Genomic DNA, 112,663 nt, shown 5'->3' with positions numbered 1-112,663 from the left:
AGTCGGCCCTGCTAAAGCGCGGATTCACGACGCGTGCCGACTATGAAGATGCGCTCAACGAAGTTCGGACGGCCGAAACCGAGCTTGCCGACGCGCGTGCCCGTTCGGCCAACGCCGGTGCGGCGCTGGCGCCTGGCGAGCAGCCGTCGATCGCCCAGGCACAGGCGGCGGTCGACAAGGCGAAGCTGGATCTGTCGCGCACCATCATCCGTGCGCCGATGGATGGGACGATCGCCAACGCCGACAAGCTGCAAGTCGGGCAGATGGCGGTCATCGGCCTTGGCATGTTGTCGCTGGTCCACGACTCCAACGCCTGGGTCGAGGCCAACTTCAAGGAGAAGGATGTCGGTCGCATGGTCCCCGGCCAAATCGCCGAGATCGAGATCGATGCCTATCCCGGAGCAAAATTCAGGGGTCATGTCGAAAGCCTCGGTGCCGGGACCGGCAGCGAGTTCGCCATCATCCCGGCCCAGAACGCCAATGGGAACTGGGTCAAGGTTACCCAGCGCGTTCCGGTCCGGATAGCATTTGACGGCAAGCCGTCTCGGCCGATGATCGCCGGACTGTCGTCGACGGTTACGGTCAAGCTCGACAATTGAGGGCCTGAGCGTTGAGCGACGCGCAAACCGCCGCGCAACCGTTGCCGCGAGGTGCACGGATCATCGTTACCATCGGGGTGATGATGGCCGTCCTGTTGCAGGTGCTGGACACGACCATCGCCAATGTCGCGCTGCCGCACATGCAGGCCAGTCTCAGCGCCAGCCAGGACAGCATCAACTGGGTGCTGACCAGCTATATCGTCGCCTCCGCCATTGCCTTGCCGATCAGCGGCTGGCTGGCCGACAAGGTCGGGCGCAAGCGGCTGCTGCTGATTTCCGTGGTGGTCTTTACGGCGGCTTCGGTACTGTGCGCCATTGCCACCTCGCTCGGCGAAATGGTCTTTTTCCGGGCGCTGCAAGGCGTCGGCGGCGCATTCATTGTCCCGCTGGCCCAGGCCACATTGTTCGACATCAACCCGCGCGAAAAGCATAGCCAGGCAATGGCCTTGTTCGGTGGCGGCGTGATGATCGGTCCGATCCTGGGGCCGGTGCTGGGCGGCTGGCTGACCGACAATTACAATTGGCGCTGGGTGTTCCTGGTGAACTTGCCGGTTGGCATCATCTGTGCCCTGCTGATGGCGCGCTACATGCCGCGCGCCGAGAAACATCAGCGAAAGTTCGATATTTTCGGCTTCGCCTTGCTGGCGATCGCGCTCGGCGCCTTGCAGCTGTTCCTGGATCGCGGCGAGCAGAACGATTGGTTCTCCAGTTGGGAAACGCTGGCCGAAATGGGAGTCGCAATTGCGGCTGCCTGGATGTTCGTCGTTCATCTTGCGACCGCCAAGAATCCGCTGTTCGAACGGTCGATGTTCGCCGACCGCAATTTTTCGACCGGCCTGCTGTTCATGGCCGTGACCGGCGTGCTGCTGCTTGCCGGCCTGGCGCTGTTGCCGCCGATGCTGCAGAATCTCTACGGCTATTCGGTACTTCAGTCCGGCTATCTGACCGCTCCGCGCGGGGTAGGGACCCTCATCTCCATGCTCCTCGCCGGCCGCCTGACGGGCAAGATCGATTCGCGCCTTCTGGTGGGTATCGGCGTTGCCTTGATGGGCATATCGCTATGGATGATGACCGGCTTTGCGCTTGAACAGCCATCGAACCCGGTGATCATGAGCGGCGTGGTCCAGGGTCTTGGCCTCGGCCTGATCTTCGTGCCGCTGCAGAGCCTTGCGTTCGAGACCTTGTTGCCGCGGATGCGCACGACCGCTGCCAGCCTGCTCAACCTGTCCCGCAATATCGGCGGATCGATCGGCATTTCGGTTGTCAGCACCCAGCTGGTGCGAATGTCCCAGGTCGCCCATGCCGACATCGCGTCGAAGATCACCGACCAAACCATCCCAACGGTGGACCCGAGCCTGCTGCAGGCGATCGCCCCGCAGGGGGCAACCGCGATCGCCGTGATCAATGCGGAAGTAACCCGGCAAGCGGTGTTCATCGCCTATCTCGACGACTTCAAGCTGATGATGTTGGTGACCTTCGCGGTGCTGCCGCTGCTCTTGCTGATGAAGCGCGGCAACCAGGTCGGGACCGGTCCGCAGCAGCATGCGGTGATGGACTAAGGTTCAGGACCCTAATCACCGATCAGGCTCATGCAGGTGCCGCCGGCCTCGGCCTTCTGCAATTCCGACAGATCCAGCTGCACGACGTCGAAGCCGCGCTGGCCCAGCCGGTCGGCGGTCTTCGGGCTTCCCGCTGCATAGATCAGCCGCTTCCCGGCCTGCACGACATTGGCTCCCCATGGCTCGTCCGTCGCGACCGGCAGGGGATCCGTGCCTTCGAATATCGCGGGATCTACCCAGTCCGGATTGAACAGCAGCGTATTGGGGGCGGCGAAGGTCACTGCGGTCTTGAGGTGAAGGCAGCGGCCGACCTCTACCGGCACGACCCGATAGCCGAGCGCCGTGACGATGGCCTGCAGGGCTGTCGTCCCGGCTTCGTCGGTCCGGCTCGACTGTCCGACGTACAGCGTGTCGCCGATCTTGAGCACATCGCCGCCGTCGAGCGTTCCTTCTGTCAGCCGATGGATCGCAAAATAGGGCTCGAGACCCGTGGCCGTCGAATCCACCTCATCGGCCCGCGATGCCGCGCCGGGGCGAGTGATCACCGCATGCCCTCCCAGCAGGATCGCGGTATCCTCGACAAACACCGCATCGGGATCTTCCGCCAGATAAGGGAGGCGAACGACGTCAAACCCAGCTTCTCGCAGCGCCTGCTCATAGGCGGCGTGCTGGGCAATGGCGCGGTCGGCATCGATCGCCTGGCGATCGACGTGAGTCAGCGCGCAGTCGACGATGCGCGGGCTGACCTTGCGGGTGAAAGCAAGAGGCATATGGTTAGCGCTGGATGACCACTGCGCCGCCTTTGACGACGAGGCGGACTTTACGAATTGCCTGGATATCGCGCGTCGGATCGCCGTCGACGGCGACGAGGTCAGCGAGCAGGCCGGCCTTGATCTGCCCACGGTCGGGCAGACTGAAGATTTGCGCATTTCCGGAGGTCGCGGCCCTTAGCACATGCTCCGCCGGCATTCCTGCCCGGACCATCGAGTCCATCTCCAGCCAGTTCTCGCCGTGGGAATAGACGCCGACATCGCCGCCCATGCAGATTGGAACACCTGCCTTCATTGCCAGCCGGAATGACGCCCGATTCTCCTCGACGCTGGCAGGTGCCGGTTCGCGTCCATCCCAGCGCTGGAAATAGCGTGCATAGGCCTCCGATGCCGCAAGCGTCGGGCACAGCGCGACATGGCGCTTGGCCATGGCTTCGAACACAGCGGCCGTCCCGCCATAGCCGTGCTCGATCGTATCCGCACCGGCGCGAACCGCCCTCATCATGCCTTCCGCCGTAGTTGCATGGACCGCGACCGGCCGTCCGGCATCGTGCGCGGCCGCAACGCCAGCGTCGAGCTCGGCCTGCGAAAGGGTCGGCCGGCTCGGCTCGCCCTTGCCCCAATGATAATCGGCATAGAATTTGATGACATCGGCGCCACCGGCGACCTGGTCGCGAACCGCTCGGACGGTTTCGTCGACACCGGCGACTTCCTGCGCGCCCTGGGGAATGGCGAGGCCGGGCTCAAAACCCTTGGGACCGTAAGCGCCGCGCGCGACGATCGCCTTGGTCGAAACGAGCAGGCGGGGCCCGGGGACGATAGCCTTTTCGATCGCCTGCTTGAGGCCGGCATCGGCAAAGCCGGCACCTTCCGTCCCAAGGTCGCGTTCGGTGGTGAAGCCGGCGTCCAGCGTTCGCCTGGCCTGTGCTACCGCGCGGGCGGTTCGCAGCGCGAGCGGTTCATGGAGGACCTGATCGTCCCAAAGGGTCTCGTTGTAGGGGTGGAGGAACAGGTGTGAATGGCCTTCGATCAGCCCCGGCAACAGGGTCGTACCGGGCAAATCGACGGTGCGGGTACCCTCGGCCACGATCAGGTTCGGACCGACGGCCGATATCCGGTCGCCGTCGACCATCACTTGCCACCCTTCATGCATGGCGGTCCCGTCGAACACTCTCGAGGGTTTCAGTAGAAGGGGCTCGGCGAACGCCGGTCCGGCAAGCAAGAGTGCGAACAACAGCAAGAACATGCGCGGCATCAGGACCCCCTTCTGGAGCCACAGCCTAGAATCGAAAAGGGCGGCTGGGAAACCCCAACCGCCCTTTCTTGTGCTGTTTGCCGAAACGCCTAGCGCTTCGAGAACTGGAAGCTGCGGCGAGCCTTGGCCCGGCCGTACTTCTTGCGCTCGACCACGCGGCTGTCGCGGGTCAGGAAGCCTTCGCGCTTCACCGCGGTGCGCAGCGCCGGCTCGTAGCGCGACAGTGCCTGGGCAATGCCGTGCTTGACCGCACCGGCCTGACCCGACAAGCCGCCGCCCTTGACGGTGGCGACCACGTCGTACTGGCCGATGCGATCGGTGATGCCGAACGGCTGGTTGATCACCAGGCGCAGGGTCGGACGAGCGAAATAGATCGACTGATCGCGGCCGTTGACCTCGATCTTGCCCGAACCCGGCTTCAGCCAGACGCGCGCAACGGCGTCCTTGCGGCGGCCGGTCGCGTAGGCGCGGCCATATTTGTCGAGTTGCTGCTCGCGCAGCGGAGTTTCGACCTGCGGAGCGACCGGCGCTGCCGGAGCTTCGACGGTTTCGGTTGCCTCGATCGTGGCGGTCTCGCCAGCCGGGGCCTCAGCGGTTTCGACGGCGGGAACTTCCGGCTCCTGGCCGGTCAGTGCGCCGAGGTCGGAAAGGGACTTCTTGCCAGCCATGTTATGCGCCCACCTTGTTCTTGCGGTTCATCGACGCAACGTCGAGAAGTTCAGGGTTCTGGCCGCCGTGCGGATGCTCGGTGCCATTGTAGAGGTGCAAGGCGCGCATCTGGTCGCGGCCGAGCGGGCCGCGCGGGATCATGCGCTCGACAGCCTTCTCCAGGATACGCTCGGGAAAGCGGCCCTCGAGGATCTTGTCGGCCGTGACTTCCTTCAAGCCGCCGGCATAGCCGGTGTGCTTGTAATAGATTTTGTCCTGCAGCTTGCGGCCGGTGAAGCGCACCTTGCCTGCATTGATGACGACGACATGGTCGCCGCAATCGACGTGCGGGGTGAAGCTCGGCTTATGCTTGCCGCGCAGGATGTTGGCGATGATCGTCGCAACGCGGCCGACCACCAGATTCTCGGCATCGATCAGATGCCATTTCTTTTCGACCTCGGCCGGCTTTACCGACTTGGTGGTCTTCATCAGCGCCTTCATGGGCTGGACCTCTCTTCAAAACAGGAAAACGCCACCTTTCAGGCAGCGCTTGTGAGCGCGCTATTTGCGGAGAGGTGCGATAAAGTCAAGCAAAAGCGGGCATTTGCTGACGGGTAAAATATTACCGGAGCTCGTTTTCAACCCAGTCGCCATATGCTGCAGGAAGCCGCTCGATCGGCCAGACGACGATGGCTGGATTCCGATAGCTGTGGAGTTCGGTGACCCGCGCGATCAATGCATCGGCCCTAGCGAGGGTGGTCTTGAACAGGGCCGGGGTTTCCGTCGCAGTCTCGATCGCGCCTTCCCAGCGGTAGATGGAGCGGCAAGGGCCGAGGATATTGACGCAGGCGGCAAGCTTTTCCTCGACGATCGTCATGCCGATCCGCTGCGCTTCTGCCGGGTCGGCGAACACGGCATAGACCGTGGCGACGCTCACTTGGCGCGCCCAACACTGTTGGCACCCCAGGTTACCGAGGCGACGACCAGCGCGCCGACGGCCTGATGGCACACCGCCAGCACGATATTCATCCCGCTCATCACCGTGGCGATGCCGAGCAGGATCTGGGTGCCGAATGCAATGTGGATCGCCTTCGCCGCGGATCGATCGACCGGCTTCACCTTGCGCGCAAATATGACCAGGGCGGCAACGACGACCCATGCCCACCAGCGATGAAGGAAATGAAGCAAATAGGGATCGTGGGTGAAAGCCCATCCAGCTCCCGATGCCCAATCGATGCCGTCTGGAACCAGCCCGCCCTGCATCAACGGCCAGTCGCTGGCGACATAGCCGGCATTGAGGCCCGCGACCCAGGCGCCGAGCAGCAATTGGACGAACAGGATCGTTCCGGTGACCAACGCCGGGCTCGTCAGGCGTGCAGGGCGGTTGTCGCCATTTTTCGCCAGATAGCGAAGGTCGAGCGCGGTCCAGACCAGCGCGGCCATGATGAACAACGCCAGCAAGAGATGGGCCGAAAGGCGGAAATGGCTGACGTCGGTACGATCGACCAGCCCGGACATCACCATGTACCAGCCAAGCAGGCCCTGGCTTCCGCCCAGCAGCAACAGCGCGACCAACTTCCAGCCATAGCCCCTGGGAATCGCGCGCCGTACGGCGAACCAGAGGAGCGGTAGCGCGAACACAACGCCGATCAGCCGGCCGATCAGCCGGTGGACCCACTCCCAAAAGAAGATGAATTTGAATTGGGCCAAGTCCATACCAGCCGGCCCATTGATCTCGCGATATTCCGGCGTTTGCTTGTAGAGATCAAAGACATGCTGCCATTGCTCGTGGGTGAGCGGGGGAATTGCACCGCGAACCGGGTTCCACTCGGTGATGGAAAGACCGCTTTCGGTTAGCCGCGTGATGCCGCCGACCACAACCATCAGGAATACCATCGCCGCGACTCCGAAAAGCCAATTGGCGATGGCGAGCGGGCGAGCGGTGCGGGTCGAAACCGAGACGGGTTGAGCCAATGCCGAGTCCATATGGCGGTGCGCTATGGCTGGATAACAACAGCTTGCCAACAATCTCGAAATTATTGTTCATGTGATATTGTCACGTTGCAAAGGCGACGTTATATCACGCGCCATGTCGCTGCTCGCGATTCCCAACCATCGCCTTGACCGGATGGCCATCGGGCTCTCCGGCCTTTGCCTTGTGCATTGCCTGGCGACGTCGGTTCTGCTGGCGCTGGTCGCCAGCGCTGGCAGCATACTTGGCGCCGACTGGATTCATGAGGTTGGCCTCGGCCTGGCGATGATCATGGGAGCGATCGCGCTCGGCCGAGGCATCCTGGACCATGGCTATTCGATGCCCAGCGCGATTGGCGGCCTTGGCCTTGGCGTGATGGCGGGCGCTTTGACCCTGCCGCATAACGGTACCGAAGCGCTCTACACCGTCGTTGGAGTCGGGATTCTCGCGCTCGGCCACCGGCTAAATTATATCGCCGCCGAGTGATTGCAGATTGCTTGCGGCTGACCCCCGCAAGTCCTATCTTTCGACCATGTCAGCCCATTCGCATCAGCTTCACCAGGGACCGTCGCTTCATGACGCCGCCGCTCGGCGCATGGTCGAGCGCGGTGAACAATGGACGGATATGAGGGCGTCGGTGTTCGATGCCCTCGCATCCTTCGACAAGCCCGCTAGCGCTTATGACATCGCCGAAGCGGTCTCGAAGGCTCGCGGCAAGCGGGTCGCGGCGAACAGCGTCTATCGGATTCTCGACCTGTTCGTCGGCACGAACCTGGCTCGCCGGGTCGAAAGTGCAAATGCCTATGTCGCCAACCAGCATCCCGGCTGCCTGCACGACTGCATATTCCTGATTTGCGACAGCTGCGGGCAGGCGACGCACATCGACGACGACAAGCTGTCCGAAGGCGTTCGCAATGCCGCCGAACACGCCGGCTTTGCCGAAGTGCGGCCGGTGATCGAAGTCCGTGGCCGCTGCGAGGACTGCAGCTGACGCTGCGCGTCATCCCGGACATGATCCGGGATCCAGAGCAAAATGAGCTGAGCTTTTCCTGAGCAATTGCTGAAATCGAAGGCAGATTGGTGACAGGCTTCGCTCAACGGGATAGATGCGCCCCAATGTCCGATCGTCCCGAAACACCGCTGCTCGACCAGGTCCATTATCCGGCCGATATCCGCAAGCTGGACAAGAGCCAGCTGCAGCAGCTTGCCGACGAGCTTCGCGCCGAGATGATTTCGGCCGTCTCCCAGTCGGGCGGGCACCTCGGTTCAGGCCTCGGCGTGGTCGAGCTGACCATTGCCGTCCATTATGTTTTCGATACGCCCAACGACATCCTCATCTGGGACGTCGGCCACCAATGCTATCCGCATAAGATCGTTACCGGCCGCCGCGACCGCATCCGTACAATCCGCCAGGGTGGGGGCCTCAGCGGCTTCACCAAGCGGGCGGAGAGCGAATATGATCCGTTCGGCGCGGCGCACAGCTCGACCAGCATCTCCGCGGCGCTAGGGTTTGCCATCTCCAACAAGCTGGCCAACAAACCGGGCCGCGCGATCGCGGTGATCGGCGACGGGGCGATGAGCGCCGGCATGGCTTACGAGGCGATGAACAATGCCCATGAAGCGGGCAACCGGCTGATCGTCATACTGAACGACAATGACATGTCGATCGCCCCGCCTGTAGGCAGCTTGCGCAATAGCCTCGCCCGCCTTGTTTCGTCCGACAAATATCTTGGGCCTCGCCGCCTGGCCCAGAAGCTGGCCCGGTCGATGCCCGAACCTCTCCATCGCGCGGCGCGCAAGATGGAGGAATATACCCGCGGCTGGGTTACCGGCGGCACCTTGTTCGAGGAGCTCGGCTTCTATTACGTCGGCCCGGTCGAGGGACATAATGTCGAGGCGCTGGTCGAAGTGCTGGAAAATGTCCGCGATGCCGAGGAAGGCCCGATCCTGGTCCACGCCGTGACCAGGAAGGGCAAGGGATATGCCCCGGCCGAGAATGCCGCCGACAAATATCATGGCGTCGTCAAGTTCGACATCGTCTCGGGCAAGCAGGACAAGGGGCCGGGCGGCGGGCCGCCAGCCTATACCGCCGTGTTCGCCGAGGCGCTCAAGGGCGAAATGGCGCGCGACGACAAGATCGTCGCCATCACCGCGGCGATGCCATCGGGCACCGGGCTCGACAAGGTCGAGGCGGCCTTCCCGGACCGCACCTTCGACGTCGGCATCGCCGAGCAGCATGCGGTGACCTTTGCCGGCGGTCTCGCCGCGCAAGGGCACCGGCCGTTCTGCGCGATCTACTCCACCTTCCTGCAGCGGGCTTACGACCAGGTGGTCCACGACATTGCCATCCAGAATTTGCCGGTGCGATTCGCCATGGACCGCGCCGGGCTGGTCGGCGCTGACGGCTGCACCCATGCCGGCAGCTTCGACCTCGCCTATCTGTGCACCTTGCCCAATTTCGTGGTGATGGCCGCCGCCGACGAGGTCGAGCTGGTCCATATGGTCCACACCATGGCGCTGCATGATTCAGGTCCGATCGCGCTGCGCTATCCGCGCGGCAACGGCCGGGGCCTCGCCATGCCTTCCGCGCCGGAGGAGCTGGAGATCGGCAAGGGCCGCATCGTTCGCGAGGGCAAGGCCGTCGCGATCCTATCGCTCGGTACACGGCTCGAGGAGGCCGAGAAGGCCGCCGACCTGCTTGAGGCGAAGGGCCTTTCGACGACCGTCGCCGATCTTCGCTTTGCCAAGCCGCTCGATGAGGAATTGATCCGCCGCCTGCTCACCACGCATGAGGTCGCGGTGACGGTCGAAGAGGCTTCGATCGGCGGGCTTGGAGCGCATGTGCTGACCATGGCCAGCGACGAAGGACTGATCGACGCGGGCCTCAAGCTCCGCACGATGCGCCTGCCCGATATTTTCCAGGACCAGGATAGTCCCGCCAGGCAATATGACGAGGCCGGCCTGAACGCGCCGCATATCGTCGAAACGGTTCTGAAGGCGCTGCGCCGAAACGACGTCAATGCCGATGCGGGAGCGATCGCCTGACACTGGAACAGTGGATCGTCGCCGGCCTTGTCGGCCTGCTGGTCCTGTTTTTCGTTACCATGCCCATGTCGCGCCGCCGCCATGCCAGGCTGGCCAGGAAGCGCGGACGGATCGAGGTCGACCGGTTCGAGCGGGCGATGGCGCGGGCCTTCGTTTCGCCGACCACGACCCGCTTTTTGTGGCGTGAGCTCGCCGCTTACTACCACGCGCCGCTAAGGCCGCTGCCCGACGACCGGCTGGAAAGCCAGATCATGATCGATCGACCCGAAATCGAAGGGCTGATCATCCATTTCTGGCGGTCGATGCGCGGCGGCGACCCGCTTCCTCGCTTTTCGCCGCTCAATAATGACCCGACCGTCGCCGAGCTGGGCCGCCATCTCGACCTGATGGCCGGATGGACGGTGCGGAACGCGGCATGATGCCCGACCCGCTACGCAGCCTCCGTATCGCACTAAGCGGACTGGGGCACCTGATCCGGTCGGAACGCAGCTCACTGTGGCATTTGGCGGCAAGCGTTGGCGCAATCATTCTCGGCTTGGTGTTGCAGCTTTCCATGGAAGAATGGCGCTGGATCCTGATTGCTGCCGCCTTGGTCTGGGCGGGCGAGGCCTTCAATACGGCGTTCGAGCGATTGGGCGATGCCGTCACACTCGATCAGAATCCCGATGTTGGGAGGGCAAAGGACGTTGCCGCCGCCGGGGTCCTGATCTGCGCCGTGACCGCTGCCCTGATCGCCCTTTCGATCTTTGGCCCCCACCTGGCCGATTGGTTTTATCGTGATTGATTGGCTGGAGGAACAGAGTGCCCTCTAAGGTTCGGGCTGACCAGTTGCTGGTTGCTCGAGGCCTGGCCGAAAGCCGGACCAGGGCGCAGGCTCTAATCCTGGCCGGCAATGTATTCGCCGGCGACCGGCGGGTAGCCAAGGCGGGCGACCTGCTTCCCGAAGATGCGGAGCTGATCCTTAAGGGGCGGGACCATCCTTGGGTGTCGCGCGGCGGAATCAAGCTAGACCACGGCCTCACGCATTTCGGATTCGATGTGACCGGCGCCGTGGCTCTGGATGTGGGTAGCTCGACCGGCGGTTTCACCGACGTCCTGCTCAGTCGCGGCGCCGCCAAGGTTTATGCGGTCGACGTTGGCACCAACCAACTCGCCTGGAAGCTGCGTAGCGACCCCCGAGTGGCCGTCCACGAACAGACCAACGCCCGCGATCTCACAATCGACATCATCCCGGACCCGATCGACATTGTCGTGTGCGATGCCAGCTTCATCGGCCTGGCCAAGGTACTCGATCGTGCACTCGACCTGGCGCGGCCCGGCGCTCGGCTGGTAGCCTTGGTCAAACCCCAATTCGAAGCGGGCCGAGAGGAAGTGGGAAAGGGCGGCGTGGTCCGCGACGAAGCAGTTCACCAGCGCGTCTGTGACGAGGCCGCGGCTTGGATCGTCTCGAAGGGCTGGAACGTTCTCGGCGTCGAACAAAGCCCGATCACCGGCCCGGAAGGCAATGTCGAATTCTTGCTGGGCGCACTAAAGGAGCGAATATGACGGCATCAACGCAGGGCGTACTCAAGAAGGCATTGATCGCCGTACCCGCGATCGTGATATTCGGCAGCCTGATCGGCTATTGGTCGAACAGCGGTTTTTCGAACGACTGGTATGCACCGCTGGCGAAGCCATCGTTTCAGCCCCCTGCATGGATGTTCGGGGTGGTCTGGACGATCCTGTACACTTTGCTTGGAATTGCCCTGGCGATCGTCCTGCAACAGCCGCCATCGAAGGAACGACGGGACGCGCTATGGCTGTTCGGAGGCCAGCTGCTTCTGAACTTCGCCTGGTCGCCGGTGTTCTTCGGAATGCATATGATCGACGTTGCGTTTGTGATCATCGTTACAATGCTGGTGATGGCGCTGGCGGCGGCGCGTTACTTTCGCCGGCTCAATCCGTTGGCGGGTTGGCTGATGTTGCCCTATCTTCTGTGGTTGTGTCTCGCGACCACGCTCAACTATGAGACCGGCAAGCTGAATCCCGGCGCCGATGCGGCGCCGCTGGGGATCACGGGAGTGAAGTCATAATGCAGTCGCAAAATCGGATTTTCGACGATCTGGTGAAGATGATGAATGGCGTTGCCGGCACCATGGCCGGCGTCGGCCGGGAAGCCGAGGCGTCGATGCGCGATAAAATGCGCGAGTGGGTCGGGGGAATGGATTTCGTCAGCCGCGACGAGTTCGACGCGGTCAAGGCGATGGCAGTTGCCGCGCGCGACGAGAATGAAGCGCTCCGGAAGCGGATTGAAGCTCTCGAGTTGGCCGCGAAACCGGCTCCCGCTAAGAAGACCGGCAAGGCAGCCAAGCCGGGAGCCAAGCCCTGACCGACGAACCTGAAGCCGACGAGCGCGATGATGGCGCGCCGATCGAAATGCTGGAACAATATTTCGAAGCGCGCGGCTGGGCCTGTGAGCGGGCCGGCGACGGTGAAATTATTGCCTCAGCTACCGGCAGCTGGGCGCAATATGAGCTGCGCGGCGTGTGGCGGCAGGAAGACCAGGTTTTACAGTTCCTGGCCTTCCCCGACATCAAGGTCGGGGTGGAAAAGCGGGCCGCCATCTACGAGTCGATCGGCCTCATCAACGAGCAACTGTGGCTCGGTCATTTCGAACTATGGTCTGGCTCGGGCCTGATCGTGTTCCGCCACGCTGCACTGGTCGGCGAAGGGGAATCGATGAGCTTCGAGCAGGCCGAGGCGATCAGCGAGGCCGCGATCGAGGAGTGCGAGCGCTTCTATCCGGTGTTCCAGTTCGTCCTGTGGGGCGGCAAGTCGCCCACCGAAGCGATTTCCGCTGCCCTTATCGATACCGCCGGAGAAGCGTGACGTCATGACGGCGACGTTTCCGGTGCCGGCCTGGCTGGTCGGCTGCGGTAATATGGCCGGGGCGATGGTCGACGGGTGGCGTGCCGGCGGCGCCGATTTTACCGGTGTGACCGTGGTCCGGCCAAGTGGAACGCCGGTCGAGGGTATCCGAACGATCACCGATTACCCCGACGAACGGCCGCGCTTCGTGATGTTGGGGTTCAAGCCGCAAAAGCTTGCTGAGGTGGCCCCTGGCCTGGCTCCGCACGTTGGACCGGAAACAGTGCTGGTCTCGATGTTGGCGGGCGTAACCGCCGCGACGCTTCGTGAGCTTTTTCCCAACGCCGGGGCAATCGTCCGGATCATGCCCAATCTGCCGGTGGCGCAGGTCCAGGGCGTTACCGCCATTTATTCCGCGGATGACGGTTTTGATGAAATCACCGCGTTGATCGCTTCGCTGGGCATGATTGCGGTGTGTCGGCGAGAGGAGGAATTGGGGGTGATTGGCGCTGTCGCATCGGCGGGCATGGCCTATGTCGCGCGCTTTATCGAGGCGCTCGGCAAAGGCGGGAAGGCACTTGGGCTGCGACCGGAGCAAGCCGAGCAAATTGCCATCCAGACGTTGGTCGGAACGGGCGCCTATGCTGCCGAGACCGCCGCATCCATGACTGAGATTGCTCTCAGGGTGGCCAGCCCCAAGGGAACTACCGAGCAAGGCCTTGCCGTGCTCGATGCACCGGATGGATTGCAACAGCTGGTCGATCGCACGCTGGCCGCCGCTGTCCGACGTGGCAAAGAGCTGGCCGAGGAAGCTGCGCGCCGCAATTGACGGCCCATGGACGCTAGCCTAGGCGCGGCGCTCGATAAGAGAGGATGACATGGCCGAAACGCGCAGCTTCGACGACCGCGACGGGTGGATCTGGATTGACGGCAAGATGGTCCCGTGGCGGGAAGCTAACGTCCATGTCCTGACACATGCGCTGCACTATGCCTCATCTGTATTCGAAGGCGAACGTGCCTATGGCGGTGTAATCTTCAAGCTGAGCGAGCATAGCGCGCGGCTTCGCAAGTCGGCCGAACTGCTGGGTTTCGAGCTGCCTTGGACGGTCGAGGAAATTGACGCCGCGTGCGACGAAGTCGTCAAGGCCAACGGCCTCACCGACGCCTATGTTCGCCCGGTCGCATGGCTGGGTTCGGAAAAGATGGGAGTTTCGCCAAAGGGCACCAAGCCGCACATGGCGATCGCAGCGTGGGATTGGGGCAAATATTATTCGCCCGATATTGCTGCCCGCGGACTTCGCATGGACATCGCGCCATGGCGTCGCCCGGCCCCCTATACCGCGCCTGTGCACAGCAAGGCGGCGGGCCTCTACATGATTGCCTCGCTCTCCAAAAAGCACGCGGACGAGCGTGGCTATGACGACGCCCTGATGTTCGATTGGCGCGGCCAGGTGGCAGAGGCGACCGGCGCCAACGCTTTCTTTGTTCGGGACGGTGCGCTTCACACTCCCGTCCCCGATTGCTTTCTTGACGGGATCACCCGTCGTACGATCATCGATCTTGCGCGTCGCCGTGGCATTGAAGTCAATGAGCGGGCGATCTGGCCGGACGAGCTCGAAAGCTTCCAGCAGATGTTCATTACCGGGTCGGCCGCCGAGGTCACCTTCATCCAGTCGGTCGGTCCATGGAACTTCGAGATTGGCGAGCTGTCGCGGCAGATGGCCAAAGACTATGACGATCTGGTCAATCGCCGCCTTAATTACTGATCGTCAAAACTCGCCCCGCCCGTTCACTCTTTCTTCGCAATGTTTCGCTTAAGCCAAGCTTGCCGGATCTTTGGGGAATGGGCGGTTAGGGACGAGTGGCGGGCGCGTTGCAGGAAAATGTGGATCGCCGTGCCCAGTCGCGCGGACTGAGCTGCGGCGAAATGCTGTCGCTTGCGGCGCCTCGCGACCGCATCGGCCAGGCGGTCCGCCGCGCGCAGATCGACGCGCTTGTCCGCCTGGTGCCGGCGACTGTCGCCGTTCAGATTCTCACCGCTGCCGTGATGGTGATCGTGCTGCGCGACACCATCGACAATTTCCAGCTCGGGCTGTGGTTTGGAGCGGCGCTGCTGCTTTGCTTCATGCGCGGCGTACGGGCCGTGCGGCTGCGTGAGGATCCCGAATATGCGGAACTTCACCCGCCGAGAACCGAAACGATCTGCCTCTTGATTGCGGTCCTGGCCTCGCTTTGGCTGGTGCCGCCGATCTATTGGTTCGACCTGGCCGAGCCTCCGCAGCGAATTTTCGTTTGTGTAACAATGGCCGCCTTGGTCAGCGCCGGAAGCATCACGCTGGTTTCCCTCCCTCAGGCCGCGCTTCTCTACGTCGGCTTGCTGACGATCGGCTGCGCGACGTTGACGATCAAGCTCGAGAGCCCATCAATGCTCTTGCTCGTACTGGTCTATGCGGTGGTGCTGATGACGAACGTGTTGACCACTGCACGCCAGTTCATCGCCCACAGCCGCGACCGGATCGAGCTTCGCGAGCAGGGCGAAATCATCAAATTGTTGCGCGAGCTCGAAGCTACCGGGTCGGCTGGCTTGTGGGAGCTCGATGCCGAACTTCGCATCGTCAACATGTCGGTCGAGCTCCTTACCGCCATGCGCCTTCGCGAAGAGCAGGTAATCGGGGTGCACTACCAGCGATTCCTCGATCCGCTGGGCCAAATATCGACATTATCCAGTGGAATGCGCAGCCTTTTCGAGGATCTGGGCAACGGTACGCCATTTCGCGACCGCGCAATCCTGTCCGCGGACCGCCAGAGCTGGTGGTCGATTTCCGCCAAGCCGATCCTCGACGAAAAAGGCAAGCTGGTTGGCTGGCGGGGCGTCGCATCGGATATCACCGAAGCGCGATTGTCGGGCGATGACTCGGTGCGCGCGGCGCGTACCGATCTGCTGACCGGTCTCGCCAACCGTTTGCTGGTTCGTGAATTGCTCGAGGAAGCAGTCCTTCGCCAGTGGGGTGATAACAAGGGTTGCGCCCTGCTGCTGGTCGATCTCGACCGGTTCAAACTGGTCAACGACACGCTTGGCCACGCGATCGGCGATCAATTGCTGGTCGAGGTAGGTCGACGGCTTCAAGAGGCGGCACGCGAAGATGGCCAGGTTGGCCGTATCGGCGGTGACGAATTCGCCATCATCTGGAGTGGAGAAGCCGATCGGGGACGGCTCGCGTCGGCCGCGGAACGGATTATTGTCGAACTGTCGAAGAGCTTCACGATCGGAGCCGCGACGCTGCACGTCGGAGCGACCATTGGCATCGCCATTTGCCCGGACGACGGCGTCCTGGAAGAACAGTTGATGCGTGCGGCCGACCTCGCCCTCTACCGGGCCAAGGAGAACGGCCGGGGCGGCCATGCCTTCTTCGAGCGCTATATGTTCGAGCAGGCCGAAGACCACCGGTTGCTCGAGCAGGACGTTCGCGAGGCCCTGGGCGGCGATGGCCTGACTCTCGCCTACCAGCCGATCGTCGACGCCAGGAATGGCAAGATCGTCGGCCGCGAGGCATTGCTGCGCTGGCGCCATCCCCGGCGTGGCGACATTCCGCCCGACCAATTCATCCCGATCATCGAGGACGCTGGCCTGATTCACCAGATCGGCGACTGGGTCATTCGTGAGGCATGTGCCGAAGCATCGCGCTGGGACGGGCGAATGCGCGTCGCGGTCAATATCTCGGCTGCACAGCTGACCGGCGCGGGGCTGGCGAAGACTGTCCTTGGTGCCCTTGCCGCCAGCAGGCTGGAGCCCAGCCGGTTGGAGCTGGAAGTGACCGAGAGCGTATTCCTTGGCGACGACGCCGCGACCCTTGCCTCGCTTGAGAGGCTTCGCTCCCTCGGCGTTCGGCTGGTGCTCGATGACTTTGGCAAGGGCTACAGCTCGTTCGGCTATTTGAGCCGGGCGCATTTTTCAAAGATCAAGATCGACCAAGCCTTTGTCCGCGGTGCAGCGGACGGCGCCCAGGACTGCGTTGCAATCGTTCACGCAATCCTGGCCTTGTCGCGCGGTCTCGGGGTCGAAACCACCGCCGAAGGAGTCGAGACCGAAGGTCAGGCCGAAATAATGCGACAGCTCGGCTGCACGCAGTTGCAGGGCTTTCACTTCGGCCGTCCAGTGCCGGCCAGCGAGCTGTTCGAGAATTCCGCAGCCGCGGCGCTTCGCCGGGCCTGAAGCGCCTCTCAACGCCTCCTCGGCAAAAGCCGGGGAGAAGGGCTTTTCAAGCCGATCATTGCCACTATAAGCCGCCCCGCGAGCCAGCGCCCAATTCCGATGGGCGCCCATGCTGGGGCGTCGCCAAGTGGTAAGGCACCGGTTTTTGGTACCGGCATTCGCAGGTTCGAATCCTGCCGCCCCAGCCAATTCGCATCGGACCCGCAACCAATATTGATTTATGTACCTAAACGCGCCTAGGGCTTGGCTGTCTTCGTGACGGCAGAACAGGGGTCGTCCATGTCGCAGAGGTCGAAGGCTGAACTTCGCATCCTGGCGGGCAGGGCTGCTCTGCTTGCCCCCTTCGTTGTGCTGCTGTCCGCCTGCGACCGTGGGATTCTTGATCCGGTCGGTCCGGTCGGCAGTGCCGAGAAGACCATTCTCATCAATTCGACTGCGATCATGCTGGCGATCATCATTCCGACGATGGTCGCGACGGTTGCGGTGGCCTGGTGGTTCCGGCGCGGCAACGACAAGGCGGAATATCTCCCGGAATGGGAGTATTCGGGGGCGATCGAGATGGTAGTGTGGGGTATTCCCCTGCTGACCATCATGTTGCTTGGCGGCATTACCTGGATCAGCAGCCACGACCTCGAACCCAGCAAGCCGCTCGTTTCCGACAAGCCGCCGCTCAAGGTCGAGGTCGTTTCGCTCGACTGGAAATGGCTGTTCATCTACCCGGACCAGGGCATAGCGACCGTCAACAAGCTGGTTGTCCCGGCCAATACGCCGGTCAGTTATCGCCTGACCTCGGCGACCGTATGGAACGTATTCTTCGTGCCGCAATTCGGCACCATGATCTACACCATGCCGCGGATGACGACGCAGCTGAATCTGCAGGCCGACCGGCAAGGCGTCTATGACGGACTGTCGGCGCATTTCAGTGGTGATGGCTTTCCAGGCATGGAGTTCAAGGCCGAGGTTCTTCCGGCCGATCAGTTCGCGATGTGGGCGCAAGGCGCGCATGGCCAGGGCGGGGCGCTCGACGCGGCATCCTTTGCCGAGCTGTCGAAGCCGACCAGCTACGTGAAGCCAATTACCTACGGCGCCGTCGCGCCGGGCCTGTTCGACGCGGTCGTCGCCAATCGCGTCGATCAGCTCCATCTTCCCCAAGCCGCTCCGCCGTCGGAGCCGGCTCCGACGGCGTCACCGGGAGGCTGAGTAATGCTTGGCAAGCTGACTTGGGACGCGATTCCGTTGCACGAGCCGATCCCGCTGATCACCTCGCTTGTGGTGATCCTGGTAGTGCTGGGCGTCGGCCTCTGGGTTTGGCGCAAGGGCTATTGGCCGGCGCTCTACCACGGCTACATCACGTCCACCGATCACAAGAAGATCGGCATTATGTACATCGTGCTGGCCCTTCTGATGCTGGTGCGCGGTTTCGCCGATGCGATCATGATGCGGCTCCAGCAGTCGCTGGCGATCGGCGCATCGCAGGGGTATCTCCCGCCCGAGCATTACAACCAGATATTCTCCGCACACGGCACGATCATGATCTTCTTCGTGGCGATGCCGTTTGTCATCGGCTTCATGAATTTCGTCGTGCCGCTGCAATTAGGGGTACGCGACGTCGCCTTCCCGACGATGAACAATGTCAGCTTCTGGCTGACGGCGTCGGGGGCATTGCTGGTCAACGTCAGCCTGTTCGTCGGCGAGTTCGCCCGGACCGGCTGGCTCGCCTATCCGCCGCTTAGCGAGCTGGAATTCTCGCCCGGCGTCGGCGTCGATTACTACCTTGTTGCCCTGCAGATATCAGGGGTCGGAACGGTCCTCACGGCCGTCAACTTCGTGACGACCATTCTCAAGACTCGCGCGCCGGGCATGTCATACCTGCGAATGCCGGTGTTTTGCTGGACCTCGCTGGCGTCGAACCTGATTATCCTGGCCGCCTTCCCGGTGCTGACGGTGACCCTCGCGCTGCTCATGCTCGACCGGTACATGGGCTTCCATTTCTTCACCAACGATGGTGGCGGAAACTCGATGCTCTACATGAACCTGATCTGGGTCTGGGGGCATCCGGAGGTCTACATCCTCGTCCTGCCGGCATTCGGCATCTATTCGGAAGTTGCTGCGACATTTTCCGGCAAGCCATTGTTCGGATACCGTTCGATGGTGTTCGCGACGATGGTCATCTGCGTCGTCTCGCTAATGGTCTGGCTGCACCATTTCTTCACCATGGGCGCCGGCGCGAACATCAACGCCATCTTCGGCATCGCCAGCATGATTATCGGCATCCCGACGGGGGTGAAGATCTACAATTGGCTGTTCACCATGTATGGCGGCCGGGTCCGGTTCAACGTGCCGATGTACTATTTGATCGGCTTCATGCTGACCTTCGTCGGCGGCGGCCTGACAGGCGTGCTGCTGGCCATCCCGCCGGTCGATTTCGTGGTGCACAACAGCTTGTTCCTGGTCGCTCACTTCCACCATGTGATCATTGGCGGCGTCGTGTTCGCGCTGATGGCCGGTTATACCTATTGGTTCCCGAAGGCATTCGGCTTCACGCTCGACGAGCGGCTCGGCAAGATCATCTTCTGGTGCTGGTTCATCGGCTTCCATCTCGCCTTCATGCCGCTTTACGTGCTGGGCCTGTGGGGCGGGACACGCCGCATGCAGCACATCTCTGACCCGAGCTGGGCGCCTTGGCTGAATGTCGCGCTGCTCGGCGCGGTCATCATCGGCATCGGGATCGTGCTGACCGTCGTCCAGCTGCTTTATTCGATCAAGACGCGTGAACAGCGGCTCGACGTCACCGGCGATCCCTGGGACGGGCGGACGCTGGAATGGCTGACTCTGTCGCCGCCGCCGCATTACAATTTCGCGGTGCTGCCCGACGTGCATGGCGAGGAGGCCTATTGGATCCGCAAGCAGACGGCGATCAAGCAGGACCAACTGATCGCCGAACCGGATTATCAGCCAATTGAAATGCCGATCGATACACCGACTGGTGTGATCTGCGCCTTCTTCGCCTCAATCTGCGGGTTTGCGGTCATCTGGCACATCTGGTGGCTGGCCATCCTCGGCCTGATCGGCGCCTTCGCGGTGTTCGTCTGGTACGCCTGGCAGGACGAGCATGAGCACGTCATTCCGGTCGAGGAAGTGAGGGCGAACGCCCGCGAACGGCGCCGCATTCGCATGGAACACCTCCACACGCTGAGCCAATCGACATGACGACAGCTGAAACACCTGCCATCGGCCTGACCCACGGCGGGTCCGAGGACACCGGACTCGGCCATCGCGGTCCGGAGTCGAAGAGCATCGTCGTTCCGTACGGCTTCTGGCTGTTCGTTCTTTCCGACATGGTGCTTTTCTCGGCGCTATTCGCGACCTATGCCTCGCTTGCCCAGGCGACGGATGGCGGTCCGACCAGCATGGAGCTGTTCGACCGCACGCTGGTGGCGATAGAAACCATGGCGCTCCTGCTGTCGAGCTTCACCTGCGGCCTCGCCATGATCACCGCCAAGCGCGGCAACATGGTCTGGACTCAAGGATGGCTCTTGGTGACGGGCGCGCTCGGCCTGGTGTTCCTGTCGATCGAGCTTTACGAATTCGCCAAGATGGTCGGGGAAGGGGCGGGGCCGCAACGAAGCGCGTTCCTGTCATCCTTCTTCACCCTGGTTGGCTGCCACGGCGCGCACGTCACTGCGGGCCTGCTGTGGCTGGGCACGATGATGGCGCAGATTTGGGCCAAGGGCTTCCGTGAGCACATCATGCGCCGCCTGCTGTGCTTCAGCGTCTTCTGGCACGCCCTCGACATCATCTGGGTCGCCATCTTCACAATCGTCTACCTGATCGGGACGCTGCCATGACCGAACATGATCCCGAAAAGCTGAACGTCGCTCCGGGTACACCGCACAGCAACATCCTCAGCGAAACTCTGGCTTATGTCATCGGCCTCGGCCTGGCGCTCGTACTTACCGGCGTCTCCTTCTGGGTAGCGTCGACGTCGGTGCTTTGGGGCCCGGGCGTTGCGGTCGGGCTAGTGGTGCTCGCCATCGCGCAAATGGGCGTCCACCTGGTCTTCTTCCTTCACATCACCAGTGGCCCGGACAACACCAACAACGTGCTGGCGCTCGCCTTTGGCGTGCTCATCGTCTTCCTGGTCATGATCGGCACGATCTGGATCATGTCGCACATGAACGCCAACATGATGCCTGACCCGTCACTGATGAACATGCAGATGCAGCACTAGCTGCCCTGCGTGTCAGTCGACCAGTGACGGTTCGCTGAACTGCCCGTGCCGGGCGCCTTCCGTGACGCGCGAAAATTCGGCACGGTCCATGTGCACCAGTGACTGGCGGTCGCCAGCCTCGAAGTAAACGTCGGACTGCTTGCCAATCGAGTCATCGATAATGGTCGTGACACCGTATCCGACCGGCGGCACCGCGCCGAAATCGCAGTCGGTAAACACGCTTTGGAGTTGGGCTTCACCAGCCAGGCGCGGCTTATGGCCTAGCTCGCTGCGCAATTCGCTCAGCTCGACCTTGCGGTCGGAAGGCAGCACCGCGAGCAGCGGGCCATCGTCGGTATCGAGCAGGATCGACTTTGCCAGCCGGTCGGCCGGGACGTCGCAGCTCTTCGCCGTTTCCAGGGAGGATTTGGTGGGCTGATGCTCGACCAGCTCATAGTCGGCATTGGCCTCATCGAGGAATTGCTGAAGCTTGGGGGCGATGGACATGGGGTCCTCCTTTGCTGCGAAGCGGCAGCGGGAAGAATCCGTCGTCGTCAAAGGCGTGGAGATTCCCGCCGCTCTGGATCGAACGCCTTCACAAGTGAGGCGTTCCTCAGGCTAACGCACCCGGCGCCGGCGCCGGCCGATCACCAAATATGCGCACGCAACTCCTTCGGAATATACAGCGCGTCTCCTTCCTTGATTCCAAAGGCCCTATACCATTCGTCGATATTGGGGACCACGCCATTGACGCGGTATTTGCGGAAGCTGTGAGGGTCGCTGGTAGTATAGCGGCGGATCTCCTCGGGCGTGGCCTTGCCGGCCCAGGCCTGCGCCCAGCCTAGGAATACGCGCTGGTCTCCGGTCAGGCCGTTGAGGACCGGCGCAGTCTTGCCACCCAGCGAAATGTGATAGGCATCGAGCGCCATCGCCAGCCCGCCGAGGTCGGCGATATTTTCGCCCATCGTAAGGTCGGGGTTGATGAAGGAGCCGGGGACCGGCTCGAATTTCGCATATTGCGCGCCCAGGATCGCCGCCCGGCGCTTGAACTCGGCCGCATCGGCGGCAGTCCACCAGTCGCGCAGCGCTCCGGACGCATCGATCGTTCTGCCCTGGTCATCGAAGCCATGAGTCAGCTCATGGCCAATAACGCCGCCGATCGCTCCATAGTTGATTGCCGGATCGGCATTGGGATCGAAAATCGGCGCCTGCAAAATGCCGGCCGGAAAGACGATGTCGCGCAGCGATCCATTATAGGCGTTGTTCGTTTGCGGCGACATGATCCAGTCGGATTTGTCGACCGCGCCCTTGCTGCGATCGGCATAAAAATCCCAATTGGCGGTCGCGAGCCGGCGGACATTTCCGAGTACGTCGTCGCGACCAATTGCTACCGCTGAATAATCGCGCTGCTTGTCCGGGTATCCGACTTTGATCTGGTAAGTGGTCAGCTTCTTGAGCGCCTCGGCCTTGGTCTCCCCGCTCATCCATTCCAGCTTGTGGATTCGCGCCTCGAAGGCTTTCATCAGATTGGCGGACAGCTCCTGCATGGCGGCCTTGGTCGCCGGCGGGAAATGCTTGTCGGTGTAGAGCTGGCCCACGGCCCAATTCATCGTGCCAAGGCAGGTCGTGGCATCGACGCAGTCCGTGCCCGCGACGGCCGCCATCGCTCGCTTCCAACGAGGCCGCTGCGCCTCCTGGCCCTGCAACGTCTTCTCGCGAAATTGGAAATATGCCTCTCCAAACGCCTTCGACAAATATGGCGCGGCAGTGTCCGCCGTGCGGAACGCCATCCATTCGCGCAGGGTTTCAACGGGAGTCGCCTGGATCACCGCGGCAAGCTTGGGCAGCGCTGTGTTCGTCGTGGCGACGAACCTCGGCCGATCGCCGACACCGGCACCATCAAGATATGCTTTCCAGTCGAAATTGGGGGCCAGCGCTTCCAGCTCGGCCAGCGTGACGGGATTATACTGCTTGGTGAGGTCGCGCTGTTCGACGCGGGTCCAGCTGACATTCGCCAGGGCGGTTTCGAAGGCGAGGATTCGCGCCGACGCCGCTCCTGCATCGGGCCAGCCCGACAGGCGGAGCAGGCTCTCGGCATAGGTCCGATAGGCCTCGCGCTGAGGCGCGAAACTATCCTTCAGATAATAGTCCCGGTCCGGAAGGCCGAGCGAACCCTGGCCAAGGTAGAGCGCGTAAGCGTCGGGCTTCTTGAGGTCGGTATCGATGTAGAGGCCGAAAACGCTCGGATAGAGGTTGCCGACAGAGCTTCCCATCAGTCGCGCCAGCATGGACCGATCGGCCGATCGGATCGCATTGAATTCGGGCGCAAGTGGCGTGGCGGCCAGGCGTTCGGCCAGTCCTTCGTCCATGAAGCCGGCATAGAAGGCACCGACTTTGCCCTTGAGATCCGTCGGCTGGGGCGAGGCGGCGCGCGCTGCCTCTTCAAGGATCGCCTTGAGCTGTGCCTCCATGCGGTCGGTCATTTCGAACCGGCGCGAAGCAATCACCCGGTCGGGAGGGATGACCGTCCGTGCCAGATAGGCGCCATTGGCATGCTGGAAGAAATCGTCGCCGGCCCTTGTCTTGGGATCGGTGGCCGTCAGGTCGAATCCCCAGGGCGGATAGAATGGCTTTGCCGATTGCGCCGACGCCGGACCCGCAATTGCCGCCACGCCGAGTAGCAAGCCGACTGATAAGGAGCGCATCTAATATTCCCCCACCCACAAGAAGAGTCTTGCGAACGCTAGGTGGTCGGCCACAAGGGCGAAACCGTCTATTCGACAAACGACGCGTTGGCGGCTTCAATGCGCTGGACGAAGGAAGGAAAGCCGGTTGGCGGGTCCGCTCCAAGGATTGAAGATCGTCGAGATGGCGGGGCTTGGCCCCGGCCCGTTCGCGGCGATGATGCTGGCCGATCACGGCGCCGAGGTGATCCGGATCGAGCGAGCGGGAATGATCGGCGTTCCCAACGATCCATTGTTGCGCAACCGCAAGTCGATTTCGCTCGATCTGAAGCGGGACGAATGCCGCCGAGTGGTCCAACGGCTGGCGGCAAATGCCGATGGGCTGATCGAAGGTTACCGGCCCGGCGTAATGGAGCGGCTTGGCCTTGGGCCGGACGAGCTCCTCAAGACCAATCCGAATCTCGTCTACGGCCGGGTGACTGGCTGGGGCCAGGAGGGGCCGCTCGCGCAGGAAGCGGGCCACGACATCAACTATGTCGCGATTACCGGGCTGTTGCACGGCATTGGGCCAAAGGAACGGCCGTCGGTCCCGATCAATTATCTTGGAGATTACGCTGGCGGAGGGCTGATGCTGGCGTTCGCCATGGTCTCCGCTCTGTTCGCGGTCCAGCGTGGCGGCAAGGGCCAGGTAATCGATGCGGCCATGAGCGATGGGGCGGCGCTGGTTGGCGCGTTGACCTATGGCCTTCGCGCCGCCGGGCACTGGCGCGACGAACGCGAGGCCAACCTGCTCGATGGTGGTGAGCCGACCTACGGCATCTATCGTTGCCTTGACGGCAAATTTCTTTCGGTCGGAGCGATCGAGCCGCAGTTTCGCGAGGCGTTGTTCAAAGGCTTGGCACTAGTCCCGGGCGCGAGCCATGAGGAGATTGCCGGGGTGATCGCTTCGCGCACGCGCGATCAGTGGGTCGCCCATTTCGCGGGGACGGATGCCTGCGTCGCCCCCGTGCTCGATCTGAACGAGGCGCCAGCTCACCCGCACAACATCGCGCGACGTACCTTTCTCGACCTTAATGGAGTCTACCAACCGGCACCCGCACCCCATTATTCCGAGACCGTCCTCGAACGGCCCGATCCGCCACGCCGCGGAGGACAGGACGGGGAAGCGATCCTCGCCGATCTCGGCTATGGGGCAGCCGAAATCCAAACGATTCTGACGCGCGAAGAGGCCTGATGCACCCGCTTTACGAACAGATGGCGACCAGCGTGTTCGAACGCATGTCGCTCGCCGCGGCAAAGCATGGTGCGGTCAATTTGGGGCAGGGCTTTCCCGATTTCGGCTGGCCGCCGGAGATATTGGATGCGGCCGCCGGGGCGGTGGTCGAAGGATCGAACCAATATGCTCCTTCGCGCGGACTTCCGGTGCTGCGCGAAGCCGTCGCCGCTCATTATGCACGGCATCATGGCCTCGATCTAAGCGCGGAAAATATTTGCGTAACGTCGGGAGCAACCGAGGCTCTTGCGGCGGCGATCCTGGCCACTGTCGAAGTCGGCGACGAGGTTATCGTCTTCACCCCAGCCTATGACGCTTACGTGCCGCTGATCCGCAGGGCAGGGGGAATTCCAGTCGAAGTCGCATTGCAGCCTCCGGGGTGGCGTGTCGAGCGCGCCGCACTGGAAGCCGCGATCTCACCCAAGACCCGCGCGATCATCTTCAACAACCCGCACAACCCGACTGGACGCCTATTCGACCAGGACGAGCTTGCCACGGTCGCCCAAATCGCCGTGGCGAATGACCTGATCGTCATTTCCGACGAAGTCTGGGAGCATATCCTGCTGGACGGCCAGCGATTTACGCCGATTGCTTCGCTTGCCGGCCTGGCCGAGCGGACGCTCAAATGCGGCTCGGCCGGAAAGATATTTTCGCTGACCGGTTGGAAGATTGGCTGGCTTGCGGCGTCGAGCGAACTGGCGACGCTGGCAGCCAGGGCGCACCAGTTCCTGACTTTTGCCTCTGCGCCCAACCTGCAGTCGGCGGTGGCCTATGGCATGAATGACGGCGATGCCTGGCTCCAGCCCATGCGGGATCGCTTTTCCCGGGCCCGGGATCGCATGACGTCCGGCCTGGAGGCAGTGGGCTATGCCGTGCTGCCCAGCGCTTCGACCTATTTTCTGTGTGTCGACCTTGCCGCATCGGGAGTTTCGCTCGACGACGAAGCCTTCGCCCAGCGGGCGGTGACCGAAGCGGGGGTGGCGGTCGTGCCGCTGTCCGCCTTTGCCGAGCAGGACCCCGCCAACCATATGATCCGCCTATGCTTCGCCAAGCGCGATGAGACCATCGACGCGGGGGTGGAAGCCATGGCCAATGCCAGAAAGCTGATGACATGAGCCCCGCCGACGAAGCCCGCGACCTGCTTGCCCAGTTGGGCGTAACAAGTAGCGGTACCCTGGCCAGCCATTCCCCGATCGACGGTCAGCAGATCGGCTCGGTCGAGGAAGCCAGCGCCGCCGCGGTCGCTGCCGCCTGCGATCGAGCCCAGGGCGCCTTTCTCGCCTGGCGCACCGTACCCGCGCCTCGGCGCGGCGAACTGGTCCGTCTGATCGGTGAGGAATTGCGCGCTGCCAAGGAACCGCTGGCGCGGCTGGTCACGCTCGAAGCCGGCAAGATCGTCCAGGAAGGGCTGGGCGAGGTCCAGGAAATGATCGACATTTGCGACTATGCCGTCGGCCTGTCGCGCCAGCTCTATGGCCTCTCAATTTCCAGCGAACGGGCGAGCCACAGGATGATCGAGCAATGGCATCCACTCGGGCCGGTGGGAGTGATCACCGCCTTCAACTTCCCGGTCGCCGTGTGGGCCTGGAACGCCGCGCTGGCGCTGGTCTGCGGCGATCCGGTGATCTGGAAGCCCAGCGAGAAGACTCCACTTTGCGCCGCGGCGGTCATGGCCCTGGCCGGGCGGGCGCTGGCGCGTTTCGGCGATGCGCCGGAAGGCCTGCTGCAATGCATCCAGGGCGGCCGCGACGTCGGAGAAGCGCTGGTCGACGATCCGCGCATCGCCTTGCTCTCCGCGACTGGCTCAACCGCAATGGGCAGAAAGGTCGGACCCCGCGTCGCGCAGCGTTTCGGTCGCTCGCTGCTCGAGCTTGGCGGCAATAACGCGATGATCGTAGCGCCCAGCGCGGACCTGAAGCTCGCCGAGCGCGCGATCCTGTTCGCCGCGGCCGGGACTGCGGGCCAGCGCTGCACTTCCCTCCGCCGCCTGATCGTCCATGAATCGATCGCCGACGGCCTCGTTTCGCGGATTCGCGGGCTTTTTTCGCGAATCTCGATCGGCGATCCGCGCGAATCCGGAACCTTGGTCGGCCCACTCATCGATGAGGCGGCGTTCGAAGGAATGCGGCGGGCATTTCCCGCCGCGGAGCGCGTTGACGCGGTGGAGGGCGGCTTTTATGTCCGCCCCGCAATCGTCGAGGTCGATCGCCAGGAGGGCATGGTCCTGCAAGAGACTTTTGCGCCGATCCTCTACATCCTGCGCTACAAAGATATTGGCGACGCGATTGCGCTTAATAACAATGTTGTTCAGGGTCTTAGCTCGGCAATCTTCACTAACGATCTCAAGGAAGCCGAGCTTTTCCAGTCCGCCGCCGGGTCCGACTGCGGTATCGCCAATGTCAACATCGGCACTTCGGGCGCGGAGATTGGTGGGGCGTTCGGCGGCGAGAAGGAAACCGGCGGCGGCCGCGAGAGCGGCTCGGACAGCTGGCGCGCCTATATGCGGCGGTCGACCAACACCATCAATTACGGGAACGACCTGCCCCTTGCCCAGGGCATCGAATTCGCCGTCTAGCCCCGGAAACTATCCCATGAACCGCCGCGGCAGCCGGAACGGCAATTGCGGCTCGTCGCGGATGAGCTGGTGCCAACGCTCTTCGAACTCGTCGAGCCAGGGTATTAGCCGATCAGGATAAAGCGGTTCGGCGACGAAATAGCCCTGCGCCACGTCGCAGCCGAGGTCGCGGAGCAGCAACAATTGCTGTTCCGTCTCGACGCCTTCCGCGGTGACGGTCAGGCCGAGGCCATGGGCAAGCTCGATGATGCTCTTGACGATCAGCGCGCTGTCCTTGGACGTTGGCGCGTCGTCGACAAAAAATCGATCGATCTTGAGCTCGGTGAAGGGCAGCTGGCGAAGCTGCATCAGCGTCGAATAGCCGACCCCGAAATCGTCGATCGCGAGGCCAATCCCCTTGATCCGGAACCGGGTCAACGTGTCCATCAGCTTGACCAGCGGCTGGGTCGCGCCCTCGGTCAATTCCAGCACCAGCCGGTCGGTTGGCACTTCGAGCGCCCGGCACATCCGCTCCACCAGGTCTGGAAAATCGAGCTGGTCGAGGCTCAGCGCCGAAATGTTGAAGGCCAGGCACGTGTCGAGGCCTTGTTCTCGCCAGCTTAGCCATTGGCGAAGGGTGGTGCGCAGGCCCCATTGGGTCAGCTCGTCGATCAGGCCATGCTTTTCCGCCAGCGGGACAAAGCGCGACGGCGAGACCGCCCCCAGTTCCGGGTCGTCCCAGCGGACCAGTGCCTCAACCCGCCTCAACCGCCCGTCAGACAGCGAGACTTTGGGCTGATAGGCCATGCGAAGGCGGCCGTTGATCAACGCCCGCTCAAGGCCGTCCAGCAGGCCAAGATCCTGTTGCGCGATCATGGCACCAGCGATGGCCTCACCTGAATTAGGATGTCCTCAAGCTCTTCCAGGCGGGCGGGCTTTTCCAACGGGCCGACCATTTGCAGGCCGAGGGCTTCTCCCAGGCGAAAGGCGCTGTCGAGCACTCGGCGGTCGAACCCGGAGATGATCAGCACCGGTTCTTCAAATCCCTCCGAGGCGAGGAAACGCAATAGCTCGACCCCGTCCATTCCCGGCATGCCGAGATCGAGCACCACCATCTGCGGGCGATACGAGCGAAAGCTGTCCCGAAACTCGCCGTCCTCATTGGTAATGACCGGATCGAAGCCGCAAAGATCAGCCGCTTTCGCGACAAACGCGGCCAAGGCCGGCTCATCGTCAATCAAAAGCAGCCTCGGCAATGCCATGTAAGACGGTCTCCCACGCTCTCTCGCCCCCGCGGTTCTTTCGACCTCATCAGTTTTAGGGGCGGGCGTCAAACGCGTGAAACGGGATTTTAACCTCATTACTCCTAATGTCCCGGTTTGGCGCGATTTTCCTTCGCATTGGGAGACGCCTCCGCATGTTTGGTTCACTCATCCGGCGTAAGCAGACCCAGCGGCCGCTGGGCGAAGACGATATCGCCTTCGAGTCGACCACCTTTTCCCTGAGCACCGCGGTTCCGCGGCCCTCCGAGCGTCGGTCCGACGAACGGATGATCGCCATGCTGCGCGTCGCCAAGCTGACGGACAAGTCGGGACGCGAACAGCTGATCCGCGTTCGCAACGTGTCCGCCGGCGGCCTGATGGCAGAGGTCGGGCATGTTGTGACTGTCGGGGAAGAGATGCTGATCGAGATTTCCTCGCAAAAGGTTCCCTCGACCGTCGTGTGGATCCGCGAGGGCACAGCCGGCTTCAAGTTCGAACAGAATATCGACCTTGGCGAGCTTCTTGCCGGCCGTAAGCAGCGCCACGGCTTCCGGCCGCGGCCGCCCCGGCTGGAAGTCAACTGCAAGGCCAACGTCAAGCTCGAAAGCAGCTATTACACGGTCGACGTCCACGACATTTCGCTCGGCGGGATGAAAGTTGAGCCGATCGAGGAATATTGCCTCGGCAAGAAAGTCGTGGTGGTAGTCGAAAGCCTGCGCCCGGTGCGCGGCGAGATCCGCTGGTTCTCTGACCGCAAGGCGGGGATCGTGTTCGACCAGCCGCTGAAGTTCGAGGAACTGGCCGAATGGGTCGGCAAGCGCCTCGAAATGGCGACGCTCAAGGCCAGCATCAAAAACTAGGGCCTGGGGCTTCGGCCCTTCAAGAATTACGGCGCCGTTCCTACCTAGGGCCTTCACCCAAGGAGGATTGATCATGGCCGACGAAGTCGCGGTTCTTGCGGGCGGATGTTTCTGGTGCACCGAGGCGGTGTTCCTCGACGTTATCGGCGTCAAAACGGTCGAAAGCGGTTACACCGGCGGCAACGTCAGCAATCCAACCTACAAGCAGGTTTGCGGGGGCGATACCGGTCATGCCGAGGCGATCCGTATCACCTTCGACCCCGACCAGCTGCGCTACGACGACCTGCTCGATATCTTCTTCGCCACGCATGATCCGACCCAGCTCAATCGGCAAGGGAACGACATCGGTACCCAGTACCGGTCGGCGATCTTTCCGATCGACGACGCGCAGCGAGAAGCGGCCAAGGCGGCGATTGCCCGGGCCAACGAGGCCAATGACGGCAAGGTTGTGACGACCGTCGAGCCGCTGGGTGACTGGTATCCGGCGGAGGATTATCACCAGGATTATTGGGCCGGCGAGGGCCAGAGCAATAGCTATTGCATTGCCGTCATCCCGCCCAAGCTGGCGAAGCTGAGGAAGAGCTTCCAGGCGAGAGTTAAGAGCGGAGCAACTGTCTAGCCGTATCCGGCGGAGAATTGCGTCTACTTAGGGTCAGACTTCAGGGGAGACGGCAAGTCGACCGGGTCAGGCGTTAGGCCGGCCGGTTTGGCTGCTGCGGGTGTCGCAGTGGCTGCCGCATCGGCCGTGGCTGTCGGTACTTGTGAAATAGGCCTGGGCGCGGGAGCGTTCATTGCCTGCCGCACAAAAATTTCCTTTTCGATGCGCTCAAATGCATCTCGATAGATTGCTGGATCTACGATTGGCTCCTCGTCAGATGAACCGACTCCATAAATCCGGCTTTTGGTAGTCGTAAGCACAAAATTCAGGCGGATACGTGATCCACGCCCCCTGTCCTCAACAAATGCAGACACGACCGGGGTTTTCTTCTTCTTTCCAAAGCCCCAAATAATATTGTAAGTCGTCGCAGATTTAGTTGAGGCAACGCCAACAACAAGTCCCGTATCCTTATCTGCTTCTTGGATGCGATATCCGGAATCCTGGAGAACCGTCATCACCGCTGGAAAGCTAATTTCCTTACCGACCTCGTAGTCTCGAGATTGGATCTGTTGCAGAGCAAGGCCAGAGACTTCAGGCTTTTTTCCCGCATGTGCCGGATATGCGACAAGGCTCGCAATTACGGCCATGCCAACGCCAATCGAACGCATTTTTGTTCCCCGTATTTAGAAAGAGCTGCTTCGGCTCTTGAAGTCTACTAATCGACCATCTGGTCCAAACTTCAGAATAAGCGTCATCGAGCGAGTGGAAGTGGAAGATTTGGACTTTGATTTTCCAAAACCCAATCCCGCTCCTCCAATAGCGTTATCGCCACCAACGCCGCCAAGGATGCCGATACGGAAGCCGGAATCCTTGGTAGCGCTAACAGTTGCGAATCGGTCATACATCCAGACCTCGCGACCATCGCCGTCTAGTGTTGTGACGTTCGGCCCGCCAAACGTCTCAAGCACCTCTGCTCTCGTGGTTTGGCCGACATGCAAGGTCATCTGGACCATGCCGTGTGTCAGAGTATTTGGACTTTCCTGCGCAGCCACAGGCGCGCAAAGCGCCGCCAACGCCAGGGCGACTAAAACTCGAGTCATGAAACTTCCCCCTTACGTCGCCAATTGAGCAATTTTACTCCACCGGCAAGCGCAAATTGCGGACTAGACTATGTTTATGCTTCAGTTCGCCGCCGCCCTCTTCAGCCTATCCCGGATGGCGGCGGCGATGCCCTCTCCGGGAATTGGCGCAATCGCGATGCGTGGCTGCGGCGCGGCGTCCGCCTGGTGAAGCAGGTCGAACAGGCGCGCCGCCGCTTCGATGAGGTCGCCTGCCTGGCTTAAGTTTGCATCGCCTTCGGTCGGGCCGAATCCGATCAGATATTCGTCGTCACCGGCCTCGGTAGCGTCCAGGCGCAGCGGCTTGTTCGGGGCATAATGGCTGGCGAGCTGTCCGGGGGCTTCGATCTCGTTCGACGCAAGTTGTTCCGCTCCATCGACCTCAATTGGTCCCCGCCGCAAAAGACGAGCTCTTCCGTCGGTAACCGCGACGATCGTCGACTCAATTCCGCGCTGCGTCGCGCCGCCATCGATCACCAGCGGAATTCTGCCATTGAGCGAGGCCAGCACATGGCTTGCTCGTGTCGGGCTGATCCGTCCGCTGGCGTTGGCTGACGGTGCCGCCAGCGGCCGCCCGGTAGCTCTTAGCAAAGCCTGCATTGCCGGGTGAGCCGGAACACGAAGGGCGATGGTCGGCAGGCCCGCGGTAACGATCGAGGCGATGCCGGCACCCTCCTGAAGCGGCACCACAAGCGTCAGGGGCCCGGGCCAATGCTGCTCGGCCAAATCCCGTGCGAGCTTGTCGAAACGCCCGATCTTCTCGGCCTCGGCCAGGTTGGGTACATGGACGATCAGCGGATTGAAGCTTGGCCGGCCCTTCGCGGCGTAGATGCGAGCGACCGCTTCGGCGTCGGTCGCGTCGGCGGCAAGACCATAGACCGTCTCCGTCGGTACCGCGACGGGCTCGCCTGCCAGCACCAATAGTGTGGCTTCGGCAATCGCCTCGTCGTCGAGGACCATTATGCGGGTGGTCTGCACCATTGCGCTGCCGCTATAGGCGAAGGGCGCGATCATCAAGGGAGCCGCCATGTCCTACCGAGCACCGGTTTCCAATCAGCGGCTCATTCTGGACGCCGTCGTCGGAATTCACGAGCTCGACGGCGGTCCGGAAGCGGACATGGTCGACGCGGTACTGGAGGGCGCGGCGGCATTGGCCGAGGGGGAGTTCGCCCCGCTCTTGAGAACGGGCGATACGGTCGGCGCGCGCTGGAACAATGGCGCGGTGACGATGCCGGCCGGATTTCGCGAGGCCTGGTCGAGCTTCGTCGAGGGTGGCTGGATGAGCCTCGCCGCGCCGGAGGAGCATGGGGGGCAGGGCCTGCCGTTCGTGCTGTCAGCAGCGCTGATGGACAATCTCAACGCGGCCAATGTCGGCTTCGCGCTCTGCCCAATGCTGTCGATGGGCGCGATCGAAGCGATCGAACGGCATGGTTCGGACGATTTGAAGCGCGATTATCTGCCCAAGATCGTATCGGGCGAATGGCCGGCGACGATGAACCTGACCGAGCCGCAGGCCGGCAGCGATGTCGGCGCGCTCAAGACCCGCGCCGAGCCCAACAATGACGGCAGCTGGCGGATCAAGGGCACCAAGATCTTCATCACCTATGGCGAGCACGACCTCAGCGACCAGATCGTCCACATGGTGCTGGCGCGGACCCAGGGCGCGCCGGAAGGCACGCGCGGCATTTCGCTATTCCTGGTGCCAAAGATCCTGCCCAACGGCAGTGCCAACGACCTTCGCTGCGTATCGATCGAGCATAAGCTCGGCATCCATGCCTCGCCGACCTGCGTGATGAGCTATGGCGACCATGACGGAGCGATCGGCTGGCTGATCGGCCCGGAACATGGCGGCATGGCCGCTATGTTCACGATGATGAACAATGCGCGGCTGAATGTCGGCCTGCAGGGCGTCGGAATCGCCGAGCGGGCGACGCAGCGCGCCGTCGCCTATGCTACCGAGCGCAAGCAGGGGCAGCGCAACCGGCTACCGGTGCCGATCGCCGAGCATCCCGACGTTCGGCGAATGCTGCTCAGGATGCGGGCGCTGACCATGGGCGCGCGGGCGTTGGCCTATTATGCCTTCGGGCAGGTCGACCGGGCGGCGCGCGGCGACGCCGGAGCCGGCCTTCGTGCCGAAGTGTTGACGCCGCTGGTCAAGGCCTGGTGCACGGATATCGGCATCGAGGTCGCAAGCCTCGGCATCCAGGTCCATGGCGGCATGGGCTATATCGAGGAGACCGGTGCGGCTCAGCACCTCAGGGATGCTCGCATTGCCTCGATCTACGAGGGCACGAACGGCATTCAGGCCGCCGACCTTGTCGGACGCAAGCTCGGCCTCGACGGCGGCCTGGCGTTCGACGGGCTGATTGCCGACATCGAGGCCGAAACGCAGGATTCGCGCCTGATCGCGCTGACGGATGCAGTCGAGGTCGCGGCGGCAACCTTGCGGGCATCCCCGCCCGACGATCGGCTTGCCGGCAGCTATCCCTTCCTGACCATGGTGTCGGTGATGGCCGCCGGTTGGCTATTGGAGCGCATGGCACGGAGCGGAGGGGCCGATGACCAGACCCGGGCAGCCGCCAGCTATTTCCTGGCAAGCGTGGTGCCTGAGGCGCTGGGGTTGGGGGCGGCCGCTGAATCCGGCGCGGCCCTGCTTTATGCAGTCCCGGCCGAAGCGCTCGCCTAGGCGCGCTGGAACAGTTCCGCCGGATCGATTCCCAGCCGCGCCATGCGGTCGCGGATCGACGGCCATTCATTGGCGATGAAGTCCGTGCGCTGCACACTGCGCAGGCGGGCCTGTGCGCCCGGCGCGACGAACATGCCGACACCGCGCTTGACGACCACGAAGCCTTCATCCTGAAATCCCTGGTAGGCCTTGGCCACGGTGAGCGGGTTGGCACCTTGTTCGGCGGCAAGGGCGCGGACCGAGGGCAGGGGATCGCCATCGCCGTAGCGGCCGGCGAGAATTGCGTCTGCAATTACATCCCGGAGGCGGACGTAAACTGGCTTTTCATGGGAAGAACGAAGCGTCATGCTGTGACAATACAGCAAAGCGGATAAAGTTCAATTACTTTTCCGACGGTTGCCAGTCCCGGACCAACTGGGTCAGGTCGGGACGCGGCCGCTCTTCAAGTGGGCTTTGCGGCGTGCCGATGAAGATGAAGCCGGCGATCCGTTCGCCTTCCTCGCAGAAGCTTGCCGAAACCCGCGGCGAATAGGCCCGCCAGCCGGTAATCCAGCCGGCGGCATAGCCAAGCGCAGTGGCGGCATGGAGCAAGTTCATTCCGGCCGCGCCGCAGCTTAATTCCTGCTCCCAAACCGGGATCTTGTGATCCGCGACCGGCGCGGAGACTAGCGCGACCATGACCGGCGCCTGGTGGGCGAATTCGAGTTCCTTGGCATAGTGCGCCTCGGCAGCTCCCGGATCGAACTCCGGCAGGGCTTGGTAGAGCAGCCTCGCAAGCGCCGCGCGCTGATCCGGCCTGACAATCACGAAGCGCCAGGGAGCGAGCTTGCCGTGATCCGGGATGCGCGCGGCAATGTTGAGGATTTGCGTCAGTTCGACGTCGGAAGGTCCCGGTGCGATCAGGTCGCGCGGCTTTCCCGAACGGCGGGTTTGCAGGAGCGACAGGGCAGAGGAAGTATCATTGAGGGCCATATTGTTCGCATAGCCATGCAACCCGTTGGCAACAATCGGCTTCACAAGTGCGTTTTGGTCGCTAGGGTGCCGCCCAAATCCAACCGGCCGCGACAAGACGGCCTGCAATAGTTCCTAGGGGAGACGTACAAGATGGTGGACACGCCGACCGCGGATAATCCGCGCGAACCGGATATCAGCCACGAAAACCCGGCCCGGAAGGCGGAATGGTTCGGCCATCCGCGTCAGTTGGCCCGGCTGTTCACCACCGAAATGTGGGAGCGCTTCGGCTATTACGGCATGCGTGCCCTGCTGACGCTCTACCTCACCAAGCATTTCCTCTTTTCCGACCAGACGACCAACGGCCTCTATGGCGGCTTCACCGCGCTGGTTTATCTCACTCCGCTGATCGGCGGCCTCATCGCTGACCGCTACCTCGGCTCCAAGCGCTCGGTGAAGTTTGGCGCGATCATGATGAGCCTCGGCTATTTCATCCTCTGCTTCGGCGGCGAGACTGCCAAGCCGCATGCCGTGATCGACGGCCAGCGTTATGAAGTGGTAGTCGAAAATTCGGTCGATCGGCCGACATCGACCGGCGACGAGGTCCGCTACGTCATTTCCGGCCAGGATCGCCTCAAGATCCAGGGCAATGACGACGGCACCGTCACTTTATTGAATGGCGATGGCAGCACGTCGCGCACGCTCGCCAAGGGCGCGTTCCAGGCCGATGCCGATCGTTCGCCGCTGTTCGTGATGATCATGCTGATCGGCCTGTCGATGGTCTGCATCGGCAACGGTTTCTTCAAGCCCAACATCTCGACGATGGTCGGCTCGCTCTACGACAAGAACGACCGGCGCCGCGACGCCGGCTTCACCATCTTCTACATGGGCATCAATCTCGGCTCGCTATTCTCGCAGCTGCTTTGCCCGTTCCTTGCCGACGCGGTCGGCTGGTGGGCCGGCTTCGGTCTTGCCGCCGCGGGCATGCTCTTCTCGTGGAGCTTGATCCAGTTCGATGGCGGTCGCCTGTCGGGCTATGGCGAGCGTCCCGAAGGCGCGGACAGCTCCAAGGACCTGTTCATTTACATCGGCGCCGCGGTGTCTGTGCCAATCGCCTACTTCCTGTTCACCAACCTGATGAATGCGTCGGCGTCGGCGGCTGAAGCGCATAGCATCGGCGAATATTTGCTCGGTCTCTCCGTCATGGGCAAATTCCTGTTCGGCACTTTCGCACTGTCGGTTCCGGGCATCCTGATCTGGGCCTTCATGAACGGCAGCCGGGCCGAGTTTCAGATGATGGTCGCGGCGATGGTGCTGATCGTGTTCAACGTCGTCTTCTGGACGCTGTTCGAACAAGCCGGGTCGTCGCTGACGCTGTTCGCTGATCGCAACACCGACCTGCATGTCCTCGGCGGGTTCTCAATTTCCGCCGGCCAAACCCAATTCTTCAATGCGATCTTTATCGTACTTCTGGCGCCGCTCTTCTCGATCATGTGGAACGCGCTCGCCAAGCGGGGCCTGGAACCGCCGATCCCGATCAAGTTCGGCCTGGCCCTGATGGGCGTTGGAGCGGGTTTCCTGTTCCTGGTCTGGGGCACGCAGTTCGCGGGTCCGGACTTCAAGGTCGCGCTATGGTGGCTGGCGGGTCTCTACCTGATCCACTCGGTCGCAGAGCTGTGCATCTCGCCGGTCGGCCTCTCGATGATCACCAAGCTGTCGATCGCACGGATCGTCGGCATGATGATGGGCGTCTGGTTCCTGTCGATCTCGATGGCGCAATATGTCGGAGGAATCGTTGCCCAGGTCGCGTCGGTCGAAACCGTCGGCGGACAGGTCACCAACCTGCAGGTCAGCCTCAACACCTATGCCGGCGTGTTCACCACGATCGGCTGGTGGTCAGTCGGCATCGGCGCGGTGCTGCTACTGCTCAGCTGGCCGCTCAAATATCTGATGCACGGGGTGAAGTAGGCGATGCGGGGGGCAGTCGCCGCAATCCTCGCCATTGGCTTGGCGGGGTGCGTGGCACCGTCCCCCAAGCCAACTCCGGGAACGGTTCGGATTGCGGAAAATCCCTATCCGTCGACCTACAAACCCTATGGCGGCGTCCCGACCCTGATCCGCAACGCCACCGTCCTCGATGGCGAGGGCGGCCGGATCGACGGCGGATCGGTGTTGCTGGTCGACGGGAAGGTCGCGGCGGTCGGCGGTGCCGATCTCGCCGCGCCGGACGGGGCGAAAGTCATCGATGCCGCGGGCAAATATGTGACGCCCGGGGTCATCGACATCCACAGCCATCTTGGCGACTATCCCTCGCCGGGCGTCGCCTCGCTCAGCGATGGCAATGAAGCGACCTCGCCGGCGCGGCCGGAGGTATGGGCCGAACATAGCGTATGGCCGCAGGATCCCGGCTTCTCCCGTGCTTTGGCCAATGGCGGCATCACCTCGCTGCAGATTCTCCCGGGATCGGCGAACCTGTTCGGCGGCCGGTCGGTGGTGCTCAAGAATGTCCCGGCGCGGACCATGCAGGGCATGAAGTTTCCCGGCGCGCCCTACGGGCTGAAGATGGCCTGCGGCGAGAATCCCAAGCGCGTTTACGGCTCCAAGAGCCAGATGCCGCAGACCAGGATGGGCAACATTGCCTATGTCCGGCAGACCTGGATCAAGGCCAAGGAATATGACCGCAAGTGGACCAAATATGAAAAGACCGGGGGTGAAATCCCGGCCGAGGACCTTGCGATGGACACGCTACGGGGTGTGCTCCACGGCAAGATATTGGTCCAGAACCACTGCTACCGGGCCGATGAGATGGCGATCATGATCGATGTCGCCAAGGAGTTTGGCTACAAGATCTCGGCATTCCACCACGCGGTTGAAAGCTACAAGATCGCCGATCTGTTGCGCGAAAATGGCATCTGTTCGGCGATGTGGGCCGACTGGTACGGCTTCAAGATGGAATCGTACGACGCGATCAACGAGAATATCGCCTACGTCCACAATGCCGGCGCCTGCGCGATAGTCCATTCCGATGACGCCAACGGAATCCAAAGGTTGAACCAGGAGGCCGCCAAGGCGATCGCGGCCGGCAAGCGCGCCGGGATCGACATCAGCGAAGCGACGGCCTGGACCTGGCTGTCGTCCAACCCGGCCAAGGCGCTCGGCATTTTCGACCAGACCGGAAGTCTCAAGGCCGGCAAGATGGGCGATGTGGTGCTGTGGAACGGCAATCCGTTCAGCGCCTACACGCGCCCGGACAAGGTGTGGATCGACGGCGCGCTGCTTTATGACGCCGAAAATCCCAAACTGCGGCCGGTCAGCGATTTCGAGCTTGGCCAGCCGGGCGAGGGAGACGTGAAATGAGGCGTCTCTTTGCCGCGCTCCTGCTTGTCAGCGCCTCCCCGCTCGGTGCGCAAACGATCGCGATTACCAATGGCACGCTGGTGCTCGGCGATGGCTCGGCGCCGATCGAGGCTGGCACGGTGGTCATTCGCAACGGCCGCGTTGTCGCCGCTGGTGCCGAGGTTCGGGCACCGGCCGATGCCCAGATGATCGATGCCCAGGGAAAGTGGGTGACGCCGGGCATCGTGGCGGGATTTTCGCGGCTTGGCCTCGCCGAGGTGGACCTGGGTGCCGACGGATCGGACGACACCGACAGCGGAAATGGCGTGTTCAACGCCGCCATCGACGTAACGCCGGCGATTAATCCCAAGGCGTCGACAGTAGCCGTCAGCCGCGCCGACGGTGTGACCCGTGCCGTTGTCGCTCCGGTCGCAGGCAAGAACATCTTTGCCGGGCAGGGCGCGATCATCGACACCGCGGACGACATGGACGCGGTGCTGCGCGCCAAGGCATTTCAGTTCGTCGAGCTGGGCGAGGGCGGGGCCGGAATTTCCGGCGGCTCGCGAGCATCGGCTTTCGCCTTGTTCCGCAATGCGCTGCGCGAAGCGCGCGACCTGCGCGGTCGGGTCGACGGCAATCGGCGCGACGATGTGCTGCTGACCCGGTTCGACGTCGCGGCGCTGGTGCCCGTGGTGCAGGGCAAGCAGCTGCTGCTGGTCCATGTCGAGCGGGCCAAGGATATTTTGAACATACTCGACCTGCGCCGCGAATTTCCCGGTCTCAAGATTGCGGTGGTCGGTGCCACCGAAGGCTGGACGGTCGCCGACCAGTTGGCATCTTCGGGCGTGTGGGTGATCGCCTCTGCGCTTAACGACCTGCCGGCGAGCTTCGAAATGCTGGCGGCTACCCAATCCAATATCGGCCGGATGCGCGCGGCAGGCGTGAAGGTCGCGATCGGGATGATCGACGACAATGACACGCGCTATCAGCGTAACCAGCGCCAATATGCCGGCAATCTGGTGGCGCTCGGCAAGCTCCCCGGGGCAGCGGGCGTGAGCTGGGGCGAGGCATTTGCGATGATCAGCTCGCGCCCCGCGGAAGCAGTGGGCGCCGGAGACGAAATCGGCAGCCTCAAGCCAGGCCGGCGTGGAGATGTGGTGATCTGGTCGGGCGATCCGCTCGAACTTAGCTCGGCGGCCGAGGCTGTGTGGATCGACGGGATCCGCCAGCCGCTCGACAATCACCAGACCAGGCTGCGCTACCGTTATCGCTCGCTCAATCGGGAAGCATTGCCGGAGGCATATCGCAAATGACCGCACTGACCATGCTGGTGGTGGCCTCGATGGCGTTCGTCGGAACGCACTTCCTGATGTCGCACCCGCTTCGGGCCGGGATGGTCAAGGCGATGGGCGAGGCGGGATTCACCATCACCTATTCGATCGTCTCTATCCTGACGCTCGGCTGGATGATCTGGGCTTATCCCAAGGCCTCGGCCGAAGCGCCGGCGCCGCTGTGGGACGCGGGCGAGGCTGGCTTCATCGTTGCCACGGTGCTGATATGGCTTGGATCAGTGCTGTTCATGGGCTCGCTGCGCCGCAACCCTGCGCTGCCGCGGCCCGGGAAGCGGATCGAGAAAATCGATGATCCCAACGGCGTTTACGCGATCACCCGCCACCCGATGATGTGGGGCTTTGCGCTTTGGGCAATCGTTCATGCAATCGTCAATCCGACCCTGGCCAGCCTGGTGCTCAGCTTCGCCATCGCCTTCCTCGCGCTGGTCGGGGCCGCGCTGCAGGACAAGAAGAAGGAAATGCTCCTCGGCGAACTGTGGGCCGACTGGAAGGCAAAGACGAGCTTCGTTCCCTACGGCAAGGGACTCAAATCGGCTGATGCCTTTGCGCTGGTCACCGGAACGCTGGTCTGGCTGGGGGCGACCTGGGTGCATAATCCGCCAGTCGGCGTCTGGGCATTTATCGGCTGAGCATTTTGGCGCTAAGAGCCGTCTGATGGGACGGAAATATTTCGGCACGGACGGGATTCGCGGGCGGACCAACGTCAGCCCGATGACTGCCGATACGGCAATGAAGGTCGGCCAGGCGGCGGGCGCCTATTTCCTGCGCGGCGATCATCGCCACCGCGTGGTGATCGGCAAGGACACTCGGCTTTCCGGCTATATGATGGAATCGGCGATGGTCGCCGGCTTCACCTCGGTCGGGATGGACGTGGTGCTGCTGGGGCCGATGCCGACGCCTGCCGTGGCCATGCTGACCAAGGAGCTGCGTGCCGATCTCGGCGTGATGATCTCGGCCAGCCACAACCCGTTCGCAGACAATGGCATCAAGCTGTTCGGGCCGGATGGCTATAAGCTCAGCGACAAGGCCGAGCTCGCGATCGAGCGGCTGATGGAGCAGGATGCGACGCTGATCGATGCGCCGAAAATCGGCCGGGCCAAGCGGATCGACGACGCCCGCGGCCGCTATATCCACTTCGCCAAATCGACCTTTCCCGATCATCTGCGGCTCGACGGGCTGAAGGTGGTGGTCGATTGCGCCAACGGCGCCGCCTACCAGGTTGCGCCCGATGCGCTGTGGGAATTGGGGGCGGAAGTGATTGCGCTAGGCACCAAGCCCAACGGCCTCAACATCAATGACGGTTGCGGATCGACCTCGCCCCAGGTGCTTAAGGAAACGGTGGTGGCGTCTGGCGCCAACCTCGGGCTGGCGCTTGATGGCGACGCCGACCGGCTGATCGTCGTCGACGAGCATGGCGAGACGGTGGATGGCGACCAGCTAATGGCGCTGATCGCATTGTCACAGCTGGCGCGGGGCGCGCTCAGGGGAGGGGGGATCGTCGCAACGGTCATGTCCAACCTTGGGCTGGAACGGAAGCTCGGCGAACATGGTCTCGACATGCATCGCACGGCGGTTGGCGACCGCTATGTGCTCGAAGCGATGCGCGACATGGGCCGCAATGTCGGCGGCGAACAATCGGGGCACATCATCCTGAGCGACCATGCCACCACCGGCGACGGGTTGGTCGCTGGCCTGCAGATCCTGGCGGCGATCGTCGAACAGGGCCGGCCGGCGAGCGAGCTGCTGCATGTGTTCGAACCGGTGCCGCAGCTCTTGAAGAACGTCCGCTTCAATGGCGGCGCGCCACTCGATCAAGATAGCGTCAAGTCGGTCATCGCCGGCGCGGAAAGCGAGCTGGGCGTGCGCGGGCGCCTGGTTATCCGCAAGTCGGGCACCGAGCCGCTGATCCGCGTGATGGCAGAAGGCGACGACCCGGCGATGGTTGAGCGGCTGGTCAATCGTATCTGCGAGGCAGTTGCGGCTGCTTGACCCCCTTCGAGCTCTTCTTCAGCCTGTTCGGCTTGATCCTCGGCCTTGCGGTCGCGGTTCTGATCAGCGGCCTCAGTGACATTTTGCGAGAGCGTTCGCCAATTCCAATTGGCTGGCTTACGCCGATGCTGGCGCTGTTCCTGCTGCTCGACCTCTCGACCATGTGGGTCAACGCCTACAACAGCCTCGGCAAAATCCAGATCGCCTTCGCGCCCTTTTTCGGCGGGACGCTCATCGCCGGCCTCTATTTCTTCGCCGCCAACATGGTTTTTCCGAAGAATTTCGACCAGTGGCCGTCGCTGGACGAATATTACTTCCGTCGTTCGCGATACGTCCTTGGCGGGGTTCTGCTCGCCAATTTGGGTGTCGAATTGATGGGCCTGGCGATCGACCACGATTTCCAGGACTTCATCCGGAGCTTCTATCACTCGGAAATGACCGCGCTGTGGTGGGTGACACTGCTCACCTTGCTCGTGGTGCGCCACCGGCGCGTTCAATACATTGGCCTCACCATCGAGCTTTTGACTGCGCTCTACGCGCTGGTGATGTTCTGGCGTCCGATATGAGGGCGATGCATCATTAACCCTTCGACACTAAAGTCGTCAGCGAAATGACTTCAAAGACCCCACGAATCCTGATCATCGCCGGGTCCGATTCCGGCGGCGGAGCGGGCATCCAGGCCGATATCAAGACCGTCACCATGCTGGGCGGTCATGCGATGACCGCCGTCACCGCCGTTACCGCGCAGAACACACAAGGGGTTAGCGCGGTCCACACCATTCCGACCGAGGTAGTGCTTTCTCAGATCGACGCTGTGATCGAGGACATCGGCGTCGATGCCGTCAAGATCGGCATGATCGGATCGCCCTTTACCGCGCTGCACATCGCCGAGCGGCTGGCGAAGCTGGAAGGCGTGCCGGTGGTATTCGATCCGGTGATGGTCGCGACCAGCGGGGCGACACTCGCCGACGATGCGACGGTCGCCGCTTTCGGCAAGCTGATGGACGTCGCGACGATTACCACGCCTAACCTGCCCGAGCTTCGCCGGCTGACCGGGCAAGAGGATGAAGTCGCCGCGGCGCTGGACCTGGTCTCGCGGCATCGTTCGGCGGTGTTGATCAAGGGCGGGCATGAGGAAGGGGACGCGCTCGCCGATGCCCTCATCGAAGAAGATAATATGACCAGCTGGCAGGGCCAGCGGATCGATACCAGCTCGACCCATGGGACCGGCTGCACTCTCGCCAGCGCGATCGCCTTCTATCTTGGCGCGGGGCTTGGCCTCGTCCAATCCGTCGAGCGCGGGCGGCTGTTCGTGCGCCTGGCGCTGCGCGAGGCGCCGGGACTGGGGAAGGGGCATGGCCCCCTCGGCCACCAGGCGGTCCGGCTCGATACGGGCCTGGGGCTAAGGCTCAACCAGGTGACCGTGACCGGCAAGGATTATCCCAAGATGGTCGAATTCTACCGTCGGCTCGGCCTCAAGCAGATCGTCGATAGCCCGGAAAATAATTACGCCCGGTTCGAGGCAGGGGCGGTGACCTTTTCGATCCAGTGTGATCCCGAGGTCGAGATTGACGAGACAATTGCGGTTTATTTCGAGTGCGATGACCTCGACGAGCGGGTCGAGCGGCTGGCGAGGTCGGGCATTCCGTTCGAACATGGACCGCGCAACCAGCCCTGGGACTGGCGCGAGGCGCGCCTGCGCGACCCATCGGGCAACACGGTCTTCCTTTATCGAGCCGGCGAGGCCCGCCGCTTCCCGCCATGGCGGATGAGCGATTAACGTCATAACTCTTGTCGTCATCCCCGCGAAGGCGGGGACCCAGATCTATGTTTTGCTAGGTTCCCGCTTTCGTGGGAATGACGGTTTTTGATCCACAGGAATTTCCGTGTGGCTACTTTCGCTTAGCTTCGACCGCCAATATCCTCCTCTCCCGTGAAGCGGCCCTGTTTCAAGCTCGAACTTCCTTTTCCCCAGCCACTGGCCGGGGTCGATGAAGCCGGCTGCGCGCCGCTGGCCGGACCGGTGGTGGCGGCGGCGGTCGTGCTCGACCGCGACAAATTCCCGCGCGGGATCGACGATTCGAAGAAGCTCGACCTGGACACGCGCGAGGCGATTTATGGTCGCCTTCAGAAGGTTGCGCGGATCGGCGTCGGTATCTGCTCGGTCGAGGAGATCGACCACATCAACATCTATTGGGCGCGGATGCTGGCGATGACCCGCGCGGTCGAGGCGCTGGGGTTCGATCCGGCCTGGGTGCTGGTCGACGGGAACGCCTGCCCACGCTGGCAGCGTCCGTCCAAGGCGATCGTCGCGGGCGATGCCAAATGCCGTTCGATCGCCGCGGCCTCGATCGTCGCCAAGGTGACCCGCGACCGGATCATGGCAGACTATGCAGCCGACTATCCCGGCTATGGCTGGGAAACCAACCGCGGCTATCCGACCCCCGAACATATCCGCGCGATCGACGCGCTTGGCATCACGCCACACCATCGCCGGACATTTTCGAAGGTTCGCGACAAGCTTGAGCAGGCGATATTGCTTCCGCTCGAGTGAATTTCAGACCCAGAGTCTTTCGAGTCACACCACTAGGGATAGAGTCCGATGATTCGATTGGGACTCAAGATGTTGTGGTCGACTCTTGAGCGGATTCCTTTTGTTCTCATTCGGCAGCCGCGGCTTATCGCCACGCCCATCTTGACCGCGAATCCAGTGTGACTCATCGGGGGGATGAGCAACGGGGAAGCGCCAGCCATGATCATGACCTTGCCAGGTACGGAGACACTTGGGCGTTCACGCCCGCGCACCAGTATCCGTCAGAAGGAGTTGCCGCTCGACACTATCCTGGAAGGCGACTGCATCGCCGAAATGGCGCTGCTTCCGGACAAGTCGGTCGACATGATCTTCGCCGATCCTCCCTACAATCTGCAGCTCGGCGGCGACCTGTTCCGGCCGGAGGGCGGAAAGGTCGATGCCTGCGATGACGATTGGGACAAGTTCGATAGTCTTGCGACTTATGACGACTTCACCCGCGAATGGCTGGCGGAAGCAAGGCGGATCCTGAAGGACGATGGCACAATCTGGGTGATCGGCAGCTACCACAATATCTATCGCGTCGGCTCGCTGCTTCAGGACGCCGATTTCTGGATCTTGAACGACATCGTCTGGCGCAAGGCCAACCCAATGCCGAATTTCCGTGGCACGCGATTCACTAATGCTCATGAAACGTTGCTGTGGTGCGCGAAGGACGAGAAGGCGCGCTACACCTTCAACTATCGCGCCATGAAAGCACTGAACGACGATCTGCAGATGCGCTCGGACTGGGTGCTGCCGATCTGTGCCGGGTCGGAGCGGGTCAAGGACGATGCCGGCGACAAGGCGCATCCGACGCAGAAGCCCGAGGCCTTGCTTTACCGGATCCTGCTCGCCTGCACCAAGCCGGGTGACGTGGTGCTCGATCCGTTTTTCGGCACCGGCACGACCGGGGCTGTGGCGCGACGACTGGGGCGCAAATGGATCGGGATCGAGCGCGAACGCAATTATGTGAAGGTGGCGAGACAGCGGATCGATGCGACACTGCCGCTCGACGAGAGCGCAATGACGGTTATGGCCGACAAGCGCAGCCAGCCTCGCGTTGCGTTTGGCTTATTGGTCGAAAGTGGGATGGTTCCGGCAGGATCGACGCTGGTCGATGCCAAGCGCCGCTGGATTGCGAGCGTCAACGCCGACGGTTCGATCACTTGCGAAGGCCATGTTGGATCGATCCACAAGGTTGGCGCTGCCTTGCAAGGCGCACCGTCGTGCAACGGCTGGACGTTCTGGCATGTCGAGCGAGACGGCAAGCTGCAGCCGATCGATGCATTGCGACAGCAGCATCTGACATCGCAGGCTTGAGGCTTGCGCGGGACCGAATGGTTGGTGACAGTGCGGGTGTGAGCCGCAGCCTGATATTCACCGCAGCCTTGTGCGCCGCACTGTTGGCCGGCTCGGCACCGGCTCAGCAGGCCGATCGAGCCGCGCACCTCGGCCAGGCGCTGAGCGCGCTCCAGGCGCAGCGGCCGGGCATCGTCGACGCCTATGTCGTGACCGTTGCGCTCGATCCGGACCCAGTGTTCAATCGTGAGGCGCGGGAAGCGGGGCGGGTGCTGTCACAGCGGTTCGATGCGGCCGGACGCACCATTGTCCTGGCAGCTGACGAAGGTGCGGACCATGCTGACGGCGCCGGGTCGCCAACGGATTTGGCCCTGGTGCTCGGGCGAATTTCCGAGCTGATGGATCGCAAGGAAGACGTGCTGGTCCTCTATTCGACCAGCCACGGCATGCCGAAGGCGGGCCTCAGCTATCGGGATGACTCGCGGAATAGCAGCGTCGTCACCCCGGCCGAGTTGGCCGCAATGTTCAATGATCGTGGCATCGAAAACCGCCTGATCATCTTGCAGGCCTGTTTTTCGGGGCAGTTTGTGCCGGCTCTGGCCGCACCGCGGACGGTGATTGCGACTGCCGCTTCGGCAACGCGCACTTCGTTCGGATGTTCGGCCGGCAACGACTGGACCTTTTTCGGACATGCCCTGATCAATATGGCAATGCGTCAGCCCGACACATTCGTCCGACAGTTTCGGCGGGCATTCGTCACCATTTACGGCTGGGAGCTGAAGCAGGGAATCGATCCGTCCGATCCTCAGATCAAGGTCGGCCAGGATGCTGCTGGCTGGCTCTCCGCGCTGGACGCCCGCGCTCCGAAAACCGCTGGCCTGGCGGTCGGCAACCCGCCCACCGAACTTGCGAAATGAGCATTATGCGCACGCTGATCCGGCCTGCCGGCTTCGTTGATTCCCCCTTCGGTCATGATGGCAAGGTCGCCCGGCTCGCCGGTGGCCTGAACTGGTTCGGGCTGGTCGAGCTGATCAAGATCGACGGTCGCAAGCGGGTTTCGACCGAGGTCGCGCCGGTCGAAGGCATCCAGGCACGCTTTGACGAGGCAATGGCTGCCGACTGGGCCCGGATCACGGGGCAACGTCCCGCGCTCCAAATGGGAGAGCGGACCATCCGTCTCGACCAGCCGCAGGTGATGGGAATCATCAACGCGACACCTGACAGCTTTTCGGACGGAGGGTCCTACGGCGATTCGGCCTCGGCTGCAGAAGCGGGCGCGGCAATGGCTGCCAGCGGCGCGGCGATTGTCGACGTCGGGGGCGAATCCACCCGGCCCGGGGCGGCAACGGTGTGGGAAGGCGATGAGATCGAGCGGGTGCTGCCGATCGTTCAGCGCCTTGCAGCGGGCGGCAACGCGGTGTCGATCGACACGCGCAAGTCGGCGGTGATGAGCGCAGCGATGGCAGCCGGCGCGCGAATGGTGAACGATGTTTCCGCGCTGACCTGGGACGAGCAGTCGGCCGCCGTTGTCGCGAGTATCGGCGCACCGGTGGTGCTGATGCATCACCAAGGCGACCCGCAGACCATGCAGAAGGATCCGCGCTACGACGACGTGCTGGTTGAAGTATATTTGTGGCTCGAGGATAGGATTGCCGCGGCCGAAACGGCCGGGATCGCGCGTGACAAAATTCTGATCGATCCGGGGATCGGTTTCGGAAAAACGGTCGCGCACAACCTTGAGCTGATCAACGGCATGGCGTTGCTGCACGGCCTTGGCTGTCCGATTCTATTCGGGGCAAGCCGCAAGCGGATGATCGGCGCGCTGGCGAATGAAGCGCCGGCCGATCGCCGCCTTGGCGGCAGCCTGGCGCTGGCTTTGAAGGCTGTCGAACAGGGAGCGCAGATTGTCCGCGTCCATGATGTGCCGGAAACGGTGCAGGCGTTGAAGATCTGGCGCGGACTCAGGGATGCCGCGCTAACTCCGCGCAGCGCTTAAGCGGCGGTGTCGATCCCCAGCTCGCCGAGCTTGCGATAGAGGGTCGAGCGACCGATCCCGAGGCGGCGGGCGACCTCTGTCATCCGTCCGCGATAGTGGCCGATAGCCAATCGAATGATATCGGCCTCAATCTCTTCCAGGCTTCGGAGATGGCCGTCCTGGCGATAGAGCGTGACCTGCGGCGCTCCGGCCATGGCGGCGTCGGCTGAGAGTTTGCCGATGTCCGGCGCAACATCGCTGCGCCGCCCGGAAAAGCGGGATTGGATCGCAATGTGCGGGAAATCTTCGGCGGTCAGCGAATTATCGTCGCTGCCAAGTGCCGCACGGAACAGCACGCCGGCCAGCTGGCGGACGTTGCCCGGCCAGCCATAGCGCATCAGCACGGCCAGTGCGTCATTGCCGATCGACAATGGGCGCATGCCCGGCTCTTCGGCGAAACGCGTCAGGAAATGGCGGACAAGTGCCGGAATATCGCCGCTGCGATCGCGCAACGGCGGGATAGTGACGGTAGTCGTCGAGATCCGCTCGGCCAGACCGGCGTGAAAGTCATCGGGCAAGGGGCGACTGGTCGTCGCGATCACCCGGACGTCGACCGAGTTGGATCCGTTGCAGCCGACCGGGCGAACCTCGCCGGTGGCTAGCACTCGATCCAGGCGAGCCTGCGTTTCCGAAGGCAGCGAACCGATTTCGTCAAGCAGCAACGTGCCGCCATCGGCCTCGACCATGCGGCCAACGCGTTCGGAGAAGGCTCCCGGAAAGGCGCCCGGCATATGGCCGAACAATTCGCTGTCGATGATGTTCGCGGCGACGGCTTTGCAGTCGAGCTGGACCAGCGGACCACGAGAACGGAGGCTGGCGTGATGAATGGCGCGGGCAAAGGTTTCCTTCCCGCTGCCGGGCTCACCGACGATCAGGATCGGCAAGCGATTGCGAGCGCCCTTGGCGGCAACGGCCAGTGCCGAACGGAAGTCAGGCGCGGCGCCGACCAGCTGGTCGAGCATCAGATCGGGCGCAATCTTCTCTGACAGCGGCGCAAGCTCGCCGGTCGCGCGGCGGCGGTCGGCATGCGCGGTCAGCGCTTCGAGCAGGCGTTCCGGAGCGATCGGCTTGGCCAGGTAATCGGAAGCGCCGGCGCGCATGGCGTCGACCGCTAGCGCGACCGATCCGCCATCGGCGAGCACGATGACCGGCAGGTTCGGGCGGCATTTGCGCAGCGCGGCGATCAAGGCCGGACCGGTCTCGCCATTCCAGCTCGACAGCAAGGTGGCCCTGACTTCACGGCCGTGCGGGCCCTGTAGAAGGCCGACGGCGGTTTCCTCGTCGGCAGCTCCGACAATGCTCCAGCCGGCACGTGAGGCGATGGCCGACAGCTGCCGCCGCTCTTGGGCGTCGGCATCGACCAGCAACAGCGAGCGGAGGACCACTTCTTCGCGCATGCGGCGTTCTTAGCCGAAATGAGTAAAGCTCTGCTTAAGGCCGCCGGCATTTTCGAGCCAAAAAGGCGCTTGGGCCGAAGCGTTCGGCTTGTTAAGACCGCGCTCACGTCACATTCGCACGGGGATTAGCTTAATGGCCGACGACAAGGTCCACCCGACCGCCACCGAAATGGATTACTCAGCCCACTTCCGCAATTACGACGGCTTCCTGAAGCTGTTCAAATTTGGCGCGATTGGTGCCTTCATCACGGCCATGGTCGTGATGTACGTCATCTACAATTAGGCCGCCGGCTTGAAGATCGCAGTCCTGAAAGAGGTTGGCGCGGAAACCCGCGTGGCCGCCATTCCGGAGACGGTGAAGAAATTCGCCGGCCTGGGTGCGACAGTCGCGGTCGAACGAGGAGCCGGCGTTGGGGCTTCTATCGCGGATGGGGATTTTGAAGCGGCGGGCGCCACGGTCGGCGCCCGGGCCGAAGTCCTCAAGGACGCCGATATCATCCTCACCGTGATCGGGCCCGAGCCGGACTCGGTTGCGGGGGCGAAAAAAGGAGCGCTGCTGGTCGGAGCGCTCGATCCGGCCGGGCGGGGCGATGACGTGGCGGCCTACGCCAAGGCCGGGCTTGAAGCGCTGGCAATGGAATGGATGCCGCGCATCACCCGCGCCCAGTCGATGGACATTCTGTCATCCCAGTCGAACCTTGCCGGCTACAAGGCAGTGGTCGACGCGGGTTCGCTTTTTGGCCGCGCTTTTCCGATGATGATGACGGCGGCCGGCACGGTGCATCCGGCCAAGGCGTTTGTGATGGGCGTTGGAGTGGCCGGGCTGCAGGCGATCGCCACTGCTCGGCGGCTCGGCGCCCAAGTCAGCGCCACCGATGTCCGATCGGCGACCAAGGAGCAGATCTCGTCGCTCGGAGCGAAACCGATCTTCGTCGAAGGTGTCGCCGGTATCGAAGGCGAGGGGGCCGGCGGCTACGCCAGCGAAACCAGCGCCGAATATCAGGCGGCCCAGGCCGAACTAGTCTCGGGCCATATCGCCAAGCAGGACATTGTTATCACCACCGCGCTGATCCCGGGCCGCGCCGCGCCGCGGTTGATCAGCGACGCACAGCTGGCGACGATGCGGCCGGGCAGCGTGATCGTCGACCTGGCGGCGGAGGCGGGCGGCAATGTCGAAGGCTGCGTCGCCGGCGAGACCGTCGAACGGCATGGCGTGAAGATCATCGGCGCGGTGCAGCTGGCACGAACGCTGGCGGCGGATGCTTCGGCGCTCTTCTCCCGTAACCTGGCCAATTTCCTCACGGCTTTCTGGGACAAGGAAAAGGGTGGCGTTGTGCTGCCGGATGAAGATGAAATCGTTGCCGCGATACGGTTAACCCGGGGCGGCCAATTGGTTAACGAGCGGCTCAAACCGGCTCAGTAACGACTCGGAAAAATTATCCACAGCCATAGTTGGAGCGCGCTTGGCCGAGGCGCATCCGATAAGTTCGGCAATTTGCAGGGCCCAAACGCAGAAAGACGATCCGCGCCGAGCCGCAGATCGTCAAATTTCCGCGGAAATCCGGCCTAAAAGACCGGAAATCGATTAGCCGCTGCCGCCAGCGCCACTCCAGCCATGGCCGAACAGCCACGACCAAAGCCCACGGGTCGAGCTCGCCTTTTTGTACTTCATGATCGTCCCCTGTCGTCACAACGCGACTCATGTCGCTGACAAGGACATTAACCTTAATCGAAATGGTTAGCAACGAATTAACCATATTGGCGAAGTGGACCCACCGGAATGCCAAGTAACGGCGCCGATTGACTTGCGGATTGGGGGAGGAGGGCGGGCTCTCAACTGCCAGCCGAAGTCTTATTGGGAGCGGCTATTAACTTTTGTCATGAGTTAGGCCGCGCGGCGTTTGCGCTCGCCGGTCAACCGCTTGGACAGGTCGGTCAGGCTGCATGGCCGCCCGATGATAAAGCCCTGGGCAATTTCGCACTTCATCGCGACCAGCATGTCGAGAATCTCGCGGCTTTCGACGCCTTCCGCGACGACGGTGCGGCCGAGCGAATGAGCCAATGCGATGGTCGACTGGACCATGACAAGGTCGCTGCGGTGATCGCGCATCGATTTGACGAAGCTCTGGTCGATCTTGATTTCGCTGGCAGGGATTTTCTTCAGATATTCAAGCGTCGACAGGCCGGTGCCATAATCGTCGATCGAGATCTTAATGCCGAGATCGCGCAGGCCGTAGAGCGGGCCGATGTCGGCGCCGTTGGCCAGGGTTGCTGTTTCAGTCAGCTCAAGTGTCAGGTGGGCCGGGTCGAGGCCGTGACGGTCGAGCAGCTCGCGGACCCGCGAGGGCAGAGTCTTGTCGCCGAGCATTCGCGCCGAAAGATTGACCGCCATGTCGAAGGGGCCGTGCTCGCGGTTGATCTTGGCTGCCGCGGCAATGGCGCGATCAAGCACGAACAAGGTCAATTTCTCGATGCGATCGCTTTGTTCGGCGGCCGCGACGAACTCGCTCGGACTGATCGGCCCTTTTTCCGGATGGGTCCAGCGTGCCAGCGCCTCAGCCCCGCGCACGCGATTGGTGACGAGGTCGAGTTGCGGCTGGAAAGCGACCCAAACCTGGCCGCGATCGATGGCTTCATCCAGCTGGCTTAGCAGCGACAGCCGCCACTCGGCGTCCTTCAGCCGCTCCGGGTCGTGATATTTCCAGCGAAGGCCCTCGGCCGTAGCCTCGTCGGCGGCGACGAGCGCGCTTCCCAGACGATTGGAAATCGATCGGCCGCTGCCAATTTCGACACCGAAACTGATGGCGATGTCGAACGGCTTGCCGTCGATCTTGGCAGGACTGCGGAACAGCGCGTGAAGCGCCTCGACATGGTGACCGATCGCGGTCCCGGCCGTGACCGTCCAGGCAAAAATGCCCTCGTCGCCCTGGTAAACGGTCGAAACTTCCGATCCGACCTTGAGCCGGGCCACGATCTGCTCGGTGAGCGCGCGCTCTTGCGCTACTGAAAGGGTCGAAACGATCTGAGGATAGTTGATCACGCGGGCAACGATCAGAGGACGGTCACGCTCATGTCCGGCGCGGCGCAGCGCGTTGAGATTGGGAAGGCCGCTGACAGTATTGGTCAGGCCGCGGCGCTTCATGTTCTGCATGGTGATGCCGGTCGCCACCCAGAGAATGACGAATAGGCCGGGCGTAACGTCAGCGAAAATCTGGATGCGCTCGAGAAGCAGCGGCACCGCGAGCAAAGCCACGGTTCCACCGCCGAGCAGCAAGACCTGGGCGCGAAGCTTTCGCTTCATGGTCAATACCACCAGCAAGCTGGCGATCAGGTATGCGGGGACCCAGCCAAGATCGACCGGCGCCCCAGCCTTCAGCGTTTCTGCCCCAATTGCATGGATATAGACGCCGCTCGCCTTGCCCCAACCCGGGAGCATGAACTGATCGCCAAGCCGTTCGGCCGCCAGTCCGACGATTACGGTCTTGCCTTCCAGCTCTTTCTTCCCGACGCGACCCGCGATGACGTCCGCCGCGCTGTAAATCGGGATCGAAGCTGGATCGAAGGCATAATCGACCCGAAACTCGCCCTCGCTGCCCTTGTTGCGGTCGGCGAGAATGGCCGACATCGATGGAATGAAACTGCCGTTACGGCTCGCGCCGTAAGGGATGAACCACCCTTCATTGGCGTAGTTGTAGCGAAGGGCAATCGTGCCAATGCCGGCATGCTCGCGGAATTCCGGGAGCGGCCGGACATCCTCATATTTTCCTTCCTGCGCCCCTGCCTTGGGCAGGTAGGCGAGGGTCAGGTTTTCGCTGCGATCGATGGCCTGGGCCAGCAGCCGGTCCTGGACGGGGTCCGACTTCTCGGGAAACAAAATGTCATGAACCTGCTGATCAGGGCGGGCAGCCTCAAGCGCGTCGATCAGCTTGGCGTATCGCCCCCGGGGCCATGGCCAGCGTCCGACCTGGGTGACTGCCTTTTCGTCAATTCCCACAATGACGATGTCGCCGCTGGCCGGTCGTTCGTTGATATGGTTGCGAATGACGCGAAGGCGATCCTCGGCATATTCGCCGGCCGCAACCAGCCCGAACAACAGGCCGAGAACCAGCGCCCAGGCAAGCGTCCTGGCGGGGCGCTTGGCCCCAGGTTCGCGGTTGCGGCGGTTCGGCCATCGCATGGCGCGCGTAAATCCCTTCTTCGTCCCCGCAGGCCATGCAGGGGAAAAGGTTAAAAAATCGGAAACCTCGTTAAGTTAATGGCAAGATTTTGCGGGCGCCCCTCTTGCCCTCGACAAGCGCCAAGCGCCTTGCCACAAGATCGGCACTTAAATGCGGGGGAGCCGTCCGTTGGACTTCATCTCGATCCTGTCGATCTTCGTTCTGGCATGTTTCGTCGGCTATTATGTGGTCTGGTCGGTGACCCCGGCGCTGCACACGCCGTTGATGAGCGTGACCAACGCGGTCAGCTCGGTAATCGTGGTCGGCGCGCTGATTGCGGCCGCGGCTGGAGGCAGCGTCCAGTCGAAATGGCTGGGCCTGGTCGCGGTGGCGCTGGCATCCGTGAACATCTTCGGCGGGTTCGCCGTCACCTATCGAATGCTGGCAATGTACAAGAAGAGGGAGCGCCGCGATGCATGAGGCCGCGGTCGTCCCAAGCTGGGTACTCCTCGCTTACCTGATTTCGGGCATTTGTTTCATCCTCGCGCTGCGCGGGCTGTCCAGCCCGGACAGCAGCCGGCGAGGCAATCTCATCGGCATGGCCGGGATGGCGATCGCCGTGGTGACGACGCTAGCGACCCATCAAATCGCCGCCCTGTGGGAAATCGGCATAGCAATCCTGATTGGCGGAACTATCGGCTTGGTCACCGCCAGGCGTATTGCGATGACGGCGATGCCGCAGCTGGTTGCGGCCTTTCACTCGCTGGTCGGCATGGCCGCGGTGCTGGTCGGCGCAGCGGCGTTCCTCAATCCTGACGCGTTCGGGATCGTTGATACTTCAGGCGCAATCCTTGGCGTCAGCCGGATCGAGATGGGTCTTGGCGTCGCGATCGGTGCGATCACCTTCTCCGGCTCAGTGATCGCGTTCCTGAAACTCAACGGGAATATGAGCGGCAAGCCGATCCTGTTGCCCGCACGGCACTGGATCAACCTCGCCGTTGCCCTGGCGATCATCTTCTTTCTTTACGGCTTCTACGACAGCCAGAGCCCGATCGATTTCTGGACGCTGGCGGCGCTTAGCTTCGCCATCGGCTTCCTGCTGATCGTCCCCATCGGCGGGGCGGACATGCCGGTCGTTATCTCGATGCTCAACAGCTACTCGGGCTGGGCCGCGGCAGCGATGGGCTTCACCCTGCACAATACGGCGATGATCATCACCGGCGCGCTGGTCGGCTCTTCGGGCGCGATCCTCAGCTACATCATGTGCAAGGCCATGAACCGCAGCTTCATCAGCGTCATCGCCGGTGGGTTCGGTGCAGTCGCCAGCTCCGGTGACGCCGCCGCGATCGACCGGGCCTACAAGCGTGGATCGGCCGAGGACGCAGCCTTCCTGATGAGCCAGGCCGACAAGGTGATTATCGTCCCCGGCTACGGCATGGCCGTGAGCCAGGCGCAGCATGCCCTTCGAGAAATGGCGGACCAGCTCAAGAAGGAAGGTGTGGAGGTCAAATATGCCATCCACCCGGTGGCGGGACGAATGCCAGGCCATATGAATGTGCTGCTGGCGGAAGCGAACGTCCCTTACGACGAGGTGTTCGAACTGGAAGACATAAACAGCGAGTTCGCCACCGCCGACGTCGCATTCGTGATCGGCGCCAACGACGTCACAAACCCCGCCGCTAAGACTGACAAAAGTTCGCCGATTTACGGCATGCCGGTGCTCGACGTGGAAAAGGCTCGGACCGTCTTGTTCGTCAAGCGGTCGATGGGCGGCGTGGGTTACGCCGGGGTCGATAATGAGCTTTTCTACCGCGACAACACCATGATGCTCCTCGCCGACGCGAAAAAGATGGTCGAGGAGATCGTTAAGGCCTTGGGTTAATAGCCTTTTCCTACTAACCCAAGTGAAGGAATCGCATCTGGGTTGAAGCCCCCAGCCGGACTCGCCGGTCGGGGCTTCGGGGAGTTGGGGCATTGAAGAAACTTGGCATTATCGGCGGCATGAGCTGGTCATCGACCGCTCTTTATTACGACCATATCAATCGCGGGATTTCGCAGCGGCTGGGCGGCCTGCATAGCGCCGCCCTGTCGATCGAGAGCGTCGACTTCGCACCGGTCGCCGAGATGGAAGTGGCCGGCGATTGGGACGGAATTGCCCAGATCACGGTTGAGGCGGCCAAGCGGCTCGAGGCGAGCGGCGCCGAAGGAATGCTGATCGCCTGCAACACGGTCCATAAAAGCTATGACGCGGTGAGCGCCAGTGTTGGCATTCCCGTCCTTCATATTGCCGATGCCGTGGCGGACCGGCTCGTCGCAGATGGACGCAAACGCGTTGCCCTGCTTGGTTCGCGCTTCACCATGACCGAAAGCTTCGTTCGCGAGCGGATCGAGCGGCGGGGAATCGCCCTCGCGCCGATCGAGAACAAGTGGATGAACGAAGTCGACCGGATCATCTTCGAGGAGCTGGCCGCCGGCCGGGTAGTCCGCGACAGCCAGCGCAAGCTAAAAACGCTGATTACGGAGCTGGCCAAACAGAAGGTTCAGGCAGTGGTGCTTGGCTGCACAGAGCTGGTGCTGGCGGTCGATGCCCGCGCCAATGTGCTTCCGGTCTATGACACGACCGCGATCCACGCCCGCATGGCCGTCGAATGGATGCTGAGCGAGCGGGAGGAGGCGAGGGCCGCCGCCTAAGCTGCCGATTCCTCGCGCGTAGCCAGCTCGGGATTGCTGAGCAACAGGACGGCGGGGAGGGCGAACGCCAGCCCGGTATAGGCCAGCCGAAGCGCCGTCGGCGCGTTCAATATCCAAAGCGGCGCGACCACCGCCGCGGCCAATAGCAGCAACAGAACAAAGGCTCGGGCTTCGACAGCTTCGCTTTCGATGGCGTCGATCTTGGAGCGGTCGTCGGCCAACTGACCGAGATGCCGGACGATCCGGCTGGCAGTGTGCGTGCACATGGCAGGCACAAAGGCATGGATAATGGCCGCGATGCCGGCCGCCGCGGCCAATAGGCCAAAGGTCGTGGCGAAACGAAAATGCCGCCAATAGCCTTCGCCCGCAGCTTTTAGATGAGCCCTGGATTGAGCGATCATTGCTCTCTTCCCAACGCGAATGAGCCAAAGCAGGCAGATCGTTGCGCTGTCGTCAATGTCGGTCCGCCGGATTAGCGATCCCGCACGCCAAGCCGATGCAATTTTGCCGATCTGTTGAAAGGTCGCATCTGTTCTGGTCTGATTTGGTCCATGACCACCCCGGGACTTGGCAAGCGGGCGGAGCGCGCTCTCGACCGCCAGCTTGAATATCAGCGCAGCAAGTCGAAGCAGAGCATGGGCCGGGAAGAGGAGATGGCGGCCTGGATGGCGGCCTGGTCGAACGAGGTCCGGCAAAAGCTGGAAAACCTTGGGCAAATTGCGGGCAATGCGTCAGTGCTCGAAGTGGGCTCCGGCGCGCATGGCCTGATTTTCTTCTTCGATGCGGCCGAACGCATCGGGGTTGACCCGCTGGCGGACCATTACCGTGACCTGTTTCCGGCCTGGCAGCATCGCGCCACCACCATGGCTGCCTTCGGCGAGCAGCTGCCGTTCGACGATGCGCGTTTCGATATCGTTCTGTGCGACAATGTCGTCGATCATGCGGCAAATCCGCGCCGCATCATCGAAGAAATCGCGCGCGTCCTTCGGCCCGGCGGAATGCTCTATTTCAGTGTAAACGTGCACCACCCAATCTATCATTGGGCAGCCACAGCGCACGCGGCATGGCGTGCCGTTGGTATCCCTTTCGAAATCACGCCCTTCGCCGATCACACCGTCCATCTGACGCCGTCAGCCGCCAGGAAACTGTTTGCCGGACTTCCGTTCAAGCGACTGGCTGAAGGCGACGATGTCGGGGAGGTCAAGCGGCGCGGTCCGGGGCATGTCCGGCACCTTGGTGACCGCCTCAAGCATCTTTTCTACAAAAATGCCCGTTATGAGCTGATTGGTGAGCGCCTGCCGACCTAGCGCCGGCGTTGCCGGCGTCCTAGATCAATAGCATGGATCGAACGCCCGCCGGCCGTCCCGACCTCCCAGGGTCGGGCGACCGCTTCAATGAGGAAAAGGCGACCTACGCGCTGCGCGGAGCGGACGCGCCTGACCTGGAGGCAGGGGTCAAGGCGATCCGCAATGTGCTGAAGACGCTACCGGCGCGGCCGGGCGTCTATCGGATGCACGATGCGCGGGGCGACGTTCTGTACGTCGGCAAGGCGCGCGTGCTGAGGAACCGGGTGACCAGCTACACCCAGGTCGCCAAACTGCCTAAGCGGCTGCAGCGGATGGTTGCCCAGACCCGCGACATGACCATCGTCACGACACGCACCGAGGCAGAAGCACTGTTGCTCGAGGCGCAGCTCATCAAGCGGTTCCGGCCGGCGTTCAACGTCCTGCTGCGCGACGACAAGAGCTTCCCCTTCATCCTGCTTCGCGAGGATCATCCGTTCCCGCAAGTTCGCAAGCATCGCGGCGCACGCCGGGCCAAAGGTCAGTATTTCGGGCCGTTCGCAAGCGCTGGATCGGTTACCAGCACACTTAACGCACTGCAGAAGCTATTTCTCTTAAGAAGTTGTTCTGACAGCTTTTTTGCGAACCGGACCCGGCCATGCCTGCTTTATCAGATCCGCCGCTGCTCGGCGCCCTGCGTCGGCCGGATCAGCGAGACGGATTATGCCGAGCTGGTCGAGGATGCGAAGCAGTTCCTGGCCGGCAAGTCGACCGGTGTTCAGTCGCGGCTCGGCAAACAGATGGCCGAGGCGGCCGAGAAGCAGGATTATGAGCTGGCTGCCGTCTATCGTGATCGACTGCGGGCCCTTACCTATGTTCAGGGCAGCCAGACGGTCCATGCCGAAGGCCTTGGCGATGGCGACATTTTCGCGCTGGCATCTAAGGCTGGCCAAACCTGCATCCAGGCCTTCTTCATCCGGGGCGGCCAGAACTGGGGACATCGCAGTTTCTTCCCGGCGCACACCGCAGATGTTCCAGAGGAAGAGGTGCTGAGCGGGTTCCTCATGCAATTTTACGAGGAGGTTCCGCCGCCGCGCCGCATTTTGGTCGATCGCAAGCTGGCCGAAGACGAACTGATCGCCGAAGCTCTGCGGGAGCGCAGCGGCCACAAGGTCGAGATCAGCCAACCCCAGCGGGGTGACCGGCGAATGCTGATCGAGCAGGCTCGGCGCAACGCAGAGGAGGCGCTGGACCGGCGCATGGCGGAGTCGACCACCCAGGGCAAATTGCTGCAGGAAATGGCCGAGGTGTTCGAGTTGCCTGAGTCGCCCAAGCGGATCGAGGTCTATGACAACAGTCATATCATGGGCACCAATGCCACCGGCGCGATGATCGTCGCCGGGCCAGAAGGCTTCCGCAAAAACGCCTATCGCAAGTTCAACATCAAGTCGGGCGTCACGCCAGGCGACGATTTCGGCATGATGCGCGAAGTGCTGGAGCGGCGATTTGCCCGATTGGAGAAAGAGGATCCGGAGCGGGCCGAGGGCGAATGGCCCGATTTGCTGTTGATCGATGGCGGAAGAGGTCAGATTTCGGCGGTGTGTGAAATACTCGAGGAGGCAGGAGTGAGCGACGTCCCGGTCGTCGGCGTCGCCAAGGGTCCGGACCGAAATGCCGGCCGCGAGGTGTTTCATCTGCCTGGCGGCCGCGAGGTAACTTTCCCGCCCAATAATGCGCTGCTGTTCTACCTGCAGCGACTGCGGGATGAAGCGCATCGCTTTGCCATCGGCACCCATCGCCAGAAGCGGGCCAAGAGCCTGACTACTTCGACCCTCGACGAGGTCCCCGGGATCGGCCCCAACCGCAAGCGTGCCTTGCTGATGCACTTCGGTACGGCGCGGGCGGTCAAGGGCGCGGCGTTGGACGATCTCGAGCGCGCGCCTGGCATCAGCAAGACAATGGCACGCCAGATCTACGACTATTTCCACCCGCGCGGCTGATGAGGATCGAAACGCAAGCCATTGTGTTAGCGCTTCGCCCGCACGGCGAGCATGGAGCGGTGGTAAGGGTGATGACTCCCGACCATGGCCTGCAGGCAGCCTATGTTCGCGGGGCGAGGGGAAGGCGGCTCAGGCCGGTGCTGCTGCCCGGGAACCAGGTCGAGATCTGCTTGTCTGCCCGTACGGAGTCACAACTGGCGCAGGCGACTGTCGAGTTGGTGCACAGCCGTGGGCCACTGTTTCAGGAGCCATTGCCCGCCGCGGCTTTGGACTGGGCCTCGTCGCTAACGGCTAGCGCATTGCCGGAATCCCAACCCTATCCTCGGCTCTACCAGGCGCTCGATGGGTTGATCGGTGCGATCGAAGCGGCGCCGTCGGCGAGCGGCTGGGGCGCCGCGCTGGTCCGATATGAGCTGCTGCTTCTCGCTGAACTGGGTTTTGGTCTCGACCTTGCCAAATGCGCCGTGTCTGGCGCCAATGACGAGCTGGTTGCGGTAAGTCCGCGATCAGGGAGGGCAGTCAGCGCGGTCGAAGCGGAGCCATATGCCGGCAAGCTGCTCAAGCTGCCACGTTTTATCCTGGAAGGTGGAACGGCGAGCTGGCCGGAAATATTGGAAGGGCTTCAGCTAACTGGCCATTTCCTGATGCGTGATTTGATCACCGACCGGTCCGCTTCGGTTGGCGAGGCACGCTCCCGCGTCGTCGAGCGCTTGCGCAGAGCGGCCGGACAAGCCTAGCGTCTCCACGATGGTCGACACGCTCGCACTGCTGTTCCCTCATGTAGCCGTCAGCGGAGCCCTGACCGTACGGGTCGCCGTCAGCTATTTGCCGGAACAGTCGGCGCCCGACCAGAGCCGCTGGTTCTGGTCCTATCACATCCGCATCGAGAATGATGGGGAGGGCACTGTGCAGCTACTCGAGCGCTATTGGAAAATCATCGATGGGCGCGGCAATATTCACGAGGTTCGCGGCCAGGGTGTAGTCGGCGAAATGCCGGTAGTAACGCCGGGAGAAAGCTACGACTATGTCTCGGGCTGTCCGCTTGACACACCTGCCGGCGCAATGAGCGGCCATTACATTTTCGTCGACGAAGACGGGGCCCGTGTTATCGCCGAAATACCGGAGTTTTCCCTGCTCTCGCCGCTGGAGCGGGACGCCTGATAACGACGGGCGCGCCGGCGGACGCCCGATTTCACTCGTAACTTGCGGGATTAGGCGGGGCTGATTGGCGAAAGGTTGCCGTCGTCATCATCCCTCGTGAGGATGTAGATTGCCATGGCGACCGTCGCCAGGATTACCACTAGCGGGACGGCTGGAGGGAAGGCCAAGCCGTCGTCGTAGCCCTGCTCAGCAGTAGCAGTAGCGCTAGTTGCCGCCGACGAACTTGTCGTCATGGCGCTTAGGGTGAGCCACGGGTTGGTCGGCGCGGCGGCCACCGGGACGGCAGCCGGAGAAGGAGAAGCACCAATAGCCGCAGTCGGTACCGCGCACAGCGATATGGCAATTGCAGCTGCAGTGATTTTACGCCCGAACGCCGACATCAACCTGCTCCCACTGGAGGACAGGAGTATTAACCCCGCCGAGATTAATACTCCACCACCTAACGTCGTTCTACTTGGTTCGTTGCGAAAGTTAACCCAGATTAGCGCAATTTTTTGCCGCCGTGACGAATATGTCGCGGTTTTCCAACGCGGCAAATGTGAAATCCTAACTTTTGACTGCAGGAGTGCGGCCGCGGACATCCGACCGCCACTTGCCATGCCGCCGAAACTGATTGAACGCTAAGCTAATGGCCCCCGTGTTGCTATCTGCCAACAGCTTCTGGAACATCACGAATTTTCGCGCCCGCCTGGTCGAGGGGCTCATCAGCGCCGGCTATCAAGTTCACATTGCCGCACCCGAAGCTGACGCGCAGTGGGCAGAGTCTCGCGGTGCACAGGCAGCCAGCATTCCGATCGAACGATCAGGCTTGAATCCCTTTGCGGACGTAATGCTTTGGCTGGAATATCTTAGGCTGTTTCGCCGCACGAAAGCCGGCTTCTTCCTGGGGTTTACTGCCAAACCCAACATCTATGGCTCGCTCGCTGCACGGGTAGCGGGCGTAATCAGCATTCCTAACGTCAGCGGCCTGGGTACGGCCTTCATGAGCGATGGGCTGCTCTCCCGCCTCGTAGCATTTCTCTATCGGATCGCATTTCGCCGGGCGCCGATTGTTTTCTTCCAGAATCCGGACGACCGCGACCTGTTCGTGGCGAGGAAGATCGTTGGGCCGAACCAGGCACGGCTCTTGCCGGGATCCGGAGTTGATCTGGCGCATTTCGCTCCCAGGGAAAGGGCAGGCAGCGACGACGACGTGTGCTTCTTGTTCATTGGCAGGTTGCTTGGCGACAAGGGGGTGCGCGAGTTCGTCGATGCCGCCCGCCTGCTTCGCCAAGCTCGACCGGGCTGGAGATTTCAGCTGTTGGGGGACTTCGATCCCGAAAACCGCAGCGGAGTGCATGAAGATGAGGTTCGGGAATGGACTGACCAAGGCTTGATCGAGCATCTTGGGCATGCCGACGACGTTAGGCCCCACATTGCGGAGGCCACGGCTATCGTGCTGCCATCCTATCGCGAAGGGATGCCACGCTCCCTGCTTGAAGCCGCGGCGATGGCGCGCCCGATGATCGCGACGGATGTCGCAGGCAATCGCCAGCTTGTCGATCATGGTGTCAACGGCATGTTGTGCGAGGTCCGCAACTCTCAATCCCTGGCGGATGCCATGTCAGAGCTTGGGTCGATGGAGGTGGAACGGCGAAGGCAATTGGGGCAAGCCGGCAGGGCGCTGGTCGAGGCAAATTATGGCCTTGAGCGGGTAACGGACGCCTATCTCGATGTCCTGGCGCAACTGGCGGCCGAAGCAAGGGTTTAGTGTTCGATGTTTCGACAGCGCCAACGACCAACGAACGGGCCGACGGTACCACGAGGCTATCGCGCCTATGCCGTTGGGGACGTTCATGGCCGACTGGATCTGCTCGACCAACTTCTCCTTTTGATCGAGCAGGACGTCGAGCTCGATCCAGCGCGAAAATCGCTGCTGATTTTCCTGGGTGACCTCGTCGACCGCGGGCCGGACTCGCAAGCCGTTGTGGATCGGCTCCGGACCTATCGGCATAGCCGGCTTCAACCCTATTTCCTGACCGGCAATCATGAAGAGGTGCTGCTTCGGCTCCTGGCCGGGGAGCGCGGCATCTTGGACAGTTGGTTGAAATATGGCGGCGGCGAATGCCTCCGCAGTTATGGAATGGACCCGGCGTCGCTGTCAGGCCTGGGCGAGCGGGCGGCATTGGAATGCATCGGGAAAGCGATTCCGGTCAGCCATTCTCGATTCATTGGCAGCTTTGCCGACACGCTGACGCTCGGCGACTATCTTTTTGTTCACGCCGGCATCAGGCCCGGCATCGACCTGTCGCTGCAAAGTCAGGCGGACTTGCGGTGGATTCGATCGCCTTTTCTGGAGTGTGAAGACGACCACGGTATGATCGTCATCCACGGCCATACGATCAGCGAGGGGGTCGACGATCGCGGCAATCGAATTGGTCTCGACACAGGTGCCTACCGGTCCCACGTGCTGACCGCCATGGCGCTGGAGGACGATCGGCGGTGGATCATCGACACGGCTGTTGCAGGGCCGAAACAGGCCGCGGGGATGCCTTGATCATGGCCAAATTGGGCTCTTGTGGAACCGGTCCGGGGGTGCTTCATTGAGTTATCGCGCGTTATTGCGAGGAGGCATCGTGGTGCGATCTGACAAGCCGGCCTTTCCCGCAGTGCTGGCCGCTTCGGTTGCGGCTTGCCTGATGGTTTCCGGCTGCGCCGACAAGCGGGGCGGGCCCATCCCTTACAACGTCTCGGATTTCGGAACTCCGGATGCGCCGGAGCTCGTACCTCTCGAAGCCGGGTACAAGATCGGTCCGATGGACACGCTGACGGTCAAGGTATTCAAGATGCCTGACCTGTCCGGGGACTATGAAGTCGACCTTGCGGGCCACATTTCGATGCCGCTTATCGGCGAAGTCACAGCCTATGATTTGACGACTTCCCAACTCGACGCCGCACTGACCCAGAAGCTTGGCGAGAAATATCTGCAAAACCCTGATGTGAGCGTCGGAATCAAATCGTCCACGCGACGCAGCGTCACGGTCGATGGAGCGGTCAACAAAGCAGGCGCAATCCCCGTATTTGGACCCACCACCCTTATGCAGGCGGTCGCTTCAGCCGGTGGCACCAGGGAGGACGCGAATGCACGGCGCGTTGCAATCTTCCGGACAATCGGGGGCAAGCGGCAAGCGGCGGCGTTCGACCTTACCAGCATCAGGCGCGGAGAAGCTCCAGATCCCGAAGTTTATGCTGGCGACATTGTGGTGATCGATGGATCCGCAATAAAGGCCGCGCAGAAGCAGATTTTGAACACCATGCCGGTTCTTTCGCTGTTTCGGCCGTTTTGATGAGGGTACCGATCCGCCCCGATTGGACTGAGGCCAGGTGAACAATAATCTTCCTGTGCCTGACGGTAACGGTAATTGGATCGTCGATCGCTATTCGGTCGATCGCCTTGGAATTACGACCGAGCCAGTCAATGCCGAGGGGGGCAAGGGCCTCGACTTCGCGGCTCTGTTACGAATCATTTCCCATTGGCGCTGGCTGATTTTGGGCGCGGTCGGTTTTGGCGTCATTGCCGCAATCATCATCACGCTTCTGACGACGCCGGTTTACCGTTCAAAGGTCACATTGGAGGTCAATCCTCCTACGGTTGAAATCATGGACGAGCAGGAACGTGACCGCTCATCCACCGGTGTGAATAGTTGGGACTATGTTGCGACCCAGGTCGGACTGCTTTCCAGCCGAAGCATTGCCGAACGCGCGGCACAGGACCTCAACCTGGCGAACAACAAGGATTATGTCGGGACGGAGGGCGATACCTCAACCCGACTGAAAACGGCCATCGACAAGGTATCGAGCGGCCTGAATGTCGAAGCTCCTGAAGACGGGCAGCTGATCAAATATACGTTCGATGCGGAATCGCCGCAGCTTTCTGCGACGATCGCCAATCAGATTGCCGAGAGCTTTATCAATTCCAACCTTCAGCGGCGATACGAAGCGTCGGCCTATGCCCGAAATTTCCTTGAAAAGCAGATCGCCAAGACGCGGGGGGATCTGGAGAAATCAGAGCGGCAGCTGGTTGCCTATGCTCAGGCTCAGGGCATCATCAATACCGGCAGCGGCGACGCAGGGTCCAGCCCGACCGACGCCAATTCGATCCAGGGCGAATCCCTGATCGCACTCAACAAGGCATTGGCGGATGCGACTGCACGCCGGGTGGCTGCCGAGGGCGCGTATCGTTCTGGTGTGGCGGTCGGTGCGACGGCGGACGTAACTGCGAGCACCCAGGTTTTGCGCCAAAGTCGGGCAACGCTCGAATCGGAATATCAGGACAAGCGCACGTTGATGAAGCCGGACCATCCGGACATGCTTAGCCTCCGCTCAAGGATCGATGAGCTCGACCGCCAGATTGTTCGCGAAACATCACAAGCGTCGTCCGGGCGAACCAACACCTTGCTGGCCGAATATCGTGGTGCACTGGCCGCCGAGCGCGCGTTGCAAGGCCGGGTCGGCGCGCTCAAGGGATCGGTGCTCGATCTTCGTGGCCGCAGCATTCAATACAATATCCTTCAGCGTGAGGTGGACACGAACCGGAGCCTCTATGACGCACTGCTCCAGCGCTACAAAGAGGTTGGCGTTGCGGGTGGGGTAGGTACCTCTCCTGTTTCAATTGTCGATCGCGCCGACTTGCCGTCGTCTCCGTACAAGCCAAATTTGCTGCTCAACCTGTTGGCGGGTCTCGGATTAGGCCTGGCCGCCGGCCTGGCGTCCGCGATCGCGCTCGAATATCTCTACGACACCATAAAGACCCGCGATGATGTTCGTCAGAAACTCGGCCTGGCCTGTCTCGGCGCAATTCCAAAAACGTCGGGGCAGGATAGCTTTATCGAGGAATTGAAGGATCCGCGGTCGATCGTTTCGGAAGCCTATTCCGCGGTCGTCGCGTCACTGCGTTTCAGCACGGATGAAGGCCTGCCTAAGACGTTGATTGTCAGCAGTACCCGTTCGGGCGAAGGCAAGTCCTCCTCGGCACTGGCGGTAGCGCAGAATTTTGCGCGTCGCGGTGCTTCGGTATTGCTGATCGACAGCGACCTCAGAAAGCCGGCCTTCAAGGCGGCGTCGGACAAGATCGGCCTGACCAGGCTATTGACGGGCGAAGATGAACCGGCCCGCAGCCACATTGTGGCAACACAGTTTTCCGATCTTTGGCTGATGCCAAGCGGACCGCTTCCGCCGAATCCGGCCGACCTGCTTTCGACCAGCCGGTTCCATGAAATCCTGAGCGAGGTCACATCGCTTTTCGACATAGTGATAATCGATGCGCCGCCTGTCGTGGGACTAGCGGATGCACTGCTGCTTGCGTCGGTTGCCGGTCATGTCATGTTTGTGGTGGAAAGCGGCAAAACCCGAACCAAGGCTGCAATCGAAGCGCTGCGAATGCTGGGCGGGACGGGTGCTCATATTTTGGGCGCAACGTTGACCAAGTCAGCGGAAGACATGGGCGGATATGGATATAAGGCCTATGGCTATGGCGCGCTCGATCGCAAGCGGACCGAAATCCTGATGATCCCGCATGAGACCGACTCCTGATCGGATTTGCTAGCCAAGTGACCCGTCGGGCAATTCCCGTCTTTCTTGTCGCGCTGTTCCTGGCGGTATTGGTTGTCAGAAGCGCCCTGTTGGACGCCTACGCAGCGACAAATCCCGCCAAAGCCAGCTCGATTTGGCCGGGACATCCGTCCGCCATTCTTGCCTCGGGCCTCACCGAAGTCGGTGCCGCTGCTGCTGCTGCGAAGCCGGTCAATCCCGCAACCGTAACGGCAATGCTGGCCGCGTCCGCGAAGGCACCGCTTGCGCCGGAGCCTTTTTTGGTACGCGGGGTCCAGGCTCAAGTGGCGAACGACCAGGCGCTGGCCGCCCGTGCGTTCCTCCAGGCTCGAAAGCGCGATCCGCGTTCCGTCCCGGCGCGCTATTTCCTGGCGGACCACTATCTCGCGACGGGGCAGACTCAGCGGGGACTGGCGGAGATTGCCGCGCTCACCCGGCTCGTTCCGAAGAGCCTGGGTGAAGTTGCGCCGCAGCTGGCGGCCTTTGCCCGAATGCCCGGGGGCGCTTCAGCCACCAAGAGGTTGCTGCTCGATCAGCCGCAACTTGAGCCGTGGCTCCTTAATGAGCTCGCCGCCAGGCCCGAAGACGCAAAACTGGCCATGGCACTGTGGGGCGGCCGACCCGGCGAACTGGACCGCGCCTGGCAGCAGCGACTGGTTGCCAGCCTCGTCTCGGCAAATCGCTTCGATGACGCTCGCATGGCATGGGACCGGTTCAACCCAAGCGCTAAACCGGTCGGCGGGCTGCTGGACCCCGGTTTCGGAGGTGGTGCCATGCCTCCTTTTGGTTGGACTCTGGCGTCGGGAGCGGCTGGCGTAGCTGAACCGGAGGGCGGCGGCCGATTGCACGTCCTTTATTATGGGCGCGATAACATAGTCCTGGCAGGCCAACTGCTGCAGTTGGGGCCCGGCACATATCGGTTTTCCATGAAGGTCGGCACCGTCTCTCCAACGCCGACGTCAATTTCGTGGGTAGTGCGTTGCATGCCGGGTTCCCGCGAACTTGCCTCGATCGACCTTACAAAGGCGAAGGGCGGCGTGCTGGCCTTGGATTTCGCAATTCCATCGCAAGATTGTCCGGCGCAGCAACTCGAACTGGTCGGAACGGCACCTGAGCTTCCCGAACAGGCGGAACTCACCATCGCCGAACTTGGCCTTTCAAGGGTTGGGCCATGATGGATCGTGCCCGGCCATTTGTCGCTCCTGCATATTTGTTTCTCTGCCTGCTGCTGGGCGGAAGCGCGCAAGGCTATTGGGGCAATGCCGCGCTGCGCCTGGCGGCAATCGCCATAATCACTTGGGCATTGGTGGAACGGAACAACGATCCATTGCCTCACTCGCTGAAGCAGCTGATCATCCTGGCTGGCCTGGCAATCGCCCTGGTGATCGCTCAGCTGATACCGTTACCGCCCGCGATTTGGGCGGCGCTTCCAGGGAGGTCGCAGTTCGTCCAAGGATTTCAGATCCTGGGAATAGCGCCGGGAGCAATGCCGCTGTCCTTGGCACCGTACGACACCATCGCAACCGGGCTGGCGCTTCTGCCACCATTCGGAATGTTCGCGGCGATGGCCGGTCTTCGCGGTTATTCGAAGGCCTGGCTGGCCGCGGCACTCGTAGGGGGCGCGGTCGCGGGAGTCCTGCTTGGCATTTTGCAGGTGACCAGCGCCAGCCCGGAAAGCTCGCCCTGGTACATTTATCGGCTAAGCAATTTTGGCGTGGCCACCGGATTTTTTGCCAACAGCAACCACATGGCGGCACTTCTGCTTGCCGCGATTCCGTTCATTGCGGCCTTCGGCGCCTCAATTCAGGAAAATGCCAAGGACGTACGATTGCGGTCCGCGGCGTTGGCTTTGACCGGCGGTGGGCTGGCGGTCATAGTCCTTGGACTGATCCTTAATGGCTCGCTTGCCGGCTATGGTCTCGGGTTACCGGTCGTACTTGCCAGCTTGCTGATGCTGATTAGATCGCATGCCAAGCTTGTCCGAATTACTTTGGTCGCGATTGCACTTTCCAGCGTCGTGGCCCTGTCCGTGCTATGGTCAACGCCGGTCAGCCGCGATGCGACGATTTCGGTGTCATCGCGACAGCAAATGCTTGCGACTGGAAGTGAGCTCGTCGGCGACTTTGGCCTGACAGGTGCGGGCCTCGGTACATTCGCACAGCTTTACCGAGCCAATGAAAATCCGAACCGGGTCGACACGGTCTATGTCAACCACGCCCACAACGACTATCTCGAATTGGTCGTAGAAGGTGGCCTTCCAGCTATCGTCCTGTTGCTATGGTTCTTCGTCTGGTGGGGAAGGTCTGTGCTGGAAATGTCGCGTTCGCCGGCGGCCGACCAATATGCCCTGGCCGGGAGTATCGCATCCGCGGCACTGTTGATCCACAGCGTCGTTGATTATCCGCTTCGCACCGCCGCAATGAGCGCCGTCTTTGCAATGTCGCTAGTCCTCATCGTGCAATCGCGGCGAAGCGCTGCGAGCGATCGGGACATCAGGCCTGTCCGCCACCTGCTCGTCGCTTAGCGGTTGATTGCCGCTTCCGGTGAGAAGGTTGGGCGACAACCGCGCGGCAAGCAGCAGCAGGGTAGGTAGTGCCATCGTCAGGATGATATCCTTGGCGCCCTCGCCAAGCTGCATTCCTGGATCGGGCCATATCTCGACGGATAAGTCGTATATTTCATTGCCGATCTCCAGGATCAGCGTTGCAAACCACGGAAGAATATTTGCCAAGCTTTGCCTCAGCACTCGGGCGGCGAGCAAAAGGATCGCCACGCCTGCCAGCACATGCAAGGCATCCATGCTTATGCCTGAGGCATGTTCGACAAACAGCTTGAGCTGATACCAGCTAGAAAACGTCACGCATCAAATATCCACAGGTCCGGCCGTTGGCCATCGGCATAATTGAGTTCGCCACCTTTTCTCGCGCCATCCGTTGGTTCCCGGCGCGACTGGACGCCCTTGGGAGTGCTACCTACAACGCCTCAAGCCCGGCTGCGAAAAGGATGCCCGTTTGCTTGTTTACTGGCTCCTTTTCTCCTTTTTCGCCGTCGGAACTCTCCTGACTCGCGAAGGCGCGCAGGGCTCCAGGTACAGCTATACCTTTCTGAGTCTCGGAGGACTGTTGATCGCTATCGTGATCGGCTTCCGATACGAGGTCGGCGGCGATTGGTTTCCCTATCAACGGCTGCTTTCCTTTGCGAGAATTGCGACCTTCAGGCAGCTCCTCGACCTGGGCGATCCCGGATATCAATTACTCAATTGGCTCGCGGTGGAGGTCGGCGCGAGAATCTGGCTGGTCAATCTCATTTGCGGCGCGATCTTTGCCTGGGGGCTGGTGGCTTTTGCACGTGCGCAACCCAATCCATGGTTGGCGATCACAATCGCCGTCCCGTACCTCGTCATCGTCGTTGCCATGGGTTATTCGCGGCAAGGGGTTGCGATCGGCATACTGATGGCCGGGCTGGCGCGGCTGCTTCGAGGCGGGACGACCCTGCAGTTCCTGTTCTATGCCGTTGCAGCAGCGCTGTTTCATCGGACGGCGATTGTTCTTGTACCCCTCGTCATCCTTGCCGGCTCGCGCAGCAGAACGCTCAACCTCATTCTCGCGCTGGCGCTCGGGTTCGTCTTTTACGACCTGTTCTTCTCAAGCGCTGCCGAGCGGTTCATTCGAGACTATATCGGCGCTGAATATAATTCCGAAGGCGCGGCCGTAAGAATTGCAATGTCGATCGTTCCCGCCACGATCTTCCTGCTGGGCCGCCGGAGGTTTGAATTTTCGTCACTTGAAGACCGGCTATGGCGAAATTTCTCATTCGCCGCTTTCGCTTCGCTTGGGCTGCTCTACCTGCTCCCATCGTCAACCGCGGTAGACCGGATGGCGCTATATCTTATGCCGATGCAGGTCGCGATATTTTCGAGAATCCCGCAAGCCTATCGAACCAGTTTCACGACCCCGCTGATCCTGGTTTACGCATTCGCAGTGCAGTTTGTCTGGTTGAACTACGCCGATAATGCGAGCGAGTGGCTGCCCTATCAGAGCTATCTCTTCAATTAGCTCTTCGCGCGGCACGGGCTTTCAACCGTCGAACGCCCGCCCACGGCGTGAAGCGGTTCGAGTAGAAGTCGAAGATCATGCGGCCATCACGAACATTCAACGTATGCGGTCCCCGAACGCCAGACAGGCGCACCGACCCTATTCGAGCCTCCTGGTAGGCGGACGGGGTGAGCGTATCGATCCGAAACATGATGAGGCCGTCGCCGTAATCCCGGCGGAGGTCCTGGCCAAAACGATAGCAATTGCCGTCAGCGGCAACGTGGATGGCGCCGGCCATGCGCGATCCCGCCGGAGAAATGCGGATCGGGCTGGCTGGATGCTCCGCGAAGCGGGCGAATAGGGAACTGGCATGCCACAGTCTCAGAACTGAATCGCCCTCGCCGTCGTCATTGGCGAAAAGGAATATGCCGTGGTTGTTCGAGAAGATTGTCGGGTCGATCAGTCGCGGTCTGCCCGGGACGTCGAGCTCGCCAAGGTCTTCGCTTCCAGATCGCGACAGCCGGTAGATATTGGCGGAAGACCACTCGGAAATCTCCGGCACCATATAGTCCTGGCCATTTTCGTTGATCGTCGCCGGGTAGCTGAAATGCCTGCCTGCCTTGCCGGAGGACAGTATCTCGGCTGTCTCATCAACATGGAGGATTTCGCCCAGGTTGGTTGCCTTGTTGAGCCCTTCTACCAGGAGCCCCTTCTCATTGGGGTAGAAGAAGGGATCCGCCAGGAAGCGATATTGGCGCGGGCATTGGATGACATGCCATGATGCCCGATCCGGAAAGCGCAGCAATGAACCTGCCTCTCCGTCTCGCGGCGCAGCCGCCTCCGCGACCTGCCAGACCTTTTCGACCATCGCGCCATAGGCCCAATGTCGCGCGAGGTTGATCAGCCGGTTGGCCGCGAAACGAACGACCAATCCATTGGATGGCAGGCGATAGACTTTGCCAGACGGCGTAATCGGGACGCGCACTTCGTTAACGGCGTTGTCGACCGCCGCCCTCAATAGCAACGGTGAGCAACGATATGCCTCCAGCATTGTCCTGCGGTAGGAATGACCGTGACACTTCGTTTCACCGTAGGCGACGATCTCCCCCGCATCGAGATTGTTCGAAAGAATCTGAACGACCTGCCCGATTACGTCGCTGCCGGTCAGCAATTCATAAAAACCAGCCGGGCGTCCGCGAAATGCACGCGGGTCGCCGTGATGATATGACAGGATGGGTACCGGCAGATCGGACTTGGGTGGCACGAGAAGGAGCCCCATGCCGAATTTTATCAGGACTGATGGCCGATCCGCGGCGATCCTCCGCAGAAGCGGCTCAGGAAGACATTGCCACGATCCTTCAAATTCTGCTTTGAAATCGGTCTTGGCCAGGATCTTGAGCTCGTCCGGCAATGCAACGCGAGCGCTCATCCCAGTCCGCAGGCTCAACATATTGAGCGCGTAATAAAATGCGTGGCCGAGCGAGCGTCGCGATGGGCCACTGTTGGTACAGTTGTAGACCAGAAACTCGCAGTCCGCGGGAAGACAGGCCAGCGCGTCTGCCTGCCAGCGAGCAAGGCCAAGGTCGTCAACGATGAGGCCGATCTTCATGTGGACGTTGCTCGTCAGCCCGTCCTGGTTCCGATGTAGATTAAATTCGGCCGGTGGCGCCGCCGGCGAAGGTAATAGAACAGCCGGTACGCGCTATCGAACGCTCCATCGTAGCGAGTAAGCGCGGTTGGTTTCGATACGCGGGTTTCGAAGCCTTGCAAGGAAACTCGCCTCGACAAGGTTTCCGCCGACCAGCTGCGCACATGCTGAACCTGATGGAACACGGCAAGGCAGTTCGGGCATTGTATCTTGCTGGCCTCGAGGTCCTCTTCATTCGGGGTCGTCAGAACGAGGTGGCCCCCGGGCTTTAACAGGCGGCGAGCCTCGTCCAGGCTGTTGTTCAGTGCTGCATCATCCAGATGTTCGACAACTTCGACCAGGAAGACCGTGTCGGCAATGCCATCGGAGAGCCTGTCTGTGCCGACGGTTGCCCCCTTGAAGTGTCCCAAGCCAGCGAACCTGTCATTGATCCCTTCCACGGTTACAGGCGATTGATCCACGCCGTAGACGTCATGCCCGCGCTGCATCAGGAATAACATCAGGTCACCACCGCCGCAGCCGACGTCCACCGCCGTGCCGATTTGAATATGTTTTTCGACAAATCGAAGCAGCGAGCGCCCCACCGTGCCTGCGAAATATTGACCGACCAGGGCGGGATTGCCGCTATGATAATCCCAGAAGCGCCGGACCTGCTCCGAGGTCCACTCGAGATCATGGCGCTCGGCGTTACTCAACAAATCCGCCCTCCGATTCAGTCATCAAGGCTCGAGTGAACCCCCAACTCCGCTTGGCATATCAAGTTTCGTGCCGCGCGTGACGAAAAGATCGGCCAGCCTCAAGCGAAAGAAGGCGAATGTTGCCCAAAGGCCGGCCAGGGCAGAACCAACAACTGCTCCGGCCGTCGGAAAATTGAGGCTGATGGCGAACGTCAGCAGGCAACATGCCGCCAACAGGGCGAACTGCCTTATTACCTTTGCCCCCAGGAAAATCCCGTACAATCGATGGGCGAAGGCCATGATGACGGCGCCGTAGATCAGATTGGTGACGACATAGGCCATGCCGGGCGCCGCCAGCCCGGCCAGCGGGAGCAGGACCATCGTGACCCCGACAAGGATTGCCGTCCCGATGATTTCGGCGAAGGTGTAGTGCCGGGTGGCACCGCCGGCCATCAATGCGATCGCAACCGGCCAAATCGCCAGACGCAGCAGGTCGCCCAGCATTTGATAGCGCAGCAAGTCAGTCGCCTCCACGAACTGGCTGGTATAGAGAATTGAAAGCGCCCAGGGGGCCAGCCCGATCATGCCAAGCAGGATCGGTGCCGCCAGCAATATGCCAACTTCGGCCTGGCCATCCACCAATCGCTGTGCCTTTGCCCGATCGCCCATCTCGGCGGTCAACCGCGGAAGATAGTCGGTTCCCATCGCCTGGAAGATGAAGAACAGATAGACGGCGGTAATGGTCCAGGCCGCCTGGAAGTGGCCAAGGGCGCTGGCGCCAAGCTTGCGTTCCACCAAAGTCCGGATTGCCAGTTGACCGCAGAGGATCACAAAAACGGCAATCGTCAGCGATGCCCCATGCCCCACCAGGCTCCTGACGTGTCGCTTGATTGCATCGCGAGGTAAATCGCCGTCGGCCGGAGGGACCCGTCGAAGAAAAATCCACCCGAAGGCAAGGGTTGCGATCGGGGCAGCCAGGATGAACGGCAGAATCCCATCCGCCTGCCAGATGATGACGCTTGCCGTACCGATCAGCGCACCAGCGGTGGCTGACAGCATCGTCAGCCGCGCCATGTCTCCGATCCGTCGGCGAGCGCTGAGGATCGCGGTTTGATAGCCCGCAGCTGCGATAACCGCGACGCCTACCGCGAGCCATCCGACTTCAGCCGCCTTGCCGCGATCCTGAAATAACAGGCCGGCAAGCGGCTCTCGAAATAGCCAGAACGTGAAACCGCTGCACAGCGACAGTAAGCCGACGGTCACGAAGATGGCCCGGCGCGCGGCCGAGGCCGAAGGTGGCCCGCCTGTTCTTTCGCTCGCAACTATCTCCCTTGCGCCGGCGGTCCCGAGGCTAAGGCCGCCCGCTGTGGCAGCCGCATTGAGCAGATTCTGGAGCAAGCCGATCGTGCCAATTCCAATCGGCCCCAGCACGATCGCCGCGATCTTCATCCTGACCAGGCCGATGGCGATGTTTAGGAGGGAAGCGCCGCCAATGATCGATGTCGCCCGGACAGCGTGCCCGTGGGAGGATCCAAATTCGGTCGACACGGGTTGAGCATTACCAGCCATCGGACGCGCAATAGACGAGGGGCTGGAATGAGAAAACCTTGACGCGGTCCTGGGCATTTATCATCGATTTCGCCAACGGCGCGTAGGAGCCTGGAGTTGAACGAGGACTGGTCGCGCTTCTACGATCCGGAATTGCAGCAGCCGCTGCGGAAATCGTCCGGCTCATTGGCTAACGCGGTCGGACGACAATATCCGATCGTCGACTCAATTCCCCGGTTCGTGTCTCGCGACAATTACGCCGCCGACTTTGGCGCCCAATGGAACCGGTTCCCTGCCACCCAGCTCGACTCCCATACGGGCCGCGCTATCTCGGAAAGCCGGCTCGCGAGATGTTTCAGGGGTGAATTGCCAGCAGTTGCCGGCCGTGCGGTGCTTGAAGCCGGATCGGGTGCTGGCCGGTTCACCGAAATACTGCTCAACCATGGGGCGGTGCTCGACAGTTTCGACTTTTCCGCCGCGGTCGAGGCGAATGGCAGGAACAATGGAAAGCGGAGGATGAACCTTGCACAGGCCGATATTCGCGCCATGCCTTTCTGCAAGAATGCCTACGACTATGTGGTGTGCCTCGGCGTGCTGCAGCACACGCCCGACACGGAAGAAAGCATTGGCAAATTATGGCAGATGGTGGCGCCCGGCGGCAGGCTCATCATCGATCATTATTGCTGGAACCTGTGGCTGCGGCTCCCCCCGCCGCTGGGAGACGCGGAGAAATTGTACCGACAGCTCATCCTCCGATTGCCGCGGGAAAAGAGATGGCCCGCGGTGAAGCGATTGGTCGACTTCTGGTTTCCGATTTACTGGCGGTTCCGGGACAACCGGCTGGCCCGGAAAATCCTTGCCCGCGTCGGCGGCATCCACTTCTACTTCGGCCAGATTGAGCTTGGTGGCCGAGAGGCCCACTATGAATGGTCTCTGCTCGATACGCACGACGGGATGACCGACGCCTATAAGCGATATCGGACACCTCGCCAGATCAGGCGGGCCCTACAGGCTCTGGGAGCGGTCGACATCAACGTGCGGAAGGGCGGCAACGGCATCGAGGCTTGGTGTCGAAAGCCGGCATCCTGACCTGGTGGGTCGATCATACATGAGTTCCCGAAGCGCAGACGGCGTTCGCAAGCTGCTGGTGCTCGACACATCCTATACGCTCGAGATGGTTCGTCAGCGAGGCCTGGAAGCACCGATCCTGTGCCGGGACCTTGACGGCTTCTTCGAGCATGTGTGGAGCGTCCACCCGTTTGCGACGCTGCTCACATCGGAGGAATGGGGTCCAAGATTTGGCAAGCCAGCGAGCTACGAGATTGCGCCCCGGCACACCGTCATCGAAGGTAAGGTCGGCCGCTTCGCCGCCTTGAGAAAACTGTTCGCGATCAATTTCCTGCTCAGTCAGGTGGGATTGTTTCTTGCTTTGCGAAGGCTCGTGCGGGCAGAGGGCATCAGCGTTATCCGCGCGGGAAGCCCGTTGTATCTAGGGCTGTTCGGCTGGGCCCTCGCACGGTCTTGCGGAATTCCTTTGGTGATCCGTGTCGGAGGCAATTTCGACAAGACATTCGAGGCAACGGGCGTCCCACTTGAACCCAGGTTGATGCGAAGTCGGCGCGTTGAAAAAGTCGTCGAGCGATTCATTTTTCCGCGGGCCGACCTTGTCGCTGGTGCCAACCAGGACAATCTCGACTTTGCGCTGGCAAATGGCGCCAGGCCAGAACGCTCGACCCTGTTTCGATACGGCAATCTGATTGACGAGCGGCACCTGACCGAGCCGGCAGGGCGGCCGAAGAGCGAGGACGTGCTCGCGGCTATGGGCGTCAGGCCGTTGGAATTTCTGCTCTACATTGGGCGGCTTGAGCCGGTAAAACAGCCCGATCATGTCATTGAGACGCTGGCCGAGGTTCGTCGACGGGGTTTCGACGTCAAGGCCGTGTTGGCGGGCGATGGGCGAATGAGATCAGAGCTTGCCGACCAAGCCCGCGCGCTTGGCATTGAGGGCGCAACCGTTTTTGCCGGCAACATTGACCAGGATCGTTTGGCCGAGTTGATCCCGGTCGCGGCCGTCGTCGTTTCTCCCCATACAGGCAGAGCGCTCGCTGAAGCCGCGCTCGGTGCGGCACCGATTGTCGCCTACGATATCGACTGGCAGGGCGAGTTAATCGAGGACGGAGTCACGGGCCTTCTGGTCCCCCATGGAGACCAAGGTAGGATGGCCGAGGGGGTTGTCCGCCTCTTGTCGGATCGGGAGGAGGCGCGGCGGCTCGGTAACGCGCTTCGCCAACGCGCGTTGACCATGCTGGACCCTGCCAAGCTCGACGAGCATGAGCGGCAGGAATATCGCAAGTTGCTGGCGCGGTTCGCTGCGCGTTACCGAAGAGCGCCCTTGTGACCGAGCATCCGCTCAACTTGCTTTTCGTGATCAAATCACTCGACTCCCGGGGTGGCGGGGCGGAGCGCGTGCTATCGGACGTAAGCGCCGAGCTTGTCCGGCGCGGCCACCGATTGACGATCGTCAGTTTCGATCCGCCCGGGTCGACGGACTTCTACAAGATCGATCCCCGCATTGCGCGCGTGAAGGCAGGCATTGGCAATGTAAGGGGCAAATCGCGGATTGGCGAAACGATCAAGCGCATCGCCGCCGTTCGAAAGGCCGCAACCAGTTTGCGACCGGACGTTGCGATCGGGTGGATGCACAGTGGCTACATCCCGCTGGCAATGGCTTTGGCCGGCACCAGAGTGCCCTTGGTCGCCAGCGAACATATCGATTTCAGCCATTATCGAACCGTTCCGATGCAGGGCCTAATGATCCGGCTGCTCGCAAGTCGATTCGCAAGCGTCACGGCGATCAGTGACCGGGTCCGTTCGGGGTTCCCGCCCGGCCTCCGGGATAGAATGATCGTCCTGCCCAATCCGGTGACTGCGGAGCCGGAGCGGCTGGCGGACCCGGTGGGTGGCGCGGAAAAGATATTGCTGACGGTCGGCCGCCTGTTCGACCAGAAAGACCATCGCACGCTGGTCGCGGCCTTCGCGCGGATCGCGCCGCGGAATCCGCAATGGCGCCTTCGAATAGTTGGCGAGGGTGAGTTGAGGCCGGACCTTGAAAAGCAGGTCGAGGAACTCGGGCTCAAGTCGAAAGTCGATCTCCCTGGCGTGATTGATGACATTTCGGCGGAATATGACGGAGCCCAGCTGTTTGTGCTGCCGTCCAAATATGAAAGCTTCGGCCTGGCCACCGCCGAGGCATTGGCGCATGGCCTGCCAGCGGTCGGGTTTGCCGATTGCCCCGGCACCAATGAGCTGATCAAGCACGAGGTGAACGGTTTGCTGGCCCAGGGCGGAGACCGGGAAGCGGCACTCGCGGACGCCCTGGAAAGGCTTATGACCTCCGAAGGGTTGCGGCAGGCTTATGGTGCTGCCGGACCGAAGTCCGTCGCGCACTTTTCAGTCGCGGCCATTGCCGATCGCTGGGAATCACTACTCTATCTGATGGCGGCCGGCCGAGCGTTGACGTAATCGGAGAATATCATGTGCGGAATTGCCGGCATATTTTCAGGCGACGGAGTCGACCCGGCAACACTGACGCTTATGGGCGGCGTGATTACTCATCGCGGGCCCGACGACCACGGCATTTGGGCCGACGAGGAAGCGGGTATCGGCTTCGCCCACCGCCGATTGTCGGTCGTCGACCTCTCCCCCATGGGCCATCAGCCGATGCATTCGCACAGCGGTCGCTTTGTGATCTGTTTCAATGGCGAGATCTATAATCATCACGAAATTCGCGCCGAGCTGGAGGGTCGGGGGCTCGCGCCGGAAGGCGGCTGGCGCGGACATTCCGATACGGAAGTGCTGCTTCAGGCGATTGAAATTTGGGGCCTGGCAGCAACTCTTGAACGGTCGGTCGGTATGTTCGCCCTTGCGTTGTGGGATCGCCGAGAGCGGCTGCTGCATTTGGTCCGCGATCGTTTCGGCGAAAAGCCGCTTTATTACGGCTGGGTCGGCCATGAGTTCCTTTTTGGATCCGAGCTGAAGGCGCTGCGCGCTCACCCGCGCTTCGACAATGAAATCGACCGGGAAGCTCTGAAGGCCTTTGCCTCACGCACCTACGTGCCGGCTCCACTGTCCATCTATCGTGGCATATACAAGCTTGAGCCGGGCTGCGTCCTGACCCTTGACCGAACGGCCCCTGGTGCGCCCCTTGCCAAACCTCCGGTTGAAGGCGAGGGAGGCCCGGTCCAGCTTTCTCGCTATTGGTCCTACCGGAAGGTCGTCCAACAAGGACTTGATGATCCAATCGAGGAAGAAGCCGAGGCGCTGAAGGCGCTTGAGCAGGCCCTGGCAAAATCGATCATGGGCCAGTCGGTTGCCGACGTGCCGGTCGGCGCCTTCTTGTCGGGCGGGATCGACAGCTCATCGATTGTTGCCCTCTACCAGAAATTTTCCCCTCAACCCGTTCGAACCTACACCATCGGCTTCAACGAAGACGGCTTTGACGAGGCTCAGCATGCCAAGGCCGTGGCCAGGCATTTGGGTACCGTCCACCACGAACATTATGTCACGGTGAAAGAGGCCCGCGACGTCATTCCGCTACTTCCGGCGATGTATGACGAGCCATTCGCCGATAGCTCTCAGATTCCGACTTTCCTGGTTAGCCGATTTGCTCGTCGGGACGTCACGGTTGCGCTGACAGGGGACGGTGGGGACGAGCTCTTCGGTGGCTACAATCGCCATGTCCAAGCGCCGCTCCTGTGGCGGCAGCTGCGGCGGTTTCCCCAGCCATTGCGATCGCTTGCGGCCTCGCCTCTGGCGCAGTTGCCGGTTGGATTCTGGTCGGCCGCCGCGCGGTTGTTCGCAAGCGGCGAGCAGCCGTTTCTCGGCGCCAAGATTCAACGGGGCCTTCGGATCGTCGGCGACGCCTCAAGCGCAAACGACATCTATCTCAATTTCCTCGACGAATGGAGCTTGGAGACTAACCCCGTGCTGGCGCCCGGCAGCCATCGTTTCGATATGGACGCCGGCGACGATGCCTCTAGCGCCGTTCGCATGATGTATTGCGATGCGGTAAGTTATTTGCCGGACGACATCTTGTGCAAGGTCGACCGCGCTTCAATGGCGGTCAGCCTGGAAACCCGGGTGCCGTTCCTCGACCACCGGGTCGCGGCGTTGGCAGCGCGCATTCCGATCGGAATGAAGATCGATGGACTCAAGGGCAAAAACATTCTTCGCAAGCTGATCCACCGCGAAGCGCCGGCTGCAATGTTCGATCGACCAAAGGCGGGGTTCGCCGTTCCGGTCGGTGAGTGGATCAAGGGGCCATTGCGCGAGTGGGCGGAAGATTTGCTCAATCCCGCGGCCATGGCCGAGGAAGGCTGGTTCGATCCGGCAATCGTCCAACGGCGCTGGCGCGACCATCTTGCGGGCCGACGTGATTCCACGCCTGCTATCTGGGCAATATTGATGTTCCAGTCCTGGTTGCGCGAGCAGCGCCGCCCCATGGCGCTGGCAGCCTAGTTCCAGTCCGTCATTTCGGTCCGAAGATGCTGCGGGCCTGCCGCCACATCTCCGAGACCTTGAATCCAAGATCGGGCTTTAGCAGCAATTGCGTCCAGTGGATTGCCCAGGTGCCGAAGGGCAGGTCTGTCGGATCGCGCAATTCTTTGGTCAGCATTCGCAGGGCAACCGAGCTGAGTTTGCGTGTCATCTGGTCGGAACCAAGCGATCGCTTCAAGCTGGGCGCTGCCGCCAATGTATCAAAGAGCTTGTCAGCGAGGAGCAACGCCTGGCCGGCTGCGCGTCCCGCGCCAAGTTCCTGCGAGCGGTGATAGAGCTGCTGGATTTCGTCGCCACTCTTGCTGCTAAGCCAGCCTGCGAAGTCAGCGATCCATTTGAGCCGGAACCATGCGCTGGAGGCGCCATGGACGGTCAGATATGCAAACAGTTCCTCTTGGGCCAGAGTAGAAAGCGACTGCGCCGGCGCAATCTCGACTTGCTGTCGCGGAGAATGGACATCGATCGTCGGGATTAGCCGCGCATTGTCAGCCAGCCGGGGGTGGAGTTCGACATAAAGCTCGTTGTGCCTACTCCACAAGGAATCCTTCCGCATACGATGCCAGGCCTTAAGGTGCTTAATGTCAGAGGGTTCTCGGACCGAAAATCCCCGATCAAGCAACAGCCGGGCCGCCGACGCGAGATCAGCCGGATCCGTGAGGAGATCGATGTCCCAAGCCATCTTCAGCATCGGTGCTCGATAGGCCAGCGCCCCGACCGTGAGGCCCTTCACGAACAACAGCGGGACGTTCGACTGATCGAACAGCTGCTGAAGTTCCCTGCATTCGGCTGCGATCGCCAGGTTGGTAACCGCGATTAGCCTTGCATCGGAGGATAGCGCATTCCTCGCTTCGACCGGCAAACGGTCCGAAAAATGTCCGACGGCATTCCACACCAGTCCTTGGACACGGTGGCGGCGGGCGAGGGCAACGACGAGATTCCAATCGATCGCTTCATGAACGTCCGGCCGCGATCTTTCGTCGACAGTCGCAAAGTTCCAATGACAGCATCGGGCCAGGAGAGTGAACTCCCGGCCGAGATTGTCGCCGATCACGGTTCGTTTCGGCCTTCGACATATTTGATGAACCGCGCCGTGAGGAGCACTCGTGGCACCGCAAATTCAAGCGGGTACATTCTTTGCGGATTTATGTCCGTTTGATCAGGCCAGTCGAGGAGCGCGGCTTTCAATTTCTTCAAGTCGAACATGGCGGCAAACCGGCTATCGCTCTCAAGGCGATCGAATTCCTCCAATATCTGGTTGCGGCGTCTGCCGATGCGCAAATGCCAGTCGGCGTCCCAGCGACCATGTAGCCGGTTAGCGCGCTGCTGCTCGGGCATGATCCCCTTGCCCATCTGCTTGGCCAGCCAGCGCATTTGCCCGTCGCGCATATACATCCTCGTAGGCAGCCCCCAACAATATTCGACCAGCGGGCGATAGGCCATCGGGTCCCGCTGTGGAATTCCGTACAACTGCTCGAACGCTTGATACATTTCCGCAGCCTCGCCATCGTCGTTTTGAAGAAGCAGGCGGCGTGCGTGGGCGGCACTCCGGGGCTGGTATCGTTCATAGACGAGACCCGCTGCCGCCAGCCGCTGGTCTGCTCCCGATGCCTGCCGGTAACTCCGGCTGAACGGCTGCATCAGATCGAGCATGCTGGTTCGATCGGGGAAAATCAGCTTGCGGGCACGCCACCAGAGCGCATTGGGGAGCAACGGCTGAAGCGAACGAGCGACAAAGCTTCGCAAGATCGGGCGTTTCTGGCTCGTATGATTTTTCAGTGCCATCCAGAGCTGGCGCCAGCGGCCCTTGAACAGATATTCGACGAAGCCCCAGGCGCCCTTGTCGCTAAAGGCGTAATTTCCCCAGTCCGACACCAGCAGGACGTCGCAGCCCTCGCGCACGGCCCCCGCAAAGATTCCGTGAAATACATACATGTTGCAAAGGCCGGTCGGCGCCGCACCCATGGCATGGAATAAGTCGTTCAGGCGATGATCGTGCGCATAACCTTCATTGGCGGTGAAGTGCGGCTCGATTTGCGGATGCATGGCGGCAAACGCTTCAACCATCGGCCGCTCGTTCCCGATCATGTCTGGTGGAGCGATGCCGTCATAGCCTTCCTCAGGATGAAAGGTGAAAGTGGGCAGCTTTTCCTGGGGTGGAATGTTCTTGAGCGCGCGGGTGACGATCTGCGGAGAATCCAGACCCGCGGACAGTGTCACGCCTGGCCTGTTAAAACCAGCGAGGGAGACCCTCACCGCGTCATCGAGCAACTGGCTGACGCGCGCGACGCATTCCGCATCGCTGTCGACCTGGATCGGAGCGATCGCCGAGGGATCATAATATTTGATGAGTTTGCGGGGTTCTCCGCGCTTGAGGTCAATCGCGCAGCCCAAGGGAACGCGGGCTATTCCTTCGAACCAGCTCGCCTCCTGGTCAGTGAAATTTATCAGGCCGCTATCGGCCAGGCGGCATTCGTTTAGTTTTTTGGTGACACCTGCCGCAAGGAGCGCGCGCGGAACCGACGAAGCGGCAACCAATTCTTCCGATTGAAAGTAATAGAGAGGCGGCGCTCGAAGCGGGCTCCGGCAAAGCCGGACCCTGGCCTGATCCGGCTCGACAATTAACGTACAATATTCCCCGACGATGCGGCGGTCGGCTTCGTCCGCCCATTTTTCCACTGCAAGGCCATAAATCAGCGCTGGATCGGAGGACCTCACATCGACCTGCGCCGCGATTTCCGCCACATTGTCAAAATAGCCATGGAACACGATGATCCGCCCGCCGGGCAAGGTCGTCGGGCGCCAGGTTCGACTAGTAGCGAGCGTTGGCCGGAGTGGGCGATAAGCGAAGTGTAAGCGGCCGATATCGACTGCGCCGGCGTGGCCGCCGATCCCCGCGCAAAGCGATGCGCCAAGCCGCGCCGCGGTTATTTCAGAAGGGTAGTGTGCTGTATCGAGCCACGGCCAGGCGAATGCCAGCATGCGAGCTAATTATTTGGAGAAGCGAAAATCTTAGGTCTTCGCGCCGGCGCCCTGGGAGCCACTTCCTTGGGAATTGGCAACATCCTTGATGGTCCCAAGCCGCCTGACTTCCGGCCTTGTCCACACCTTTGACTTGCTGGTGTCATTCTTCATGCCGAGCTCCTCAACGCGACTGGCGGCACGGATGGTGCCAAGGCCAAGCTATTAATGCTTAAATAGCCCAAGCGTTGCAAGGGGCTGACTGGGTGCTGGCGGACCGCGGTCCATTCGGCCTGCAGGGTGGCTGCAGCGGCATCAGACAATTCTCAGCGTCAGGAAACCAGGCCGGCGCTCCTCAACTCAACCAGGAAGGTATCGATCTCTGCCGCAATTTTTGCCTCTTTGACTCCATATTCGTCAACCAAGGCCCGCAGCAGTCCGGCGCGGTCGCGGCTGCCATCAATCAGACGCCAGGTGGCGGCAGCGGTGTCGGTCATCGAAAAAAATTCGCCAGTGTCGAGACGCATAACGATGACCTCGTCGTCGATTTCGGTTTCGGTGAACCTGTCTGGCCGCTTAGCAAGAACGCTCATACTCACCTCGTCCGATCGAGTTTGACATATTCGGCGACAAGCGAAACCCCTTCGTGAAATCGCGCCGCCTGATGCGGCCGGACGAACCGCGCCATGGGGATTTGCCGCGCCAGGCGGGCGCGGTGGCCAAATTGATGGAGCCGGTCGAACTGTTGAGCAGCTTCGAACAGGCGTGCCGTCTGGTGCTCGTCCTGAAGCCCCAGGAGTCGCTCGGAGCCCGACAGCAGGCTGATGGCTGGATCAGCTCCCTCTTCCAGGAAAATCAGCTGGCCTATCGGCAAAGCCATCGCGACGGTTCCGTCGAGCGGCGCCGCGTAATATTTGTCGTAGGTTTCCGACACTTTTTCCTGCTGCGCGGCGCCAGCCAGTTCGAACGCGTCGGGCCTGAGCTTCAACCGCTTGTGGCCCGGCAGGCACATGATGCGATCGGGTTCGGACAAGTCCAGCACGAGCGTGTCGTCGCAAAACATCGGCAATCCGTGCCTGCCAAGTGCGGCAACCAGCGTGGACTTACCGGAGCCTGCAGGGCCAGTGAATGCGAACACCAAATCGTTGTGCGCCACTGCCGAAGCATGGATCGGGAGCAGGCCGTTCATGCTGGCAATTGCGGCGTAGACTGACCCGTTCAGCCAAAGCGATTCCTCGCTCAGATCAACGGCAGCGCGACGATGAACAGTGACGCCGCTGCCGATGCGGTAATAGAAATAATGGTCTCCTTCGCCCCGCAGAAGAAACTCGTCGTCCTTCATCTGCCAGGTCATCGGTGAAAGTGGGGCGTTGAGCAGGCGATCCGGGGTCGGGCCGAATGACACCCGGGTCTCTCGCTCCATCAGCAGCTCGGCCGGCAGCCTATCCATCGTCTGCGACCAATCTGCCTTGAGCCAATCGCACAATCCGATCGCAGCCTTCAATCGTCGAGCGGCGATGAGCGACAATGACGATTGTGCAGCCCTGCGCCTGCAGCGTGCCCAGCGTTTTTAGCACCGCCGCTTCGGTTTCGTCGTCAAGTGCGCTGGTTGCCTCATCGAGCACGAGTACCGGTGCATTCTTGTAGATTGCCCGGGCCAGCGCCAGCCGCTGCCGCTGTCCGCCTGATACCCGGGCTCCGCGCTCGCCAATTTTCGTCTGGAATCCATCGGGCAATGCGTCGGCAAATTCTGTCACTTGCGCAATCGCCGCAGCTCGGCGGATGCGATCCATGTCGATCTCCGCGCCATCGACCGACAGCGCGATATTCGCGGCAACACTGTCATCCGTGAGGAAGATCGCCTGCGGAACATGTGCCACGGATCGCCGCCATGCGGCCAGCCTCGAGCCCGCCAGCTCTTCTCCGTCGATCAAGATCTTGCCTTTGCTGGGCTCGATCAAACCCATTAGCAGGTCGGCCAGCGTGCTCTTTCCGCTGCCGGTCTTGCCGGTAATTGCCGTCCGGCTGCCCTTCGGAATTTTCAGGCTGATTTCCTCGACCGCGGGTTGGCCGCGATCCGCATATTGGAAGCAAACGCAATCTAGTTCGATCGAGGTAGTCAACGGTATCGGTTGAATATCTTCGGAATCGTCTGCGATCGGCAGATTTATCAGCTCCGCAACCTCGCCGATTATCGGACGGGAAGCGGCCAGATTTGCCCAGCCCGAATATAACTGACTCATCAGAGGCAAGAGCCGCTGGGCGCCAAGCGACAGCGCGCCGAGAACCGGCAAGGCAGCTATCAGGCCATTCGGCTGACGCGAAATTGCGACTGCCAGAACCGCGATAAGGGCGAGCCCGAATGCCTCGACCAGGATCCTGGGTGCGGCGACGAGGAACGCGGCACGCGCGCGGGCCGACATGAACCGCGCGTCGATCGCTCGAAAATTTTCGACCCGGGCCCGCTGCGAGCGGTCCAGCAGGATGTCCCTGATCCCGCCGAGACTGTCCTGCGCCGACTTCAACCGGGCTTCAAACGCCTCCCTGATGACTGCCGCATCCACGGTCAATCGCCGCCGTGCGACCAGCATTGCCGCACCATAGAAGCTTCCGATCAGCAAGGCGGCCAGCGTCGCGCTGAGCGGATCGATCGCCAACAGGACTCCGAAGACAAATAGCGAAATCAGGGCCGAGCTGAGAGACTGTAGTCCTTGCAAGGCGGTGCTGAAGACCAGGAAATCGACCTTGTCGAGCGCTGCCAAAAACTCACTCGAATGGCGTTGGACGTGAAACAGATAGGGCTGGTGGATCAGCCGCCGCTGGATCTCTACGTCCAAATCCTGCCCAAGGCCGAATGAGAATCGTTGGCTAAGCCAGGAGAGTGCAAGCCTGAGCATTGCCGTTACCGAGACGGCTATCATGAACGCGACGGCCGTGACGATCAGGGGATCGGCCCTCACGAGGCCGCCCAGCCCATCCAGCACATCAGTCAACTGCGTGATCTTGGTCGATGCCAAGCCGCTACCAGCAAGCTGCGAGAGGAACGGCACGATTGCCGCTACCATCAGCATTTCGGCGATCGCCGTTGCCGGCATCAGCAGGGCCAGCAGGGCCAGTTGCCGCCGCCGGATGCGCGACATTGTTCGGGCGATGATCTTCAGCTCTTCGCCCAGGGATTCAGGCATCAGTCCCGCTCGAACCGTTCCGCCAATGTGGCGAGGCCCCGCTCGTGGGTCAGGTCGAGATGCAGCGGGGTCACGGCGACATAACCGTCCGCCACAACTTCGAGGTCGGTTTCATGACCGGCGGTCTCGACAGTTGGCGCCAAACCGAACCAATAATAGCGATAGCCTCTGGGATCGGTTCGTTCGACGATCCGCAGGCGGCCATAGTCCCTGATGCCTTGTCGGCAAACGCGGATACCTTTTACCGCTTCAGGGGCGAGCGCTGGAAAATTGACGTTGTACAGCGTTCCCGTGATCAACGGCACTTCCATCAGGGGTCGAATTGCGCGTTCGGCCCAGGCTTCGGCGGCGGCGAAAGGGATAGTGTCGCCCATGCCCTCGCGCGCATAGACCTGGCTCAACGCGATTGAGCGGACGCCGGCCAGTGCACCCTCCATCGCCGCGGAAACGGTCCCCGAATAGGTCACGTCTTCGGCGAGGTTGGCGCCGCGGTTGATCCCTGACAGGATGAGGTCGGGCGGAGCGTCCTTCATGATGTGGGCGAGCGCCATCATCACCGCGTCGGTCGGAGTGCCGTTGACCGCAAATTTGCGCTCTCCCAGGCGGCGAAGGCGGATCGGGCGAGTAAGGGTCAAGGAATGGCCGGCGCCTGACTGCTCTTCCGCCGGGGCGACCGCCCAGATGTCGTCCGATAACCGCGCGGCAATGGACTCAAGGACCGAAAACCCCGGTGCATGGATGCCGTCGTCATTGGTCAGGAGGATACGCATCGGCAATTGCTATGCGGATTGTGCGGCCTTGGGACAACCACCTGCGTTTTCCCGGCAACAATCCACAGTTAATTTGGCAATTGGTCGGTCAGTCCTTGTTAAGGAGCAAAGCCTTAACTATGAGCGCCATGGGGATACTGGTATGACCGATATAAGTATCGGGAATGCCATGAGTATTTGCCTCCGGCCGCTACCGTTGGCCCGGTCGCGGAAGCGGCAGGCGCTTGTGTCGGGGAGGGTGTTGATGGCTACCGCTCTTGTGGACCTATACGGTTCCGGGTCCGAACAATTCGACCAAATTTTGCTTTCGGACGATTATCGTCCGGCCGATAGCGAAGAGTTTATGTGTGTTGAGCAGCGCGCTTATTTCCTGCGCAAGCTCCGGGACTGGAAAGAATCAATTATCGAGGAAAGCCGTGCGACGATGGCGCAGCTCCAGGTTGATTCGCTCCGTGAACCGGACATCGCCGATCGTGCATCCAGCGAGACGGACTGGTCGATCGAGCTTCGCACCCGCGACCGGCAGCGCAAGCTGATTGCTAAGATCGACGCCGCCGTCCGCCGCCTTTACGATGGCGAATATGGCTATTGCGAAGTCACCGGCGAGCCAATCTCGCTGGCCCGCCTTGAGGCTCGTCCGATTGCGACGATGACCCTCGAGGCCCAGGAAAAACATGAACGCGTCGAACGCGTTTCGCGCGACGATTAACACTCCGTCTCAATAAAAAAGGCCGGCAGCTCGATAGAGCGCCGGCCTTCTTTCTGGCCTACGAGAGCTAGTGTCCTACTAGCTCATCTTTCAGCCGAAGCTTTTCTTTCTTCAAACGCGTCAACAGGTCCACGTCCGGGTGCGGTCGGTGCTCTTCGGCGTCAATAATTGCGTGAAGAGCAGCGTGTTTGGATGCGATCGCCTCGGCATAAGCCTTGTCCATCGGTCAATTTCCTTTCGTTGGCTGACGCGTGACAGTTCAGTGAATAAATCACGATTTGATGCATTTGTCGCTAGGAAAGCGAACGGTTTGGCTGGCCCTCCATGCGGCTCGCCGATGACCGCCCACCGGGTGACGGCGAAGCGCCCATGCTGTAAGATAGGCGAATGAACGATGATGATCCGCGCGAGGTCCTGGCCTTGCTCAAGGCCGAACATCGCCGTCTCGACAATGAAATCGAAATGTTTCGGACGACTGGCAATTGCGACCAGCTCGAACTGGCGCGGATGAAGAAGCGAAAGCTCAGCCTCAAGGACGAAATTCAGCAGCTCGCCAACCGGATTATTCCCGACATCATTGCATAGCTTTGCTGTCCGAGCGCGGGACAGCCCGTTAAGCGCTAGTTGCCGTTCTGCCCAGTCAGGCGTTTTCTCCGGCTCGAACCCATGGCAACATCGACGAGACTATGAACGAATCGGACGACGAGAAGGGACAGGAAGCGCGGATCACGCCGCGCCTGATCGACTCCCTTTATACCGAGGCTATGATCCTCGCCGATGAGGCGCGTGCCTATTTCGATGAGGCGGGGCGTGACGATCGGCAAAGCCTTGAGCCGTTCGCCCGCGTCGGATTTGCCTGCGAGTCGCTAAAGGTTACGACGCGCATCATGCACATCGTCGCCTGGTTGCTGACCCAGAAGGCGGTCGAAACCGGCGAGATCAAGACGGCTGACGGTCGCCGGCCGGAACGCCGGCTGGGCCATGCCAACGACAGCGATCCGATCGTGGTCGGGCAGCTTCCCGAGGCAGCGCAACGGTTGATCAACGCCAGCACCGACATCTATGCCCGGATCCAGCGGCTCGACGAAGGCCAGTTGAACGACGAGCCCGCGCCGAGCCCGGCGCGTGCGCTGATGGGCCGCCTTGAACGCGACTTGATCTGGAACCGCAACGGCTGAGCGGTTACGCTCCCGCCGATGCAACCCTTCACCTTCAATCCCGGTCCCCGGCTGATCAGCGGCGATGGCGCCGCTACCAAGCTGGCCGATGTCCTGCCCGAAGGCCCGTGCCTGTTCGTCACCGACAAGGATGTGTTCCGGCTCGGCCTGACCGACGATTGCCGCGATGCGCTAGAAGCGAGCGGCCGCAAAGTCATCCTGTTCGACGCGGTCGAAGCCGATCCTTCGAAGGAAACGCTGTTAGCGGCAGTCGATGAGGGACGGCGTCATGACGTCAATCATGTTATCGGCTTCGGCGGTGGCAGTCCTATGGATGTCGCCAAGCTGGCCGCCTATCTGCTCGGCTCGGGCGACACCCTCGACGAAATCTGGGGCGTCGGCTTGGCCAAGGGGCAGCGCCTGCCGCTGGCCCTGGTTCCAACCACGGCCGGCACGGGCAGCGAAGCGACGCCGATTTCGGTCATCACCTGTGAAGGCGGAACCAAGCTGGCGGTGAACGCGCAGCCGCTGATCGCCGACTATGCGGTGCTCGACGCTGGCTTGACGCTTGGCCTACCGGCTCATGTCACCGCCGCCACCGGGATTGATGCCATCGTCCATTCGGTCGAGGCCTTCACCTCGGCCCGCCTGAAAAATCCACTCTCTGATGCGTTGGCACGGGAAGCGTTGGGCCTACTTTCGTCAAACCTCCTCAAAGCGATCGAAGAGCCGGGCAACGTCGAGGCACGCTCGGCGATGCTGCTTGGCGCGCACCTCGCCGGGATCGCCTTTTCCAACGCACCTGTCGCGGGCGTCCATGCGCTGGCCTATCCGCTGGGCGGCATCCACCATTTGCCACATGGCCTCAGCAACGCGCTGATGCTTCGCGTCGTCCTGCAGCACAACAGTGAAGCAGCGCGCGACCTTTATGCCGAGCTGGCGCCGATCCTCGCGCCGGAATGCGAAGGGCAGGGCAGCCAGGCCCGCTGCGCCGCGCTGATCGAGCGCCTTGATGGCCTATCGTTGGCCAGCGGCCTCAAGCTGCGCCTTCGCGACCATGGCATCGTTGAAGATGATATTCCGCTGCTGGCGCGAGAAGCGATGAAGCAGACTCGCCTGCTGGTGAATAATCCTTGCCCGATCGAGGAAGAGGATGCGCGGCGCCTTTACGAGGCCGCCTGGTGAGCCGTCCGGACCGCCATGGGCGGGATGCCTATCGCTGGTACATGACGATCGCCACCCGCTGGGCGGACAATGACGCCTATGGTCACGTCAACAATACAGTCTTCTACCAATGGTTCGACACGGCGGTGAACGGCTGGCTAGTCGAAGCAGGGCTGCTCGATATTGAAACCGGTGATCCAATTGGCCTGGTGGTCGAGACGGGCTGCTCATACTTCGCGCCTTTGAGCTTTCCCGGCGATATTGAGGTGGGGATAGCCATTGAAAAGCTGGGCAGCTCAAGTGTTACCTACCGGATCGGCGTGTTCGGGTCGGGCCAGGCGGATCCCTCCGCTCAGGGCCATTTCACCCATGTCTATGTCGGCCGCGATAACCGCCGCCCGACCCCACTGCCCGAAGCCTGGCGAAAGAAGCTGAGCGAACTCCAATAGTCGTCACCCCGGACTCGATCCGGGGTCTGCCTTCTTTTATCCCTTTGGAGAGCTGCAAGCGGATCCCGGCTCAAGGCCGGGATGACGTTCATGCGCAAACCCGGGACTTCGCCTCGCCATATTCCCGTACGAGCCGAGCGATCAGCTCGCCTGCCGGCGTGACCTTGTCGAGAATGCCGATACCCTGGCCGGAGCCCCAGATGTCGCGCCATGCCTTGGCCCCGGTCGCCGACTGGAAGTTCATCGCGTCGGGCCCCGGCTGGGGCAGATTGTCCGGATCGAGCCCGGCGGCGACGATAGAGGCGCGAAGGTAATTGCCGCTGACCCCGGTGAACAGCGCCGAGGTAATGATGTCTGCCGCGCCGCTCTCGCAAATCGCCTGCTTATATTCCTCGGTAGCCCGCGCCTCCGGCGTCGCAATGAACGGTGAGCCGATATAGGCGAAGTCGGCGCCCATCGCCTGCGCCGCCAGCACCGCGCCGCCGGTCGCAATTGCCCCGGAGAGAGCCAGCGGACCGTCGAACCATTTGCGGATTTCCTGGACCAGCGCGAATGGGGACCACCGGCCGGCATGGCCGCCGGCCCCGGCTGCCACTGCGATCAGGCCATCGGCGCCTTTCTCGACCGCTTTTCGCGCATAGCGGTCGTCGATGATGTCATGGAGCGTAATCCCGCCCCAGCTATGCACTGCCTCGTTGAGTTCGACCCGCGCGCCCAGCGACGTAATTACGATCGGCACCTTCCATTTGGCGCAGGTCAGCATGTCCTCTTCGAACCGGTCATTGGAGCGGTGGACGATCTGGTTGACCGCGAACGGCGCCGACGGCGCGTCGGGATTGGCTTCGTCGTAAGCCGCCAACTCCTCGGTGATCTGGTGGATCCACTCATCGAGCTGGCTCTGCGGCCGAGCATTCAATGACGGGAAGCTGCCGACAATTCCGGCCTTGCACTGGGCAATGACCAGGTCGGGGTTGGAAACGATGAACAAGGGCGCCCCAATCACGGGAAGCCGCAGCCGGTCGAAAATGGCGGGAACGGGCATCAGTCGATCCTGTGATATTGCTTAAACCATTCGACGAAGCGGGGAACGCCTTCGTCGATACTCGTACTCGGCTCGAAGCCGTGGTCGCGCTGGATAGCGGTGATGTCGGCGAACGTATCCCGGACATCGCCGGCCTGCATCGGCTGGAAGTCGTAGGCGGCATCCCTGCCGGTTGCCTGTTCGAGCAGCCCGACCATCCGCATCAGCTCTTCCGAACGATGATTGCCGATGTTGTAAACCGCGTGCGGGCTCTTGCTTCCGCCCGCCTTGATCCCGCCATCGTCGGCCGGCGGACCGTCGATGCAGGCCAGAACGCCGCGGACAATGTCGTCTATGAAGGTAAAATCGCGGCGCATGTCGCCGCCGTTGAAGATCTGGAGCGGCCTGCCTTCGTAGAGCGCTTTGGTGAATATCCACATCGCCATGTCTGGCCGGCCCCACGGACCATAGACGGTGAAGAAGCGAAGGCCCGTCATCGGCAGGCGGAAGAGGTGCGCATAGCTCTCGCTCATCAGCTCGTCGGACTTCTTGGTCGCGGCATAGAGCGAGATGGGATGGTCGACCCGGTCCTCGACCCGGAACGGCAGGCTGTCATTGCCGCCATAAACCGACGACGAGCTGGCATAGACGAAATGATCGACTTCGCGGTGGCGGGCCAGCTCCAGCATATTGATCTGCCCCATCAGGTTGGAGCGGACATAGGCCTGCGGGTTGACCAGAGAGTATCGCACCCCGGCCTGGGCGCCGAGGTGAACGATGCGGTCGAATTTGTGGGACGCGGCAAACGTCTCCAACGCGGCCTGGTCGCCGAAGTCGACCTGCTCGAAGGTGAAGGCGTTGCCATGGGCCGCGGTTAGCCGCTCTAGCCGCGCCCGCTTCAATGCGGGATCGTAATAATCGTTGAGGTTGTCGATGCCGATGACTTGCTCGCCGCGGTCAAGCAGCGCCTTGGCGACGGACGATCCGATAAAGCCCGCGGCTCCTGTCACAAGCAAGGTCATCCCTCGGTGCTAGCCGAGCAATGCGCAGTGCGCGAGGGGCTTTGCAGCGACGCTACGTCGGCCTAGCCTTCGTCGAAGCCGAGGAGAGCCGCCGTGACCGACGAAGTATATCCGGTTCCGAGGGAGTGGGCCGAAAAGGCGTTCGTCGACGCCGATCGCTATGCCGCCATGTACCGCGAGTCGGTCGAAGATCCCGAAGGCTTCTGGCGACGCGAGGCGCGACGGATCGACTGGATCAAGCCGTTCACCAAGGTCAAGGAAGCCAGCTTCCACGAGGAAGATTTCGGCATCAAATGGTTCTCCGACGGTACGCTTAACCTCTCCGCCAACTGCCTCGACCGCCATCTTGATGAGCGCGGCGACGTCACCGCCATCATTTGGGAACCGGATAGTCCCGACACGGCGGGCCGGACGATCAGCTACCGCGAACTGCACCGGATGGTCTGCCGTTTTGCCAATGCGTTGAAGGAACAGGGTGTAACGAGGGGCGACAGGGTCACCATCTATCTGCCGATGGTGCCTGAAGCAGCCGTAGCGATGCTCGCCTGCGCCCGGATTGGAGCGATCCATTCGGTCGTGTTCGGCGGCTTTTCGCCTGAAGCGCTCGAAGGCAGGATCAAGGACTGCGACAGCCGCATCGTCGTCACCGCCGACGAAGGGCTACGCGGCGGCAAGACCGTCCCGCTCAAGGCCAATGTCGATACCGCGCTGCTGGCTTGTCCTGCGGTCGATCGGGTAATCGTGCTCAGGCACAGCGGTTCGGCCGTCGCGATGCAGAAGGGCAGGGACCTGTGGTGGGACGAGGCGGTTGCGGCCGTACCGGACGATTGCCTCCCTGAGGAAATGGGCGCGGAGGACCCCCTGTTTATCCTCTACACGTCGGGCTCGACCGGAAAGCCGAAGGGCGTGCTCCACACGACCGGCGGCTATGCCGTGTGGGCGTCGATGACCCATCAATATGTCTTCGATTACCGGCCAGGCCAGATCTATTGGTGCTCCGCCGATGTCGGCTGGGTCACCGGCCACACCTATATCGTCTATGCTCCGCTCGCGAACGGCGCGACGCAAGTGATGTTCGAGGGCGTGCCCAACTGGCCGGACCCGAGCCGTATCTGGCAGGTCGTCGACAAGCACCAGGTCGAAATCCTGTATACCGCTCCGACCGTCATCCGGGCGCTGGAGCGCGAAGGCGATCAATGGGTCCAGGCGACATCGCGCAAATCTCTGAGGCTGCTCGGCACGGTCGGCGAGCCGATCAATCCCGACGCATGGGGCTGGTACCATGACGTAGTCGGCGAGGGGCGATGCCCGATTGTCGACACCTGGTGGCAGACTGAGACCGGCGCGGCGATGATCACGCCGATGCCCGGCGCGATCGACATGAAGCCCGGCAGCGCTTGCCGGCCCATGTTCGGGGTCAAGCCGGAGCTGGTCGACGAACATGGCCAATTCCTGCGGGGCGCGGCCAGCGGCGCGCTGGTCATCACCGACAGCTGGCCGGGGCAGATGCGGACAGTGTGGGGTGACCATGCGCGGTTCTTCGAAACCTATTTCACCACCCATCGCGGCTATTATTTCACGGGCGATGGCTGCCGCCGCGACGAGGACGGCTATTATTGGATCACCGGGCGCATCGATGATGTGATCAACGTCTCGGGGCATCGCATCGGCACCGCCGAGGTCGAAAGCTCGCTGGTCAGTCACGCCAAGGTGGCTGAGGCGGCGGTCGTCGGCTATCCGCACGACATCAAAGGGACCGCCATCTATGCGTTCGTGACGCTGAACGCGGGCGAGGACGGCAGCGAAGAGTTGCGCCAGGAGCTGGTAAAGGAGGTACGCCATGACATCGGCGGCCTTGCGGCTCCTGAAGTGATTTACTTCACCCCGGCACTGCCCAAGACACGCAGCGGCAAGATCATGCGCCGCATCCTTCGCAAAATCGCCGAAGGTGATGTTTCGAACCTCGGCGATACCTCGACCCTGGCCGACCCCGCCGTGGTGGACCAGCTGGTCGCAAATCGGCCGGTGATCGAACCAGCGAGTTAGAAGGTGGTGGACGCACTAGGGCTCGAACCTAGGACCCGCTGATTAAGAGTCAGCTGCTCTACCAACTGAGCTATGCGTCCATGCCTGAGGCAATGCGCGGGTCGCTTGGAAGCGGCGGCGCGGGCGGGCCTCTAACAGCCTTGCTGCCCCCATGCAACCGGCTTTGACAGGATTCTTCAGGCGCCGGAATCAGCCCAGCGTCGAGCGGGTCCGCGACTGCCGTTCGAGCGACATCAATATGCCGAGGCAGATCATCACGGTCATCACCGCCGATCCGCCGAAGCTGACCAGTGGCAGGGGGATGCCGACCACCGGCGCGAGCCCCATCACCATCATCAGGTTGATCGAGACGTAGAAGAAGATCGTCGCGGTGAGGCCGGCCGCCGCCAGCTGGCCGAAGCGCGTCTTGGCCTTCTTGCTGACGCCCATTCCCCAACGGATGACCATGAAGAAGGCGAAGATCAGAAGCGCGCCGCCGACCAGGCCCCATTCCTCGACGAAGGTCGCGAAGACGAAGTCGGTATGGCCTTCGGGCAGATAGTCGAGGTGGCTCTGGCTGCCGTTCAGATAGCCCTTGCCCCAAACGCCGCCCGATCCGATCGCGATCTTCGATTGGCTGATATGGTAGCCGGCCCCAAGCGGGTCGGATTCCGGGTCGAGGAAGATCAGCACCCGCTTGCGCTGGTAATCGTGCATCATCGTGAACAGGATCGGGCCAGCAACCGCGGCGGCGGCGGCGGCGCTGGCGAAATACCACATCGGCAGGCCGGCGATGAACATCACGGTGACACCGCCAAGGATGACCATCATCGCCGTGCCAAGGTCGGGCTGGACGAGGATCAGGCCGGCGGGGACGAACACCAGCGCCGCGGCGGGCCAAAGCCCCCGCCAGCGGCGGACGTCGCTGACCGGGAGCAGGTCGTAGAAACGCGCCAGCACCAGCGCGATCGCCGGCTTCATGAATTCCGAAGGCTGCAGGCGGATAAAGCCAAGGTCGACCCAGCGCTGCGCGCCCTTGCCGACAAAGCCGATCATTTCGACCAGCACCAGCAGGATGAAGATCGCGACATATGCCGGAAAGGTCATCTGCTTGATGAAGCTTTCCGGGATGTAGCTGATGGCGATCGCCACAGCCATGAAGGCAAGGATGGTGATGCCCTGCTTCAGCGCCCAGGGAGAAGCCGACCCGCCGGCCGCCGAATAGAGCGTCACCACGCCGATCGTGCAGATCAGCGCGACCAGCCAGATCAGCCGCCACGGCAGTCGGGCCAGCGGTTGGGGGATGATCGCCGAGGAAATCATCATGCCCTGAGATTGGCCTTGGATGCGGCCTCGAACTCGGCCTGCCGCCGGCTGGTCCGCTCGGCCAGAGTCCCGCCCCACTGCTTCTCGAGAGGGGCGAGGGCGTCCATCGCCTTTTGCTGGTCGAACAAGAAGGTCATGCAATCGCGCACGATTGGCGCGGCCGCCGATGCGCCGAAGCCGCCATGTTCGATGATGCAGCCGATAGCGAAGCGCGGGTTCACCGCCGGCGCGAAAGCAATGAACAGCGCGTGGTCGCGCAGCGCCCAGTTCGACTGGTGGCCGCGCTCGCCGAGCCGGAAGACCTGGGCAGTGCCGGTCTTGCCGGCCATCTGGATTCCTTCGAGAGGGAGTTTCGACGCGACCGCAGTGCCGCTTCCGTTGACCACCGCTGCCATTGCCTTGCGGACGATCTCGAGATGTTCGGGGTCGGCGTCGATCGCGGGAACCGGCAGCTTCTTGTCGGCCATCAGCAAGCGCGGTTTCACCAGCTTTCCAGATGCGAGCCGAGCGGGCATTACCGCAAGCTGCATGGGGTTGATCAGCACATAGCCCTGGCCGATCGACGTATTGGCGGAATCATATCCCTGCCATTTGCGATCATATTTCTCCATCAGCCACTTCGGGCTCGGCATGGTGCCGTAGCGCTGGCTGGGGATCGGCAGGTCGAACTTCTCCCCATAGCCCAGATAGTGGACCATTTCGGTCGTCTTCTCGGGATCGGTGATGAGGCCGGTCGCCCAGAAATAGGTATTGCAGCTGCGCTCGATCGCCGAATGCATGTCCATCGACCCATGCACGGCGTCGCAGCGGAAATAACGATTCCCGATCTGGTAGCCGCCCGCGCAATGGACTCGTCTTGCCGGATCGATGCCCTGTTTCAGGAACGCCAGCGCCATGGCCGGCTTGATCGTCGATCCTGACGGGTAAAGTCCCTGCGCTACCTTGTTGAGAAGCGGGATGTGGTCATCCTGGGACAGCATTCGCCATTCGGTCCGGCCGATCCCGTCGGAGAAGCTGTTGGGATCGTAGGCCGGCATGGAGACATAGGCCAGCATGTCTCCGCTGGTCACATCCATCGCGACTAGGGCCCCCGACTGATCACCCATTCGCCGTGCCGCATATTCCTGCAGGCCGGAATCGATAGTGAGCTGCACTGACTGTCCGCTGCGGTCCGGTTTGGGCTCCAGCTCCCGCACCAGCTTGCCGCGCGCGGTCAGTTCGACACGTTGGCCGCCCGGTATGCCGCGAAGCTTTGGTTCTAGAACTTTTTCAAGACCTTCCTTGCCGATCTTAAAACCCGGTGTAACTAACAGCGGATTCTTTTCCTTCTCATAATCCTTGGCCGAGGCGGCACCGACAAAGCCAACTAGATGAGCCACGGCCGGTCCAGCCGGGTAAAAGCGCGAAAAGCCGCGTTGCGGCTGGACTCCCGGCAGCTCCGGCAAGCGCACCGTAATTGCCGCATATTGGTCATAAGGGACATTTTCCGCGACCTGGACCGGCTGATAGCCGCGCGATGCCTTCATTTCCTTGATGATCCGGTCGACGTCGTCGGGGGTCAACTGGAGGATTGAGGTCAATGTCCGCAATGTCTCTGTCGGACGCTCGACCTGCTCGGGAATAAGGTCGACACGAAAATCGGAACGATTGATGGCGATCGGCTTGCCGACCCGGTCGATGATCCAGCCGCGCCGTGGCGGGACGATGATCAGTTGGACGCGGTTGCTCTCGCTGAGCAACCGATAATGTTGGTTCTGCGCCACCGACAAATAGCCCAGGCGGGCAACCAGGATGCCGCCAAATGCCGCCTGGGCTCCACCAACCAGCATCATCCGCCGGGAAAAGGTCATCGACTGATGAGCTGCCGTGAAGCGAGAGGCCTTCATCTCCCAAGCCTCCAGCGGTCGATCCGCGCGGCCAGAAAGGCGGCGACCGGGAAGCAGAGAATCCCGACCAGGGCTGCGGGACCGGCCGTAATTCCCAGTGGAACCGGCGCGCCGAGCAGTGCCGCCGTCCGCCATTGGGCGAGTTCGGCAAGCGCGATGAACAGCGCGGCAATGCCCCATTCGATCCAATAGTCGCGCCACATCGTCCGGCGGTCCAATATGTCCATCGCGATCATCATCGCCGCCCAAAGCGCGACCGACAATCCAATCGGATTGCCGACGATCAGGTCATTGGCGAAGCCGAGCGGCGCGGCCCACCACGCTGGCCAGGCATCCGCCCGCAGCAGGCGCCACGCGACCAGCATCAGCAGGCCCCAATCCGGCCACCAGCCGGTCGCCGAGACGATCGGCAGCAGGGAAATCATCGATCCGACGATCACCGTCGCCGCGGGAACATAGTCGGCGCCGGCTCGCGGGCCCTTGTTGAGCCGCGCGCCCTTGGTTGCGAGCGCCGAGCGGACCATCAGGGCGCCTCGTCGATCGGCGCCGCGGCAGCGGCCAGGGCAGCCGGTTCGAACGGTGGCTCGACGATGGCGAAGCTGACCCGCGACGGATCGGCGATCGGCAATGCAATCGCGCCATCGTCGTCGAGGCGGATGACCTTGGCGATCGGGATCAGCGGCGGATAGAGTCCGCCGGTCCCGGACGTCACGATAATGTCGCCCGGCTTGAACGGATTCTTGCCGACTTCCAGCGGACGGACATCGATCGTTCCGTCGCCGCGCCCGGTCGAAATCACCGGCTGCCCGCCTCTCATGATCCGCGCCGGGACAATATTCGCGCGATCGCTGACCAGCAGCACCCTGCTGGCAGTCGACCCCGCGTCGATTATCCGTCCGATCAGCCCTTCGGGAGCACGAACCGGCATTCCGATCTGCACACCATCGCTGGTTCCGACCGATATGATGGCGAACCGTCGCGGGCTCTCGAAGGAGGACCCGACAACTCGCCCGGCGGCCACGGCCTTGCCGCTAACTTCGCGCAGCTGAAGCGCCGCCTTCAATTGCTGGTTTTCCTCCAATATGCCTCGCGCCTCGACCATTCGCCGCATCAGTGCGGCGCGGTCGCGCTTCAGCTGGGCATTCTGGTTGGCGGCGTCCCAATAGTCGCCGGCGCCGGTGACCAGTCCGGTGATGGTGGTCGCGACCTCGTTGATTCCGCCGCTCACCGGCGCGGTCACATCCAGCGCCGCGCCACGAACCGCCTGGTAGCTCTGCGGAGCAACCAGGGACAAAACCAACAATATTAGCCCGACGATCAGTCCGGCGATAACCGCCAGGAAACTGAAGAACAGGCTATATTGCGCGCGCCTTGACCAGCCTGGGCGCGGTCCCGCCGAGGCCGCCACGGCCTAGTCGCTCCTAAGCCGTCTGGAGGACGCCGCGGAACTGCTCCTCTTCGAGCGCGCGGCCGGTGCCAAGCGCGACGCAGGTCAGCGGATCCTCGGCCACGGTTACTGGCAGTCCGGTCTCGTCGCGGAGCACCTCGTCCAGGCCCTGCAGCAATGCTCCGCCGCCAGTCAGGACAATGCCCTGGTCGCAGATGTCGGCGGCCAGTTCCGGTGCGGTGTTTTCCAGCGCGATGCGGACGCCCTCGACGATCGTTCCGACAGGTTCGCTCAGCGCTTCCGCGATCTGGCCCTGGTTGATGGTAATTTCCTTCGGAACGCCGTTGACCAGGTCCCGGCCCTTGATGTGAACCGTCTTGCCGATGCCGTCGACCGGAGGCTTGGCGATCCCGACTTCCTTCTTGATCCGCTCCGCCGTGGCTTCGCCGATCAGCAAGTTGTGGTTGCGGCGAACGTAGGAGGAAATCGCTTCGTCCATCTTGTCGCCGCCGACGCGGACCGACGTGGTGTAGGCGAGGCCGCGCAGCGACAACACGGCGACCTCGGTGGTACCGCCGCCGATATCGACCACCATCGAACCGATCGGCTGGGTTACCGGCATGTCGGCCCCGATCGCCGCAGCCATTGGCTCCTCGATCAGGTAGACAGCCGAAGCGCCGGCATTGCTGGCCGCGTCGCGGATCGCGCGGCGTTCGACCGAGGTCGACCCCGACGGAACGCAAATCACGATTTCCGGGAAACGCCATGCGCGCATTTTGCCGCCATGCACCTTGTGAATGAAGTGCTTGATCATCTGCTCGGCGACGTCGATGTCCGCGATCACGCCGTCACGGAGCGGACGGATGGCCTCGATCTGGTCCGGCGTCTTGCCCATCATCAGCTTGGCGTCGTCGCCGACCGCCTTGACCTTCTTGACCCCGTTGATCGTCTCGATCGCGACCACCGAAGGCTCGTTCAGGACGATGCCGCGTCCGCGGACGTAAACCAGCGTATTGGCCGTCCCCAGGTCGATTGCCATGTCATGCGACATCCATTTGAACCAGCGGTTCCAGAACATGCTTTACCCGTCTCTCGCTTGCCTGTTGGAAACCGGTCCGCCCGCATAGCCGGTCCGATTCACGATTCCTTATCCAAGTCCTTGTGAAAGCAGCATTAATCCTTTTTCAGATTCAGCGCTTCGCAGGGTGCTTCGGATTGGGCTACGGAGGTTAACATGTCAATAACTCGACTCCCCTCTGTGGAGGGACCGGTTTTCACAAAAGTTTTCACATTCGCCCGTTGTGCTAGTGTTATGCTTGAACCGGATTTTCGTTTTATTCAGGCCCCCATCGTCGATCGATAAGGCCCCAAGCCGGGTGGTTCTGAGCTGTCGTAAGTCTAATGACCGCTTTCGACCCATTGCGGACATTAGCCTTCACGGGCAAAACCCGAGCCATGACGCCGGGATTGCGACGAAGTTGGACAATGTATGCGGTAGTCCTTGGGTCAGCCGCCGTCATGCTTCCGGTAATTAATCTGTTGAGCCAAAGCGCCGTGGGAGCGTGGGTCGGAGCCGCCGTTTTGGTCTGTGCATCGATATGGCTGTTTCGACGCCGCCACAAACTGCGGGCAAGTTTCATCTTGCCGCTCTGTTACGCTGCCGCACTAGCTAGTTTTCGGTTCAGGGTAGCGGACGGCATCGATGGTGCTGGCTTTACCGCCTCAATCATTGGGTTCGTTGTCTTATGCGTGGCTGGACTGATTACCGAGGCATTCTGGAATGCCCGAGATGATGACCTTGCCGACATGGACCATTTGACCCGTATCAAGGACTAGCATCCAAAACGGAATGTCCGCTTTCCACCCACTGTGGTCATTAGAGGCTGGTGGCTGGGTACGCCCTGAGCAGCCAAAGGGTGCCCACAAATGATGCCGCCGTTAGACCGCCGAACATCGCACCAAGCAGCATAACATCCATGGGCAACATGGCGAGCATCGCAGCACCTAGCAGGGGTCCTGCCACAATGAGCAAAATGGCTGTTTGCTGTTGCGGCAGACCGCGACTGGCAAAAGCGAAAGTCGCTGCCATCAGCGCCACGGCACCCGGGATGGTGAACCATAGCGTCCCAGCGGCGAAGGCAGCGACGAAACGAACCGGGTCGGCTGCGCCCGTGTCTCTTGCGATAGCCGTCCATATGAGTGTTCCGACGAGACTACCGAGTAGAGCCGAGATGAGGACCGTCGAGAGATGGCGCAGCATGCATACACACTAGCCAATCAGCACGTTTCGGCAATGACCGCTTTCCACCCATTGCGGACATTTCTCATCTACAGCAGAATGCTGAATTTGAAGGTATGTGGTCGCAGTCAGAGTTTTCACATAGGCGCAATTTCCTCTCGCTGGCGAACCGCCGAGTTTTCACAGAATAAAGGTAGAACATTGGCAGATTTCCGCCGTTCGCTGGTGCCATGTCAATAAGAAGGCTGCCGTCCGAACTCATCAATCGCATCGCCGCTGGCGAAGTGGTTGAAAGGCCGGCCAGCGCCTTGAAAGAGCTCATAGAAAATTCCCTCGATGCAGGTGCCAAGGCGGTCGCGATTCGGCTGTCGGGAGGTGGGCTCGAACTGGTCGAAGTGACTGACGATGGCAGCGGGATGAGCCCGGCCGAAATGAAGCTTGCCCTGGAACGGCACGCAACCTCGAAACTGCCCGATGATGCGATCGAGGACGTCTCCAGTTTTGGCTTCCGGGGCGAGGCATTGCCATCCATCGCCAGCGTCGCCCGGCTGACGCTTGAGAGCCGGGAACGCGGCGCGGACGGCTGGCGAGTTGCCATTGATCATGGCCAGTTGGCCGAAGAGGGGCCGGCAGCCCTGCCTCCAGGTACCCGGGTTCGGGTCGAAGGGCTGTTCGACAAGGTTCCGGCGCGCCGCAAGTTCCTGCGCAGCCCGCGGTCCGAATATGCCGCTTGCCTGGATGCCGTGAAGCGGCTGGCGATGGCCCGGCCTGACGTCGCATTCTCCCTTGATCATGATGGCCGCTGCAGCTTGAACGTGCAGCCGTCAGACGGCCCAACGCGGGTTGCCGCGCTGCTGAGCCATGAGCTGGACCGCCACGGGATCGGGATCGATTGCATTCGTGACGGCCTTCACCTGACTGGCGTTGTCAGCCTGCCGACGTTCAATCGCGGCATGGCCGATCAGCAGTTCCTGTTCGTCAATTCGAGGCCGGTGAAGGACCGCCTGTTGGTCGGAGCGCTTCGGGCCGCCTATCGGGACCTTCTGGCCCGCGATCGCCACCCGGTCGCGGCCTTGTTCGTCGAGGTTCCGGCCGGCGAAGTCGATATCAACGTCCATCCGGCCAAGACCGAGGTCCGCTTCCGCGATCCGGCGGCGGTCCGCGGCCTGATCGTCGGCGGCCTGCGTGCCGCGCTCGACGAGGCTGGTCACCGGAGTGCGGCTCGCGAACAGTTCGCGGCGGCAGTGAACTGGCAATCCGAATTGGACCGTCGTCCCAGCGAAGGCTGGGACCCAGATCAGCTCGTTGCCGCGAGATCGGAAGCGCAGACGTGGACCCCAGCTTTCGCTGGGGTGACGGAAAGGAAGCTGGAGTTCGGCCAGGCGCCCGCCGGTCGCGCCGAACAGGCACAGCCGGTTTCGGCGGAACAAGCCCGTTTTCCGCTTGGCGTTGCACGCGGCCAGGTGGCGGCTACCTACATTGTCGCCGAAGCAGAGGACGGCCTGGTGATCGTCGACCAGCATGCCGCGCATGAACGGCTCGTACTCGAAAGAATGCGAAAGGCGTCGGACGGGGAAGAGGTCGCCCGGCAGGCGCTACTGGTGCCCGATGTAGTCGAACTGGACGAGACGGGTTGCGACCGCCTGGAAGCCGCGATCCCCGATCTTGCCGCCCTGGGGCTGGAGATCGAGCGGTTCGGAACGTCGGCGATTTTGGTTCGGGCAATACCGGCGCCGCTCGGCAAGACCGACATTCCCGGCCTGCTCAGCGATCTTGCCGCGGAGCTGGCTGAACTAGGCACGGCGCTCAGCCTGCGCGATAAGCTCGATCATGTGGCCGCGACCATGGCCTGCCATGGATCCGTCAGGGCAGGGCGCATCCTGTCGGTGGCGGAAATGAACGCCTTGCTCCGTGAAATGGAGGCCACTCCGCACAGCGGCCAGTGCAATCACGGCCGTCCGACCTGGGTGAAGCTCGCACATGCAGATATCGAGAAGCTGTTCGGCAGGAGGTGACTGATGCGCCGGTTGACAATGATCTTCGTATTTTTCGGCATATTCGGCGCTGCCCCACTTCTCGCCGAGCCGCCCGCGGCGACCGCAGACATATTCCGCGACCTGGTGCAACGCCGGCTTAGCGCATATGCCAGCGGGGATGCCGACACCTATCTGTCGTTGATAGATCCCCAATTTGTACACATCTACGACAATGGCCGACGGCGTACCTATTCGGAGATTTCTGAAATGGTTCGCGGCCTCGGCAATCAAGATGCGCGCCACCGCGTGGAGAATGTGAATTTCCGGCTCGTAGGCGACCTGGCCATCGCGGACGTAATTGTCGTCGAATACATCTACGGATTGGAGTTGAGATGGCGGGAGACCGATGTCTTTCGTCCGGACCAGGGGCGCTGGCGTTTCCTGCATCATCAGGAAACAGCGATATTGGGCGCGCCCGAACCGGTGTTGATCGATGAGGCCACGCTGCAAGACTATGTTGGACGATATCAGCACCCTGACGGAGTCATTGAGGTTATCAGTCGGGAAGGCACAAAATTGTTCAGTCAGATGGAGGGCGACGCCAGCCGGAATGCGTTGGTTACGATTGGCGCGGATGCATTCGCCTTTCCGGGCGATGCGGTCTTCACCTATTTCGGCCGTGATCGTACCGGCAAGGTCACTCAACTCAACATGCGCCATCTCACTGGCAAAATCGTCGTCGCCAGGAAGATTGGTAGCATAAACGCGCGCTAGATCGGCCTAACGCGAAATATTTTCGCGCCGTCCAAGCTTTTGACTTTGCACGGGAACCCACATCGGCGCCTTGATTTGACCTTAGTTCGTTCATTGAAGCGACAACTGCCGCACCCAAATGAGCGAACGGGGCTGCCGGTCCACACGGCATAACAGGAAACTGGCGGAAACACTTGGTTTATAAGTGTTTCCGGCGATGTCCCCGCACGTCCCTTCGTCCTGAAGGGATGCCAAACAATGGAGTATTGTTGTGAAAAAGATTCTGTTCGCGACGGCAGCAACGGCTGCGGTTCTTGGCGCTACCCCAGCGCTTGCCCAGGGCATTCCCGCCGTTGCTGGCCCGCGCGTCGAGGCCGTCGTCGGCTACGATCGGGTGAAGGCGCTCGGCGAGAAGGACGGCGGCGTGCTGTTCGGCCTCGGCGCCGGATATGACTTCGCGGTTGGCAACGGCGTCTCTCTCGGCGCCGATATCGAGGCGACGGATTCGACCCAGAAGGAAGGCGATCCCGACATCGCCGAGGTCAAGGCAGGTCGCGACCTTTATGCAGGCGGTCGCGTCACCGTCGCGGTCAGCCCGAGCGCCAATCTTTACGTCAAGGCCGGCTACACCAACGCCCGCTTCAAGGCGACCGACGGAGAGGTCACGGAGTCGGAGAATTTCGACGGCTTCCGCGTCGGCGCCGGCGGTCAATATAACGTCAGCAACAAGGCCTATGTCGGGGCCGAATATCGTTACTCCAACTATGAGAGCGGACTGTCGCGCAACCAGGTTGCGGTGACGGTCGGCACTCGCTTCTAAACGGAGCAAAAAGGGAAGGGGCGTCCGGTTTTCCGGGCGCCCTTTTTCCATTTGACGGGATTGGTGCTAGAAGTTCCGTTCCTCCTAGCGGGAGACGGGCCATGAGCGAATTTGACAAGAGCTATTTCGCACGCCGCGCCGCCGAAGAAGCGGAGCTGGCCCTCGCAGCGGCCGATCCCGATGCCGCCGAGACCCACCGCCGCCTGCAGCGCGCCTATATCGAGCGCGCTTCCGTGGGGGAGAGGGTGACCGAAGCCGCCGAGATCATCGGCTAGTCGAGCAGTTTCTGCCGCGCCTGTTCGACCATCAGGCCGCGCGCCCGCTTTCGCGCCGCCTGGAGCAGCGGATAGGCTGAAGCCTCCTCATCGCGCAGCAGGTCGGTGAACCGGCCTGCTCGTATCTCTTCCAGAATCGCCCTCATCCGCGCTTTCACGCCATCATCGACGATCCGCGGGCCGCCTAGCACCGCTCCGAGCTCGGCGGTATTGCTGATCGCTTCGCGCATTCCGGCGATCCCTCGAGCTTCGATCAGCTCTGCGATCAGCTTCAGCTCGCCGACGCATTCCATGTAAGCCACTTCCTCGCTGATCCCGCCCGCGACCAGCGTGTCGAAGCCGGCGATGAGGATTTCGGGGACCGCTCCCCACACAACCGCATTCTCGTTGAACAGATCGGCCTCGCACTCTTCGGCGAACGTAGAGCGAAGGATCCCGGCGCGGCCGCAGCCGATCGCCCGGCCATATGCGAGCGCGATTTTCTCCGCCTGGCCGCTTGCGTCCTGGTGAACCGCGAATAGCGCCACCATCCCTTTGCCTTCGCGGTACAGCGATCGAAGCGCGGTTCCCGGTCCCTTGGGAGCAACCAGGTAGACGTCCAGATCGGGCCTAGGCTCGATGAAGCCGAAGCGGATCGCCAGCCCATGGCTGAACCCCAACGCCGCCCCCTGACGCAGATTGGGCTCGATCAACCGATAGATTGCGCCGAGCACCTCGTCCGGCGCCAGCAGCATGACCAAGTCGGCGCCCCCGGCCGCTTCGGTTAGCGAGGCGGTGGCAATCCCGTCTGAATGCGCTCCGCTGATCCTCGGCGACCCGTCGCGCAATCCGACCACCACGTCGATGCCGCTGTCGTTGAGGTTTAGCGCCTGGGCGCGGCCCTGGTTGCCATAGCCGATGATTGCCACTCGCTTGCCGGTGAGCGGCGTTGGATCGATGTCGGCCTCGCGGATCGCGTCCATCGCTGCCGCCTAGCCCGCCGCGCCGAACAGCGCCAGCGCCCGATCGACCGCTTCGCCCACAAGCGGGTCGTGAAACCGATGCCATTCGGACGGCGGCTGGTGGGCAAACCAGGTATATTGCCGCTTGGCGTAGCGCCGCGTCGCCTGGCTTCCGGCGGCGATGGCCTCATCGATCGTCAGCTGGCCGCGGAGGTAATTGCCTAGCTCGGATACGCCGATCGCCCGCATCACCGGCAAATTGGGGTTGAGATTCCGGGCCAGCAGCATTTCCACCTCGGCCAGCGCCCCTTGCTCAACCATTTGCGCGAACCGTTGGTCACAGCGCTCGTAGAGCCAGGGGCGGGGAGGCAGGAGCAGCAGAGCCTTGAGCTCGACGTCCTCGCCGATGCCGCCCTCCCGATGTTCCTGCCACTCGGCCAACGGTTTGCCGGTCGATTTCACGACCTCCAGCGCCCGCGCGATCCTCGTCGTGTCACCGGGATTGAGGCTGTTCGCCGCAACCGGATCCAACGGCATCAGCTCGGCGAGATTCTCGGCCACGCTGTTGGCCCGCACCTTCGCCCGGACTTCCGGTTCAATTGCCGGGATCGGCGCGATCCCATCAAGCAGCGTCCGCAGATACAGCCCGGTCCCGCCCGCCAAGACCGGCAGGCGCCCTTCATCATGGAGCCGCGTTATCTCGGCCTTGGCCATCGCCGCCCAATCGGCGGCGGAGCAGGGCTCCGCGCCGTCGAGCACGCCGTAAAGCAAATGCTCTGCCCGGGCCCGGTCGGTCTGAGACGGCGCTGCCGACAGGATTGGCAGGTCGCGATAGAGTTGGGCACTGTCGGCATTGACGATCGCTCCGCCGCTTGCCTCGGCCAGCCGTAGCGCCAGCGACGACTTGCCGCTGGCGGTCGGACCGGCGATGACAACAACCGGAGGTTTCGCTTTGCCCATCGCCACGCTGATAGCAGCCGGACGGCTCGACGAAAGACTGGTGGAGCGGATCCCGGGCGCGCGCCTGCTCCGCTGGATCGACGAGGGCGATGCGGCGGACGTGTCGATCGACGGCGATATCGCTGAAGCGCGCGAGGCGATCGAGCGGCTGGAGGGTGTCGACTTCGCGATTTGGCCGGTCGAGCGGGTCCCGGCGCGCCTGTTCGTTGCCGACATGGATTCGACCATGATCGGGCAGGAATGCATCGACGAACTGGCCGACTATGCCGGGTTCAAGGACAAGGTCGCGGCAATCACCGAGCGCGCGATGCGCGGAGAACTGGACTTTGCAAGCGCCTTGGCCGAGCGCGTTTCACTGCTTGCGGGCCTCGATCATACTACTATCGAGCAATGTCTAAAGGAGCGCATCAGTCCCAATCCGGGCGCGGCAACGCTGGTTGCCACGTTGAAGAGCAGGCGTGTCCTGACCGTGCTGGTATCAGGCGGCTTCATCGAATTCGTCCGTCCGATCGCCTTGCAGCTCGGCTTCGACCGGATGAAGGCCAATTATCTTGCGGTTGGAAACGAAGGAATATTGATTGGCCGCACCATAGGCAAAATCGTGGATGCCGCAGCCAAGCGCCGGCTGGCCGAAATGATTCTTTCGTCCAGGAAATGGCCGGCGGAAGCATTAATGGCGGTCGGCGATGGGGCCAACGACGTGCCGATGGTCGAACTTGCCGGGCTCGGTGTCGCCTATCGCGCCAAGCCGGCGCTCGCCGCAGTGGCCGACGGCCGGATCGACCATCATGACCTTACGGCGCTGCTGTGGATGCAGGGCATCCCGCGTGCCGAATGGGTTGAAGCCTAGCCGCCGACCGGGAAACAGGGCTGGGGAGAGAGACCAGCGCAAGCAGCCGAGGCCGCCGACCGGCTTTCAAATGGGCCGACCTGAAGCCTGACCACCGATCCAGCGGGAACATAATAGGCCTGCCGTCCGCCAAGCTTGCCAGACAGCTTTCCGAACAGCGCCTCGGCCGACTTCTTCTGGCCGAACGCGCCGAGCTGGATCCGCCATTTGCCGTTCGCCGTGACGGCCGGCATGGCCGCCGCTGCCTTCGGCGGGGCCGGCTTCGGCGGCGCGGTCTTGACCACTGCACTCTTGCCCGGCGCTCGCTTGGTTGTAGCGGTCGGGGTCGGAGAGACATTTGGCGGACCGGCCATCACCTGCGCCAACGCCACGCCCTTTTGCCGTTGCTCGAGCGGCATGACCGCGTCCATGTCGGCAAGCGTGGCCTGCGCTGGCGCTAGCCCTTTGGCTGCCGCCCGGCTGACGTAGGCATAGGCGGTGACCGGGTCCTGGTTGACTCCATCGCCATTGTACAGCGCCGTTCCGACCACCAGCATCGCCCGGGGCTCGCCCGCCTCGGCGGCGGATTTAAGCCAGCGCATCCCGCTCACTCGGTTACCGTTCTGGAAAAGCAGCAGGCCGAGCGTCGCCTGGGCATCGACATGTCCCTTGCGCGCCGCTTGCTCGAGCCACTTCTGCGCTTGCGCGAGGTCCACGGGCACGCCTTTGCCCAGCCTGTAGGCCTGGCCGAGGTTGAATGCCGCGTCGGGATCGCCCTTCTCCGCGAGCGGCCGCCAGATGGCCACCGCGCCGGCGACATCGCCTTTCTGCCAGGCTTCGATCCCTGACCGCACGGATTGCGCCCAGGCGGGCAAAGCCACCGAAGCAATTGCCAACGCCAACAACCATTTACGCATCGCTGCCAAGCCCTCGTCCGGTCCCGCCCTTTACCCTAGCCCTCATCGTCAGGGGACAACAAGGTCGGACCGACATTAACCAGTTTTTAGGGGCTTTGCTGTCAGGTGGCGTCAAATCTTACGTCTCTTTGCGCAAGGGGAATGGAATGCGCGTTCTGGCAATGGCATCGCAGAAGGGCGGGTCGGGTAAGACCACACTGTCCGGTCACCTTGCGGTGCAAGCGCAACTGGCGGGCGCCGGCCCGGTCTGCCTGATCGACATCGATCCGCAAGGTTCGCTCGCCGATTGGTGGAACGAACGGCAGGACGATATGCCTGCCTTCGCCCAGACGACCGTCGCCCGGCTGGCTTCAGACCTTGAAGTACTTCGCCAGCAGGGCTTCCGCCTGGCCGTCATCGACACGCCACCGGCAATCACCATGGCGATCCAGTCGGTTATCGCGGTGGCCGAATTGATCGTAATTCCGACCCGGCCTTCACCGCACGATCTTCGCGCCGTCGGCGCCACCGTGGATCTCTGCGATCGTGCCGGAAAGCCGCTGATCTTCGTCGTTAACGCGGCGACGCCCAAGGCCAAGATCACCTATGAAGCGGCCGTCGCCCTGTCGCAGCACGGCACTGTGGCGCCTGTCACGCTTCACCATCGCACCGACTTCGCCGCGTCGATGATCGACGGCCGCACGGTGATGGAGGTCGATCCCAATGGCCGCTCGGCCCGCGAAGTAACCGAGCTATGGGACTATATTTCCGACCGACTCGAAAAGAATTTCCGCCGTACCGTGTTTGCCGCGCCGAACCAGGCGCCGGGCATCGGTGCGGCCAGCCCGCGTCCAGTCGGTGGCTTCGGCCGCCGGGTGATGGGCCAGTAAGGAGTGAGCGCGATGGGAGAACCCAAGGCATTCGCGTCGCTCTCCTCGGGCCTGTTGGCTCGGAAGGGTGCCGCCCGCCCGGCGATGAAGCCCCAGGGCTTCGGTCAGATGGGTGGCGGCAATCTCGAAGATCTCGGCTGGAACGACATGGGCTTCGAACCGCCCAAGCCCGTCGTCGCGCCGATTCGCGACGAGGACCATGACGCATTCGGCGAGGAATTGTCGGATCAGCCGCTGCGCAACCCGATCGCCGCCCTGACTCCAATTGCCTCGCCGGTCCACGACCAGCAGGCGGAAATTGCCGAGCGCTTTGCCGCTCATGATGAAGATGGCGAGGACGAGAACGGCGAATATGTCGACGAGACCGCCGAGCTTTATGATCCGGAAGCCGAAGGCGCAGAGCCGATTGCAGAGCCGATTGCCGAGTTGGTCGAAGAATCTGCTCCGGTCGTGTTCGTGCCGCAGCCGGCCGCATCGCCCGCTCCAGCGCCGGCCCGTTCGCGCCGTCCGCGCGCTGCACCGGGAAGCAAGGGCAAGTCGGCCTTCACGCTGCGGCTTGACCCGGCCCGTCATTTGAAATTGCGTCTGGCTTGTGCCGTTGATGGCCGATCGGCCCAGCAACTGGTGACCGATGCTCTCGACCAGCTGCTGCAAGCCATGCCCGAACTGGAAACAATGGCAGAAAAAGCGCCCCGCAAGAAGAGCGCCTGATTAGATTAGGACTGGGGGAATAGTCATGACCAAATCGAACCGCCTGGCAACCACGCTGACAGCCGTGTCGCTGCTTGCGATCGTTACCGCCTGTGCCGGACCAACCGCCGGGCCAAAGAGCGCATCCATCTTCGGCGGCAAGGTCGATACGTCGAACATCGGCATTGCCACCAAGGCGCAGATGGCGCTGGCTACCAACGATGTCGCCACCGCCATTTCGCTCGCCGAGCGCGCCGTCGAAAACAGCCCGCGTGATGCCGGCTTCCGGGCGCTGCTTGGTAATTGCTACCTCGCCGCCGGTCGCTTTGCTTCGGCCGAGGCCGCATTCAAGGATTCGCTGACGCTCGTTGCCCAGCAGCCGCAGATCATACTCAAGCTTGCACTGGTCGAGATCGCCCAAGGCAAGAATGACGAGGCAAAATATCTGCTGGCCCAGGCTCAGGGAGTGCTCGATGTCGCCGACGTTGGCTTGGCTCTGGCGCTGGCCGGCGATCCGCAGAATGCCATCGCGGTTCTCGACCCGGCTGCTCGCGCCGTCGGCGCGGACTCGCGTACCCGCCAGAATTTGGCCCTGGCCCATGCCCTCGCCGGCAATTGGGAGCAGGCCAAGATCGTTGCCGGGCAGGACGTTCCGGGCGACCAGCTCGACGCGCGCATCCAGCAATGGATGGCGCTCGCCAAGCCTGCCCGGGCTTCGGACCAGGTCGCAGCGTTCATCGGCATCCAGCCGGTCGCCAGCGATCCCGGCCAGCCGGTCCGCCTGGCGTTGAACCAGGTTGAAAATGTGCGCCAGGCAGCGGCAGAGCCGATCGGTGACGTGCCGCAGGGCCTGACGTCGACGGCCACGGTCGAGCTTCCTCCGGCTCCCGAGCCGCAAGCCGAGCCAGTCGTGCTAGCTTCCGCCGAGCCGGCCCCGGTGGCCGACGTCGTTCCTGCTGCGATGATCGAACCGACCCCCGCGCCGGTTGCGGCAGCAATGCCTGCTCCGGCGATCAGCGAAGCCCGTCCGGCCCTTTCGCCGGCCGCGGTGCGGCTGTCGGATCCGGTTCCGTCGCTGCGCAAGGCCTCTGCTCCGCGCCTCGCCAAGGGCAAAAGCCGGGCTGTCGTCCAGATTGGCGCCTATTCGTCGCGCGACCGCATCAATGCTGCCTGGAGCAAGGCCACCGGCAAACATGCTTCGCTGAAGCGTTTCGTGCCGGTCACGGCCCGCTTCACCGCATCGAGCGGCACCTTCTACCGTCTGGCGGTCAAGGGGTTCGACAGCGATCGCGAGGCAGTCAGCCTGTGCAACTCGCTGAAGCGTGCAGGCGCCAGCTGCTTCGTCCGCACTACGTCGGGCGACGCGCCGGTCCAGTTCGCTTCGCGCTAACTGCTAGCCAAGCCGTTCCGCGGTCAGGAGGTCGAGACAGGCCATCCTGACCGCTACACCCATTTCGACTTGCCGCACGATCAGCGAGCGGGTCGGATGGTCGGCCAGGGTTCCCTCTATTTCCACGCCGCGGTTGATCGGGCCGGGATGCATGATCACGGCATCCGGCGAGGTCCTGGAAAACCGTTCTTCGGTCAGCCCGAAACGGGCCAGATATTCGCCGGGTGCGTCGCCCAGCTCTTCTTCCAGCCGCTCGCGCTGTACCCGTAGCATTATCACCACGTCCGCTCCGTCGACCGCCTGGTCGATCCCGGTTCCGCCAAGATCGTTTGGCATCAACGATGGCGGCCCGGCGAACCGCAACCTGGCGCCCAGCCGCTCCAGCAACTTGGCGTTGGAGCGGGCGACGCGGCTGTGCTTCAAATCGCCGCAGATCGCGATCTTGAGCCCGTCGATCCTGCCGAAATGCTGGCGGACAGTTGCCGCATCGAGCAGGGCCTGCGTCGGATGCTCGCCGATCCCGTCGCCGGCATTGACCACCGGGCAATCCATGATTGCCGCGACGCTGGCCGGCGCGCCGCTCGTACCGTGCCGGATGACCAGGGCGTCGGGCCGCATCGCGTTCAATGTCCGTGCGGTATCCTCCAGCGTTTCGCCCTTCTTGATCGAGCTATGCTCGACCTGCATCGTCACGACCTGTGCGCCGAGCCGGTTGGCGGCGATCTCGAAACTCAGCAGGGTTCGCGTCGAATTTTCGAAGAAGGCGTTGACGATCGTCAGCCCGTCGAGCCGATGATCGTTGCGCCGCGGCTGGCGATTATAGGCGAACCAGCGCTCGCCCTCGTCGAGGATGGCCGTGATCTGGGCGTCGCTCAGATCGTCAATGGACAGAAGGTGCATTAAAATCGCGCCCTAGCGCGTAGTCGGGAGATTGACCAGCGCGTCGATCGCCCCTTGCAATATGTGCGCGGCCGCATGGGCGTCGACCTTCTCGGCGCGCTTGGCCCGGCTCATGTCCGCCTCGATCATCGCCCGTTCGACCGCGACCGTCGACCAGCGTTCGTCCCACAGCAGCATGGGAAGGGCGAGCGGCGCCAGGTTGCGGGCGAAGGCGCGGACCGATTGGGTGCGTGGAGAGTCGCTGCCGTCGAGGTTGAGCGGCAGGCCGATCACCAGACCGACGATGGCGTTCTTGGCGATGACAGCTTTGAGCTGTTCCAAGTCTGCGGTGAATTTGGTCCGCCGGATCGTTTCCCCCGGTGTCGCATAGCTCCAGCCCGCGTCGCAGGTGGCTAGCCCGATCGTCTTCGTGCCGACATCCAGCCCGAGCAGGCGCCCATGACCGGGCAAGGCGGCGGAGTAGTCAGCAGCGGATGTCGTGATCAATGCCATGCTATCGACCTACGGAAGGCGTCGCGTGCGATCGCGGCCCAGAACAGGGCATAGTCATAAACATGATAGTTGTTACCGGGCAGGACGTACGGCCCCATGGCGGGGATCGGCCCGTCGATGATGAG

General features: G+C 62.1%; 113 protein-coding genes and 2 tRNA genes (2 of these 115 only partly in view). 71 read left to right on the top strand and 44 right to left on the bottom strand.

The window, feature by feature from the left end:
* Together LZ518_RS04900 and LZ518_RS04895 are read left to right on the top strand one after the other, a co-directional pair.
* On the top strand, positions 1-599 hold the 3' portion of the coding sequence (locus tag LZ518_RS04900; protein WP_249916505.1) for an HlyD family secretion protein. It extends 418 nt beyond the left edge of the window; only the last 599 of its 1,017 coding nucleotides appear in the window; its start codon lies beyond the left edge, outside the window; its stop codon occupies positions 597-599.
* 11 nt (positions 600-610) lie between these two features.
* Complete coding sequence (locus LZ518_RS04895; RefSeq protein ID WP_249914896.1) at positions 611-2,158, top strand: DHA2 family efflux MFS transporter permease subunit; 1,548 nt, start codon at positions 611-613, stop codon at positions 2,156-2,158.
* An 11-nt stretch (positions 2,159-2,169) separates the two neighbouring features.
* Here the strand turns inward: LZ518_RS04895 and LZ518_RS04890 are convergent, their stop codons facing one another.
* From LZ518_RS04890 to LZ518_RS04865, 6 genes are all read right to left on the bottom strand, one after another.
* Positions 2,170-2,928 (bottom strand): dimethylarginine dimethylaminohydrolase family protein, encoded by a 759-nt coding sequence (locus LZ518_RS04890; protein ID WP_249914895.1) that lies wholly within the window; start codon positions 2,926-2,928, stop codon positions 2,170-2,172.
* 4 nt (positions 2,929-2,932) lie between these two features.
* Complete coding sequence (locus LZ518_RS04885) at positions 2,933-4,183, bottom strand: metal-dependent hydrolase family protein (RefSeq protein WP_249914894.1); 1,251 nt, start codon at positions 4,181-4,183, stop codon at positions 2,933-2,935.
* 89 nt (positions 4,184-4,272) lie between these two features.
* Complete coding sequence (gene rpsI, locus LZ518_RS04880; RefSeq protein ID WP_249914893.1) at positions 4,273-4,851, bottom strand: 30S ribosomal protein S9; 579 nt, start codon at positions 4,849-4,851, stop codon at positions 4,273-4,275.
* 1 nt (position 4,852) lies between these two features.
* Positions 4,853-5,332, bottom strand: coding sequence for a 50S ribosomal protein L13 (gene rplM, locus LZ518_RS04875; RefSeq protein WP_249914892.1), 480 nt, complete (start codon positions 5,330-5,332; stop codon positions 4,853-4,855).
* 121 nt (positions 5,333-5,453) lie between these two features.
* A complete protein-coding gene (gene cutA, locus LZ518_RS04870) occupies positions 5,454-5,768 on the bottom strand; it encodes a divalent-cation tolerance protein CutA (protein WP_249914891.1) in 315 nt (104 codons plus the stop codon).
* A complete protein-coding gene (locus LZ518_RS04865; RefSeq protein WP_249914890.1) occupies positions 5,765-6,817 on the bottom strand; it encodes a COX15/CtaA family protein in 1,053 nt (350 codons plus the stop codon). The genes cutA and LZ518_RS04865 overlap by 4 nt, the downstream gene beginning before the upstream one ends.
* Before the next feature lie 103 nt (positions 6,818-6,920).
* On the opposite strand from LZ518_RS04865, the gene LZ518_RS04860 reads away from it, so the two are divergent.
* The 17 genes from LZ518_RS04860 to cyoD all read left to right on the top strand — a co-directional run bounded on the left by LZ518_RS04860 (position 6,921) and on the right by cyoD (position 21,139).
* On the top strand, positions 6,921-7,289 hold the full coding sequence (locus LZ518_RS04860; protein WP_249914889.1) for a MerC domain-containing protein: 369 nt from the start codon (positions 6,921-6,923) through the stop codon (positions 7,287-7,289).
* A 46-nt stretch (positions 7,290-7,335) separates the two neighbouring features.
* A complete protein-coding gene (locus tag LZ518_RS04855; protein WP_249914888.1) occupies positions 7,336-7,794 on the top strand; it encodes a Fur family transcriptional regulator in 459 nt (152 codons plus the stop codon).
* Positions 7,795-7,919: 125 nt separating this feature from the next.
* Positions 7,920-9,848 carry a 1-deoxy-D-xylulose-5-phosphate synthase gene (gene dxs, locus LZ518_RS04850; protein WP_249914887.1) on the top strand — a complete coding sequence of 643 codons (1,929 nt, stop codon included), beginning with the start codon at positions 7,920-7,922 and terminating at the stop codon, positions 9,846-9,848.
* 65 nt (positions 9,849-9,913) lie between these two features.
* Positions 9,914-10,267, top strand: a complete 354-nt coding sequence (locus tag LZ518_RS04845) for a hypothetical protein (protein WP_249914886.1) — start codon at positions 9,914-9,916, stop codon at positions 10,265-10,267.
* Positions 10,243-10,632, top strand: a complete 390-nt coding sequence (locus tag LZ518_RS04840; protein WP_249914885.1) for a diacylglycerol kinase family protein — start codon at positions 10,243-10,245, stop codon at positions 10,630-10,632. The genes LZ518_RS04845 and LZ518_RS04840 overlap by 25 nt, the downstream gene beginning before the upstream one ends.
* 17 nt (positions 10,633-10,649) lie before the next feature.
* On the top strand, positions 10,650-11,393 hold the full coding sequence (locus LZ518_RS04835; protein WP_249914884.1) for a TlyA family RNA methyltransferase: 744 nt from the start codon (positions 10,650-10,652) through the stop codon (positions 11,391-11,393).
* Positions 11,390-11,920 (top strand): TspO/MBR family protein, encoded by a 531-nt coding sequence (locus LZ518_RS04830; RefSeq protein ID WP_249914883.1) that lies wholly within the window; start codon positions 11,390-11,392, stop codon positions 11,918-11,920. Before LZ518_RS04835 ends, LZ518_RS04830 begins: the two co-directional genes overlap by 4 nt.
* Positions 11,920-12,216: an accessory factor UbiK family protein gene (locus LZ518_RS04825; protein ID WP_249914882.1), complete on the top strand. Its 297-nt coding sequence runs from the start codon at positions 11,920-11,922 to the stop codon at positions 12,214-12,216. The genes LZ518_RS04830 and LZ518_RS04825 overlap by 1 nt, the downstream gene beginning before the upstream one ends.
* Positions 12,217-12,263: 47 nt before the next feature.
* Positions 12,264-12,716: a type III secretion system chaperone family protein gene (locus LZ518_RS04820; protein WP_249914881.1), complete on the top strand. Its 453-nt coding sequence runs from the start codon at positions 12,264-12,266 to the stop codon at positions 12,714-12,716.
* A gap of 4 nt (positions 12,717-12,720) precedes the next feature.
* Entirely contained in the window at positions 12,721-13,524 is an 804-nt protein-coding gene (locus tag LZ518_RS04815) for a pyrroline-5-carboxylate reductase family protein (protein WP_249914880.1), read from the top strand.
* A gap of 49 nt (positions 13,525-13,573) precedes the next feature.
* Positions 13,574-14,461, top strand: a complete 888-nt coding sequence (locus tag LZ518_RS04810) for a branched-chain amino acid aminotransferase (RefSeq protein ID WP_249914879.1) — start codon at positions 13,574-13,576, stop codon at positions 14,459-14,461.
* 95 nt (positions 14,462-14,556) lie between these two features.
* Positions 14,557-16,908, top strand: coding sequence for a putative bifunctional diguanylate cyclase/phosphodiesterase (locus LZ518_RS04805; protein ID WP_249914878.1), 2,352 nt, complete (start codon positions 14,557-14,559; stop codon positions 16,906-16,908).
* A 113-nt stretch (positions 16,909-17,021) separates the two neighbouring features.
* Positions 17,022-17,096 (top strand) — tRNA-Gln (locus LZ518_RS04800).
* 91 nt (positions 17,097-17,187) lie between these two features.
* Positions 17,188-18,108 (top strand): ubiquinol oxidase subunit II, encoded by a 921-nt coding sequence (cyoA, locus tag LZ518_RS04795; RefSeq protein ID WP_249914877.1) that lies wholly within the window; start codon positions 17,188-17,190, stop codon positions 18,106-18,108.
* A gap of 3 nt (positions 18,109-18,111) precedes the next feature.
* A complete protein-coding gene (locus LZ518_RS04790; protein ID WP_249914876.1) occupies positions 18,112-20,118 on the top strand; it encodes a cbb3-type cytochrome c oxidase subunit I in 2,007 nt (668 codons plus the stop codon).
* On the top strand, positions 20,115-20,756 hold the full coding sequence (gene cyoC / locus LZ518_RS04785) for a cytochrome o ubiquinol oxidase subunit III (RefSeq protein WP_249914875.1): 642 nt from the start codon (positions 20,115-20,117) through the stop codon (positions 20,754-20,756). The genes LZ518_RS04790 and cyoC overlap by 4 nt, the downstream gene beginning before the upstream one ends.
* Positions 20,753-21,139, top strand: a complete 387-nt coding sequence (gene cyoD, locus LZ518_RS04780; RefSeq protein WP_249914874.1) for a cytochrome o ubiquinol oxidase subunit IV — start codon at positions 20,753-20,755, stop codon at positions 21,137-21,139. The genes cyoC and cyoD overlap by 4 nt, the downstream gene beginning before the upstream one ends.
* 12 nt (positions 21,140-21,151) lie before the next feature.
* Here the strand turns inward: cyoD and LZ518_RS04775 are convergent, their stop codons facing one another.
* Positions 21,152-21,625, bottom strand: coding sequence for an aminoacyl-tRNA deacylase (locus LZ518_RS04775; protein ID WP_249914873.1), 474 nt, complete (start codon positions 21,623-21,625; stop codon positions 21,152-21,154).
* 140 nt (positions 21,626-21,765) lie between these two features.
* Positions 21,766-23,823 carry a M13 family metallopeptidase gene (locus LZ518_RS04770; protein ID WP_249914872.1) on the bottom strand — a complete coding sequence of 686 codons (2,058 nt, stop codon included), beginning with the start codon at positions 23,821-23,823 and terminating at the stop codon, positions 21,766-21,768.
* Between the two features lie 127 nt (positions 23,824-23,950).
* Here LZ518_RS04770 and LZ518_RS04765 point away from each other — a divergent pair, with 127 nt between their 5' ends.
* The 3 genes from LZ518_RS04765 to amaB are packed head-to-tail and all read left to right on the top strand — an operon-like array spanning position 23,951 to position 27,650.
* Positions 23,951-25,036, top strand: coding sequence for a CaiB/BaiF CoA transferase family protein (locus LZ518_RS04765; protein ID WP_249914871.1), 1,086 nt, complete (start codon positions 23,951-23,953; stop codon positions 25,034-25,036).
* A complete protein-coding gene (locus LZ518_RS04760; RefSeq protein ID WP_249914870.1) occupies positions 25,036-26,190 on the top strand; it encodes an aminotransferase in 1,155 nt (384 codons plus the stop codon). Before LZ518_RS04765 ends, LZ518_RS04760 begins: the two co-directional genes overlap by 1 nt.
* The gene (gene amaB / locus LZ518_RS04755) at positions 26,187-27,650 is read left to right on the top strand and encodes an L-piperidine-6-carboxylate dehydrogenase (RefSeq protein WP_249914869.1); all 1,464 of its coding nucleotides are present in this window, start codon (positions 26,187-26,189) and stop codon (positions 27,648-27,650) included. The genes LZ518_RS04760 and amaB overlap by 4 nt, the downstream gene beginning before the upstream one ends.
* A 9-nt stretch (positions 27,651-27,659) precedes the next feature.
* Here the strand turns inward: amaB and LZ518_RS04750 are convergent, their stop codons facing one another.
* A complete protein-coding gene (locus LZ518_RS04750) occupies positions 27,660-28,505 on the bottom strand; it encodes an EAL domain-containing protein (RefSeq protein ID WP_249914868.1) in 846 nt (281 codons plus the stop codon).
* On the bottom strand, positions 28,502-28,891 hold the full coding sequence (locus tag LZ518_RS04745) for a response regulator (RefSeq protein WP_249914867.1): 390 nt from the start codon (positions 28,889-28,891) through the stop codon (positions 28,502-28,504). Before LZ518_RS04745 ends, LZ518_RS04750 begins: the two co-directional genes overlap by 4 nt.
* A 155-nt stretch (positions 28,892-29,046) precedes the next feature.
* Here LZ518_RS04745 and LZ518_RS04740 point away from each other — a divergent pair, with 155 nt between their 5' ends.
* The gene (locus LZ518_RS04740) at positions 29,047-29,751 is read left to right on the top strand and encodes a PilZ domain-containing protein (protein WP_249914866.1); all 705 of its coding nucleotides are present in this window, start codon (positions 29,047-29,049) and stop codon (positions 29,749-29,751) included.
* A 73-nt stretch (positions 29,752-29,824) separates the two neighbouring features.
* Positions 29,825-30,370, top strand: coding sequence for a peptide-methionine (S)-S-oxide reductase MsrA (msrA, locus tag LZ518_RS04735; protein WP_249914865.1), 546 nt, complete (start codon positions 29,825-29,827; stop codon positions 30,368-30,370).
* A 23-nt stretch (positions 30,371-30,393) separates the two neighbouring features.
* Here msrA and LZ518_RS04730 read toward each other — a convergent pair whose 3' ends face one another.
* From LZ518_RS04730 to LZ518_RS04720, 3 genes are all read right to left on the bottom strand, one after another.
* Entirely contained in the window at positions 30,394-31,017 is a 624-nt protein-coding gene (locus LZ518_RS04730) for a hypothetical protein (RefSeq protein WP_249914864.1), read from the bottom strand.
* A gap of 15 nt (positions 31,018-31,032) precedes the next feature.
* Complete coding sequence (locus tag LZ518_RS04725; RefSeq protein WP_249914863.1) at positions 31,033-31,449, bottom strand: hypothetical protein; 417 nt, start codon at positions 31,447-31,449, stop codon at positions 31,033-31,035.
* An 81-nt stretch (positions 31,450-31,530) separates the two neighbouring features.
* Positions 31,531-32,448 carry an L-threonylcarbamoyladenylate synthase gene (locus tag LZ518_RS04720; RefSeq protein ID WP_249916504.1) on the bottom strand — a complete coding sequence of 306 codons (918 nt, stop codon included), beginning with the start codon at positions 32,446-32,448 and terminating at the stop codon, positions 31,531-31,533.
* Between the two features lie 46 nt (positions 32,449-32,494).
* On the opposite strand from LZ518_RS04720, the gene LZ518_RS04715 reads away from it, so the two are divergent.
* Positions 32,495-34,153 (top strand): acyl-CoA dehydrogenase family protein, encoded by a 1,659-nt coding sequence (locus LZ518_RS04715; RefSeq protein ID WP_249914862.1) that lies wholly within the window; start codon positions 32,495-32,497, stop codon positions 34,151-34,153.
* Here the strand turns inward: LZ518_RS04715 and LZ518_RS04710 are convergent.
* Together LZ518_RS04710 and LZ518_RS04705 are read right to left on the bottom strand one after the other, a co-directional pair.
* A complete protein-coding gene (locus LZ518_RS04710; protein WP_249914861.1) occupies positions 34,150-34,500 on the bottom strand; it encodes a GntR family transcriptional regulator in 351 nt (116 codons plus the stop codon). The two genes, LZ518_RS04715 and LZ518_RS04710, sit on opposite strands and share 4 nt — an antisense overlap.
* Positions 34,501-34,534: 34 nt before the next feature.
* On the bottom strand, positions 34,535-35,125 hold the full coding sequence (locus LZ518_RS04705) for a nitroreductase family protein (RefSeq protein ID WP_249916503.1): 591 nt from the start codon (positions 35,123-35,125) through the stop codon (positions 34,535-34,537).
* 132 nt (positions 35,126-35,257) lie between these two features.
* Between LZ518_RS04705 and LZ518_RS04700 the strand changes: the two genes are divergently transcribed.
* The 11 genes from LZ518_RS04700 to folP all read left to right on the top strand — a co-directional run bounded on the left by LZ518_RS04700 (position 35,258) and on the right by folP (position 47,648).
* Complete coding sequence (locus tag LZ518_RS04700; RefSeq protein ID WP_249914860.1) at positions 35,258-37,072, top strand: peptide MFS transporter; 1,815 nt, start codon at positions 35,258-35,260, stop codon at positions 37,070-37,072.
* 3 nt (positions 37,073-37,075) lie between these two features.
* Positions 37,076-38,461, top strand: a complete 1,386-nt coding sequence (locus LZ518_RS04695) for an amidohydrolase (protein ID WP_249914859.1) — start codon at positions 37,076-37,078, stop codon at positions 38,459-38,461.
* Positions 38,458-39,753: an amidohydrolase family protein gene (locus LZ518_RS04690; RefSeq protein ID WP_249914858.1), complete on the top strand. Its 1,296-nt coding sequence runs from the start codon at positions 38,458-38,460 to the stop codon at positions 39,751-39,753. Before LZ518_RS04695 ends, LZ518_RS04690 begins: the two co-directional genes overlap by 4 nt.
* Positions 39,750-40,421, top strand: coding sequence for an NnrU family protein (locus tag LZ518_RS04685; protein WP_249914857.1), 672 nt, complete (start codon positions 39,750-39,752; stop codon positions 40,419-40,421). The genes LZ518_RS04690 and LZ518_RS04685 overlap by 4 nt, the downstream gene beginning before the upstream one ends.
* 25 nt (positions 40,422-40,446) lie before the next feature.
* A complete protein-coding gene (gene glmM, locus LZ518_RS04680) occupies positions 40,447-41,781 on the top strand; it encodes a phosphoglucosamine mutase (protein ID WP_249914856.1) in 1,335 nt (444 codons plus the stop codon).
* Positions 41,778-42,347 carry a hypothetical protein gene (locus tag LZ518_RS04675; protein ID WP_249914855.1) on the top strand — a complete coding sequence of 190 codons (570 nt, stop codon included), beginning with the start codon at positions 41,778-41,780 and terminating at the stop codon, positions 42,345-42,347. The genes glmM and LZ518_RS04675 overlap by 4 nt, the downstream gene beginning before the upstream one ends.
* 44 nt (positions 42,348-42,391) lie before the next feature.
* Positions 42,392-43,561 carry a bifunctional hydroxymethylpyrimidine kinase/phosphomethylpyrimidine kinase gene (gene thiD, locus LZ518_RS04670; RefSeq protein WP_249914854.1) on the top strand — a complete coding sequence of 390 codons (1,170 nt, stop codon included), beginning with the start codon at positions 42,392-42,394 and terminating at the stop codon, positions 43,559-43,561.
* Between the two features lie 153 nt (positions 43,562-43,714).
* Positions 43,715-44,335: a ribonuclease HII gene (gene rnhB / locus LZ518_RS04665; RefSeq protein WP_249914853.1), complete on the top strand. Its 621-nt coding sequence runs from the start codon at positions 43,715-43,717 to the stop codon at positions 44,333-44,335.
* Positions 44,336-44,533: 198 nt separating this feature from the next.
* Positions 44,534-45,673 (top strand): site-specific DNA-methyltransferase, encoded by a 1,140-nt coding sequence (locus LZ518_RS04660; protein ID WP_283938156.1) that lies wholly within the window; start codon positions 44,534-44,536, stop codon positions 45,671-45,673.
* Positions 45,674-45,711: 38 nt separating this feature from the next.
* Positions 45,712-46,569: a C13 family peptidase gene (locus LZ518_RS13525; RefSeq protein ID WP_249914852.1), complete on the top strand. Its 858-nt coding sequence runs from the start codon at positions 45,712-45,714 to the stop codon at positions 46,567-46,569.
* A gap of 5 nt (positions 46,570-46,574) precedes the next feature.
* Positions 46,575-47,648: a dihydropteroate synthase gene (gene folP, locus LZ518_RS04650; protein WP_249914851.1), complete on the top strand. Its 1,074-nt coding sequence runs from the start codon at positions 46,575-46,577 to the stop codon at positions 47,646-47,648.
* Here the strand turns inward: folP and LZ518_RS04645 are convergent.
* The gene (locus tag LZ518_RS04645) at positions 47,645-49,084 is read right to left on the bottom strand and encodes a sigma-54-dependent transcriptional regulator (protein ID WP_249914850.1); all 1,440 of its coding nucleotides are present in this window, start codon (positions 49,082-49,084) and stop codon (positions 47,645-47,647) included. The two genes, folP and LZ518_RS04645, sit on opposite strands and share 4 nt — an antisense overlap.
* Positions 49,085-49,217: 133 nt before the next feature.
* On the opposite strand from LZ518_RS04645, the gene LZ518_RS04640 reads away from it, so the two are divergent.
* Together LZ518_RS04640 and LZ518_RS04635 are read left to right on the top strand one after the other, a co-directional pair.
* Positions 49,218-49,367 (top strand): aa3-type cytochrome c oxidase subunit IV, encoded by a 150-nt coding sequence (locus tag LZ518_RS04640; RefSeq protein WP_249914849.1) that lies wholly within the window; start codon positions 49,218-49,220, stop codon positions 49,365-49,367.
* Between the two features lie 9 nt (positions 49,368-49,376).
* Positions 49,377-50,507 (top strand): NAD(P) transhydrogenase subunit alpha, encoded by a 1,131-nt coding sequence (locus LZ518_RS04635; RefSeq protein ID WP_249914848.1) that lies wholly within the window; start codon positions 49,377-49,379, stop codon positions 50,505-50,507.
* 462 nt (positions 50,508-50,969) lie between these two features.
* On the opposite strand, the gene LZ518_RS04630 is transcribed toward LZ518_RS04635, so the two are convergent.
* On the bottom strand, positions 50,970-53,261 hold the full coding sequence (locus tag LZ518_RS04630; RefSeq protein ID WP_249914847.1) for an EAL domain-containing protein: 2,292 nt from the start codon (positions 53,259-53,261) through the stop codon (positions 50,970-50,972).
* A gap of 169 nt (positions 53,262-53,430) precedes the next feature.
* On the opposite strand from LZ518_RS04630, the gene LZ518_RS04625 reads away from it, so the two are divergent.
* The 3 genes from LZ518_RS04625 to LZ518_RS04615 all read left to right on the top strand — a co-directional run bounded on the left by LZ518_RS04625 (position 53,431) and on the right by LZ518_RS04615 (position 55,932).
* Positions 53,431-53,721 carry an NAD(P) transhydrogenase subunit alpha part 2 gene (locus LZ518_RS04625; protein WP_249916501.1) on the top strand — a complete coding sequence of 97 codons (291 nt, stop codon included), beginning with the start codon at positions 53,431-53,433 and terminating at the stop codon, positions 53,719-53,721.
* The gene (locus LZ518_RS04620) at positions 53,714-55,123 is read left to right on the top strand and encodes an NAD(P)(+) transhydrogenase (Re/Si-specific) subunit beta (RefSeq protein WP_249914846.1); all 1,410 of its coding nucleotides are present in this window, start codon (positions 53,714-53,716) and stop codon (positions 55,121-55,123) included. The genes LZ518_RS04625 and LZ518_RS04620 overlap by 8 nt, the downstream gene beginning before the upstream one ends.
* 92 nt (positions 55,124-55,215) lie before the next feature.
* Positions 55,216-55,932, top strand: a complete 717-nt coding sequence (locus tag LZ518_RS04615; protein WP_249914845.1) for an aspartate/glutamate racemase family protein — start codon at positions 55,216-55,218, stop codon at positions 55,930-55,932.
* On the opposite strand, the gene LZ518_RS04610 is transcribed toward LZ518_RS04615, so the two are convergent.
* A complete protein-coding gene (locus LZ518_RS04610; protein WP_249914844.1) occupies positions 55,929-56,333 on the bottom strand; it encodes a DUF6356 family protein in 405 nt (134 codons plus the stop codon). The two genes, LZ518_RS04615 and LZ518_RS04610, sit on opposite strands and share 4 nt — an antisense overlap.
* Positions 56,334-56,483: 150 nt before the next feature.
* Here LZ518_RS04610 and LZ518_RS04605 point away from each other — a divergent pair, with 150 nt between their 5' ends.
* The 11 genes from LZ518_RS04605 (at position 56,484) to LZ518_RS04555 (ending at position 68,489) form a co-directional block, all read left to right on the top strand.
* On the top strand, positions 56,484-57,239 hold the full coding sequence (locus LZ518_RS04605) for a class I SAM-dependent methyltransferase (RefSeq protein WP_249914843.1): 756 nt from the start codon (positions 56,484-56,486) through the stop codon (positions 57,237-57,239).
* Positions 57,240-57,271: 32 nt separating this feature from the next.
* Positions 57,272-59,215, top strand: a complete 1,944-nt coding sequence (uvrC, locus tag LZ518_RS04600; protein WP_249914842.1) for an excinuclease ABC subunit UvrC — start codon at positions 57,272-57,274, stop codon at positions 59,213-59,215.
* A complete protein-coding gene (gene recO, locus LZ518_RS04595; RefSeq protein ID WP_249914841.1) occupies positions 59,215-59,952 on the top strand; it encodes a DNA repair protein RecO in 738 nt (245 codons plus the stop codon). Before uvrC ends, recO begins: the two co-directional genes overlap by 1 nt.
* Positions 59,953-59,962: 10 nt before the next feature.
* Positions 59,963-60,376, top strand: coding sequence for a Co2+/Mg2+ efflux protein ApaG (apaG, locus tag LZ518_RS04590; protein ID WP_249914840.1), 414 nt, complete (start codon positions 59,963-59,965; stop codon positions 60,374-60,376).
* A gap of 243 nt (positions 60,377-60,619) precedes the next feature.
* Positions 60,620-61,000 (top strand): hypothetical protein, encoded by a 381-nt coding sequence (locus LZ518_RS04585; RefSeq protein WP_249914839.1) that lies wholly within the window; start codon positions 60,620-60,622, stop codon positions 60,998-61,000.
* Between the two features lie 4 nt (positions 61,001-61,004).
* The gene (locus tag LZ518_RS04580) at positions 61,005-62,126 is read left to right on the top strand and encodes a glycosyltransferase family 4 protein (protein WP_249914838.1); all 1,122 of its coding nucleotides are present in this window, start codon (positions 61,005-61,007) and stop codon (positions 62,124-62,126) included.
* Positions 62,127-62,132: 6 nt separating this feature from the next.
* Positions 62,133-62,912, top strand: a complete 780-nt coding sequence (locus LZ518_RS04575; protein ID WP_249914837.1) for a metallophosphoesterase — start codon at positions 62,133-62,135, stop codon at positions 62,910-62,912.
* A 79-nt stretch (positions 62,913-62,991) separates the two neighbouring features.
* On the top strand, positions 62,992-63,702 hold the full coding sequence (locus LZ518_RS04570) for a polysaccharide biosynthesis/export family protein (RefSeq protein WP_249914836.1): 711 nt from the start codon (positions 62,992-62,994) through the stop codon (positions 63,700-63,702).
* Between the two features lie 37 nt (positions 63,703-63,739).
* Positions 63,740-65,947, top strand: coding sequence for a GumC family protein (locus LZ518_RS13520; protein ID WP_249914835.1), 2,208 nt, complete (start codon positions 63,740-63,742; stop codon positions 65,945-65,947).
* 17 nt (positions 65,948-65,964) lie between these two features.
* Complete coding sequence (locus tag LZ518_RS04560) at positions 65,965-67,140, top strand: tetratricopeptide repeat protein (protein ID WP_249914834.1); 1,176 nt, start codon at positions 65,965-65,967, stop codon at positions 67,138-67,140.
* A complete protein-coding gene (locus LZ518_RS04555) occupies positions 67,137-68,489 on the top strand; it encodes an O-antigen ligase family protein (protein WP_249914833.1) in 1,353 nt (450 codons plus the stop codon). The genes LZ518_RS04560 and LZ518_RS04555 overlap by 4 nt, the downstream gene beginning before the upstream one ends.
* Here the strand turns inward: LZ518_RS04555 and LZ518_RS04550 are convergent.
* Positions 68,409-68,825 (bottom strand): hypothetical protein, encoded by a 417-nt coding sequence (locus LZ518_RS04550; protein ID WP_249914832.1) that lies wholly within the window; start codon positions 68,823-68,825, stop codon positions 68,409-68,411. The genes LZ518_RS04555 and LZ518_RS04550 overlap by 81 nt on opposite strands.
* Before the next feature lie 73 nt (positions 68,826-68,898).
* Between LZ518_RS04550 and LZ518_RS04545 the strand changes: the two genes are divergently transcribed.
* Positions 68,899-70,020: an EpsG family protein gene (locus tag LZ518_RS04545; RefSeq protein WP_348538667.1), complete on the top strand. Its 1,122-nt coding sequence runs from the start codon at positions 68,899-68,901 to the stop codon at positions 70,018-70,020.
* Here LZ518_RS04545 and LZ518_RS04540 read toward each other — a convergent pair.
* Genes LZ518_RS04540 through LZ518_RS04530 form a run of 3 tightly spaced genes read right to left on the bottom strand, consistent with a single transcriptional unit; the run spans position 70,013 to position 73,893 of the window.
* Positions 70,013-71,608 (bottom strand): glucosamine inositolphosphorylceramide transferase family protein, encoded by a 1,596-nt coding sequence (locus LZ518_RS04540; protein ID WP_249914830.1) that lies wholly within the window; start codon positions 71,606-71,608, stop codon positions 70,013-70,015. The two genes, LZ518_RS04545 and LZ518_RS04540, sit on opposite strands and share 8 nt — an antisense overlap.
* Before the next feature lie 14 nt (positions 71,609-71,622).
* Positions 71,623-72,342 (bottom strand): class I SAM-dependent methyltransferase, encoded by a 720-nt coding sequence (locus LZ518_RS04535; RefSeq protein WP_249914829.1) that lies wholly within the window; start codon positions 72,340-72,342, stop codon positions 71,623-71,625.
* A gap of 24 nt (positions 72,343-72,366) precedes the next feature.
* The gene (locus tag LZ518_RS04530; RefSeq protein ID WP_249914828.1) at positions 72,367-73,893 is read right to left on the bottom strand and encodes an O-antigen translocase; all 1,527 of its coding nucleotides are present in this window, start codon (positions 73,891-73,893) and stop codon (positions 72,367-72,369) included.
* A gap of 96 nt (positions 73,894-73,989) precedes the next feature.
* On the opposite strand from LZ518_RS04530, the gene LZ518_RS04525 reads away from it, so the two are divergent.
* From LZ518_RS04525 to asnB, 4 genes are read left to right on the top strand one after another with little or no spacing between them, the layout of a single operon-like run.
* Positions 73,990-74,961, top strand: coding sequence for a class I SAM-dependent methyltransferase (locus LZ518_RS04525; protein ID WP_249914827.1), 972 nt, complete (start codon positions 73,990-73,992; stop codon positions 74,959-74,961).
* Positions 74,962-74,980: 19 nt separating this feature from the next.
* Entirely contained in the window at positions 74,981-76,270 is a 1,290-nt protein-coding gene (locus tag LZ518_RS04520) for a glycosyltransferase family 4 protein (protein WP_249914826.1), read from the top strand.
* Positions 76,267-77,394, top strand: coding sequence for a glycosyltransferase family 4 protein (locus tag LZ518_RS04515; protein WP_249914825.1), 1,128 nt, complete (start codon positions 76,267-76,269; stop codon positions 77,392-77,394). Before LZ518_RS04520 ends, LZ518_RS04515 begins: the two co-directional genes overlap by 4 nt.
* Positions 77,395-77,406: 12 nt before the next feature.
* Entirely contained in the window at positions 77,407-79,389 is a 1,983-nt protein-coding gene (gene asnB / locus LZ518_RS04510) for an asparagine synthase (glutamine-hydrolyzing) (RefSeq protein ID WP_249914824.1), read from the top strand.
* A gap of 10 nt (positions 79,390-79,399) precedes the next feature.
* On the opposite strand, the gene LZ518_RS04505 is transcribed toward asnB, so the two are convergent.
* The 6 genes from LZ518_RS04505 to surE form a co-directional block, all read right to left on the bottom strand.
* Positions 79,400-80,479: a nucleotidyltransferase domain-containing protein gene (locus LZ518_RS04505; RefSeq protein ID WP_249914823.1), complete on the bottom strand. Its 1,080-nt coding sequence runs from the start codon at positions 80,477-80,479 to the stop codon at positions 79,400-79,402.
* The gene (locus tag LZ518_RS04500) at positions 80,476-82,407 is read right to left on the bottom strand and encodes an asparagine synthase-related protein (RefSeq protein WP_249914822.1); all 1,932 of its coding nucleotides are present in this window, start codon (positions 82,405-82,407) and stop codon (positions 80,476-80,478) included. Before LZ518_RS04500 ends, LZ518_RS04505 begins: the two co-directional genes overlap by 4 nt.
* 311 nt (positions 82,408-82,718) lie before the next feature.
* Positions 82,719-82,979, bottom strand: coding sequence for a PqqD family protein (locus tag LZ518_RS04495; protein WP_249914821.1), 261 nt, complete (start codon positions 82,977-82,979; stop codon positions 82,719-82,721).
* A 2-nt stretch (positions 82,980-82,981) separates the two neighbouring features.
* Positions 82,982-83,836, bottom strand: a complete 855-nt coding sequence (locus tag LZ518_RS04490) for a hypothetical protein (protein WP_249914820.1) — start codon at positions 83,834-83,836, stop codon at positions 82,982-82,984.
* Entirely contained in the window at positions 83,829-85,571 is a 1,743-nt protein-coding gene (locus tag LZ518_RS04485) for an ABC transporter ATP-binding protein (protein WP_249914819.1), read from the bottom strand. The genes LZ518_RS04490 and LZ518_RS04485 overlap by 8 nt, the downstream gene beginning before the upstream one ends.
* Entirely contained in the window at positions 85,571-86,341 is a 771-nt protein-coding gene (gene surE, locus LZ518_RS04480; protein WP_249914818.1) for a 5'/3'-nucleotidase SurE, read from the bottom strand. Before surE ends, LZ518_RS04485 begins: the two co-directional genes overlap by 1 nt.
* 244 nt (positions 86,342-86,585) lie before the next feature.
* On the opposite strand from surE, the gene dksA reads away from it, so the two are divergent.
* Positions 86,586-87,050 carry an RNA polymerase-binding protein DksA gene (dksA, locus tag LZ518_RS04475; RefSeq protein WP_249914817.1) on the top strand — a complete coding sequence of 155 codons (465 nt, stop codon included), beginning with the start codon at positions 86,586-86,588 and terminating at the stop codon, positions 87,048-87,050.
* Between the two features lie 67 nt (positions 87,051-87,117).
* Here the strand turns inward: dksA and LZ518_RS04470 are convergent, their stop codons facing one another.
* Positions 87,118-87,273: a YdcH family protein gene (locus LZ518_RS04470; protein WP_249914816.1), complete on the bottom strand. Its 156-nt coding sequence runs from the start codon at positions 87,271-87,273 to the stop codon at positions 87,118-87,120.
* A 164-nt stretch (positions 87,274-87,437) separates the two neighbouring features.
* On the opposite strand from LZ518_RS04470, the gene LZ518_RS04465 reads away from it, so the two are divergent.
* From LZ518_RS04465 to LZ518_RS04450, 4 genes are all read left to right on the top strand, one after another.
* A complete protein-coding gene (locus tag LZ518_RS04465) occupies positions 87,438-87,635 on the top strand; it encodes a YdcH family protein (RefSeq protein WP_249914815.1) in 198 nt (65 codons plus the stop codon).
* Positions 87,636-87,736: 101 nt separating this feature from the next.
* Entirely contained in the window at positions 87,737-88,228 is a 492-nt protein-coding gene (locus LZ518_RS04460) for a DUF1465 family protein (RefSeq protein WP_249914814.1), read from the top strand.
* 18 nt (positions 88,229-88,246) lie between these two features.
* Positions 88,247-89,392, top strand: a complete 1,146-nt coding sequence (locus LZ518_RS04455) for an iron-containing alcohol dehydrogenase (RefSeq protein ID WP_249914813.1) — start codon at positions 88,247-88,249, stop codon at positions 89,390-89,392.
* On the top strand, positions 89,389-89,820 hold the full coding sequence (locus tag LZ518_RS04450) for an acyl-CoA thioesterase (protein ID WP_249914812.1): 432 nt from the start codon (positions 89,389-89,391) through the stop codon (positions 89,818-89,820). The genes LZ518_RS04455 and LZ518_RS04450 overlap by 4 nt, the downstream gene beginning before the upstream one ends.
* Positions 89,821-89,908: 88 nt before the next feature.
* On the opposite strand, the gene LZ518_RS04445 is transcribed toward LZ518_RS04450, so the two are convergent.
* Together LZ518_RS04445 and LZ518_RS04440 are read right to left on the bottom strand one after the other, a co-directional pair.
* Positions 89,909-90,862: an NAD(P)H-dependent flavin oxidoreductase gene (locus LZ518_RS04445; RefSeq protein WP_249914811.1), complete on the bottom strand. Its 954-nt coding sequence runs from the start codon at positions 90,860-90,862 to the stop codon at positions 89,909-89,911.
* Positions 90,862-91,863 (bottom strand): NAD-dependent epimerase/dehydratase family protein, encoded by a 1,002-nt coding sequence (locus LZ518_RS04440; protein WP_249914810.1) that lies wholly within the window; start codon positions 91,861-91,863, stop codon positions 90,862-90,864. The genes LZ518_RS04445 and LZ518_RS04440 overlap by 1 nt, the downstream gene beginning before the upstream one ends.
* A 93-nt stretch (positions 91,864-91,956) precedes the next feature.
* Between LZ518_RS04440 and acs the strand changes: the two genes are divergently transcribed.
* Positions 91,957-93,909: an acetate--CoA ligase gene (acs, locus tag LZ518_RS04435; RefSeq protein ID WP_249914809.1), complete on the top strand. Its 1,953-nt coding sequence runs from the start codon at positions 91,957-91,959 to the stop codon at positions 93,907-93,909.
* Between the two features lie 4 nt (positions 93,910-93,913).
* Here acs and LZ518_RS04430 read toward each other — a convergent pair.
* From LZ518_RS04430 to LZ518_RS04400, 7 genes are all read right to left on the bottom strand, one after another.
* A tRNA-Lys gene (locus LZ518_RS04430) sits at positions 93,914-93,989 on the bottom strand.
* Positions 93,990-94,098: 109 nt separating this feature from the next.
* Positions 94,099-95,211: a rod shape-determining protein RodA gene (gene rodA / locus LZ518_RS04425; RefSeq protein ID WP_249916500.1), complete on the bottom strand. Its 1,113-nt coding sequence runs from the start codon at positions 95,209-95,211 to the stop codon at positions 94,099-94,101.
* Complete coding sequence (gene mrdA, locus LZ518_RS04420; RefSeq protein WP_249914808.1) at positions 95,211-97,100, bottom strand: penicillin-binding protein 2; 1,890 nt, start codon at positions 97,098-97,100, stop codon at positions 95,211-95,213. The genes rodA and mrdA overlap by 1 nt, the downstream gene beginning before the upstream one ends.
* The gene (mreD, locus tag LZ518_RS04415; protein ID WP_249914807.1) at positions 97,097-97,624 is read right to left on the bottom strand and encodes a rod shape-determining protein MreD; all 528 of its coding nucleotides are present in this window, start codon (positions 97,622-97,624) and stop codon (positions 97,097-97,099) included. Before mreD ends, mrdA begins: the two co-directional genes overlap by 4 nt.
* Positions 97,624-98,508, bottom strand: coding sequence for a rod shape-determining protein MreC (locus LZ518_RS04410; RefSeq protein WP_249914806.1), 885 nt, complete (start codon positions 98,506-98,508; stop codon positions 97,624-97,626). Before LZ518_RS04410 ends, mreD begins: the two co-directional genes overlap by 1 nt.
* Before the next feature lie 13 nt (positions 98,509-98,521).
* Positions 98,522-99,565, bottom strand: a complete 1,044-nt coding sequence (locus LZ518_RS04405; protein WP_249914805.1) for a rod shape-determining protein — start codon at positions 99,563-99,565, stop codon at positions 98,522-98,524.
* A 798-nt stretch (positions 99,566-100,363) separates the two neighbouring features.
* Positions 100,364-100,747: a hypothetical protein gene (locus LZ518_RS04400; protein ID WP_249914804.1), complete on the bottom strand. Its 384-nt coding sequence runs from the start codon at positions 100,745-100,747 to the stop codon at positions 100,364-100,366.
* Between the two features lie 209 nt (positions 100,748-100,956).
* On the opposite strand from LZ518_RS04400, the gene mutL reads away from it, so the two are divergent.
* The 4 genes from mutL to LZ518_RS04380 all read left to right on the top strand — a co-directional run bounded on the left by mutL (position 100,957) and on the right by LZ518_RS04380 (position 104,550).
* Positions 100,957-102,741 carry a DNA mismatch repair endonuclease MutL gene (gene mutL, locus LZ518_RS04395; RefSeq protein WP_249914803.1) on the top strand — a complete coding sequence of 595 codons (1,785 nt, stop codon included), beginning with the start codon at positions 100,957-100,959 and terminating at the stop codon, positions 102,739-102,741.
* A gap of 18 nt (positions 102,742-102,759) precedes the next feature.
* Positions 102,760-103,476: a nuclear transport factor 2 family protein gene (locus LZ518_RS04390; protein ID WP_249916499.1), complete on the top strand. Its 717-nt coding sequence runs from the start codon at positions 102,760-102,762 to the stop codon at positions 103,474-103,476.
* Positions 103,477-103,726: 250 nt separating this feature from the next.
* Positions 103,727-104,275 (top strand): porin family protein, encoded by a 549-nt coding sequence (locus tag LZ518_RS04385; RefSeq protein WP_249914802.1) that lies wholly within the window; start codon positions 103,727-103,729, stop codon positions 104,273-104,275.
* 101 nt (positions 104,276-104,376) lie between these two features.
* The gene (locus tag LZ518_RS04380) at positions 104,377-104,550 is read left to right on the top strand and encodes a hypothetical protein (RefSeq protein WP_249914801.1); all 174 of its coding nucleotides are present in this window, start codon (positions 104,377-104,379) and stop codon (positions 104,548-104,550) included.
* Here LZ518_RS04380 and ilvC read toward each other — a convergent pair.
* Entirely contained in the window at positions 104,547-105,512 is a 966-nt protein-coding gene (gene ilvC, locus LZ518_RS04375) for a ketol-acid reductoisomerase (protein WP_249914800.1), read from the bottom strand. The genes LZ518_RS04380 and ilvC overlap by 4 nt on opposite strands.
* 9 nt (positions 105,513-105,521) lie before the next feature.
* The gene (gene miaA / locus LZ518_RS04370; protein ID WP_249914799.1) at positions 105,522-106,451 is read right to left on the bottom strand and encodes a tRNA (adenosine(37)-N6)-dimethylallyltransferase MiaA; all 930 of its coding nucleotides are present in this window, start codon (positions 106,449-106,451) and stop codon (positions 105,522-105,524) included.
* On the opposite strand from miaA, the gene serB reads away from it, so the two are divergent.
* Positions 106,444-107,301: a phosphoserine phosphatase SerB gene (serB, locus tag LZ518_RS04365; protein ID WP_249914798.1), complete on the top strand. Its 858-nt coding sequence runs from the start codon at positions 106,444-106,446 to the stop codon at positions 107,299-107,301. The genes miaA and serB overlap by 8 nt on opposite strands.
* On the opposite strand, the gene LZ518_RS04360 is transcribed toward serB, so the two are convergent.
* The gene (locus tag LZ518_RS04360; RefSeq protein WP_249914797.1) at positions 107,298-108,197 is read right to left on the bottom strand and encodes an SPOR domain-containing protein; all 900 of its coding nucleotides are present in this window, start codon (positions 108,195-108,197) and stop codon (positions 107,298-107,300) included. The two genes, serB and LZ518_RS04360, sit on opposite strands and share 4 nt — an antisense overlap.
* 146 nt (positions 108,198-108,343) lie before the next feature.
* Here LZ518_RS04360 and LZ518_RS04355 point away from each other — a divergent pair, with 146 nt between their 5' ends.
* From LZ518_RS04355 to LZ518_RS04345, 3 genes are read left to right on the top strand one after another with little or no spacing between them, the layout of a single operon-like run.
* On the top strand, positions 108,344-109,066 hold the full coding sequence (locus LZ518_RS04355) for a ParA family protein (RefSeq protein WP_249914796.1): 723 nt from the start codon (positions 108,344-108,346) through the stop codon (positions 109,064-109,066).
* Positions 109,067-109,078: 12 nt separating this feature from the next.
* Positions 109,079-109,777, top strand: a complete 699-nt coding sequence (locus LZ518_RS04350) for a hypothetical protein (protein ID WP_249914795.1) — start codon at positions 109,079-109,081, stop codon at positions 109,775-109,777.
* A gap of 25 nt (positions 109,778-109,802) precedes the next feature.
* A complete protein-coding gene (locus tag LZ518_RS04345) occupies positions 109,803-111,146 on the top strand; it encodes an SPOR domain-containing protein (RefSeq protein WP_249914794.1) in 1,344 nt (447 codons plus the stop codon).
* A gap of 3 nt (positions 111,147-111,149) precedes the next feature.
* Here LZ518_RS04345 and LZ518_RS04340 read toward each other — a convergent pair whose 3' ends face one another.
* The 3 genes in view from LZ518_RS04340 to LZ518_RS04330 are tightly spaced (at most 12 nt apart) and all read right to left on the bottom strand, a layout consistent with a single transcriptional unit that may run on beyond the window.
* Positions 111,150-112,046 carry an aspartate carbamoyltransferase catalytic subunit gene (locus tag LZ518_RS04340; RefSeq protein WP_249914793.1) on the bottom strand — a complete coding sequence of 299 codons (897 nt, stop codon included), beginning with the start codon at positions 112,044-112,046 and terminating at the stop codon, positions 111,150-111,152.
* A 12-nt stretch (positions 112,047-112,058) separates the two neighbouring features.
* Positions 112,059-112,532: a Holliday junction resolvase RuvX gene (gene ruvX / locus LZ518_RS04335; RefSeq protein WP_249916498.1), complete on the bottom strand. Its 474-nt coding sequence runs from the start codon at positions 112,530-112,532 to the stop codon at positions 112,059-112,061.
* Positions 112,529-112,663 carry the final stretch of a DUF3089 domain-containing protein gene (locus LZ518_RS04330; protein ID WP_249914792.1) on the bottom strand. Its footprint extends 999 nt past the window's final position, so only the last 135 of its 1,134 coding nucleotides appear in the window; the start codon falls outside the window, past its right edge; it ends in the stop codon at positions 112,529-112,531. Before LZ518_RS04330 ends, ruvX begins: the two co-directional genes overlap by 4 nt.

It is taken from the genome of Sphingomonas brevis (genome assembly GCF_023516505.1).
GTDB classification, from domain to species: domain Bacteria; phylum Pseudomonadota; class Alphaproteobacteria; order Sphingomonadales; family Sphingomonadaceae; genus Sphingomicrobium; species Sphingomicrobium breve.
The sequence above is the reverse complement of the archived record's forward strand: the minus strand, read 5'-3'. Positions and strand labels throughout refer to the sequence as shown.

Excerpts from the sequence above, each read along its gene's own strand:
- cyoD (WP_249914874.1), top strand. The coding sequence starts at position 20,753 with ATGACCGAACATGATCCCGAAAAGCTGAACGTCGCTCCGGGTACACCG.
- LZ518_RS04760 (WP_249914870.1), top strand. The coding sequence starts at position 25,036 with ATGCACCCGCTTTACGAACAGATGGCGACCAGCGTGTTCGAACGCATG.
- thiD (WP_249914854.1), top strand. The coding sequence starts at position 42,392 with ATGACTTCAAAGACCCCACGAATCCTGATCATCGCCGGGTCCGATTCC.
- LZ518_RS04695 (WP_249914859.1), top strand. The coding sequence starts at position 37,076 with ATGCGGGGGGCAGTCGCCGCAATCCTCGCCATTGGCTTGGCGGGGTGC.
- LZ518_RS04750 (WP_249914868.1), bottom strand. The coding sequence starts at position 28,505 with ATGATCGCGCAACAGGATCTTGGCCTGCTGGACGGCCTTGAGCGGGCG.
- LZ518_RS04660 (WP_283938156.1), top strand. The coding sequence starts at position 44,534 with ATGATCATGACCTTGCCAGGTACGGAGACACTTGGGCGTTCACGCCCG.
- LZ518_RS04360 (WP_249914797.1), bottom strand. The coding sequence starts at position 108,197 with ATGCGTAAATGGTTGTTGGCGTTGGCAATTGCTTCGGTGGCTTTGCCC.
- LZ518_RS04575 (WP_249914837.1), top strand. The coding sequence starts at position 62,133 with ATGTTTCGACAGCGCCAACGACCAACGAACGGGCCGACGGTACCACGA.
- LZ518_RS04885 (WP_249914894.1), bottom strand. The coding sequence starts at position 4,183 with ATGCCGCGCATGTTCTTGCTGTTGTTCGCACTCTTGCTTGCCGGACCG.
- LZ518_RS04730 (WP_249914864.1), bottom strand. The coding sequence starts at position 31,017 with ATGCGTTCGATTGGCGTTGGCATGGCCGTAATTGCGAGCCTTGTCGCA.
- LZ518_RS04775 (WP_249914873.1), bottom strand. The coding sequence starts at position 21,625 with ATGTCCATCGCCCCCAAGCTTCAGCAATTCCTCGATGAGGCCAATGCC.
- LZ518_RS04455 (WP_249914813.1), top strand. The coding sequence starts at position 88,247 with ATGCAACCCTTCACCTTCAATCCCGGTCCCCGGCTGATCAGCGGCGAT.
- LZ518_RS04855 (WP_249914888.1), top strand. The coding sequence starts at position 7,336 with ATGTCAGCCCATTCGCATCAGCTTCACCAGGGACCGTCGCTTCATGAC.
- LZ518_RS04815 (WP_249914880.1), top strand. The coding sequence starts at position 12,721 with ATGACGGCGACGTTTCCGGTGCCGGCCTGGCTGGTCGGCTGCGGTAAT.
- recO (WP_249914841.1), top strand. The coding sequence starts at position 59,215 with ATGAGGATCGAAACGCAAGCCATTGTGTTAGCGCTTCGCCCGCACGGC.
- LZ518_RS04865 (WP_249914890.1), bottom strand. The coding sequence starts at position 6,817 with ATGGACTCGGCATTGGCTCAACCCGTCTCGGTTTCGACCCGCACCGCT.
- surE (WP_249914818.1), bottom strand. The coding sequence starts at position 86,341 with ATGCGTATCCTCCTGACCAATGACGACGGCATCCATGCACCGGGGTTT.
- folP (WP_249914851.1), top strand. The coding sequence starts at position 46,575 with ATGCGCACGCTGATCCGGCCTGCCGGCTTCGTTGATTCCCCCTTCGGT.
- LZ518_RS04465 (WP_249914815.1), top strand. The coding sequence starts at position 87,438 with ATGAACGATGATGATCCGCGCGAGGTCCTGGCCTTGCTCAAGGCCGAA.
- LZ518_RS04810 (WP_249914879.1), top strand. The coding sequence starts at position 13,574 with ATGGCCGAAACGCGCAGCTTCGACGACCGCGACGGGTGGATCTGGATT.
- LZ518_RS04840 (WP_249914885.1), top strand. The coding sequence starts at position 10,243 with ATGGACGGTGCGGAACGCGGCATGATGCCCGACCCGCTACGCAGCCTC.
- LZ518_RS04740 (WP_249914866.1), top strand. The coding sequence starts at position 29,047 with ATGTTTGGTTCACTCATCCGGCGTAAGCAGACCCAGCGGCCGCTGGGC.
- LZ518_RS04715 (WP_249914862.1), top strand. The coding sequence starts at position 32,495 with ATGTCCTACCGAGCACCGGTTTCCAATCAGCGGCTCATTCTGGACGCC.
- apaG (WP_249914840.1), top strand. The coding sequence starts at position 59,963 with ATGGTCGACACGCTCGCACTGCTGTTCCCTCATGTAGCCGTCAGCGGA.
- LZ518_RS04705 (WP_249916503.1), bottom strand. The coding sequence starts at position 35,125 with ATGGCCCTCAATGATACTTCCTCTGCCCTGTCGCTCCTGCAAACCCGC.
- LZ518_RS04380 (WP_249914801.1), top strand. The coding sequence starts at position 104,377 with ATGAGCGAATTTGACAAGAGCTATTTCGCACGCCGCGCCGCCGAAGAA.
- LZ518_RS04485 (WP_249914819.1), bottom strand. The coding sequence starts at position 85,571 with ATGCCTGAATCCCTGGGCGAAGAGCTGAAGATCATCGCCCGAACAATG.
- LZ518_RS04445 (WP_249914811.1), bottom strand. The coding sequence starts at position 90,862 with ATGCCCGTTCCCGCCATTTTCGACCGGCTGCGGCTTCCCGTGATTGGG.
- LZ518_RS04645 (WP_249914850.1), bottom strand. The coding sequence starts at position 49,084 with ATGCGCGAAGAAGTGGTCCTCCGCTCGCTGTTGCTGGTCGATGCCGAC.
- rplM (WP_249914892.1), bottom strand. The coding sequence starts at position 5,332 with ATGAAGGCGCTGATGAAGACCACCAAGTCGGTAAAGCCGGCCGAGGTC.
- LZ518_RS04490 (WP_249914820.1), bottom strand. The coding sequence starts at position 83,836 with ATGGATAGGCTGCCGGCCGAGCTGCTGATGGAGCGAGAGACCCGGGTG.
- LZ518_RS04710 (WP_249914861.1), bottom strand. The coding sequence starts at position 34,500 with ATGACGCTTCGTTCTTCCCATGAAAAGCCAGTTTACGTCCGCCTCCGG.
- LZ518_RS04825 (WP_249914882.1), top strand. The coding sequence starts at position 11,920 with ATGCAGTCGCAAAATCGGATTTTCGACGATCTGGTGAAGATGATGAAT.
- rpsI (WP_249914893.1), bottom strand. The coding sequence starts at position 4,851 with ATGGCTGGCAAGAAGTCCCTTTCCGACCTCGGCGCACTGACCGGCCAG.
- LZ518_RS04860 (WP_249914889.1), top strand. The coding sequence starts at position 6,921 with ATGTCGCTGCTCGCGATTCCCAACCATCGCCTTGACCGGATGGCCATC.
- amaB (WP_249914869.1), top strand. The coding sequence starts at position 26,187 with ATGAGCCCCGCCGACGAAGCCCGCGACCTGCTTGCCCAGTTGGGCGTA.
- LZ518_RS04845 (WP_249914886.1), top strand. The coding sequence starts at position 9,914 with ATGTCGCGCCGCCGCCATGCCAGGCTGGCCAGGAAGCGCGGACGGATC.
- LZ518_RS04495 (WP_249914821.1), bottom strand. The coding sequence starts at position 82,979 with ATGAGCGTTCTTGCTAAGCGGCCAGACAGGTTCACCGAAACCGAAATC.
- LZ518_RS04440 (WP_249914810.1), bottom strand. The coding sequence starts at position 91,863 with ATGACCTTGCTTGTGACAGGAGCCGCGGGCTTTATCGGATCGTCCGTC.
- LZ518_RS04340 (WP_249914793.1), bottom strand. The coding sequence starts at position 112,046 with ATGCACCTTCTGTCCATTGACGATCTGAGCGACGCCCAGATCACGGCC.
- LZ518_RS04620 (WP_249914846.1), top strand. The coding sequence starts at position 53,714 with ATGCATGAGGCCGCGGTCGTCCCAAGCTGGGTACTCCTCGCTTACCTG.
- LZ518_RS04580 (WP_249914838.1), top strand. The coding sequence starts at position 61,005 with ATGGCCCCCGTGTTGCTATCTGCCAACAGCTTCTGGAACATCACGAAT.
- LZ518_RS04830 (WP_249914883.1), top strand. The coding sequence starts at position 11,390 with ATGACGGCATCAACGCAGGGCGTACTCAAGAAGGCATTGATCGCCGTA.
- LZ518_RS04610 (WP_249914844.1), bottom strand. The coding sequence starts at position 56,333 with ATGATCGCTCAATCCAGGGCTCATCTAAAAGCTGCGGGCGAAGGCTAT.
- LZ518_RS04890 (WP_249914895.1), bottom strand. The coding sequence starts at position 2,928 with ATGCCTCTTGCTTTCACCCGCAAGGTCAGCCCGCGCATCGTCGACTGC.
- LZ518_RS04640 (WP_249914849.1), top strand. The coding sequence starts at position 49,218 with ATGGCCGACGACAAGGTCCACCCGACCGCCACCGAAATGGATTACTCA.
- LZ518_RS04690 (WP_249914858.1), top strand. The coding sequence starts at position 38,458 with ATGAGGCGTCTCTTTGCCGCGCTCCTGCTTGTCAGCGCCTCCCCGCTC.
- LZ518_RS04790 (WP_249914876.1), top strand. The coding sequence starts at position 18,112 with ATGCTTGGCAAGCTGACTTGGGACGCGATTCCGTTGCACGAGCCGATC.
- cyoC (WP_249914875.1), top strand. The coding sequence starts at position 20,115 with ATGACGACAGCTGAAACACCTGCCATCGGCCTGACCCACGGCGGGTCC.
- LZ518_RS04530 (WP_249914828.1), bottom strand. The coding sequence starts at position 73,893 with ATGGCTGGTAATGCTCAACCCGTGTCGACCGAATTTGGATCCTCCCAC.
- LZ518_RS04725 (WP_249914863.1), bottom strand. The coding sequence starts at position 31,449 with ATGACTCGAGTTTTAGTCGCCCTGGCGTTGGCGGCGCTTTGCGCGCCT.
- LZ518_RS04470 (WP_249914816.1), bottom strand. The coding sequence starts at position 87,273 with ATGGACAAGGCTTATGCCGAGGCGATCGCATCCAAACACGCTGCTCTT.
- msrA (WP_249914865.1), top strand. The coding sequence starts at position 29,825 with ATGGCCGACGAAGTCGCGGTTCTTGCGGGCGGATGTTTCTGGTGCACC.
- miaA (WP_249914799.1), bottom strand. The coding sequence starts at position 106,451 with ATGGGCAAAGCGAAACCTCCGGTTGTTGTCATCGCCGGTCCGACCGCC.
- LZ518_RS04405 (WP_249914805.1), bottom strand. The coding sequence starts at position 99,565 with ATGTTCTGGAACCGCTGGTTCAAATGGATGTCGCATGACATGGCAATC.
- mrdA (WP_249914808.1), bottom strand. The coding sequence starts at position 97,100 with ATGAAGGCCTCTCGCTTCACGGCAGCTCATCAGTCGATGACCTTTTCC.
- LZ518_RS04605 (WP_249914843.1), top strand. The coding sequence starts at position 56,484 with ATGACCACCCCGGGACTTGGCAAGCGGGCGGAGCGCGCTCTCGACCGC.
- LZ518_RS04700 (WP_249914860.1), top strand. The coding sequence starts at position 35,258 with ATGGTGGACACGCCGACCGCGGATAATCCGCGCGAACCGGATATCAGC.
- dksA (WP_249914817.1), top strand. The coding sequence starts at position 86,586 with ATGGCTACCGCTCTTGTGGACCTATACGGTTCCGGGTCCGAACAATTC.
- LZ518_RS04390 (WP_249916499.1), top strand. The coding sequence starts at position 102,760 with ATGATCTTCGTATTTTTCGGCATATTCGGCGCTGCCCCACTTCTCGCC.
- asnB (WP_249914824.1), top strand. The coding sequence starts at position 77,407 with ATGTGCGGAATTGCCGGCATATTTTCAGGCGACGGAGTCGACCCGGCA.
- LZ518_RS04460 (WP_249914814.1), top strand. The coding sequence starts at position 87,737 with ATGAACGAATCGGACGACGAGAAGGGACAGGAAGCGCGGATCACGCCG.
- LZ518_RS04770 (WP_249914872.1), bottom strand. The coding sequence starts at position 23,823 with ATGCGCTCCTTATCAGTCGGCTTGCTACTCGGCGTGGCGGCAATTGCG.
- cyoA (WP_249914877.1), top strand. The coding sequence starts at position 17,188 with ATGTCGCAGAGGTCGAAGGCTGAACTTCGCATCCTGGCGGGCAGGGCT.
- LZ518_RS04540 (WP_249914830.1), bottom strand. The coding sequence starts at position 71,608 with ATGAAGATCGGCCTCATCGTTGACGACCTTGGCCTTGCTCGCTGGCAG.
- rodA (WP_249916500.1), bottom strand. The coding sequence starts at position 95,211 with ATGATTTCCTCGGCGATCATCCCCCAACCGCTGGCCCGACTGCCGTGG.
- mreD (WP_249914807.1), bottom strand. The coding sequence starts at position 97,624 with ATGGTCCGCTCGGCGCTCGCAACCAAGGGCGCGCGGCTCAACAAGGGC.
- LZ518_RS04820 (WP_249914881.1), top strand. The coding sequence starts at position 12,264 with ATGCTGGAACAATATTTCGAAGCGCGCGGCTGGGCCTGTGAGCGGGCC.
- mutL (WP_249914803.1), top strand. The coding sequence starts at position 100,957 with ATGTCAATAAGAAGGCTGCCGTCCGAACTCATCAATCGCATCGCCGCT.
- LZ518_RS04400 (WP_249914804.1), bottom strand. The coding sequence starts at position 100,747 with ATGCTGCGCCATCTCTCGACGGTCCTCATCTCGGCTCTACTCGGTAGT.
- LZ518_RS04685 (WP_249914857.1), top strand. The coding sequence starts at position 39,750 with ATGACCGCACTGACCATGCTGGTGGTGGCCTCGATGGCGTTCGTCGGA.
- LZ518_RS04355 (WP_249914796.1), top strand. The coding sequence starts at position 108,344 with ATGCGCGTTCTGGCAATGGCATCGCAGAAGGGCGGGTCGGGTAAGACC.
- LZ518_RS04350 (WP_249914795.1), top strand. The coding sequence starts at position 109,079 with ATGGGAGAACCCAAGGCATTCGCGTCGCTCTCCTCGGGCCTGTTGGCT.
- LZ518_RS04745 (WP_249914867.1), bottom strand. The coding sequence starts at position 28,891 with ATGGCATTGCCGAGGCTGCTTTTGATTGACGATGAGCCGGCCTTGGCC.
- LZ518_RS04630 (WP_249914847.1), bottom strand. The coding sequence starts at position 53,261 with ATGCGATGGCCGAACCGCCGCAACCGCGAACCTGGGGCCAAGCGCCCC.
- LZ518_RS04720 (WP_249916504.1), bottom strand. The coding sequence starts at position 32,448 with ATGGTGCAGACCACCCGCATAATGGTCCTCGACGACGAGGCGATTGCC.
- LZ518_RS04500 (WP_249914822.1), bottom strand. The coding sequence starts at position 82,407 with ATGCTGGCATTCGCCTGGCCGTGGCTCGATACAGCACACTACCCTTCT.
- LZ518_RS04345 (WP_249914794.1), top strand. The coding sequence starts at position 109,803 with ATGACCAAATCGAACCGCCTGGCAACCACGCTGACAGCCGTGTCGCTG.
- LZ518_RS04555 (WP_249914833.1), top strand. The coding sequence starts at position 67,137 with ATGATGGATCGTGCCCGGCCATTTGTCGCTCCTGCATATTTGTTTCTC.
- dxs (WP_249914887.1), top strand. The coding sequence starts at position 7,920 with ATGTCCGATCGTCCCGAAACACCGCTGCTCGACCAGGTCCATTATCCG.
- glmM (WP_249914856.1), top strand. The coding sequence starts at position 40,447 with ATGGGACGGAAATATTTCGGCACGGACGGGATTCGCGGGCGGACCAAC.
- uvrC (WP_249914842.1), top strand. The coding sequence starts at position 57,272 with ATGGATCGAACGCCCGCCGGCCGTCCCGACCTCCCAGGGTCGGGCGAC.
- ilvC (WP_249914800.1), bottom strand. The coding sequence starts at position 105,512 with ATGGACGCGATCCGCGAGGCCGACATCGATCCAACGCCGCTCACCGGC.
- LZ518_RS04520 (WP_249914826.1), top strand. The coding sequence starts at position 74,981 with ATGAGTTCCCGAAGCGCAGACGGCGTTCGCAAGCTGCTGGTGCTCGAC.